Consider the following 113,518-nt stretch of genomic DNA (forward strand, 5'->3'; position numbering starts at 1 on the left):
CGGCCGCGAGCGCGACGAGCGCGGCGATCAGTCTGGTTCGTTCCATACCCGAACCGCCGCCCCAGACAGGCAAGGGTCTTGTCGTGGCTCAAACGGGTCTTTGACAGCCACGCGGTTCGACGGAGTCGGGACCTCACTCCGGCGCCATTCCCTTCTCGGCGAGTTCCGCGCGGGCCGACTCGCTCTTGTCCAGGTCGAGGCCCATCCCGTCGAGGACGGCCCCGGCCTTTGTGAACTGCACGCCGTCGTACTGGACGACCTGGATCCGGTTGCCCCACGGGTCCCGGAAGTCCAGGCCGGCGGTGGCGATCCGTTCGACGCCCTCGGCTTCGAGGCGCCGTTCGACGACGTCGGCGTCGTCGACGACGAGCCCGAAGTGCCGGTGGTCGTCGGTCGTCCGACCGGCGTCGTCGGCGTCCTCGGTCAGCGCGAGGAACTGGTCCCCCATGTCGAGGAACACCGCCGAGTCGGTCCGGCCGCGCACCTCGAAGTCGAATATCGAGCCGTAGAACTCGCGGGCTTCCTCGGTGTCGCCCACCGACAGCGCGACGTGGTTGATACCGACCATCCGGGCGCGTTCGCCGTCGTCACTCATGACTGGCCGTTCGAGCCCCAGCCCAATCAACGCGAGGGGGAACCCGGAGGACCGATCAGTCGTCGGTCGCGAGCGCCGTCTCGCGCTGGCGTTCGAACCAGGCCCACTCGCGGCGTGCTGGTCGGTCTCCTTCAGGTCCCACGGGTCGCCGTCGGCCCTTCGAGCCACGACTGGACCAGGTTCCAGACGAAGACGATCTGGCGGAACGCGAGGACGGCGAAGGCGCCGTACATGAGCCCGATGTCCCTGTGGTCGACCGTCGTCAGCCAGCGAACGATGCCGCTCGGTTCGTGCGCGCGTTCCTCGCCGGCCACGTAGCCGCCGCCGGCGCCACCGCGGCCGACGACCGGCGTGTACGACCGCCAGTCCTCCAGTCGCACGACCCAGACGAACACGCCCAGCAGAAACGCCGCCGTCAGCCCCGACAGCGTCAGTGTCGCGATATCGGCCATGTGGCGGGGGTGTTCACAGTCCCGGCCCCTGGATTTTCCCGGGAACGTGTTCGGACCGTTTTCCCGTCACGCGACGCGGGGTGCCAGCGCGGTGTCGAGCGGGCGCTACGCCCGGGCACGCTGGACGAACACACCGAGGACGAGGTAGGCGTAGGCGACCGCGCCGGCGAGCGCGAGCGCCCGGCCCGCGGTCGGGGCGAGCGCGACCGGAACCGCGACACCGAGGAGTTCGAGGCCCAGCCCGCCCGCGATCAGGCCCATCGAAGCGAGCGCGAGGTCGTCGCCGGCGCCAGGGAACCGCCCGACCGTCGGCGGATAGAACTGGAACGTGACGCCGAGTATCGACAGCCCGAGGAAGCCGAGCAGATTCAGCCGGTAGTGGGCGGCGACCAGCGCCGGATCGACCGCGCCGAAGGCGAACGAGAGCCCGAGCGCGACCGCGAGGAGGCCGAACCCGACCCCCAGTAGCGGCCCGTGGAACCCCACGCGGTCGCGGTCGCTGGCGCGATAGAGACCGACGTAGGTCACGGCGAATCCGACGACTGCGACGGCTTCGAGGACGGCGCCCGCCCGGAAGACCGGACCGGCGGACAGCCCCGCGGCCAGGAGGACGGGACCGAGCGCTCCCGGTGGCAGGACGGCCCACGGCGCCCACGCCGGGAGGTCGGTGACGAGGAACCGCGGGAGGAGTCTGAAGCCGACGGCGAACAGCAAGAGCGCGGCACCGCCCGCCGCGAGCAGGTGCGTCGCGCGCGGCGGGTAGCCGTCGAGCAAGGTGGGGAGCGCCGTCACGCGGACGGCCAGCGTCTCCCACGAGCCGACGGCGAGGTAGGCGAAGACGACGGGGACGAACAGGTTCGCGGCGCGGTCGACCGGCCGCCGGTCGGCGTTGTGGTCGCCCGTTCCGGTTTCGGCGCCGGCGAGGTTGTCCCTGAGCGTCCGGGCGAGCGTCGCGAGGAAGACCGCGGCGCCGGCCGCCCACGCCGTCGCGCCGGCGGCTTCGACCACGGCCGGTACTTGGGCCAGCGGTGCCAGGGCGAGTCCGGTCGTCCCGAGGACGGCCAGCGGCAGGTGGACCGCGGGCGCCCCCTCCCAGGCCAGCGCCCGGTCGAAGTACGACGGGACCAGCGAGTACGCCTTCCCGAAAACGACGCTCAGGACGAAGCCATAGAGGCCGAGCGCGACGGTCGTCCGTCGCGGGAGCCCCGCGACGGCGGCCGCTTGCCAGACGACGAGCCAGCAGACGCCGCTGGCCACGAGCGCCCGCGACCACCGCGAGAGCGTCGCCGACATACCACCGAATCGGCCGCTCGTCCCCTCAATCTGGTGGCGAACGGAGTCGGTTCGGCGGCGAACGCGCTCGACCGTTCGCGCGGCCGACCCGTCGACCGAACACGTTCGGCAGAATCGGCAGGGATGGGCGCGTCGAAGGTTCGGACGCATGCCAGCGACTACGCTCGACATCCGCGACGTGCCGCCGCCGGAGCGCCACCCGATGATCCACGAGGCCTTCCAGGACCTGGCGAGCGGCGAGACGCTGCGGATCGTCAACGACCACGAACCGAAGCCGCTGTTCTACGAGTTCCAGGCCGAGGTCGAAGCGTTCGACGCCGAGAACTACGCGGTCGAACGGCGCGACACCGACGAGTTCGTCGCCGACCTCCCGAAGGAATGAGCGAGGTCGTCCACCTCCCCGACCGCGAGGGCGACGGCCGCGGCGTCCTCTTCGAGGGCGCGCCGAAGACGGTCCGGCTCGCCCTCGACGCCGGCGACCGCGTCCCGCCCCACCGACACCCCGACACGGAGATCGTCTGCTACGTCGTCGACGGCGAGGTCGAGATGACCCTCGGCGACGAGACGGTCGATCTGGCGGCCGGCGACGCCGCTCGCTTCTCCGGCGACCAGGACATCTCGCCGAAGGCCCGCGAGGACAGCGTCGCGCTACTCGTCCTCGCCGAGAGGTGAGCGAGCGGTCAGCGGTTCTGTTTCTCTCACGCCGGGCACGCGAAAAGAGTCAATCTCCGAACAGCGAGAGCGCCGTCTCGACGGTCTCGGGGTCGTGTTCGCCGTCGTCGGCCGCCGCCCGCAGGCTCCGCTCCGGGGAAGACAGCAGGCGAGCCACGAGCCGGTCGGCCAGGCGCTCGACGGCCGCGCGCTCCGCCGCCGAGCAGTCGCCCCGGGCGTCGAGCTTCGCGAGCGCCGTCTCGACCTCGCGGTCCCGTATCTCGGCGCCGCGTTCGTGGATCGCCGCGAGCGCCTCGTCCGCGTCCTCGGCTCCCGAGTCGGAGCGGTCGGCGTCTTCGGAAGCGCCGCTGGCGCATGATTCCATGCCTTCAGCAGCGGACGCGGGCGAGGTGCCGGTCATGACCGCCAGATCGTGGTGACCGTGGCCTCGTCGCGCTCGACGGTCGCGTACTCGTAGCCGCGGTCGTCGAGCTTCGGGTAGAGGTGCTGTGGCGCGCGGTCGTTCAGCTGGACGAGCAGCGTCTCGTCGTCGAGTTCGACCAGCCGTTCGAGCGTGTTCGCCAGCGGCTTCGGCGGCCCCAGGTCGCGCACGTCCAGCGTCTCTCTGGGGCCCTCGGCAGGGGCACCGGTCTCGGCGACGACCGCCTCGACGTTCAGTCCCGTGGACATGGGCGGACGTAGGGCGGCGACGCTCCCAGGGGTTGCGCCGAACGTGTTCGGACGGTCGACCCCGCGAGAAGCGTCGGGACCGCGACTACTCGTCAATCGGGCGCAGCGTCACGACTTTGCCCTCGTACTCCTCGATGAACGAGCCGGGGCCGCCGACGCTGACCTCGCCGGCGTCGGTCTCCAGGTAGAGGCTGGTCTCCAGCGTGTAGTCGTTGGTCGACGGCTCGACGAACGCCTGGCGGACCTGGCTGACCCGGCCGGCGATCTCCGGGCCCTCGTCGGTCTTGACGACGGCCTCCAGCTCCGCGCCCTCGCGGCGGTGGAGGACCGCCTCCAGCACTGAGTGGCGGAACCACTCGAAGGTCCGGGGGAGGTCGCCGGGCTCGCGGACGTGAACCTCCGTCGCCGCCGGCCAGTACGCGCCGAAGTACAGCCCAACGATCGCCCCGGCGAGGTTGTCCTGCGTGACGGTGACCGCCTCCTTGTCGACGTGGGTGCCCGAGAGAATGCCCGAGTGGCCGATCATCGCCGCCTCGTCGTCGGCGGCGTACATGAACGGCAGGCTCTCCGACCACGAGCGGACGACCGCGGCCGTCTCGGCGAGCCCCAGCTCGTCGGCGTCGATGTCCGCCATCCCGCCGACGAGGAGGAAAACGAGCACGCCGCGGTCGACGGCGTCCCGCAGTTCCGGCTCGATGTCATCGTAGGAGTGGCCCGGGACCGCCACGAGCACCTCGTGTTCGGCCTCCGAGATCCCCTTTCGCAGTCGCTTGACCGCCGTCTCGCGCGCCTTGATGATCTGGATCTCCGGGGTCTGGGGCTCGGTCTCGTTGAATCGGCTCTCCAGCGTGGGCGTGATCGACTCCAGGCGGCCCGACAGCGCGTCGATGGCCTCCTGGGGCGGCAACGCGCGGATAGTCGTCGGCGAGGCGTGGTCGTTGACCACGACGAGGTTGCGGTCCTCCAGCCGCTCGGCGATGTTGTACACCGCCCGCTGGGTCACGTCCGCCGCCTCCGCGACCGTCCGCACCGTCGTCTCGCCCTGTTCGAGGATCGCCAGGTAGGTGTCTATCTCCGTGTCCGAGAAGCCGAACACGTTCAGCTCGTCCCTGAGCGTCCCGTCGTCTATCCGTTCGTCGGTCATGATATCGGTTCGTTGAACGCTATCACGTTTGGTAGTTCCTCTTGCACGTTCGCTCGGCCCGTTCCCGCCCTCCACCGCCTCTGCCGCTCACCACAGGTCCTCGAAGGGGTCCCAGTCGGCCCGGATGAACGCCGCCGACGCGACGAAGATCACCGCCAGCATCGCGAAGCTCACGACCGAGATCAGGAACGTCCCGGTGCCCCGCTCGATGAACGGGATCGCCAGGATCAGAAACCCCAGCAACACGGCGCTCGCGGTCAGGAACGCGCGCCAGACTGTGGTCACACCCTCGTCCTCCGTACACGGTGATCGACGCGGGGGAACTTCAGCGTCCCGCCCCCGCTCCGACCGGCCGGGCCGCCGCATGTCAGAGCGGCCCGGGATCGAGCGGGCGGGACCGCCATCGTCAGTCCCCTGCGCCCGGCGACTCCGCCGCGTCGACGCCGTCGAGCGGCTGGCTCGACCAGTAGTGGTGGTTCGGGTTCGCCCGGTGGCACGCGACCGCGCGCTCGTCGGGCGTCGACTCCGTCTCGCCCAGTTCGGGCGCCTCGCTCACGCAGGCCTCGCGGGCCTCCGGACAGCGGGTGTGGAACCGACAGCCCGTCGGCGGGTCCACCGGGTCCGGGATGTCGATCGACCGGACCGGCGGCTCGGTCATCTCCTGGTCGCTCGGGTCGAGGTTCGCCGTCGCCCAGCGCAGCACCTTCGTGTAGGGGTGCTGGGGGTCGTTCAGCACCTCGTCGGGCGGGCCGACCTCGACGAGTTCGCCGAGGTACATGATCCCGATGCGGCCGTCGGCCTTCTCCGCGAGATAGCGGGCGTTCGACAGCGTATGCGAGATGAAGACGAAAGAAGTGTTGAACTGCTCCTGCAGTTCGAGCAGGAGGTCCATCGTCTCCACCCGCAGGGACACGTCCAGCGCCGAGACGGCCTCGTCGGCGAGGATCACGTCCGGGTTCATCAACAGCGCCCGCACGAGCGCCACCCGCTGTTGTTCCCCGCCCGAGAGCTGGTGGGGGAAGCGGTTAGCGTAGTCCTCGGGCGGTTGCATCCCGACCCGATCGAGCAGCGCGTAGATGCGCGCCCGGCGGTCCTCGGTCGACAGGTCCGGGTCCCAGCGCTTCAGCGGCGCCTCCAGCGACGTGACGACCTTCTGGTTGGGGTTCAGCGACGCGCCGGGGTCCTGGTGGATGATCTGCAGCGCCCGGCGGATGTCGCCGAACTCGATGCCGGGGTTGCCGACGCGGTCTTTGGCGTCCCAGACGTTCTGGCCGCGGTAGGTAACGGTGCCCTCGGTGGGCCGCTGGACGCCGATGATCGCTTTGCCCAGCGTCGTCTTCCCGCAGCCGGACTCGCCGACCAGCGCCAGCACGTCGTTTTCGGGGATGTCGATGCTCACGTCGTCGACCGCCTGGACCGTCTCCGGCTCGCCGGTCAGCGAGTCGAGCAGCCCCTGTTCCTCCTCGAAGTGGATCGACACGTCGTCCAGCGAGACGACCGTCTCGTCGTCGGGCGCGGCGAGCGCGTCGCCGCCGGTCGCACCGCCGGCCGCGAAGGCGTCGTCGGCGTCGGTCGCCGTGTCGGCCTCCTCGACCGCCGCGGTGACCGACGCCACGTCGAACGGAACCGCTTCGTCGGCGCGTTCGTGGTGGAAACACGCCGAGCGCTGGTCCGTTCCGGCGTCGAACCACTCCGGTTTCTCCTCGTGGCAGCGCTCGTCGGCCAGCGGACACCGCGGCGCGTAGTGGCAGCCGTTCGGGACGTGCGCCGGATTCGGCGCCGTCCCCTCGATGGGTTTCATCGTGTCGAGCGGCGCGTCGAGGTTGGGCACCGCCTTCAGCAGCGCCCTGGTGTACGGATGGGCGGAGTCGCGGACGATCCGCTCGCTCGGCCCCACCTCCGCCAGCTCGAACGCGTAGAGGATGGCCAGTCGGTCGGCCAGCCCCGCGACCAGCGGCAGGTCGTGCGTGATGAACAGGATCGACAGCTCGTACTTCTCCTTGATGTCGTCGAGCAAGGAGAGGATGGACCGCTGCATCAAGAGATCCAGCGCGGCGGTCGGCTCGTCCATCAACAGCACGTCCGGTTCGAGGATCAGCGACAGGGCGATCAGCGCCCGCTGGCTCATCCCGCCCGACAGCTCGTGGGCGTAGGCGTTCAGCACCCGCTCGGGGTCGAGATACAGGTCAGAGAGGAGCTGGCGGGCCCGCTCCATGCCCTCCTCGACGTCGTAGTCGTGGGCCTTCAGCGTCTCCTCGAAGTGCCCGCCGATGGTCATCGTGGGGTTGAACGAGGAGAGGGCGCCCTGGAAGACCATCGAGACCTCCTCCCAGCGGAACTGCTTGAGGTCGTCGCCCGAAAGATCGAGGACGTGGACCGGGTCGGCGTTCTTCGAGGAGTAGTAGCGCACGTCGCCGGTGGTGATCCCGGGCTCCTCGACGGCGTCCATCATCGCGTTGGCGAGCATGGACTTGCCCGACCCGGACTCGCCGACGCAGCCGAGGATCTCCCCGCGGCGCAGGTCGAGGCTCACGTCGTCGAGCACCATCGCGTCGCGGGACTGCAGGTCGTAGGTGACGCTGACGTTGCGGACCTCGACGATCGGGTCGTCGGTGGCCGAAGCGGTCTGGTCGCGGCTCCGCGAGGAGCCGTCGGAGTCGGTGCCGGTCGTGCCGTCGCGCGTGCTTGCCATGTCAGAGTCCTCCCTCGTGGACGTTCGGGTCGACCGTTCTGGGACCGCCGTCGTCGTCGTCTCCGTCGTCCTCGACAGTCTTGGCGTGGCGGGCCCGAACCCGCGGGTTGAACACGCGGTCGGCGCCCTGCGCGAGCAGGGTCAGTCCGAGCGCGAGGACGATGATCGTCACCATCGGGACCAGCAGCCAGTGGAACGCGGCCGGCGAGGAGGTCGCCCCCGCGCGGTTGACGGCCGCGTTCATCATGACGCCCCAGTTGTTGCTGGTGTACGGCAGGACGCCGAGGAAGTACAGCCCGACCGCCCCGAAGATGACCGCGCGGGCCTGTCGGACGAAGTTCATCGAGATGTACGGCATCAGGTTCGGGACGATGTCGCTGCCGATGATCTTCGGCGTCCCGATGCCCATGATCCGCGAGGCTTCGACGTACTCGGCGTCGCGCAGCGTCAGCACCTGCGAGCGGATCGCGCGTGCGAGGCCCGCCCAGGCGTTGATCGTGATGAGGATCCCGATGACGATCGGGTTGCCCTCGATCTGCAGCACCGCCGCGAGGACGATCGTCAGCGGCAGCCCCGGGATGGTCATCATCACGTCGGTGATCGTCATCAGGACGCTGTCGACGCGCCCGCCCTTGTAGCCGGCGAGCGTGCCGGTCGCCGTCCCGAGGACGACCGTGAACACCGCGCCCGCGGTGATCATCAACAGCATCGCGGGCGTCGCGTAGACGAGCTGCGAGAGGATGTCGATACCGGAGGCGGTCGTCCCGAACGGATGCTGCAGCGTCCGGAACGCCCCGACCAGTCGCTCGCCCTGGTTCGGGGAGGGCTCGGCGACGAGTCGCGGCCCGACGATGCCCATGAACAGGTACAGCGCGACGACGACGACGCCGAAGCGGGCCCGCCAGTCGTCCCAGACGATCCGGGCCGGGGCGAGTATCTTCTCCTCGAACCACTGCCGGCGGCGTTCGCTCTCGGTGAGCGTCACGTCGGCCATCTGCTCGAACTCGGAGACGCCGTCCGGTCCCCGACCCGCGGTCGGGCGGCCCGCCTCGCCGCCGTCGGCGCGTAGCTCCGAGGACTGGTCGGTCGAGTCTCCGTCGGCCGCCGGGAGCCGGCCCTTCCAGGCGTGCCCGGAGACGGCCGGCCGCGACGGGCCGGACTCGTCGTCCGTCCCGGTGACCGTCTCCGGGTCGATGGCGTCGTCGTTGCCCGCGACCGCGTCGAGGGCGGGGTCGGAGTCGGGCTCGTCGTCGGAATCGTCCCGCTCGCGGCTCGCTCCGTTCGCGGGTCGCTCCGCTCCCCGCTCGGCGTCACGAGGGGCGTTGCCCCTCGCGCTCTCCGCTCGCGTTTCCGAGCCGCTTCGCGGCTCGCCATCAGTAGGACTCACGGGAAGCACCTCCTCTTGCGCGCGGGTCGAGTACCCCGTAGGTCAGGTCGGCGATGGTGATGCCGATGACCATGGCGACGGTGATGAGGATGAACCCGCCCATCATCAGCGGGTAGTCGCGGGCGCTGATGGCCTGGATCAGATAGAAGCCCACGCCCGGGTACGCGAAGATGTTCTCGATGATGACCGCGCCGCCGAAGACGGTCCCGATGGCGATCATCAGGCCGGTGTACATCGGCAAGATGGCGTTGCGAGCGACGTACCGCAGCGCGATGCGGCGCGTCGAGAGCCCGCGCAGACGGGCGACCCGGAGGTAGTCCTCCCCGAGGACGCGGATGGCGTTGCCCCGCATCGACAGCGCCCACCCGCCGAAGCCGACGATCGCCATCGACGCGATCGGCATCACGCCGTGATAGAGGGCGCTCGCGAGGAAGCGGAGTTGGTCCTGCTGTGGGTCGATCGCCGAGTTATACCGCCCGCCGGTCGGGAAGATCTGGTAGCGGTAGCCCAGGTACGCGACGAGCAACAGCGCGACGACGTACCCCGGCGTCGAGTTGAGGACGAGCCCGACGCCGGTGCTCCCGACGTCGAACGTCGAGCCCTCCTTGTAGGCCATGACCGCGCCCAGCGAGACGCCGACGGTGAAGGCCAGGAACAGCGCCGAGGCCGTCAGGAAGACCGTCCACGGGATCGCCGGGCCGATGATGCTCGCGACGGGGTCGCCGTACCAGACCGACTGGCCGAAATCGCCCTGCACGAGGCCGACCATGTAGTCGACGTACTGGAGGTACACCGGCTCGTCGGGGTTGATCCCCGACTGGGCCTCGATGCGCCTGTTGATGGCCTCCGGCGACAGGCTGCTGCCCCCCTGCTCCATGATCTGCGCGCGGAGGTAATCCATCGGTCCCCCCGGCAAGAGCCTGATGAGGGCGAAGCTGAACGACACCACCGCGAAGATGGTGAACACCGACTGTCCGATGCGTTTGACGAAGTATTTCATGTGTGAAACCGGTTTGCCGCGTCGCCCGTCAGCTCCACCGCCGCGCGACTGGAGCGGTCAGTCGAGTGGAGTTCATTCCTGTGGGGTGGCGAGGTCGGAGATGTACCCGTCCGGGGCGATGGTCTCCGAGTCGCGCAGGTCCTCGTGCAGGATCGGTGCCTCGTACTCGGTCGGGACGTTCCAGTAGTCCGTGGCGTCCCCGCTCCGGTAGATCCAGTCGAAGTGGAAGTACGGGTGGGTGTGGTCGTAGGAGGCCCATCCCTGCAGGGCGAGCTTGAAGTCGCCCTCGACGTAGTCGCCGCCCCAGTAGGTCGCCGAGTCCTGCATGATCGGCTCGGACTCGATACCGAAGTCCTGGAGGTGCGAGACGATGGTCTGGACGCCCGAGACCCAGTCGGAGAAGCCGGCGGGCCCCTTGATCGGGAGCGAGAGCGCCTCGCCGTCCTTCTGCCAGGTGCCGTTCTGCTTCTCGTAGCCGGCGTCGCGGAGCAGTTCCGCGGCCCGCTCGGTGCGCTTCTCGGCGCGGCCGTAGGTGTCGAACTCGTCGGCGACGCCGTCGAGCCAGTGACCCTCGATCTGGTCGTTGAACTCGCCGGTCAGCCCGCTCGGGTAGGTGACCGCGACCTTCGACCCGGTGCCCGCTGCGGAGTTGCCGGCGGCGTCCTCGCGGTTGATGACGTTGGCGACCGCTTTCCGCACGCGCACGTCGTTCACCGGTTCCTTGTCGTGGTTGAAGACGATCCCCATCCCCCAGTGACGGGAGACCAGCGCGGTCTGCATGTGGTCGGGCAGCCGCCGGGTCTGGTTCTGGGGCATGAACAGCGTCGCCGAGCCGTCGGTCTCGCCGTTGATGAGCGAGCTCCACCGGCCGGAGTTCTGCGGTTTGTACAGGTACTCCGCCTCGGAGAAGTTGATGTTGTCCGCGTCGGGGTGGTCCTCGTACTTCGAGACGAGCGTCCGCTGGCTGTCGGCGTCCTCCCACTGGAAGGGACCGTTGCCGATCGGCTCGGCGTCGGTGAACTCCGTCAGCTCGCCCAGCGCCGACGACCGCTCCTCCTCGCTCTCGGCCTCGTCGAGCGCCGTCACGTACTCGCCGTACACCTCGTCGTACGCGCGCAGCCGCGTCGGCGCCAGCAGCGACAGCAGGATGTCCTCGTTGACCGGCTGTTCGAGCGTGACCTCGACGGTCTTGTCGCCGGTCGCCTGCACGCGGTCGGGGACCGCGTTCATGTCGCCCTCCGGCAGGACGTACGGGCCGATCCCGCCGCCGCCGGCGCTGTTGTACAGGTCCAGCTTGATGTGGTTGGCCACGTCCGTCCCGGTGACGGGCTCGCCGTCGTGCCAGGTCTGGCCCTCGCGGACCGAGAGCGTCAGCGTCGACTCGTCGACCGACCAGTCGCTGATCACGTAGGGGTGGTACTCGCGAGTGGCGACGTTGTACCGCATGAACCGGTCGAAGATCATCCGGCGGGCCTCGCCGTCGTTCGTCCCGTTCCAGACGTTGTACTGGGAGTCGGCGGGGACGGCCCACTGGGCGAGGGTCAGCCGCTCGTCGTCGGCGCCCTCCTTCAGCGTCCAGTCGCCGGTCCGCGGGAGCCAGCTCGTCGGCCAGTACACCTGCATCTTCTCGCTGTCGGCCGAGGGCACGTTCCAGTCGTCGGTCGCCTGGAACGACTGGGCCAGCTTCTCCATGATCGGCAACACCGGCAGCGTCTGGTTCGTGACGTAGGCGAGTTCCTGAATCGTCGCCATCGACGTGCTGTCGAACCCTTCCGGCGTGGCGGTCGACTCCGGCGTCCCGGACCCGCCGTCGCCACCGTCCGAGCCGTCGCTCCCGTCGGAGCCACCGTCGCCCTGTGTGTCCGTTTCCACTGCCGACTGTCCACCGCAGCCCGCGAGGCCCGTCGCGGCGCCCGTCACACCGAGCAGCTGCATCATCCGCCGGCGCGACATGGGCGTCCCGTTCGACCCGTGGTTCTGGTTGTCAGACATCGCTCGTTCAAGACCATGACAGACTACCCAATAAAACTTTGGTTGAACAGCTTCTTCAACATCCTCGTCAGAATTAAGTGAGTCGTTCCAGTCAGTATTTGTCGAGCGGAGTCCGCGCCGGACTTCCGGACACCAGCCATGAAACGCATCCAATCGATACGACGTGATAAGCGAATCGCCGGACCCAAGCGGGACGGTACCGCGACTCACTCGGCGCTCTCGGTGCCCTCCGCGAGGCCTCGACGGGACGGTGACCGGCGATGAGCGGCGTCGCCGACGACGAGCGCGCCTGGTGGAAAGAGGCGACCGTCTACCAGGTCTACCCGAAGAGTTTCGACGACAGCGACGGCGACGGCGTCGGCGACCTCCCGGGGTTGATCGACCGCGTCGACTACATCGACGAGCTGGACGTCGACGCCGTCTGGCTCAACCCCGTCTACGAGTCGCCACAGGCCGACAACGGCTACGACATCGCCGATTACCGGGCTATCGACGACGCCTACGGCGACATGAGCGACTGGGAACAGTTGCGCGACGAACTCCACGAACGCGGCGTTCGGCTGATCATGGACCTGGTCGTCAACCACACCTCCGACGAACACGAGTGGTTCCAGCGCTCCCGCCGCGAGGTGCGCGAGTACGCCGACTACTACCACTGGGTCGAGAGCGAGCCCGACGAACCGCCCAACGACTGGGAGTCGGTGTTCGGCGGCCCCGCGTGGTCCTGGGACGACGAGCGCGAGGCGTGGTATCTCCACCTGTTCGACGAGAAACAGCCGGACCTGAACTGGGCCAATCCAGACGTTCGCGAGTCGGTCTACGACATGATGGCGTGGTGGCTCTCGAAGGGCATCGACGGCTTCCGCATGGACGTGATCAACCTGGTCTCCAAGGCCGAGGGGTACCCCGACGGCGGCCCCGACTCGGACGGTGCGGAGCACTTCATGAACGGCCCGCGCGTCCACGAGTACGTCGGCGAGATGGTCGATGAGGTCCTCGACGACGAGGCGGTGCTGGCGGTCGGCGAGACGCCTGGCGTCTCCGTCGACGACGCCCGGCGGTACGTCGGCGAAGACGGCGACGGGCTCTCTTTGCTCTTCCAGTTCGAGCACGTCACCTTCGACCACGGCGAGCACAAGTTCGACGCCGACGAGCCCGACCTCGTCGAGTTCAAGGAGATCCTCGCCAAGTGGCAGGACGGGCTCGCCGACGACGGCTGGAACTCGCTGTACCTCAACAACCACGACCAGCCCCGCATGGTCTCTCGGTTCGGGAACGACGAGGCGTACCGCCGCAAGTCGGCGAAGCTCCTGGGCACCCTCACTCACACGCTCGGCGGGACCCCGTTCGTCTACCAGGGCGAGGAGATCGGGATGACGAACGCGCCGTTCGAATCCCGCGAGGACCTGCGTGACGTGGAAGTCCGCAACTACGTCGAATCGGCCGTCGACGACGACGACGGCCACGCCGACAGCTACGAGGACGTGCGAGAGGCCGTCGAGGCGATGGGGCGCGACAACGCCCGCACGCCGATGCAGTGGGCCGACGACGACCACGCCGGCTTCACCGACGGCGAGCCGTGGATCGACGCCAATCCGAACTACACCGAAGTCAACGTCGAGCGCGCCCGCGCGGACCCCGACTCGGTGTTGCAGTACTACCGCGACCTGGCCGCCCTCCGCGACCGCGACCTGCTCGTCTACGGCGACTTCGAGCTGCTCGTCCCTGACCATCCCAACCTGTTCGCGTACACACGCACGCTCGCTCGGGAGCGCGACGACGAGTCGGGGACGGCGGCGAACGCCACCGACGCTCCCGCACGCGAGCGCGCGCTGGTCGTCCTGAACTTCGACGACGAGCCGACGAGCTTCGAGGTGCCCCCAGACATGACCGTCGACGGCCTCGAACTCGCGCTCGCCAACGGCGAGGTCCCCGCGGTCCCGGGACGGACCCTCGATCTGGGCCCGTGGGAGGCGCGAGTCTACCTGACGCCCGCGCTCGACGGATCGACCACCGACGCGACCACGAGGACCGACCGATGACACAGCAACGACAGACCCAGGAGGCACGTATCGACCGCGAGTGGTGGAAAGAGGCCGTCGTCTACCAGGTCTACCCGCGGAGTTTCAACGACAGCGACGGCGACGGGATCGGCGACATCCCCGGCGTCACCGAGCGCGTCGACTACCTCGACGAGCTGGGCGTCGACGTGGTGTGGCTCTCGCCGGTCTACGACTCCCCGAACCACGACAACGGCTACGACATCCGGGACTACCGGGCGATCAACGAGGAGTTCGGCGACATGGCCGACTGGGAGCGGTTGCGCGACGAACTCCACGACCGGGACATGAAGCTTATCATGGACCTGGTCGTCAACCACACCTCCAACGAACACGAGTGGTTCCAGCGCTCCCGCCGCGAGGAGGGCGAGTACGCCGACTACTACCACTGGGTCGAGGGCGAGCCCGACGAACCGCCCAACGACTGGGAGTCGCTGTTCGGCGGCCCCGCGTGGTCCTGGGACGACGAGCGCGAGGCGTGGTACCTCCACGTGTTCAACGAGAACCAGCCGGACCTGAACTGGCGCAACCCGGAGGTTCGCGAGGCGGTCAAAGAGATCGTCACCTGGTGGGTCGAGCGGGGCATCGACGGCTTCCGCATGGACGCGATCAGCCACCTCTCGAAGCCCGAGGGCTACCCCGCGGGCGACCCCGACGAGCCCGGGCCGCTGGGGTCGGAGCACTACACCTTCGGCCCGCGGCTGGGCGAGTACCTCGACGAACTCGGCGAGGTCGTCCCCGAGGGGGCGATGTCCGCCGGCGAGATGGGCGGCGCCGACGCCGTCGACGCCCGGGAGTTCGTCCAGCGCGGCGACTGCCTGGACATGGTGTTCCACTTCGACCACCTCGACGTCGACCAGGCCGACGACTGGACCGACGACAACTGGGGCGAGTGGAGCCTCCCCGAGTTCAAGCAGCTGATGACCCGCAACCAGCGGGAGGTCGCCGCGAAGGCCTGGGAGGCCCTGTTCCTCGGCAACCACGACCACCCGCGGATCGTCTCGCGGTTCGGCGACGACTCGTCCCGCCGGCGCTCGGCGAAGTGCATCGCCACCTTCCTGCTGACGATGCGGGGCACCCCCTACCTCTACCAGGGCCAGGAACTCGGGATGACCAACAGCGAGTTCGAGAGCCTCGACGAGATCGACGACGCGATGACGGTCGGTATCGTCGAGGACATGCTCGAGGCGGGGACCGTCGACGCCTTCGACGACGTGCGCGAGGCCGTCAACTACCGCAGCCGCGACCACGCCCGTACGCCGATGCAGTGGGCCGACGCCGACGGCGCGGACTTCTCCGAGGGCGACCCGTGGCTCCCCGTCAACGACAACTACGCCGAGGTCAACGCCGCCGCCGCCCGCGCCGACGAGGCATCGGTCTTCCACCACTACCGCCGGCTGATCGACCTCCGGGACGACAACCCGGTGTTCGTCTACGGCGACTACGACCTCCTCGTCCCCGACGACGAGCAGTTCTACGCGTTCACCCGCGAACTCGACGGCGAGCGCCGACTGATCGTCTGCAACTGGTCCGACGAGTCGGCGACCTTCGAGCCGGCGGAGTTCGAGGCGGACGGCGCCGAACTCCTCGTGACCAACTACGACGACGCACCGGACGACCCCGTCGGCGCGACCTTCCGCCCGTTCGAGGCCGTCGTCTACGCGTACTGACGCTCGCGACCGAGGCCCGCTCCGGCCCGACCGCCTCGGGCCCGATTCAGTACCCCGTGGCGAGGTAGGTGTGTACCGCGTCGCCCGATTCGAGCAGGTCCACGAGCGCGACGGCGAAGTCCTCCATCGAGATGTAGCTGTCTCCGTCGTCGTCGGCGACGAGTTCGCCCTCGGCGGTGCGGTACTCGCCGGTGCGCTCGCCGGGCTCGATCAGCGCGGCGGGTGCGAGATACGTCCACTCCAGGTCGTCGACCTCGGCGAGGTCCTCGTAGGCCTCGATGGCTGACTGGGCCAGCCCCTCCCACTCGTCGGGGAACTCCTCCGTCTCGACGAGCCTGGTGTCCGGGCCGACGTGCAAGCCGCCCGCACCGCCCGTCCAGACGAGGCGGTCGACCGAGGCACGGCGCATCCCCTCGACCACCGCGTCCATCAGCTCGACCAGCACCGCCGGGTCCTCGCCGTCACTGGGGCCGAGCGCGCTGGCGACGGCGTCGTGACCGGTCGCCAGTCGCGCCACGGCGTCGGCGTCCGACGCGTCCCCCGACACGGCGACGAACGACGAGTGGTCGATCCCTTCGACCGTTCCGCTCCGGGAGACGGCCGTCACCTCGTGGCCGCGGTCGAGCAGTTCCGTCGCGACCCGGCGCCCGATCCGCCCGCTCGCTCCGAGCAGGAGTACACGCATGGTATCACGACCGTTGGAACGTGATCCACATATAGATCGGCTGACACCGGTGTGACCAGGTGACATCGGTATCACCGCAGCGGACCGCCGCGACCGCGGTATCGGTCTCGACGGGGCGCGCTCGATTTCGTTCGCTCAGGACTGGGGCCGCAGTTCGGTGTCGAGATACGACGACAGCGAGACGCGCACAGCGGCGACGGCCGTCTCCCGGTCGCTCGTCACACGGCCGTACATCGCACCGTTGATCGTCGCGAGAACGTGTTCGGCGACGCGGTCGGCGTCCACGTCGCGGAACGTCCCGTTCTCGATCCCTCGCTGGACGATATCGCGGATCGTCGCCGCGAGCTGTTCGTCGATCTCGGTGAACTGCTCGCGGAACGCGTCGCTCGTCACGGCCTGTCCGCGAAGCCCGATGACGGTCGCCTGAACCCGGCGCTTCTCCTCGTCGACCCTGAGCGGGAGGAGCTTCTCGACGACGTGTTCGAGCTCCGCCCACGGGTCCTCGCCCGTCTCGGTCTGGACCGAGGACTCGAACTGGTCGATCGCGTACTCGAGGAACGCGCCCAGCAGCACCTCTTTCGAGTCGTAGTGGTAGTAGATCGACGCCTTGGACTTCCCGAGCTCGTCGGCGATCCGGGAGATCGACAGCCCCGCGTACCCGTGTTCGAGGAGCGCCCGGTACGTCGCCAGCATGATCTCCTCCTCGGCCTCCGTCCAGTCCCTGTCGCTCGTTCCACCGTCGGCCATCTCGGTCAACTCGTCGTCGGCGCGGTCGGCGCAACCGTCGTTCGGTTCGCCCGTCATCGCTGGCCGCCCTCCGACCCGTCGCCCTCCTGGGGCGCCACGACGCGGAGGTCGCCGAACTCGGTCGTACACCAGTGACAGAAGTCGAGTTCGAGGTCGATCGGGCGCCCACAGGCCGGGCACTCGGCTCGATCGGCCGTCTCCGTCGATCCGGCGGGCGCGCGACGGTCGAACAGCGCGATCCGATAGGCGTCCAGCGCGCTCAGCGCGGCGACGACCACGACCGGGGTCAGCGCCAGCGGGTCGACCGCACCGCCGCTGGCCACGGCCGTCACCGCCGGTTCGGGGACGAACAGGACCACCGCCGCGTAGCCGACAGCGGCCCACCCGACCGCTCTGGCCCAGCGACGCAGGTAGATGTGGCCGAGTCCCGCCGCGACCGTGCCGAGCAGCGCGGCGACCATCGGGCGACGGGCCGAAGACGCATCTGACATATTTTAACCGAACGTTCGGTCAATATTAAGCGTATCGGTCGCACCACTGCGATTCGATTCTCTCGCCTCGCGGCGGACGCGCCACGTGTCGGCGTCGAAGACGCCAAATTCCGTCGGTATACCGGATTCCAGCGGCCGACCGCGTCACTAATTGGTACAGTTCGTCCGCTGCCACATACCGTTCGGTTAGTTTCTCGCTCTACTGCTCGGCTATACTGGCAGTTTGAACCACTAACGTCTCTGTTCTCACTATCGATCGATCGCGACTGAACGAACGTTCGGTAATATTCAGAAGGCTTATATTGGCCTTGTCAGTAGAGAAGTACAGACAGAGAATGGACAGGCATCCACCGCACCCGACCGCGGAGTCGAACGGATGAGAGGTATCGAACGCATCGTCGACGGGCTGCTCGACCACAGTCGGGCGGTCATCGTCGTCATGCTCGTGCTCACACTCGCGCTGGGGAGCGGCGCGTCGATGGTCGAACAGAGCTCGTCGCTCGACCAGTTCCAGACGGACTCGCCGGAGGCCGAGGCGCTGGAGTACGTCGATGCGAACTTCTCGACCGGCTCGGAGAACACAACGTCGGCGCAGATCATCCAGCGCGACGACAACGTCCTCGACCGCGAGTCGCTCGTGGGCCTGATCGAGTACCAGCAGGCCCTGCGGGAGAACGAGACCGTCAACGAGACGCTCACCTCCGAGCGGCCGACCGCGAGCGTCGCGAACGTGGTCGCGACCGCGGCCATCCAGCAGGAGGAAGGTCGTGACGTGCAGGCCGTCGCGACCGAGTTGCAGCGGCTCAACCGGACGGTGGCGGAGGAGCGGCGCGCCCTCGAAGCGCGCAACCGGACGCTCTCGGCGACGGCCGCGTCGCTCGAACGGCAGCTGACCGTTTTGCGTGAGAACCCGAACGCGAGCGCCTCGGCGGCGTTCGCCGAGGTTCGCGCGAACACGTCCGTCGACCTGAACGAGTCCGACGCGGCGACGTTCCGGACGGCCGCCCAGCGGCTCCGCAACGCCGGCTCGCAGTCGGCCGCCGAGGAGGCCTACCGGCTCGGAACGCGAGGCGTCCTCGCCGAGGAGTACCGCGCGCTCGGGGAGCGGACGGAACAGCTGCGGTCGCAGGCCGACCGGCTTCGGGCGCTGTCCGACGACCTGGCGGCCGAACGCGCCGACCTCGAGAACGCCAGCGACGCGTCGCTGGCCCAGCAGCGCGCGCAGCTGGAGTCGATGAACGACTCCGAGATCGAGACCGCCGTCACGGCGGTGCTCGGCGCCGGTGGAAACGGCGGCGGCAGTGGCGGTATCTTCGCCTTCATGCCCACCAGCTACGAGCCAGGGTCGACGACCGCGGAGGCCACGATGATCATCGCGACGCAGTCGAGCGACGGGGGGTCGGCCAGCACCGGGACGGCCTCCGACGCCGTGACCGACGCGCAGCTCTCGATGCAAGCGCTGTCCGAAGACGCCGCCGGCGGTTCGTATCTCGTCTTCGGGGTCGGGATCATCGGCGACGAGATCACCGCCTCGATGACGGACAGTCTGCTCATCGTCGGGCCGCTGGCCCTGCTGTTCGTCCTCGTCGCGCTCGCGGTCGCCTACCGCGACCTGCTCGACATCGTCCTCGGGCTGGTCGGGATCGGCGCCGTCCTCCTCTGGACGTTCGGCTTCATGGGCTGGGCGGACATCTCGTTCAACCAGATCTTCATCGCCGTGCCCGTGCTGTTGATCGGGCTCTCTATCGACTACGCGATCCACATATTCATGCGCCACAGGGAAGAGCGCACGAACGGGAGCGACAGCGACGCGATCGCCCCACGCGGGTCGATGCGGACCGCCCTGACCGGCGTCGGGATCGCGCTGGTGTACGTGACCGCGACCACCGTCATCGGGTTCCTCTCGAACCTGACGAGCCCGGTCCCGCCGATCCGGGACTTCGGCGTCGTCAGCTCCGTCGGGATCGTCGCCGCCCTGGCCGTCTTCGGCGTCCTGATCCCGGCGATCAAGGTCGAGGTCGACGAACTGCTCGAGGCTCGCGGTGTCGACCGGACCAAGCGCGCCTTCGGGACCGGCGGCGGCGCGTTCTCGTCGGTGCTGTCGGCCGGCGCGACCGGCGCCCGGAAGGCGCCGTATCTCGTCATCCTCGTTGCCGTGCTGATCAGCGCCGGCGGGGCCTACGGCGCGACGCAGGTCGACACGTCGTTCAGCCAGGAGGACTTCCTCGCCGAGGATCCGCCCGGCTGGATGGACGAACTGCCCGAGCCGTTCGCACCCGGAGACTACTCCGCGAAGCAGAACCTGGAGTACGTCAACGACAACTTCGTCCGGGAGGACTCGCAGGCGCAGGTACTCGTCAAGGGGTCGATAGATAGCCCAGAGACGCTCGCCGCGCTGTCCGACGCTGAATCGCGGGCCGCCGAGAAGGAGGTGACCCTGACGCTCTCCAACGGTGAGGCGGAGATAACGAGCCCGCTGACGGTGATGCAGTCGGTCGCCGCGAGCAACGAGACGTTCAACGCGACGTTCGCCGCGGCCGACACCGACGGCGACGGCGTCCCCGACCGCGACGTGGGGGCGCTGTACGACGCGCTCTACGATAGCGCCCCCCAGGAGGCCGAAAGCGTCCTCTACCGGAGCGCCGGTGAGTACGAGGCAGCCCGTCTGGTCGTCGCTATCGACGGCGGGGCCGGTGGCGACGCGATCACCTCACAGATGCGCGACGTCGCCGACAACCTGGACGGGGCGGACCGCGAAGCGACCGCTACCGGGACCGCGATCCTCAACAAGATCGTCCAGGACGAACTACTCAACACCGTCGTCCAGAGCCTGATCATCACGCTCGTGGCGACGTTCGTGTTCCTGATGATCACCTACCGGATCACGGAAGGGAGCGCGACGCTGGGCATCGTCACGCTGTTGCCGGTCGCGTTCAGCGTGATGTGGATCCTCGGGACCATGTACCTGCTCGACATCCCGTTCAACGTGTTGACGGGGATGATCACCAGCCTCACGGTCGGCCTCGGGGTGGCCTACAGCATCCACCTCTCCGAGCGCTACAACCAGGAACTCGACCGGACCGGCGAGGCGTGGACCGCGATGGACCGCGCCGTCACCGGGACGGGCGGTGCCCTGCTCGGGAGCGCGGCGACGACTGTCGGCGGGTTCGGGACGCTGGTGTTCGCCATCCTCCCGCCGCTCCAGCAGTTCGGGACGATCACCGGACTGACGATCGTCTACGCGTTCCTCGCGAGCGTGCTCGTCCTTCCGAGCCTGCTCGTCGTCTGGACCCGCTTCGTCGGCCCGGACGACGTGGGACTGTCCAGCGAGGACCCGCCGTCCGATAGCGCGCCGCCGGCCGCGGCGGCGACGGTGGAGGCGACCGAAGGCGCGGAACCGACGGAGGCGCCCCGCATCACCCGTCAGATCGACCGAACGGTCGCGGGGCCCGGCGAGGTCGTGACCGCGACGGTCCGCGTCCACGACGTCGACGGTCGAGTCGTCGTCCGAGAGGAGGTCGCTGGAGACGTGACCGTGACCGACCGGTCGCCGGAGCCGGTCGACGTGACCGTCAGTGGCGGCTCCGTCTACGTCGCCTGGGACGGCGGCGACCCGACGGTAACGTACGAGGTCACCGTGCCGGCGGACGCCGGCGACGGCGACCGCGTCTGGTTCGAAGGCGAGGTGTTGTTCGCGGGCGACGCCCGTCCGATCGACGGCGACGAGTCGGTGGCGGTCGTCACGGACGTGTTCGAGCGGATCACCGCGGAGGGGTCGGTCTCCCGGAGCGACCTGCGGACCGCCTACGACCGGTTCGAGGCAGGGGCGCTCTCGCGGTCGCAGCTCGAACGAGTGAACCGCGCCTGGCTCAGAGACGGCGACGGGAGGGTCGAACGCCCCGCGGATGACTGAGGACGCCGACGACGCCGCGGCGATCGCGGCGCTCGGAGAACTGGGGCTGTCCACGTACGCCGCTCGGACGTTCGTCGGCCTCCAGAAGCTGGGGGTCGCGACCGCCAGCGAAGTCGCGGACGTGACCGACGTTCCGCGTTCGCAGGTCTACGGCGCCACCGAGGAGCTGGAGTCGGTCGGGCTCGTCGACACCCAGCGGGGTTCGCCGAGGCGGTATCGGCCGGTCGACATCGAGGCCGCCCGGGACCTGCTGTACCAGCGGCTCCGATCGAGGGCCGACGACGCGCTGGACCACCTCGAGGCGGTCCGGGGCCAGCGAGCGCACCGCGAAGACGCCCGGGAAGCGATCTGGACGACGGAGGGCCGGACGAACATCACCGCCCGGATGACCGAGCTCGTGGCGCAAGCCGACCACCGAGTGCTGTTCGCCACCGGCCACCCCCGCTTCGTCGGCGAGGCCGTCATCGCCGCGCTCGCGGAGGCGAGCGCCGACGGTCGCTCGGTGACCGTCGCGAGCGGCGAGCCGGCGGTCCGCGACGCCGCCGCCGACGCCGGCCTCGACGCGAGGCGCGTCGTCGACGAGTCGACGCCGGAGATCGATATCGGTCGACTCCTCGTCGTCGACGACGACACGATCGCGTTGAGCGTGCTCCCGACGCCCGAACTGCCCCACGTCGAAGTGGAATCGGCGTTCTGGAGCGAGGGGACCGCCTTCGCGACGGTCCTCGTCGGACTCGTCGACGACCGGGTGGCGTGACCGCGACACGCTCCCCGCCACACCGCTCGCCGTGGTGAGCCAGCCGCGGTCGAGATACTTCGATATCGCGCTCACTGGTTTATCGGCGTCGGCGCGTCGGTTCGACGCAGCTGTCTGCCGGCAGCGAACGCGCCGGAACCCGAATCACACGGGCGTCTGGCGGGAGTCGTCCGGCCCGGCACCGGCCTCGCCGTCGGCGTACAGCGAATCGGTCACCACGGCGAAGCCAGCCGCGGTGGAGACGCTCTGGACGCTGACGGCGAGGACAGCCCCCAGCAGCGCGCCGAACGACAGCGTGGCCACTTCGGCGAGTGCCCTGACGAGAGTCGTTCGAGCACGGTGGTCACTCCACACGAGAGCTACCATGTCGGGAAGGATATCGGCTGTCAGGCGCTTTCCGGGGTGAAAACGGGGCCGGACGGGGGACCGGTCGTCGCTCCCTTACTCGGAGTACAGCGAGTAGACGATGACGGCGAAGCCGGCCGCGGTGAGCGCGCTCTCGATGGCGAGTGCGAAGTCGGCGACGGTCTGATTGTCGACGTTGCCGCCGAAGAGGGGGACGTTCACGCCAAACAGCGAGAAGCGTATCGCCTGGTCGATGGCGCCCGCCAGGAACGTTCCAGCTGTGACGACCCCGAACCCGACTGCGAGATACCACAGCGGCTGTGCGCCGCTCCGGCGATAGGCCTTGTAAGAGAAGTAGGTGATCATCCCGCCGAGGATGAGCGTGATCGTCTTCAGCGCGACGAGTACGATGGTACCGGGCGTAGCGTGTGGGCTCATGTTTCTTTGCGTACCTCCGACCAGAGCGATTCGAGTCGCTGGTCCGGCGTCCGGGGCTGACGGGCGATCTCGGTTTCGAAGTCGCGCTCCTCGGTCAAAGCGATGACGACTTCCTCGAAGTCGACCTCGTAGATGCTTGCGTGCTGGCCGTCCGGGCGGATCTCGGTGCCCTCGAACAGGAGCTGGGCCTCCTCCAGCCGGTCGAGCTTTCGGTAGGTCGTCGACAGCGGGATGTCGCTCTCCTCGGAAATTTCGCTGGCGGTCATCGGCTCCTCCAGCGCGCTGACGATCGCCCGACAGTCCGGGTCGTCGAGCGCGTCGAGCACCTCCTGGAGGTCCGGCGCCTCGTCGTCCGCGAACGGGTCCCGGACCATTCTACGCGTCCATTACCCGACGACCGTTATAGTCGCACCGACACACGGCCGCCGCGATCGGTCGTGACCCGCCGAGAGCGACCGCGCCCGGCGCCTCGGATACGTGATTCGAATCGAACATGTCCGCCGCGACCGCGCGTGCATCTCAGCTCGCGCGACTCAGGGCCGTCCCTCCGCCCGGACCGCGTCGGTCGCGTCGTCCCATGGGAGCGGTCCGTCGTAGTCCGGCGGCACGTAGCCACAGAGCGGGTCGCTCGCCAGCGGGTCCCCGGTGTGGGCGTAGGCTCGCGACCGGCTCCCGCCGCAGACCTCCCTGAACGGACAGGCGCCGCACTTCCCGCCCAGCTCGTCGCGGTCCCGCAGCGACGTGAACAGCTCCGACTCGCGGTACACCTCGGCGACGTGGTCCTCGGGGGCCGTCCCCGCCGACTGCGGCAGGAACCCCGACGGGTACACCTCGCCGGTGTGGCTCACGAACGCGAAGCCGTCGCCCGCCAGGACGCTCGCCCGTCGGTTCTCGTCGTCGGTCGGCGCACCCGCGCCCGCGGCGTCGGCCGACTCCGCGGCCGCCTGCCGGCGGACCCGCCGATAGTGGGGCGCCTCCGTCGTCTTCAGCCCGAACGGCGCCTCGTCGGCCACCTCGGCCAGCCACTCCATCACGCGCTCGGCGCGCTCGGGTGGGACCGGGTCCAGCACCTGCCCGCGACCGACGGGGACGAGGAAGAACACGCTCCACAGCACCGCGCCGAGTTCGGCCACCACGTCGCGGATCGCCGGCAGGTCCTCGACGGTGTCGGCGCAGACGGTCGTGTTGATCTGTATCGGGACCCCCGCCTCCTGGGCCTGTCTCGCGGCCCGCATCGTCGCCTCGAAACTCCCGGATTCGCCGCGAAAGGCGTCGTGGCGCTCGGGCGTCGCGCCGTCGAGCGAGAGCGCCATCCGCTTGAGCCCCGCGTCGGCCAGCCCCCCGATCGAGTCGGCGTCGAGCTCGTCCGTCCCGCTGGGGGTCAGCGAGACCGTGAGCCCCCGGTCGGTCCCGTAGTCGACCAACTCGACGAGATCCGGGCGTTTCATCGGGTCGCCGCCCGAGAGGACGACCAGTTGGCGCTCGCCGAAGTCGGCGGCCTGGTCGAGCAGTTCCTTCCCCTCGGCCGTCGAGAGTTCCTCGGGGTGGCGGGCCGGCTGGGCGTCGGCCCGGCAGTGGTCGCAGGTCAACTCGCAGGCCTGGGTCACCTCCCAGATGAGGACGAGCGGCCGCTCGGCGGTGTCGACCGACGGCCGCATCAGGCCCACCTCCGTCGGCGAACGGTCGGGCGCTCGCGGCCCGGGTTCGGCTGCCCGTCGGCGACACCCGGCGGATCCGTTCGAGTCTCGGTCATCACCGTGACGTTCGGAGCGCGCCACCTAAGCGGGCCGCCGCGTTCCCAGCGACTGAAAATCCGGTCGAGTGGGTTTGAAGGGCGAGTCCGTCTCGTCCGATATGTCCGACCCCGATACCGACCCCGCCGACCGCGATCCGGGCGACCCACCACTCGACGCGGCCGTCGACGCGCCCCGCGGCGACGTGACCCGGGAGTGGGAGCTGTTCGTCCGCGAGACGACCGGCGATCCGTTGACCCACACCGGGAGCGTCAGCGCCCCCTCGGCGGAGATCGCACGGGAACAGGCCGAGCGGCTGTTCGGCTGGACCGCCGAGACGCTGTGGCTCTGTCCCGCCGACGAGACCCGGCGGTTCGCCGCCGACGGCGTCTCTCTCTCCGGACGCACCGAGGAGGCGAGCGCCGACCGACAGGGTGGTGAGCAAGCGTGATCTCGGTGAGCAAGCTCCTCTGCGACCTCGACGCCGAAGGCGACGGACTCCGCTACGACGCCGCAGCGGAGTCCGAAAGGGAACAGATCCGCGAGCGCAAGCAGCGGCGGCCGGTCGTCGTCTGGAACTGCACGAAACAGTGCAACCTCTACTGCGACCACTGCTACGCCGCCGCCGAGACCGAACCGGCCCCCGGAGAGATGACCACCGCCGAGGGCAAGCAGTTCCTCGACGAGCTCGCCGAGTTCGGTGCGCCCGTCGTCCTCTTTTCGGGCGGTGAACCACTGGCCCGCGAGGACCTCGTCGAACTGGTCGCCCACGCCAGTGACGCGGGCCTGCGGCCCGTCCTCTCGACGAACGGGACGCTGCTGACCGAGGAGCGGGCCGCGGCCCTCCGCGACGCGGGCCTCAAGTACGTCGGTGTCTCCGTCGACGGGATGCCAGAGCGCAACGACGCTTTCCGCGGCCAGGAGGGCGCGTTCGACCGCGCTCTGGAGGGGATCGAGGCCTCCCAGTCGGCGGGCCTGAAGACCGGGCTCCGTTACACGATCACCCGACACAACGCCGACGACCTGGAGGACGTGGTAGCTCTCCTGGCCGACCGCGGCGTCGACCGCTTCTGTTTCTACCACCTCGACTACGGCGGTCGCGGCGCGGAGATTCGGGACGTGGATCTCACCCCTGACGAGCGCCGGGCGGCGGTCCGGCGGGTCTGCGATCTGACCCGCGAGTACCACGACCGCGGCCACGAGATCGAGACGCTGCTGGTGGGTAACTACGCCGACGCCGGCTACCTCGTCGAGTACGCCCGCCGGGAACTGGGCGAGGCGATGGCCGACCGGATCCGGGGGTATCTCCTGACCAACGGCGGCGACCCTACGGGCGAGCGCATCGCCGACGTGGACTACCAGGGCAACGTCCACCTCACGCAGTTCTGGCAGGGCTACTCGCTGGGCAACGTCCGCGACCGCCCGTTCGGCGACATCTGGACCGACGAGAGCAACCCCCTGCTGGGCGCGCTACGCGAGCGGGAACAGCACCTCACCGGTCGCTGTGCCGACTGCCGGTATCAGGACATCTGCCGCGGCGGTTCCCGACTGCGGGCGCTCTCGGCGGGCGACGACCCCTTCGGCCCGGACCCGCAGTGTTACCTCACGCCCGAAGAGCGCGGGATCGACGGTATCCGAGGCCCTCCCGGCACCGCAGACTGATCCCCACCAACTGTGCGTCTATCACTATCCGCGGTATAGAATTCGACCGAACGTCGCGAGTCGTCGGAGCGCTGTGCCGTCGGCTACTCCGGACTGGCATCCGAACCACCGAGGTGGCAACTGCCTGCCCTCCGAGTGCGTAGCGGCCGGAGGATACCCCTCCGATACGGTTGTAGACAAAAATTGCCGATCGAATCCCGGACAGAAACTACGGTTCACCGCCTCTCGATGAACGCTGTCGATAAATGCCGAATTTCGGGGGGTCGGGTTCCGTGCGACGTTTTAAATATCTGGCCAGTGTGAGGACACAGGAATTATGGCAACGGAGACGAGCGGTGGATTCCTGGACAGCGTGTATCGGCGGCGGGTCGGGGAACCGACGACACACGACGAGGTGCGTGGCTACTGGGTGTTCCTGACGGGATTGGTGCTGGGGACGCTCGGGATCATCCTGTTCCTGCCGAGTGCGTCGGCGGTCGGCAGTTCCGGGTTCACCCTCCGTGAGGCGAGTCTGTTCGTCTCGGCGGTCGGGCTGGCGATGCTCGTCGCGGGACCGATCATCAGACTACCGCTCCAGCCGTGGGCGAACTACGCGGCGTATCTCGGTCAGGCGGTCTGTTTCGCCGCGGCCGTCTGGTTCGTGACCATATTCCCCTCGGGCTGGAGCGTCCAGACCGGGAGTCAGCCGGTCATCGTCCTGTACGCGGCCGGGCTGGCGATCATCACGTTCGTCGGTCTCATCGCACCGCTCGTCGTCGGCGTGACTCGGGAAGACCTCGAAGCCAGCGAAGGCAGGGCGGCCGAACTCGAATCCGAGCTCGCCTCGGTCCGCGAGGAGCGCGACCAGCTAGAGAGCGAACTCGAAGCGTCCCGCGAGGAGACCGAGGCCGGGACGGCCGCACAGGCCGACATCCAGGCCACACTCGACTCGCTCTACGAGAGTCAGGCCCGCTTCGAACTGTACGAGGACGCGGGCGAGCAGTGGCGGTGGCGGCTCCGCCATCGAAACGGCAACGTCATCGCGGACGGCAGTCAGGGCTACACCCGCAAGCACAACGCCCAGAAAGGGATGCAGAGCGTTCGACGGAACGTCCTCGGCGCGACGACCCTGCTGTTCGAACGCGAGACCGACCTCCCCGAGGCGGACGAGGAGTTCGAACCGGTCGAGGAACGGGAGAGCGAGGCGACCGTCGAGATCTACGAGGACAACGCCGGCGAGACGCGCTGGCGACTCGTCCACGCCAACGGGAACGTCATCGGCGACGGGAGCGAGGGCTACGCCTCCCGTAGTAACGCCGAACGGGCCGTCGACCGCGTCCGCGAGTACGTCGGCCCGGCCGACTACCTCTGGTTCGACCCGACCGGGTTCGAAGTCTACCGCGACGCCGCCGACGAGTGGCGATGGCGACTCGTCCACCGCAACGGCAACGTCCTCGCCGACGGCGGTGAAGGCTACAGCCGTCGCAACGACGCCAACAGGGCCGTCGCCCGCATCCGCGAACGCGTCGACGAACTGGAGTTCGAGGTGTACGACGACAACGCGGGCGAGACCCGCTGGCGGCTCCTGAGCAGTAACGGGGAGATCCTCGCCGACGGCGGCGAGGGGTACAGTTCGCGCGACGAAGCACACGAGGCAGTCGAGCGCGTCCGCGAGTACGCGCCCGACGCGGACGTCCTCGACATCGGTCGCGCTACCTTCGAGATCTACGAAGACGCGGGCGGCGAACACCGCTGGCGACTCCGCCACCGCAACGGGAACATCATGATGGACAGCGGTCAGGGCTACAGCGACCGGAGCGGGGCCCGAGACGGCATCGAGAGCGTCAAACGCAACGCGCCGACCGCCGAGACGGACGCCTAACGCCGTCTCACCGGCCGACTTCGTTTTTTCTGCGACGCCGAGAACCGCAGGACCCTCGCCCAGGTCGCCAACGGAAAGTACACAGTTGCTCTCGACGCCCGTCTGCACGGTCGTGCCGAACGAAGCGCCCGAACCCTTCCGATTCGACGCCGAAGTAGCGCCAGGTGAGAAACGGCAGATCCGCTAGAGGTGAGCGAGACCTACCTCGGCGACCCCGTCGAGATCCGGGTGACGATACTCAACGGCGCCAAGCCTGTCCGCGAGTGTTCATGACCGCCGCGGTCCACGGCGACGAACTCAACGGCGTGAAGCTGCTCCAGGATCTCGCCGACCGCTACCGGCCCGGCGAGATCCACGGCACGCTCTCTCGGGCCGCGCAACCGGTTCGACGGTCGTCTCCGTCGGTCTCCGCCGATGGCGTCGGCGTCGTCGCCACGTTCCATATATCGTTATCCGCGATATCGAATCTGTCACTCGCCGTCGGTCACGGCTCGAACGGGCCCCGGCTCGGGTCGAATTGACCGAACCGAGTACTGCTCGCCCTGCGACGTTCTCGGAGTCGATGCACGTTTCCACCGTTCCGTGGCGGAATACTCGGCTGATCGGACGGGATGACCCCGGTTCCCCCGTACGTTTAAATTACCGTGTCACCAAGGAGTCGTATGGCCGCATACGGCCGGCCGACCCTTCGGGACCTGTTCGACGAGGCACCGACGCCGCACATCGCCCACCCGCCTCGTACGCACCACCGAGACTTCTACCTCGCGACCGACGGCTCCTATCGAGCCGCCGGTGGGACCGCGCCGGGCGACGACGCCCGCGAGTTCACCGGCGGGCTCGGCGTCGTCATCGAGACGCGCGACGGGGAACGCGTCGCGCGGCTGTCCGTCCCCAATCGCGCGCCCGACAACAACGTCGCCGAGTACCGGGCGCTCCACCTGGGACTCGACGTGCTCGCCGCCCGCTCGCCGGCGGACGCGAGCGTCGGCGTCCTCATCGACCACGACGTCCTCGCCGAGAACCTCAACGCCGCGGTCCTCACGGAGCGCGACCCGCATCTGGAGCCGACCCACTCGGTGACCCACCCGCCCGCCATCGGCCTCCACTGGCGCGGCATCAGCTCCCGCCTGCGCGACTTCGCGGAGATCCGCGCCGCCCGCATCGACAGCGGGTACAACCCGGCCCACCCGCTCGCCAACGCCCCCGACGAGTACGCTCACGTCAACGGCGAACCCGACCGCTGTCTGCTCCCCGAGGCGCCGTCGGCGACCGGTGACGACCGCTACCCGCCGCCGTCCCGCGCCGACCGCGGCAGCGCGAGCGACTGACCCTCGGCAGAAGGGCGCCCGTCAGTCCTCGTCGTCGTCGGGTAGCCGATCGATCGACTTCTCCCAGTGGAACCGCGCGAGCCCGCCGTAGCCGGCCAATCTGGTGTACTGCTCGCGAGGCACCCCGGCCAGCCAGTCACCGCTGTCCGCGCGTCGGAGGCGCCGGACCCACAGCGTCGTGAGCAGCGGCCACAGCACCGCCCCGGCGACGACCGTCGGTGTCCCCGCAAACGGCTCGACCGGAACCCCGGCGTAGACGGCGGCCCGGAAGCACACGTAGCCGCCGAGGATCACCGCGCCGAGCACCAGCGCGCTCGACAGCAGCCACTGGAAGACCAGCGTCGGCCACCCGGAGATGTCGACCGTTCTGTCCATCGCTCTACCCGAGTTGACGCGGATCGAACACGTATATCTTGTGTCGGACGTGAGCTCCGAGGCGAGCGTCGAAGTCGTCAGCGGCGACGGCCTCGCGCTCCGCTACGAGAACGGCCATCTCCTGCTCACCTGCGGCGTCGACGAACACACGCTCCTGTTCCCGGTTTCACCGAGCCTCCTCGACGGCCACGAAGGCGACGCCCTGCTCGGACGCGTCGCCGTCGCGCTCTCACACCAGGCCGCACGGATTCGCCGCGGGATCTGCCCCGAGTGCCAGGGCGAGGTGACGCCGGGGATCGTTCCCGAGCCCAAGCCCGAACAGGACGGGTACTTCTTCCACGGCGACTGCGGCCGCTGTGGCTTCCAGCACGGATTCCCCGTCGGCGCGGCCGCACTCTCAGACCCCGAGGTCCTCGCCGCCTTCGCGGACGAGGGGACCGACTTGCGGACGACCCCCTTCTGGACGCTGGAGTGGTGCCGTGTCGGCGCCGAGACGGTCGTCACCGAAACCCCGCTCCGGGTCCACATCGACGCGCGACTGACCGACGAAACGCTGCGGATAACGCTCGACGACGATGCAGCCGTCGTCTCGACGGAACGCCGTCACTAAACCGGTAACGGCGCGAGTAGAACCACAACGGCGCGAACAACACGGGAACGCGGTGCCCCCGACGACGGACAGTTACTCCTCTTCTTCTTCCTGCTGCTGGGCGTCGACGACGGCCGCCGCGCCCAGGTTGACGATGTCTTTCACTTCGTCGCCGCGCTGGAGGACGTGGACCGGCTTGTCCATGCCGACCAGCATCGGGCCGATGGCGTCGGCGCCGCCCAGTCGCTGGAGCAGCTTGTAGCCGATGTTCCCGGCTTCGAGGTTCGGGAACACGAGGACGTTCGCCGGGTCTTCGAGGTCGGCGAAGTCGTAGGTGCCCTCGAGGATGTCCTCGACGACGGCGGTGTCGGCCTGCATCTCCCCGTCGACCGGGAAGTCGACCTCGGGGTCGTCGTGGAGGTCGCCCACCGCGTCGCGCAGCTTCGCGGTCCCTTCCGTCTCGACGCTGCCGAAGTTCGAATAGGACAGCAGCGCCGCCCGCGGTTCGATGTTGAAGTCGCGGGCGAGGCTGGCGGTGTGTTTGGTGATCTCCGAGAGCACGTCCGCGTCGGGGTCGAGGTTGACCGTCGCGTCCGCGCAGAAGACGACCTGGTTCTTGAACGTCAACATGTAGACGCCGGCCGCGTAGTCGGCGTCGGGGGCCGTGCCGATGACCTCAAGCGGCGGGCGCAAGGCCGACGGGTAGTGATGGGTGAGGCCGGTCAGCATCGCGTCGGCGTCGTCCTGCTCGACCATCACGCTGGCGAGGTAGTTGGTGTCGTTCTCGATGAGCTCGGCGGCCTCGCTGCGGGTGACCCCCTTGCGCTGGCGGAGCTCGTGGAGCCGCTCTGCGTACTCCTCGTAGTCGCCGTTCTCGGGGTCGACGATCTCGGGCTCGAACTCCAGGCCCAGGTCCGCTCGGGTGTCCTCGATCTCCTCGCGCTCGCCGATGAGGACGGGCTCGGCGATGCCCTGCTCCTGCAGCTGGAACGCCGCGCGGATCATCTTCTCGTTGGCGCCCTCGGCCAGCGCGAGCCGCTTGGGGTCGCTCTGGGCCTTGTTGAGGACGACACGCATCATCTCGCGGGACTTGCCCAGCCGCGCCTCCAGGCGCTCGACGTACTCGTCGGTATCGAGTTCGCGGCGGGCTGCGCCCGATTCCATGGCCGCGTCGGCGACGGCCGGCGCGACCTCGAAGAGGACGCGCGGGTCGACGGGCTTGGGGATGATGTACTCGGGGCCGAACTGCAGCGGCTGGTCGCCGTAGGCCTTGACGACCTCGTCGGGCACGTCCTGACGGGCCAGCTCGGCCAGCGCCTCGGCGGCGGCGCGTTTCATCTCCTCGTTGATGTCGGTGGCGCGGACGTCGAGCGCGCCGCGGAAGATGAACGGGAACCCGAGGACGTTGTTGACCTGGTTGGGGTAGTCAGAACGGCCGGTGCCCATGATGACGGTGTCGTCGCGGGCGTCTTTGGCGTCCTCGTAGGTGATCTCGGGGTCGGGGTTGGCCATCGCGAAGATGACCGGGTTCTCGTTCATCGACCGGACCATCTCCTGGTCGACGATGCCGCCGATGGACAGGCCGACGAACACGTCGGCGTCGTCCATCGCGTCGGCCAGGTCCCCTTCGGGCACGTCCCGAGCAAACTGGCGCTTGTACTCGTTCAGGTCGCCGGCCTCGGCGCGCTCCTCGGTGATGATGCCCGAGGAGTCACACATCAGGATGTTCTCCTTCTTGGCGCCCAGCGAGACGTAGAAGCGGGCGGTCGCGATGGCGCTGGCGCCGGCGCCGGAGAAGACGATCCGCATGTCTTCGAGGCTCTTGCCGGATATCTCGGCGGCGTTGAGCAGCGCGGCGCCGGAGATGATAGCGGTGCCGTGCTGGTCGTCGTGGAAGACGGGGATGTCCATCCGCTCGCGGAGCTCCTCCTCCATGACGAAACACTCCGGCGCGCTGATGTCCTCCAGGTTGATCCCGCCGAAGGTCGGCTCCATGGCCGCGACGGCGTCGATGAAGGCCTGGGTGTCGTGCTCGTCCAGTTCCACGTCGAACACGTCGATGTCGGCGAACCGTTTGAACAGCACGCCCTTGCCCTCCATGACGGGCTTGGAGGCCTGCGCGCCGATGTCGCCCAGTCCCAGCACGGCCGACCCGTTGGAGATGACCCCGACCATGTTGCCCTTGGCCGTGTACTCGTAGGCGTCGGCCGGGTTCTCGTCGATCTCCAGACACGGCGCCGCGACACCCGGCGAGTACGCCAGCTGCAGGTCCCGCTGGGTGTTGGTCGGCTTGGTCGTCGCGATCTCCAGTTTCCCGGGCGGTGCTGTGCGATGATACTCCAGCGCGTCCTCGTCGAGTCCCATATCCGATCCGCGGACGGAGCCGGCAAAAACCTTCGCGTTTTTCCAAATGACGGGTAGTTGTTCGTCGTTTGTCGAACCGATCTGGCGGCGGTTTTGGCGGTCCAGCGGTCGCGAAGCCGCCCTCGACGGCGCGAGGGGCGTTCGGTGGACGGGAACGCCCGGAGCGGTCCGTTCGTCGGTGCGACGGGGACGCAGCCGAGTCCCGACGGGCGGCGCCGGGAAAGATCGAAGAGCGGGCGACAAAATGAGGGGAGTAAAGTCCGTGGACCCCGAAGCGGCGCGCATGAGCCGACGCTTCCGGATCCTCGCGGGCGTCACGACGGCGCTGACGTTCGTCCTCATCCTGCTGGGACTGCACACCGGGTCGACCGGCGGCGGTCTCTCCTGCGGGACGCGGTGGCCGCTGTGTAACGGCTGGCTGGGCCTGTTCCCGGCCAACTGGGCGAGCTTCTTCGAGTGGATCCACCGATTCTTCGCGATGGTCGTCGGGTTCCTGCTGCTGGGGTGGCTCTACGGCGTCTGGCGCTGGCAGGACGACCGCCGCGTCCGCTACGCCGTCACCGCCGCCATCGCGATCCTCCCGGCCCAGATCGTCCTCGGCGGCGTGACCACGACGGCGGGCGGCATGTTCCCCCGCGGGTTCAACCCCCTGATCCAGACCGCACACTTCACCACGGCGACGCTCATCTTCGCCCTGCTCGTCTACGCGACGGTCCGGATATTCGACACCCCGGGCACCCACGCCGTCCGAACGGTCGTCAGCCTCGGCGGCGGCCTCGTCGCCCTCGCGGCAGTCTTCGAGTTCGTCGCCGTCTTCGACCATCCGCCGACGAACCGGATCACCTACTACGCCGTCTCCTTTGCCCTCCTGGCGGCGTTCGTCGCGCTGTTGGTCTGGAGCGGGGACGCCGTCGACCCCGCGAACCTGCTGCGGTTCCGCGCGGTCACCGCCGTCGCCACGGCGCTGCTGTACGTCACTATGGTGTTGAGCCGTCAGAAGTGGGGCCTCCCAGACCTCTACGGCGAGGCCGCGACGGTCCTGCTCGCCGTCGCCGTCGTCGGACTCGCGGTCCTCACCAACCGCGTGATCGCCGACACCGGCGGCTTCGGCGCCCAGCGCGCGGACTGACCCGCCGCTGTTCTGTTCGCCACCGTCTTCACGTCGGTCACGCTCCCCAGATCCGGGATCGCCGTGAACCGACACGAGCCATCCGGTCTCCTCCCGCCAGGACGTGTCTCGTTCGCTCTCGCACACGATTCGGTCAGCCACTGCCGAGACGTGTCTCACCCTCGACGGCGACGCCGGGAACTCACGGCGAGTGCGACGAGCGCTCCGATGAGTCCGAACCCGGGGCCCGTCTCCGCGGCGGTGCCGGTCGGCGACGAGGGTGAGGCGGCTGTCGCCGTGGGTGTCGGTGCCACCGTGGTCGCCGGGATCGGCGTGGTCGTGGGGGTCTCCACAGGCGTCGGGGACGGCGTCGCGGTCGGCATGGTCGTGGCCGTTTCCGCAGACGTCGACGTGGTGAGGGCCGACCGCACGGTGAACCGCTCGCGCAGGACGACGCGTCCGTCGGTAGCGACTTCCAGCGTCGCGGCGGTATCGGGCGCGACCCGGCTCGCGTCGAGCGTCGCCGTCACCGACGTGAGAACAGTGTAGTTGGCCAGTACCGCGTCGTAGGCGTCGCCCGGGGGAGCGGAAACGAACTCGTCGGTCGCCGCAGTCGTGTTCGACAGCGGCGGGCCGCCGTCGGAGCGGTTCACGACCCTGACGGTCACAGGCGTGTCCGCGTCCAGCGATGTGAGCGCGACGAGGCGCTGGCCGGACTGCGCCCGGACCGTCCGGTCCCACCCGCTGGGTAACTCGAAGACGGTCCCCTCGTCGTCTTCGGTGAACGCGACGACGGGCTTTAGCTGCCTCCATCCTCCATCCCCCTGCCTCGTGAAATTGAAGGCGCTCGCGTTACCGAAAAACCGGGCGGACTGTCCGTCGATGGTCACGTTCAGCGCGTAGGGACCTCTCGCAGGCGCTCGACCGACCTGGTCACTGTCGGCCTCCCAGTCGACTCGCTTCTCGCTGTTGGGACGGACCGACCCGTCGCGGAGGCCCGTCGGATCGACGACGACGTAGTAGGTGTCGGTGCTCCGGTCGCTGTAGACGGTCGTCGCGCCGGTCCGATCGAAGCGGAGCACCGATATGGCTCTCATCGGACCGGGATTGGACGCGATCTCCAGCCTGAAGGCGCCGTCCGCGCCGTAGACCACGTCGAGAAAGCGCGTCGTCTCGTTGGTCCCGCTGGCGTTCGCGAGGCGGGCGGCCATACCGGGCATCCGCAGCTCCAGGACGAGCGTTCCGTTCGACGGCACACGTCGCTCGCGGTGGAGTCTCCCGTCGGCCATGGCCCGCTCGACGTCCGCACGCGAGGAGAACACCTCGTGAAGTGGCCACTCGTCGCCCAGTTCCGGGTAGGGCGGCGGGTCGCTGCTCCAGACGCGCAGGTCCGTTACCGTCACGTTCGTCGCGGACATCGTGGCGGCTGACTCGTCGGTCGAGGCCGTATGCGGAGTCAGACCGTCGGTCGCGGCCACGGGACCGACCACGAGCGTCAGCGCGACACAGACTGCGATCGCGTCGGCGAGACCGCGCTCGGAGGGCATCACCCGAAATGGCAATGGGCCGAGACAAATCTCTTGTGGCCGCCCGTCCAGCCCGTCTCGGGACCCACGCGCAGGGTCGAGGAGCGCCGCACACAGTTTCGCGGACCTCCCCGTGCGGTCGCGTCGAACCCATCCCAAGACACATACTGGCGCCGCTCCGACCCGGCGGCGATGGTCCCCGAAATCGTCGACTACGGCCTCGTCGCCGCGTACCTCCTCCTGATGGGACTGCTCGCGGTCCGGTACCGACGCGGCGAGATAGCGGACCGGAAGCTGACGCTCTACGTCGGCATGTGTCTCACCTGGCTGGCCTACGGACTGCTGCAGGTCACGCAGGACGGACCGATCCCGACCGGAACGACGCTGAACGACGGGCTCGACGCGCTCGCGGTCGTCCTCCTCGTCGCCGGGATCTACCTGCTGTATCGGGGCTGGCGCTCCGACGATGGCGACAGCGAGACTGCGGTCCCGAACAGGTGACCGCCGCTACATGAAGTCGGTGAGTCCGGACTGCGAGTCGTCGTCGGCGTCCGCCTCGTCGGTGGCTTCGTCGGCGTCGTCCCCGTCGGCCGACTCGCCGTCGGCCCCGTCGAGCGCCGCCTGCGCGGGTTCGCCGTCGTCGCTCCCCGAGTCGGGGGCCGCACCGTCGCCGGCGTGAGCGTTGTCGAAGGCGCCGCCGGCGTTCTCGACGGCCCGTTCCTCCCGCAGGCGCTCGGCGTCCTCGACGATCGACTGGACCTTGTTGGTGTCCTCGCCGCTGCCGGTGATAAACGAGACGTGCTTGGCTTCCAGCTCGTACTTCGCCGTCATCGCGACGGTCAGCTCGCGGTTCTTGCAGTGGTGGGTCATCACCGAGAGGTGGGGCAGGATCTCGCGGCGAGCCGTCGACATGCTGACGCCGCCGGCCTCGGCGATCCGCCGGGCGATGTAGTCCCGTTTGTTCCGGGTCCCCCGCGAGCGACCGAGCTTCGACCAGTAGCTCGGCGGCCCGTAGCGGGTCCACCCGCCCTTGGGCTCGCGGCGGGCCGCGGCGACGCCGGCGGTCATGTTGTCGCCGGCGTAGCGCCAGAACGTGTAGTTCTGCGTCGCGCGCACGCGGCCGAGCCAGCGGTCCGCGTTCGACAGGAAGTCGTAGGCGACCGCCAGCTCCTCGCCCTCGTAGTCCTTGGGCATGTTGTCCTCGATCCAGTTAATCAGGTCGTCCGGCGTCTCGTCGACGTCGTAGGACGCCTTCAGCGCCTCCTCCGCGCCGGCCTCCTTGATCACCGTGTCGAGGTAGTTGAACACGCCCTCCGTCTTGTCGCGTTCGCCGGTCACCACGTCGTCGGCGCCGATGCGGTCGCGGCCCTCGGCCATCGCCTGGAGGTCCTTGATCGCGCCCCGAAGGTCGCCGCTGTTCATCTCGGCGATCTGGTCGAGGGCGGCGTCGTCGTACTCGACGCCCTCCTTCCGACACAGGTCGCGGAGGACGGGGACGATCGACCGCTTGGACACGTCCCGGAACTCGATGTCCTGACAGGCGTTGCGGAGGCCGTTGGACATGTCGTAGAACTCGTTGGCGATGAGGATCATCGGCTGGCTGGCCTCCTTGACCAGCGAGGTGATCGCCGCTGACCCGCCCCGATCCACGTTGCCGTGGAGGTTGTCGGCCTCGTCGAGGATGACCACCCGGCGTCCGGCCTCGCCGGCGGTGAGCGTGCCGGACTTGGCGGCCTCGCCGGCGACCCGCTCGATCACGTCCTTCGTCCGCGAGTCCGAGGCGTTGAGTTCGATGGTCGCCCACCCCTCGTCGCTGGCCAGCGCGTGGGCCGCGGAGGTCTTGCCGATCCCGGGCGACCCGTGGAGCACGACCGCTTCCCGGTGGTCCTCCCAGGTGTCGGCCCACTCTCGCAGGGCGTCGCGGGCCTTGTCGTTGCCGCGGATCTCGGCGAGCGACGACGGCCGGTACTTCTCCGTCCAGTCCATTGGCGGAACGGAAGCGTGTGAGGGGGTTAGTGGTTTCGGAGCGCCGACCGCGATAGCGGTTGTCCGTGCGACCGGCCCCGCGTCCGCCGGCGGGCTGGTTTTCCGACCGCGGTCCCAACTGACGACATGGCCACGTTCGGCGACGCGCGCGAGTTCGGAACGCGGGTCTACGCGGACTTCTCCGAGAAGAACGTGACGTTCATGGCGGCGGGGCTGGCGTACAACGCCTTCCTCTCGCTGGCGCCGCTGTTGCTCCTGTTGTTCATCGTGCTCTCCACCGTCGGTGGCGGGCTGGAGGAGCGCGTCGTCGAGGCGTCGGCGAGCTGGCTTCCCGGTCCCATCGCCGACATCGTCGCGCAACTGTTCGCGGGCGACGCCGCGGCGGGCGGCGCGTCGGTCGTCGGCCTCGTCGTCCTCCTGTGGGGCGCGCTGAAGATATTCCGCGGGCTCGACACCGCCTTCTCGGAGATCTACGAGACCGAGTCGGACAACTCTTTCACGGACAAGCTGCGCGACGGCGTCGTCGTCCTCGTCGCGCTGGTCGTCGCCGTGCTCGCGACCGTCGGCGTCAGCGCGGCGTTCGCCGTCTTCTCGGACACCGTCCCCTTGCTCGGCCTGTTGACGCCGCTGGTGCTGGTCGCGGGCCTCGTCCTCGCCTTCCTCCCGATGTACTACGTCTTCCCCGACGAGGACCTCGGGTGGACGGACGTGCTTCCGGGGACGGTCTTCGCCGCCGTCGGCTGGGCGATATTCCAGAGCCTGTTCCAGGTGTACCTGACGTTCAGCGACCCCGGTTCGAGCAGCTTCTTCGGCGGCGTCATCGTCGTCGTCACCTACCTCTACTTCACGGCGCTGGTCCTCCTCCTCGGCGCGGTCATCAACGCCGTGCTGGGCGGCCACGCATCGGGACGGCCCGGCGGCGTCGGTCGGAGCGCGGGTGGCTACGAGCAGAAACGGAGAGCGTCGCTCGACCGCGGCGAACTGGACGCCTATCTGCGGGGACTGGACGAACAGCTCACCGCCCGCTACGAGGCCGCGCGGGCCGACCCCGACCGGGAGGGGCGGCCGAAACCGACCGGCGACGTCGACCTCGTCGAGTACGCGGCCGGCGACGGCGACCAGCGCCGGTGGACGGTCGAACTCAGCTGGAGCGCACCGGACGGCGACGGACCGGGCGACGACCGACGCGGCGGTCGCCCCGACCGTGCGGACGACTGAGCGACGATCGTGGCGGTGTCAGCAGTGTGGTCGTGGCTGTCGCCGCCGGTCTTCAGCGGTCGTCGTCGACGGCGATCCGTCCGCGGAGTTCGTGTTCCGACGCGGGGCTGATCGTGATGTCGGCCTCGTCGAACCGCCGTCTGACCCGTCGGGTGAACGCGGATCTGGCCTCGAAGACCTCCTGTTGGCGGGGGTCTTCGAGCCAGAAGTGGGCGCGCAGTTGAACCACTCCGTCGGCGAGTTCGTCGACGAAGGCCACCGGTTCCGGTCGCTCGGCGACCCCGTCGAGGCCACGGGCGACGGATTCGAGGATCTCCGTGGCGCGTTCGGGGTCGTCGGCGTAGTCGACGCCGACCCGCTCGACGACGCGGTAGCGGCCGCGGCCGAACGGGCGGGTGATCGCCCCGCTCGTCAGGACGGTGTTGGGGACGGTGACCAGCGCGCCGTCGGGGTTCTCGACGCGCGTGACGCGGAGCGTGATCGCCTCGACGGTGCCTTCGCCGCCCTCCCACTCGATGTAGTCACCGACGCTGAACTCCGGGTCGAACACGAGGACGAGCCCGCTGACGAGCGATCCGACGACGGTCTGGGCGGCGACGCCGACTGCGAGCGTCGCCGCCGCGACGACCAGCGCCGAACTCGTGAGGACGTTCGCGAGGCCGGCCATGCCCGCGCCGACGACGACCGCGACGGCGACGACGAGCACGCGGACGTAGCGCGCGATGGCGTCTTGGACGGTCGGATTCCCGCGGTTCCGTCGCCGGACCGCGCGGCTGATCAGCGGTTCGACGACGAGCAGACCGACGAGGAGGACGACCGTCGCACCCAGGAGGAACCACGCCCAGCGGACGAGGGTCGGCGCGAATTCGGCCAGCTCTTCCGGGCCGACACCGGGCGTGGCCGTCCCGTTGCCGGGCGTCCCCGTCTCGGTCTGTCGCAGAACGGACCTGGCGGAGGCGACCATGGGTACTCCCCGGCCGCCACGGCAAAAGGTAGCCGCCGCGTACCGCGGTTCGCTCGTCCGCACCGCGACGGCTCGCCGGGCCGACGACCGCTCGAACCGCCGTATCTCACTCCAGAAAGCATTTTCCACAGGCCTCGAAGGGGGGAGGTGTATGGTAGACACGGATACGAAACGAGCGGCCGGTCGCGGGCTGGCAGGGGGAATCGCCGCCTGGATACTGGGCTATCTCGTCGTGTACGTGCTGTACGGGAGCGATGTCCAGAACTCCTTCGGGTCGAGCGTGCTGGAGGTCTTCACCGGCGAGCCGGTCGCCTGGAAGCTCGTCGGCTGGCTGTTCTACAACGCCCACAACGTCGCTGTCCAGATATCGCTGCTCGGCCAGCGGTCGGTCAACCTCGTCACCGGCGCGGACGAAGGCGGCCTGACCGCGCTACTGGCTCTCCCGCCGGTTCTGTTGGCCCTCGGCGGCGCGGTCGCCGCCTGGAACACCGCCGCGGAACCGACGACGGCCGCGCGCAACGGCGCCGCGGTCGTGCTGGGATACCTCCCGCTCTCGCTCGCGGGAGCCCTCCTGTTCGCTATCGGGAGCGGTGACGGCCCCTCGGCCGGCCCCGCGCTGGTGACCGCCGTCCTGCTCGCCGGAGTCGTGTATCCGCTCGTCTTCGGCGCGGTCGGCGGGCTCGTCGGCGGTCACCTCTCGGCCGACTAGCGCGCCGCCCCGACGGAGTCGCCGACGGACGGCCGCTCTCGGTGGTTCGACACGCTTTTATCGTCAGTCGTCGATGCTCGGGCAAATGGGAGAGCGCCGCGAGCTGGCAGAGAAGATCGCGGGCGAGATCGCCCTCAGCGACGACCCCGGCGGCACCCTCCGGAAGTGGCGCACCGACTTCGAGGTCGCCCAGACCGAGCTGGCCGACGAACTGGGCGTCTCGCCGTCGGTGGTCTCGGACTACGAGAGCGGTCGTCGCGAGAGTCCGGGTATCGGCGTCGTCAAGCGCACCGTCGAGGCGCTGTTGACCATCGACGAGCGCCGCGGGGGCAGCCACATCCGCCAACACGCCCGGGTCCTCTCGGCGGGGTTCGACGCCGATATCGTTCAGGACCTCCGGGAGTACCCTACCGCCGTCCCGGTCGGCGACTTCTACGACGCCATCGGCGCCACGGAGATCGTCTCGGGCGCCCAGGAGACCGTCGCCGGCCACACCGTCATCGACAGCATCCAGGCCATCTCTCGGCTGTCCTCCGAGGAGTTCTACCGCCTCTACGGCCAGTCGACCAACCGGGCCTTGGTGTTCACCAACGTCACCAGCGGCGAGGGCGCCATGGTCGCCCTGCGCGTGCTGAACCCGACGCCCAACGCCGTCGTCCTCCAGGGGCTCGACGACGAGAGCGTCTGGCAACACGCCGGCGACCTGGCGCGGATCGACGGCTACTCGCTCGCGGCCTGTCCGACCGACTTAGACGAGATGCTCGCTCGCGTGCGCGAACTGCCTTGAGCGTGCGGACTCCTCCCACGTCGGAAGAACGCTGAAGGGGCTCGCCGGCGTCCCGGCGAGCATGAGCGAACCGCTGTTCATGGAGGCCGAGCGGGTGACCTTCCACCCGATCGAGGAGGACGACCTGGAGTTCTTCCGCGACCTGATCAACCACCCCGAGGTGCGCGAAGGGTTGGCGGCGACCGAACCGCGAAACATGGCCGACGAGCGCGAGTGGTTCGAGTCGCTCGGCGAGGACGGCGTCCAGTTCTGCCTGCGCGTCGGGGGCGAACGGGTCGGGACCGTCAGCTTCCGCGGCGTCAGCGAACAGTGGGGCGTCGCCGAACTCGCCCACTTCTTCCACCCCGACCACTGGGGGAACGGCTACGCCACCGAGGCGGTCCGGCGGATGACGACCTACGGCTTCGAGGAGCGCCGCCTCGACAAGGTGTGGGCGCAGGTGTTCGCGTTCAACGAGGCTTCGGTGCGCGTTCTGGAGAAGGCCGGGTTCGACCACGAGGCGACCCTGCCCGACCAGGCGTTCGCCCGCGGCGAGCGCGTCGACATCGAGCGCTACGGCGCGCTCGCTTCCGAGTGGTGACAGACTGGTAACGGCGAGGCCATCGTACGACAGTTCACATTTCCGTTGTTCACTCCCTCAATTTGCTCAGTACAGGCGATAGACGTAGCAATCCACCGCGGCGCGCGCTGTCGCGACTCTCGTGTCGCGACAGCATCGTGCGAGGGATGAGCGAGCCGGAGGCGAGCGAATCGGTTGGGGAGGTGTGTGGCTGTCTGCGGTGCTGTGCGGTCCTTGGCGGACTGAAAGGGCGAGGCGCGCTCGCGTTCAATTCAGTCGCCTGAGCGGGCACTATCCGCGCGGGCTGTGCTGAGAGCGCGGATATCCCGGTCAGCGACCGCGAGCACGCCGAGGGCTTTCATCGCTTGCTGCCTCCGGTGAGTGCGGTCGCTGTCGTTCGACTTCATCCCGCGACTCGTACAACCGAAACGTATGATAAGTGAGCACGCAGACGAAGCCGAGGATCTACAATCCGAGTTCCCGCCCCAGGACGAGCCGCTGGATCTCGCTGGTCCCCTCGCCGATCTCCATGAGCTTCGCGTCGCGGAAGAACCGCTGGGGCGCGAAGTCGGTCGTGTAGCCGTAGCCGCCCAGCACCTGCACGGCGTCCTCGGCGACCTCCCGCGAGATCTCCGAGGCGTCGAGTTTCGCCATCGAGGACAGGCGCGTCACGTCCTCCCCGTTGTCGTAGGCCACCGCGGCCTTGTGCGTCAGCAGGCGCGCCCGCTCGATCTTGCGGTCCATCGCGACGAGCATGTCCCGGACGGCGTCGAACTCGCCGATGGGCTGGCCGAACTGCTCGCGCTCCTGGGCGTATTCGAGCGCGGCCTCGAAGGCGCCCTGCGCGATCCCGACCGACAGCGCGGCGATGGAGATCCGTCCGCCGTCGAGGGTCTTTTTCGTCTGGTCCCACCCCTCGCCGGGCTCGCCGAGCAGTCGGTCCTCGGGGATCCGCAGGTCCGACAGCTGGATCTCACAGGTCGGCGAGGCGTTCAGCCCCATCTTGTCCCAGACGGTCGTCACCTCGAAGCCGTCGTCCTCCGGATCCACGACGAACGTCGAGATGCCGTCGTAGCCCGCTCCCGGCTCCGTGACCGCTTTCACGAGGACCGAGCCCGCGACGTTCGCGTTGGTGATGAACTGCTTCGTGCCGTTGATCACCCACTCGTCGCCGTCTTTCTCGGCAGTAGTGTCCATATCGGAGGCGTCCGAGCCCGACCCGGGTTCGGTCAGCGCCCACGCACCCAGCGAGTCGCCTGTCGCGAGCGGTTCGAGCCACCGCTCTCTCTGCTCGTCGGTGCCGAACAGCTCGATGGGTTTGCTCCCCAGCGAGACGTGCGCGGCGTAGGAGAGGCCGATCGACCCCGACACCCGCCCGAGTTCCTCCGTGACGAGCGCGTACATGAGCTGGTCGCCGCCGAGGCCACCGTACTCCTCCGAGACGGGGACGCCCATCACGTCCAGCTCCGCGAGGTCGTCGAACACCTCTGCCGGGAAGCGGTGTTCGTCCTCGATCTCCTGGGCGATGGGTTCGATCTCCTCGTCGCAAAACTCCCGCACCGTGTCGCGGATCATCCGGTGCTCGTCCGGGAGGGTGAAGTCCATACGCAAATATTGCCGGCGACGAGAATAAAGGCTGTGTCGGCGGGGCGGCGGATCGGTCAGTACAGGAAGTGTAGGTAGCCGTGCGGTCGGCGCGTGCTGTCGAGCGATGCGAGACGCTGGCCGCTCCGATGCGAGTAGTGTGGGAGCGACGCTTCCACGGACCGTGCGAGCGGGCCCCTGGCCCGCGAGCAGACGGCCGTGCCGTGAGCGTGTCCGCCTCGTGGCGGGCCGCTCGAACTGGCCGCGCGAGGTCTGTGGGCGACCCGAACGTCGCCCGCATAGCCCGAGGGGACTCCTAGCGAGCGAGCCGAGGGCGCTGGATCGTGGCACTTTTCATCTCAACGTCGATATCAACTGGCGAATGCCCTCCATCGGACAGCCGCGAACCACGGCTCTAGCGGTCGGGCTGCTCCTGCTCGTCGCCCTGTCGGGCTGTAGCAGCCTCTCCGGTACCGAATCGCCGACTCCCTCGACGACCGAACCGTCGGTCCCGACGCAGTCGGTGACCCAGACACCGATCCCGACGGCGACCCCTTCGCCTTCACCCTCGCCGACGCCGGCCCCGACGGCGACACCGTCTCCTTCGCCCGCACCGACATCGACGCCGACGGCGACACCGTCGCCGACCGCGTCGCCCTCGCCCGACCGGCTTCCCGCGGGACTGGCCGACAGCGGCGTTCGTAACGTCACGCGAGTGGTCCGGACCCATCGGGCGAACGCGGCCGAGACGCCGGGCGTCGTGACTCACAGGACGAACTCGACGGCTCGGAACACCTCTATCGTCGCGGCGGTACGAGTGGCGGCCGGGCCGAACCTCACGCGGGTTCGGTACGTGTCTCGGTCACAGCGCGTGGCCGGGGCCGAGACGGAGAACAGAACGACGGTCGTCGCCGCGAACGGGACTGCCGTCAGACAGTACACCGTCGCCGGCGGGGACGTCGCGCTCGACAACACGCGCAACCGCACCGGGCTGTTCGACCGGTCGCTCCGCGGTCTCTCGACGGCCACGAACCCGCTCCGGGGAGCGCTCCGCCGGGGCAACTTCACCGTCGCCGGCGTCAACGACCGGGACGACGCCACGGTCGTGACGCTTCGCGCCGACCGATACGCGGGCGGTCAGTTGTACGCCGCCGAGAACGTCGCGGCGTACAACGCGACGGTTCGGATCACGACCGACGGCGTGATCCGCTCGGCGACGGAGCGCATCGTCTCCCGAGCGGACGGGAGCGAGCGGAGATACGGGTTCACGTACGAGTTCGAACCGCGACCGGTCGACCTCCCGCGGGTGCCACGGGTCCCCGCGGAGATCCGTGTCGGGTCGGACGACCCGGCGAACGACCGAAGCTAGCTCGCGACGCGTTCGGTTCGCGACGGGGGTCGAACTCGCCCTCGAAACGGGTCGTCGCCCTGGAACTCAGTTGCGCTCGGCGGCGCGGAGTTCGTCGTCGATGGTCGAGACGCCCTCGCGCTGGACGCCCTCCTCGTCGAGGACCGTCTGCATCCGCTGTTCGAACTCGTGTTCGGAGATCTCGCCCTCGACGTAGCGTTCCTTCAGGCGCTCGGTGCGGTCGTCGGCGCGCTGCTCGGCCGAGCGGGTGTCGAAGTTCTCGACCAGGTCCGCGAGGCCGACCATCCGGGCGTACTCGTTCTCGCGCTCGACGTAGGAGGCGACGCGGCCGAGGCGAATCCCCGCGATCTCGGTCGTACCGCTGACGGCCGAGGACGCGCGGGCGGCGAGGCCGACGGCGACGGCGACCACTCCGACGACGGATACCGGGACGCCGACGACGAGGCCGACGACGAACAGCGGCAGCAGCGATCCGAGGGCGCCGGTACCCCCGAGGCCCAGGACCGCGGCGAGCAGCCAGCCGGCGATCCCCAGGACGGAGACGGCGGTCAGCGTGAGGAAGCCGAGCGTGATCCCGACCGTCGCCAGCAGGTGGTCGCTGGCCCAGTCCGTCAGTTCCATGTCCGGGCCGTGGCGCTCGGGCCACCTAAGCGCCGCGACCGCGGCCGGGCGGTTCGCCCCGGCGGAGGCGAGCGCGTCGCGGCTGTCACGCCGACCGGCGCCGACGCGGCGGCGTCTCAGCTCCGTTCGGCGCCCCGGAGGCGGTCGTCGAGGGAGGAGGGCGACTCGCGGGGGACGCCCTCCTCGTCGAGCACGATCCCCGTTCGCTCTTCGAGTTCCCACTCCGAGAGGGCGCCGTCGACGTAGCGCGCTTTCAGGCGTTCGATGCGGTCGTCGGCGCGGCGTTCGGGCGACCTGGTGTCGAAGTCCTCGACGAGGGCGGCGACCCCCAGGAGTCGCGCGAGCGGGTTCCGCTCGACCCGGGATGCGACCTGTCCGAGCCGCGTGCTGGCCGCGCGGCGCTTCGCGACCGCGAGGGCCGAGACGTGTGCCACCGCTCCGATCGCGGCGACGACCGCGGCGGCGACGGTCAGCGGGACGCCCAGGACGGTTCCGAGGGCGAACAGCGGGAGAAGGGTCGCGAGCGTCGACGCCGCACCGACCTCCAGCGCGGCGAGGACCAGCCACCCGGTCGCGCCGGCGAGCGAGACGGCCGACAGCGCGGCGAACGCGACCGCCAGCGCCGTCGCGGCCGGGACGTGGTCGCGCGCCCAGTGCGTCAGTTCCATATCCCGTTCAGGTCGCGGGCGTACCTAAGGCTCACGGCGGGCACGTGGTCGGGGGTCCTCGCCCGAAAGGCAGGACCACGCGCCCGGCTACAGCTCGACGGACTCGCGAGCGTCGGCGAGCAGCGCCTGCGGGTCGACGGCCTCGTCGCGCTCGCTGCTCTCGATGGCCGCCTCGACGAGCGCGACCGACTGGAGGTTCGACTGCACGTCGGTGGCCATCGGCTCCCCCGTATCGAGCCACTCGACGAACTGCTCGACCAGCCAGGTGTTGCCCCAGGCGTCCTGCTCGTCCAGCGGAACGGGCTCCGGGTCGGTGTCGGCGACCCCGACGACCGTCTCGCTGGCCTGGTCGTAGGGGTAGCGTTCGATCTCCCGGTCGTCGAGGACGAGCGTCTCGTCGCGACACTCCGCGCGGAGGTAGTCGGACCCCCAGCCGTTCAGGGTGGTCGCGTTGGCCTTCGCGCCCTCCCAGGTGGCTCGGACGCCGTTCTCGAAGCGCATCTGGACGGTGGCCTGTACGTCGTCCTCGTACTCGGCCCACTCGGGCAGCCAGGTGTCGGCGTAGAGCCGCTCGCACTTCGCGCCCGCCATATCGGCGAGGAAGTCGAGCTGGTGGACCGCGCCCTCGATCAGGAGCGGGTGGTCCATATCGTGGCGGAACGCGCCCCAGGCGCCGTACGTGCGGGCGTTGCAGGTGAATCGGCCGACCAGGTAGTCCAGCGGGCCGGGCTCGCCCGAGCGCAGGCGCCGACGGACGGTAGTCTTGTCCCGGTCGAAGCGGTGGCTCATCGTCACGCCCATCTTCAGGCCCGCGCGGTCGACCTTCTCGGCGATCCGGACCGACGCCGCCAGGGTGTCGGCGATCGGCTTCTCCGAGAGGACGTCGAGGTCGTGTTCGACGGCGGCGTCGACGACCTCCTCGTGGGTCCACGGCGGCGTAACGACCGTGCAGAAGTCGGCATCGTGTTCGGCGAAGGCCGTCTCGGTGTCGGTGTAGCAGTCGGCAGGGTCGAGGCCGAGATGTTCGACGGCGTTCCCGTGGGCGTCCTCGTTCACGTCGACGGCGGCGACGACGTCGATCAGGCCCGCCTCGACGTTCGGCGGGAGGAAGGTGTCGCACCAGCGGCCGCCCTGGCCGCCGGTTCCGACCTGAATGGCTCGGTAGGTCATGGCGTATCGGCCGCCCCAGCGGACCGTAAATCGCCCGGTCGGGGAGAGTCCGGCCGGCTCGACCGGACGCGTCGACGACGGCAGCCGACCGCGGCCGCGACGGCGACCGGAACCGCTCAGTAGTCGTCGGGATCCTTCGGCGCGTAGCTCGAACAGGACTGGCCGTCGATCGTCGGGTTGTCGGTACAGGAGACGCTCGGCGCGTAGACGTGTCCCGTTACGGTCGCACCGTCGAGGTCGACCTCGTTGGCGCTCTTGACCGAGCCGTAGACGGTCGTGGTATCGATATCGACGTCCGGGCCGCGCACGTCGCCGGCGACCTCGCTCCCGTCGATCGCGACGTCGTCGCCGGCGGTGACCGGCCCGTAGACCGTGAGCCCGGTGTCGATATCGACGCTGTCCGACTGGCTTTCGATGCGCCCGACGACCGTCCCACCGGACTCGATATCGACGGAATCTGTGATCGACACGTCGCAGTAGAGGACGAAATCGATGCTGACGGAGGTCTTGCCCGCGAGCCACGGACAGGTCTCGTCGGCCGACGGGACCTCGGGGTCGACCTCGAACTCCCGGAGGACGTAGCTGCTGTCGTGTTCGCCGAACCAGACCAGCTGGAGTCGCTCGCGGACGGGGAAGACGGCCGCGCTGTCGCCCGCGAGGAGGTCCCGATTCCGAAGCGCGTTCTCGTCGGCGGCGCCGCGGAGTTCGACCCGCTCGCCGTCCAGCCGTTCGCCGTTGGTCACCGAGAGTTCGTACGCGCCGGGAACCGGGCCCGGTTCGAGTTCCAGCGTCACCTCCGGCGCCGGTTCGCGCTCCTCGGTCGCGCCGAACGCGACGTACGCCGCGACCGACGCCAGCAGGACGGCTATCGCGACCAGCAGCACCGTCCCGATCACCGGCGAGAGCCCGCGGCGTGCCCGTCGGTTGCGCACGCCGGACTCAGTGACTCCCGACTGTTGAAAGCAACGGCCCGATTTCACGTTCGCGAAATGACCCGAATCAGTTCGGGACGGTCCCGGAGCGCGCCGACTGCGACAGCGACGGTCGGTCGTGACGGAGACACCGTCAGAGCTTGCTCTGACGAGCTTCAGACACTCACTCGCTGGCGCTCAATCGTGCCGGAACGCGCGCTGGCCGGTCATGACCATCGCGATGTCGTGTTCGTCGGCGGCCTCGGTCACGATGTCGTCGTTCTTCGACCCGCCGGGCTGGATGACCGCCTCGATGCCCGCTTCGGCGGCCTTCTCGATGCCGTCCGGGAACGGGAAGAAGGCGTCAGAGGCCATCACGGCGCCCTCGGCGTCCTTGCCCTCGGCGTCCTTCTCGGCTTTCATGTCGGCGATCTCGACCGCGTCGACGCGGGAGACCTGCCCGGCGCCGACGCCCACGGTTTCGGTCCCCTTCGCGAAGACGATGGCGTTGGATTTGACGTGCTTGATGGTCTGCCAGGCGAACAGCATCGCCTCGATCTGTTCGTCCGTGGGCTCGCGCTCGGTGACGACTTCCAGGTCGTCGGCGGTCAGTTTCTGGGTGTCCCGTTCCTGGACGAGCCGGCCGCCGACGAGCTTCTTCTCCGTGACGGTCTCGGTCACGTCGTAGGAGTCGGAGACGTCCAGCACGCGCAGGTTGTCCTTCTCGAACAGGGTGTCGAGGGCGGCGTCGGTGTAGCCGGGCGCGACGACGACCTCCTTGAACGAGTCGATGATCTGCGCGGCGGTCGCCTCGTCGCACTCGCGATTGAGGGCGACGATGCCGCCGAAGGCGCTCTTGGGGTCGGTCGCCAGCGCGTCGGCGTAGGCGTCGGCCAGGGTGTCGGCGGTCGCACAGCCCGCTGGGTTGGTGTGTTTGATGACGGCGGCGGCGGGCTCGTCGAACTCCTTGATGAGGTTCAGCGCGCCGTCGGCGTCGTTGTAGTTGTTGTACGACAGGGCCTTCGCGCCCTCGTTGCGCTGATCGGCGTGGACGACGCTGGCCTCGTCGACGGTCGCGTCGCCGTAGACCGCGGCGTCTTGGTGGGGGTTCTCTCCGTAGCGCAGGTCGGCGGCCCGGTCCTCGGAGCTGAACAGGCGCGCGGGCAGGTCCCCGCCGGTGTCGCCCTCGACCGAGGCCCGGTTCGCGTCGAAGTCGACGGTCACGCGGTCCTCGGCGAAGTATTTCACTGCGCGCGGGTAGGCCTTGAACTCACCCTCGTAGAGGACGCGCTCTTTGAGGTCGTCCTCGTCGTCGCCCTCGTAGACGGGGATCGGCTCCTGGGTGACGACGGGGCCGCCGTCGACCGCCTCCTCGACGATCTCGCCGTCGTCGTCGATGGCGTCAGTGACGACGTGGACGGTGCAGCCGACCACGTCGGCGCCGTAGTCGAGCGCGTCGCCCCAGGCGTCCATGCCGGGGAAGGCTGGCAGCAGCGAGGGGTGGACGTTCAGAGTCGTCGGCGCCTCGTCGAGGAAGGTGTCCGAGAGCAGGCGCATGTAGCCGTCCAGCGTCACCAGCTCGAAGTCGTAGTCGGCCAGCGCGTCGAGGACGCGCGCCTCGTGGTCGCGCCGGTCCTCGCCCTCGTCGCGCTCGACGACCTCGGTCGGGATCCCGCGCTCGGCCGCCGCGTCGAGGACGGGCGCGTCGGCGTCGTTCGTCAAGAGTACGGAGAATTCGGCGCCCCCGGGGGCGCGGTCCGCGATGTTCAACAGGTTCCGCCCGCGGTTGCTCGCCATCCCTGCGAGTTTCATGTTCGAAGGGGCGCCGCGGCCGCGCAAAGTAGTTGCGAATCGACCGGGACACAGTCGACATGGTCGACATGGTCGCCCCGACTGCGGACCGAGAGACTGGTCGGCCGTGGCCGGCGGCGACCGCCGACCGACACGCTCTTTGGGCGACTCACCGCACGAGCGACCATGACCGACCGATCGCCGCTACGGGCCGTCTCGCCGCTGGACGGCCGCTACGCACGGTACACGGAACCGCTGGTCGACTACGCTAGCGAGGCGGCGCTCATGCGGGCGCGCACTCGCGTCGAGGTCGAGTACCTGATCGCGCTGGCGGACCTGTCCGAGACGCCGCTCGAAATCGACTCCGAGCAACGCGGTCACCTCCGCGCGCTCTACGAGGCGTTCGACGACGACGACGCGGCGCTGATCAAGCGGATCGAGACGGAGGGCTACGGCGACTACGCCGCGACCAACCACGACGTGAAGGCGATCGAGTACTTCGTCCGCGAGGGCCTGCCTGAGGACCTCGACGCCGCCCACTGGATCCACTTCGGACTCACCAGCGAGGACGTGAACAACCTCGCTCACCGCCTGCTCGTCAAGCCCGCGGTCGAGGAGGTGCTCGTCCCGAAACTCCGCGACGTGCGCGACGCCCTGATCGAGGAAGCCCGCGAGTACCGCGACCTGCCGATGCTCGCCCGTACGCACGGCCAGCCCGCCACGCCGACGACCTACGGGAAGGAACTGGCCGTCTACGCCTCGCGACTGGGTCGGGCGCTCGGCCGTATCGAGCGGGCGACCGACGAGGTCTCGGGCAAGCTCGCCGGCGCGTCGGGCACCTACGCCGCCCACGACGCGGCCTACCCCGACGTGGACTGGCGAGCCTTCTCGCGGACGTTCGTCCGCGACCTCGGGCTCGAACACGAGCCGCTGACCACCCAGGTCAACCCCTGCGACGACCTCGCCGCCGTCTTCGACGCCCTGCGCGGCGCGAACAACGTCCTCCTCGACCTGGACCTGGACGTGTGGCTCTACGTCTCCGACCGGTACCTCGGTCAGGAGGCCGCCGAGGGCGAGACCGGGTCGTCGACGATGCCCCACAAGGTCAACCCGATCGACTTCGAGAACAGCGAGGGCAACCTCTCGAAGGCCAACTCCGACCTGACGTTCCTCGGCGACTACGTCACGACCTCGCGGCTCCAGCGCGACCTCTCCGATTCGACGGTCAAGCGCAATATGGGCGCGGCGGTCGCCCACTGTCTCATCGGCTACTCGAAGCTCGAAAACGGCCTGGCGAAGGTCGTCCCGAACGAGCAGGTGATGGCCGACGACCTCGACGCGACCCCCGAGGTCGTCGGCGAGGCCGTCCAGACGGTCCTCCGCCGCGAGGGCTTCGACGACGCCTACGAACACGTCAAGAAAGCGACCCGCGGCCGCGACGTATCGATGGCCGACTTCGAGGCGATGATCGACGACCTGGACGTGAGCGAGGACGTTCGCGAGGAATTGCACGCGCTGACACCGGCCGGCTACACCGGCGTCGCGAGCGATCTGGTCGACGACGCGCGGGAGTAGGTCCGACTCCGGCCCCGGTCCCGACCCGCGTCGGAACCCGGCGACGGACGGCCACAGACCTTTGCCCGTGTGAGTCGTACCCACGGGTATGTTCCGCGACCGGACGGCCGCGGGCGAGCGCCTCGCCGACGCGCTCGAAGAGCGGGGCATCGACGCCGACATCGTCCTCGCGATCCCGCGGGGCGGGCTCCCGCTGGGTCGCGTGGTCGCCGACCGGCTGGACGCGCCGCTGGACGTGGTGGTCGCCTCGAAAGTCGGTGCGCCGCGCAACGAGGAGTACGCCGTCGGCGCTGTCGCCGAGGACGGGGCGGCGTGGCTCAACGAGGACGCGCTCGACCGACTGTCCGTGAGCGACGACTACCTCGAACGAGAACGCGAGCGCGAACGCGAGGTCGCCGCCGAGAAGGCCGCGACCTACCGCGACGGTGGTCGCTCCGACCTGACTGGCAGGCGAGTCGCGGTCGTCGACGACGGCGTCGCCACCGGCGCGACGATGCGGGCCTGTCTCGGCCTCGTGCGCGACGAGGACCCCGAGTCGCTGGTCGTCGCCGTCCCCGTCGGACCGCCGAACACGCTCGACGGGCTCGCCGCGCTGGCCGACGAGGTCGTCGCCGTCGAACGACCCGGAAACTTCGGCGCCGTCGGCGCTCACTACCGGAACTTCGACCAGGTGAGCGACGAAGAAGCGATGTCGTATCTCTCGTAGCGCGCTGGGGAGACCAGTCGATCAGGCCGTGGGCTCGGCGCCGCGCAGCCGCGGGAAGACGATGTGGTAGGCGACGTTCAGCGCCGCGTAGAGGAGGACGGCACCGAGTGCGGCCTCCCAGAGGCCGAGCGTCGTCTGTCCGGCGGTGAGGTTCGACAGACCGGCCCGTTCGGCGAGCGCGCCGACGACGGTCAGCGTGCCCGCGATCGCGACGTACAGGACCAGGCCGAGCGCCTCGGCGACCGGTCCGAGCAGGAGTTCTCGCATTGAGACCGCGTATGCGACACCGGACCATATGGTTTCCGTGACACAGCGTGACGAACTCTCACGGTGAATTTTTGCCGTGAGAGGGGATATCGGAGTCCATGGCGCACCACGCAAGCAGGGACTACACGAAACTCGCGAAGACCGGGTTCTTCCTCGGTGTCGCGCTGTTCGCCCTCGGCGGGCTGGGCGAGATCGTCGGATCGGCGGCCTTCGGCGGGCTGCCGGGCTGGGAGCAGACGCTCCTGTTCGATATGGAAGTGCTGGGTATCGCCCTCGGACTGTTCTCGCCGTTCCTCTTCGGAGTCGTCGCCCCGTTGGTCGAGTGAGTCCGACCGGGAACCCTCTCGGCGTCGCCTTACAGTAGCCCGTCGACGGCGTCGCGGACGGCGCGCGCGGCCGCCTGGACCTCCTCGCGGCGGACGTACTCGCGCTCGCTGTGAGCGACGGCACCCTCGTCGTCGGCGAGGTCGCCGGGACCGAACACGACCGTCGGCGCGTGTTCGGCGAAATAAGAAGCTTCGGTCGCAGCGCCGAACGGCCGCACCTCGCCGCCGCTGGCGGCCGCCAGCGCTTCGACGAGCGGGTCGTCCGGGTCAGTCGCGAACGCGGCCAGGAATGGCGTCTCCCGCGGCGAGAGCGACACGTCGAGGTCCATCCCCGAGGGAACCCACTCGGAGAGGTGGGCCGCCAGTCCGCTCTCGAACTCCTCAGGCGTCTCCGGGGGTACCGGTCGCCGGTCGAAGGTGAGCACGCACTCCTCGGGCACCTGGTTCGACACCTCGCCGCCGTCGATCACGGTCGGCGTGAGCGTCGGTCGCCCGAGCGACTCGTGTTCGTCCGGCCCGCGTGCTCGCGGCTCCCGACTGTCGCCGCTCGCTCCGTCCGAGGCGCTTTGCGCCCCGCGCTCGTCGTACGTCTCCATCGCCTGGAGTATCGGCGCCATCGCTCGAACGGCGTTCGCGCCGCTCTCGGGCGCGGCCGCGTGAGCGGCGATACCGGTGACGGTCACCGTCCCCTCGTACTGGCCGCGGGCGGCGTTGCACACGTCCAGCCCCGTGGGCTCGCCGACGACGAAGCCGTCCGCGTCGAGCGTCCCCGCGAGGTGGGCGGCGCCGGTCTGGACCGTCTCCTCGTCCGGCGTGATCGCCAGTGTCAGTCGGTTTCCTCCCCTGACGCCGGCGCTGAGGAACGCGTCGACGAGCGCCGCGAGCGGCCCTTTCGCGTCACAGGCGCCTCGCCCCTCCACGACCTCGCCGCCCTCGCGTTCGGCGAAGGGAACGTGCGGCGGGACGGTGTCGATGTGCGTGTTCAGGACGAGGTGGTCCCCCTCGTCAGAACTGGTTTTCGCCACGTCGCCGGCCTCGTACCCCTCGCCGGTCCGCGTCGCGAGCGTGTTGCCCGCCTCGTCGACGACGGGGTCGGCGCCCGCCTCTTCGAGCGTCTCGACCAGCAGGTCGCGCATCCCCTCGACGGACTCGTGAGACTCGGTCCGGACCGCCCGCTCGTGGAAGCCGAGGGTATCGAAGCTCATCGTCACCGGTCTCCCGCCGCCGCATCGCCGGCCCGGTCACCGGATTCACGCTCGACCCGGGTCACGTCGTCCATCGTCTCCCGGCGGCGGACGACCCGGGTCTCGCCGCCCTCGATGGCGACCTCCGCCGGACGCGGCTGAGAGTGGAACTGGTTGGCGAGCTCGTAGCCGTAGGCGCCCGCGTTCCCGATCGCGAGCAGGTCTTCGCGCTCGGGCCGGGCCACCGGCCGGTCCGTGCAGAACACGTCCGCGCTCGTACAGCACGGGCCGCCGACCGCGACGGGTTCGACCGCCCGCTCGGGCGCCGAGACGTTCCCGATGGGGTGGTAGGAGTCGAACATCGCCGGGCGGATCAGCGTCGCCAGCGACGCGTCGACACCGACGACGGTCGCCTCCGGCGTCTCCTTGACCGTGTTCACCTCGGTCAGGATCACCTCGCCGTCGGCGACGACGTACCGACCGGGTTCGAGCTTGATCTGTGCGTCGAGGTCGCCGACGGCCTCCCGGACCTTCTCGCCGACGACTTCCATGTCCAGGGGCTCCTCGTCCTCGCGATAGGGAACGCCGAACCCGCCGCCGAAGTCGACGAACGCCAGGTCCGAATCGCCAACCTCGCGGGCCAACTCGGCCACCTTCGCGATGGCCCGGCAGTGGTCCTCGAGGTCGTCGTGCAGCACGCCCGACCCCGCGTGGGCGTGCAGGCCGACGAGGTCGAACCGCTCGCGCAGGTCGGCCGCCAGTTCGGGGACCTCGTCGTAGGGGATGCCGAACTTGGCGTCCTTGCCGGTCGCGACCTTCTCGTGGTGGCCCGTGCCGATGCCGGGGTTGACCCGGATGGCGACGCGCCCGTCGTAGCCCCGCGCTTCCAGCCGGTCGAACGTGTCCCGCGCGCCGCCAGTGACGGTCAGTCCGGGGTGGTCGGCGCCGAGTTCGGCGGCGTAGTCCAGATCGGCGTCCGGCGGATTGACGGCCGTGTACTGCAGCGTGTCGGGGTCGGCGCCCGCCTGGATGGCTCGCTGGAGTTCCCCGCGGGCCGCGCACTCGATGTCGGCGCCGGCGTCCAGCAGCGTCTCCAGCACCGCGCGGCCGGTGTGGGCCTTCGCGGCGTACATGACGTGGGCGTCGGGGAACGCCGACGCGAACCGCTCGTAGTTCTCGGCCACGCGGTCGAGGTCGACGACGTACAGCGGCGTACCGTGTTCGGCCGCCAGCGACGACAGCTGGTCGAAGTCCCAGTCCGCGACGCGGCGTACCGGCGGCGAGGAGTGGCTCATTGGCGGTACACGGGCACGGCGCGATACAAGCGTTGCGAACCATCTTTTTCGCGAGGGGGTCGCCGACGGCGACCCCCTCGCCAAAAACATGGGTGAAAAAGGCCGGACGACTCAGTCGCTTCGCTCCCTCGCGTCCGGTGAACCGGCGCCTGCGGCGCCGGATACTGCCAGTGACCGTCGTGGCGCGCGCTGGAGCGCGCTCTCGTGCGCGCGACGAAGCCGCGCGAGGGATGAGGGAGGGAGCGGAGCGACCGAACGAATCGGCTGGGGAGGGTCGTGGCCGTCTGCGGTGCTGTACGTGGTGGTGCAGTCCTGGTGTCCTCGTGAGTAGCGAGGGAGCGAAGCTCCCTCGGACCGTTCGCGCGGCGCTGCCGCGCGAAGACGAAGCGAACGAGGGCTCAGGAGANCCTCGTGAGTAGCGAGGGAGCGAAGCTCCCTCGGACCGTTCGCGCGGCGCTGCCGCGCGAAGACGAAGCGAACGAGGGCTCAGGAGAGCGTACTCTCCTGGTGGACTGAACGGGCGAGCGGGTCGAGGGCTTTCATCGCCTGCTGCCGACTGCGGTCGATCCGATTCAGAGCGAGCGCGCCGACGGCTTTCACCGCGTGCTGTCTCTGTGAAGTGCAGTAGCGAGTGCCTATGACGTTCGACGTGCGCCGTCGCTCGGTTCCGGTTCACGACAGTTCAGCCGGAGACAGCTCCTCGACCCGAGAGTCACGCACTCTCTTCGGCGCCGTCGCGGACGAACACGGCCATTCCGGTCTCGAAGTCGCCCATGCCCTCGCCGCTCAACTCGGCCCGGCCGACGGCGAGTACCTCGCCGCGCTCGTGCGTGACGACCACCTCGTCGCCCGGTCGGATCGCGGGGTCGGCCGCGGAGACGAACTTGGCGAAGACGTTGCGCTCCTCGCGGACGAACGGCTCGCTCTCGTCGCCGACGACGACGCTGTAGCGCCCGTCGGACAGACCGTCGTGCAGCCGTCGCCCGCCGGCCACGCCGAGGGTGAACCGCCCGTCGGTCGCGTAAGTGACCAGCCGGCCCTCGTCGGCGAGTACCTGTCGCGGCCGCCCGGAACTGGTGTGGGTCACCTCGGGGTCGCCGTCGTCGAACAACGCCCCCGCGGCGCCGCGGCCCCACTGGTAGTCGGCCACCCGCGTCAGCATCGCCCGGTCCTCGTCGTCCATCGCCTCTCCGTTCGCCCTACCCCGTCTTGTATCTGTCTCACTCCCCCGAGCCCGCGGGTCGGTCCCCGATAGCGCACGTTCCACGTTACCACATACCGATATGATCCGATTCGATCACGATCGATCATAGCCGTGTGACGCGGTTTCAGGAGAATTTATACGGATCGATTACCAAACTACGGTCACGATGACAGAGACAGATACACGGAAAGTGGCGTTCGGGGTCGTGCTGCTGGCGATCAGCACGGTTCTCATCTTCGGTCCGGGAGCGCTCGACGTCGCCGTTCCGGTCGTCGCCATCGCCGCGGGGGCGCTCGGCCTCGCCGCCGGTGCCCTCCTCGTGGGCACCTCGGACCCGGGTCGCCCGGTCTGAAGACGCACCACGGGCTCCGCCCGATTTTGCGGTTTCTCCCCGTTTTCGTCGCCCGACAGTGACGCGCACGCTGTTGAAGCGTAGCACATCTTTATCTGTTTAGCCGCCGATTATTTAATTTGTAACATGTCTAACGAGCAGTCAAATCCGGATGCGATGGTCCAGTGGTACCGGAATCGTATCGCGGAACCGACGACGAACGACGAAGTGTACGGCTACTGGGTGTTCGTGTTCGGCATCCTCCTCGGGGTACTGGGCATGCTGCTGTTCCTGACGAGCGACGTGACGACGGCGACGACGACCGGCAAGTCCGGGATCGCGCTCGCGGCGATCTCGCTCGTCCTGCTGATGATCGGGCCGGTGATCCGCCTGCCGCTACGGCGGACGGCGAACCTCGTCTCCTACGCCGGCGGGTTCGTCGCCCTGCTCGGCGTGGCCGGGTTCCTGGTCGCCTATCCCGGCTGGCGGTCCTCCGGGCTGGCCGTCCCCGTCATCTCGGTGTTCGCGCTCGGTCTCGTGCTGGTCGCCGTCGGCGCGGCGCTGGTCCCCCTCGTCGGCGGGTCCCGGCGAGCCCCGACCACCGAGGCGGACGCGGCGGTCGCCGACCGCGATGGCGACCCCGGCGCCGAGACCACCGACACGGCCGAGACGGTCGACACTGCGGCGGCGGAGTCGGACACCGATCCGGACGCCGAACCCGTCGCCGAACCGCCGAAGAGCAAGGCGCGCTTCGAGGTCTTCCAGGACCGCGGCGGGAAGTGGCGCTGGCGGCTGCGCCACCGCAACGGCAACATCATCGCCGACAGCGCCCAGGGATACAGCTCCCGCCAGAAGGCCGAGCAGGGGTTGGCGAGCGTCCGCAAGAACGCCCCCGGTGCCGACGCCGTCCGCGAGGAGGTCGAGGTCGAACCGGAAGAGGAACCGGCCGACGCGCCGTATCCGCCCGGCGAGAGCCAGGGAACCTTCGAGATGTACGAGGACGCCGCCGGGGAGTACCGCTGGCGGCTCGTCCACCGCAACGGCAACATCGTCGCCGACGGCGGCGAGGGCTACGCCGACCACGATGCGGTCGACGACGCCGTCGAGCGCGTCCGCGAGCAGGTCGGCCCCGCCGACTACCTGCGGATCGACCCGACGGCCTTCGAGGTGTACCGCGACGCGGCCGACGAGTGGCGCTGGCGGCTCATCCACCGCAACGGCGAAATCCTCGCCGACGGCGGCGAGGGGTACGCCTCCCGCACCAACGCACAGGACGGCATCGGGCGCGTCCGCGAGAGAGCCGCCGACGAGGGCGCCTTCGAGGTCTTCGAGGACTCGGCCGGGGAGTACCGCTGGCGGCTCGTCGCGAGCAACGACGAGATCATCGCCGACGGCGGCCAGGGCTTCGCCTCCGAGCGCGGCGCCCGCGACTCCATCGGACGAGTCCGCGAGTACGTCGACGAGGCCAGCGCTCTGGACTACCGCGGCGCGGCCTTCGAGATCTTCGAGGACTCGGCCGGGGAGTACCGCTGGCGGCTCCGCCACCAGAACGGACAGATCCTCGGCGACAGCGGCGAGGGCTACGCCTCCCGCACCGGGGCCATCGACGGCCTCCGGAGCGTCAAGCGCAACGCGCCCAACGCCGGTCTAGACGACCTGGACGCGGGCGACGACGCGGACTCGGACGGCGACGAGGAATAACGCGGTCCGCGATTTTTGCGGTTCACAACGGCCCCAGCGGAGCGGTTCCGCGCTCAGAGGAGGAACCGCTCGACGTCTTCGCTCATGTCGGTGAAGTCGTCGGCGGCGGCGACCAGTTCTTCGGCGGTCGATTCCTGGAACGCGACGACCTCGGTTCGGACGCCCTCGTGGCGCAGGTGCGAGCAGAGCCGCGAGAAGTCGCCGTCGCCGGTGGCGAGGACGACGGTGTCGACGTGGTTGGCCAGCGTGACGGCGTCTAAGCTCATGCCCACGTCCCAGTCGGCCTTCTTCGAGCCGTCGCCGAAGGTCTTGATGTCCTTGATACGCGTCTCGAAGCCGATGTCGACGAGGGCCTCGAAGAAGGACTCCTCCTCGGGGGAGTCGGCGCGGATGACGTAGGCGACGGCGCGGGTCAGCTGGCGGTCGGCGACGGCGGCGTCGAGCAGGGAGGCGTAGTCGATGTTGCGCGTGTAGAGACTCCGGGCGCTATGATAGAGGTTCTGCGCGTCCGCGAGCACCGCGACGCGCTGTCCTGGATGGACGTTTTCCATGCCGATTGGTGGCGGGCCCGCTCGGATAGCTCTTTGGCTCTGTTCAGGTCCAGGCCGTGAGACACTCCAGCGAACAGAAGGGTAAATCCACGGTCGCGCTCGCGCCCCCGTCGGTCCGGGCCTCCGCCTCGTCGTCCTCCTGGCCGTCCCCGTCATCGTCGGCGTCGACGTGCGCCCGAAGCGTGTACGCTGGTTCCCCGTCCGCCCGACAGTTCGCACACTGCATGGACGACAGTCACATCCGAACCCACGTAGTTATTCACCGTTTAACACCGCTCTTGCATCCGAATTCGCCGTCACGTCGATAGCGCTCCCGAGGGCGATAGAGGTGGACGGTGCCCTCGGTAGCCGACGGGAACCGGACGGACGCGGGGAACGACGGAGCCCGGGGATCGCCCGCGGGTCACCGGGTTTAACCGGGTCAGCGACGAATCTCAGGTATGACCCGACACGCGCTGTTCGTCGGCGGCACCCGCTTCATCGGCCGCCGCGCCGTCCGCGAGTTCCGCGACGCCGGCTACGACGTGACCGTCTTCCACCGCGGCGAGCACGAGAGCCCCTTCGCCGACGACGAGGCGGTCGACCACCTCCGGGGCGACCGCACCGACGACGGCGACCTCGCCGACGCGGCCGCCCGCGACCCCGACGTGGTCGTCGACCTCGTCGCGTACCAGCCCCGAGACGTCCGGACCGCGACCCGGGTCTTCGACGACGTAGACGCCTACGTCTACGTCTCCAGCGGCGCCGCCTACGGCGATGAGGCCGTGCCCAAGCGGGAGGGCGAGACCGCTCTCGAACCCTGCACCGACGACCAGGCGACCGACGACTCCGGGGGGACCTACGGGCCACGCAAGGCCGAGGGCGACCGCGCGGTCTTCGCCGCCGCCGAAGCGGGCGTGAACGCGATGAGTCTCCGGCCGTGCGTCGTCTACGGTCCCCACGACTACACCCGGCGATTCGACTACTGGGTTCAGCGAGTCGCCAACTACGACCGGGTTCTGATCCCCGGCGACGGCACCAACCTCTGGCATCGCGTGAGCGTCGAGAACGTCGCCCGCGCGCTCCGCGTCGTCGCCGAGGAGGGCGCCCCCGGCGAGGCCTACAACGTCGGCGACTGGACGCTGCAGACGCTGCGGGAGACCGTCGAGACCGTCGCCGACGCGCTGGGGACCGACGTGGATGTCGTCACCGCCGGCCACCGCGAACTCGCCGCGGGCGGCCTGGAGCCGTCGGACTTCCCGCTGTATCGGGACCCACCGCACGTGCTGGACACGAACAAACTGCGGTCGCTCGGGTGGGACCCGCAGGCGCCGACGGAGGCGGTCGCCGAGACCGTCGAGGCGACGCCCGAGCGCGACGCCGACGAGGCCCAGCAGGGCCCGGACCGGGCGGCCGAGGAGCGGGTGTTGGGCGTGCTCGACACGCTCTGACCGCGTATCGGCCGCCGGCGCCGTTGTGGCGGACCCGACCGGCTCGAACGGCGGACCCGACGACGCCGCTCCGGCGTCGAGTGCGACGGCAAGCGTTTTGCCGGCCGACCGCGCATACCTCGGCATGTTCGACAAGTCGACGTGGATACGGCTGCCGCGGAACGTCGTGGTGGGTCACGGCGTGCTCGACGAGGCCGCGGCGGCCGTCGAGGAACTCCGGCTCCACGGCGACCCGCTGGTCGTCACCAGCCCGACCCCCGCCGAAGTGGCCGGCGACCGGGTCGTCGCGGGCTTTTCGGACGCCGGGTTCGACCCGCGGGTCGTCCGTATCGAGGAGGCGACCTTCGGCGCCGTCGAGGAGGTCATCGAGGTCGCCGCGAGCGACGACGTGGGCTACCTCGTCGGCGTCGGCGGCGGCAAAGTCATCGACGTGGCGAAGATGGCCGGCGAGGACGTGGGCAAGGGCTTCGTCTCGGTCCCGACCGCCGCCAGCCACGACGGCATCGTCTCCGGCCGCGCCTCCATCCCCGAGGGCGACACCCGCCACAGCGTCGCCGCCGAACCGCCGCTCGCGGTCGTCGCCGACACCGAGATCCTGGCCGACGCCCCCTGGGAGCTGACCACGGCGGGCTGTGCGGACATCATCTCCAATTTCACCGCCGTTCGGGACTGGGAACTCGCCCACCGGCTGAAGAACGTCGAGTACCACGAGTACGCCGGCGCGCTCTCGCGGATGACCGCCGAGATGCTCGTCGAGAACGCCGACTCCATCCGCCCGGAACTGGAGGAGTCGGCCTGGATCGTGACGAAAGCGCTCGTCTCCTCCGGCGTCGCGATGTCGATCGCCGGCTCCTCGCGGCCGGCGTCGGGCGCCGAACACCTGATCTCCCATCAGCTCGACCGTATCGCGCCCGAACCAGCCCTGCACGGCCACCAGGTCGGCGTCGCCTCGATCATGACCGAGTACCTGCATTCCGGGCCGAAGGGCCAGTGGCAGGACATCCGCGACGCGCTGGCCAGCATCGACGCGCCCACGACCGCCGAGGAGCTGGGGATCGGCGACGAGGTCGTCATCGAAGCGCTGACGACGGCCCACGAAATCCGGGACCGCTACACGATCTTGGGCGACGGCATGAGCGAGGCCGCGGCTCGTGACGCCGCGAGTGTGACCGGCGTTATCTGAGTTCGGAGTCGGCGGTTCGATCGGTCGATTTGACGGAGTCGCTCGTTGTCTCTGGTTCCTCCGTGCGAGCCCGGCGCCGACCGCCGACTCCGCGACGACCGCTGATTCTGTGACGACCGCAAACAGCGTGAAAGCCCCGACGCGTTCGGCTTCCGGGCCTCGTTGCGCTCCTCGGCCGCCGTCAGAGCAAGCTCTGACGAGCCCTCGCTCGCTCCGCTCGCGAGGACTCCGGCCTGCGGTGCTTACATCGTCCGGGTTCGCCGAACGCGTCGCCCCTTTCATTCCCACCTGTTCAGACTGTCTGATCAGCCGACACGGGTGGGAATGGAAGGGGCTGCCCGCTCCGGGAAGCACGGCGCAGTAAGCACTGGAACGAGCGGAGCGAGTGAAGCGCGCAGCAAACCGCGCGACCGGAGCGGGCAGGGGCTTTCACGCTGTTCGCTGCCGTGCTGTCCCCGTCAGTCGCAGTCGCCGTGACACCGCTCTCACCTTCTGCGACCCCCGATACCGAACCCCAAACGCCCGAAACCGATTTACCGATAGATACGAAATCTACGGGTAATGACGCGGCACCGCGTGCCCGCCGCGACGGTCTCGATTATCGCCCCGTCAGGGGCGTAGTACCAACTTTCTCGGGGCACGACGGTTCCGCACCCGGTGACGCCAGTCCCGTCAGGGGCCCGCCCGTCGGACGCCGGCCGGTCACCACCCCCCGGGTCCGCTCGTGCCGTGAGTCACGTTCCGCAAGCGGCGGCTGATTCGTCTCAGTGACGCTCAGTCGCCCGGATTGCCCGCGAACCGACACGACGAGACACATCTACATGCCCGAACGACTACCCGACCACTACGACCCGAACGCGGTCGAACAGCACGTCAAACAGCACTGGACGGACGCCGACGCCTTCCCCGGCGTCGACGCGCCCGCGGAGACCAGCCACGCCTACGAGTACGCCAAACGCCGCGCCGCCGAGCGGGGTGCCGAGGCGGACGAGGAGCCGTTCTCCTTCCTGGACGGGCCGCCCTTTACCAGCGGGCGGATGCACGTCGGCAACGCCTGGGGGAAGGTACTCAAGGACGCACTCCTGCGATATCACCGAATGTGCGGCCGCGCCGTCCTGGCCCGGCCGGGCTACGACACCCACGGCCTCCCGGTCGAGGTGAACGTCGAGCGCGATCACGACTTCGAGACGAAACATGCCGTCGAGGAGTACGGCGTCGACCGCTTCGTCGACGAGTGTCGCGCGTTCGTCGAGGACCAGCGCGCCGTGATGGACGAGGAGTTCCGCGACCTGGCGGTGTGGATGGACTGGGACGACGTCTACCAGACGATGGACCCGGAGTACGTCGACACCGTCTGGGACGCCTTCGCCGCCCTCTACGAGCGCGGCCTGGTCGAGCGAGGCGACCAGGTGGTCAACACCTGTCCGCGCTGCGAGACGGCGGTATCGGACTCCAGGCTGGAGTACGACGACCGAACGGTCGACGCGGTGTACGTCGGTTTCCCGCTCGTGGGTGCCGGCCGCGACGGGACTCTCCTCGCGTGGACGACGACGCCGTGGACCGTGGTGGGCAACCAGTTCGTCGCGGTCGACGCCGACGGCGAGTACGCGGCCGTGGCGGTGGACAGCGATGCCGTCACCACGGTGGGGCCGCTCTACGTCGCCGCCGAGCGCGTCGACGCGGCGATGGACGCGCTGGGCGTCGCCGACGGCGAGTACGCGGTCGCGGAGACGCTCCCGGGGAGCGACCTCGTCGGCGCGAGGTATCGCCACCCGCTCGCGGAGCGGCTCCCGGACCACCCGACGCCGGAGGGAACGGTCGCCCACGCCGACTACGTCGAGACGGGCGGCGACGGGACCGGATTGGTCCACTCTGCGCCGGGGTTCGGCCACGAAGACTTCGAGCGCGCCAGCGAGGGGGACCTCGACCTCCCGACCTACTCTCCGGTGACCCTCGACGGGCGATTCACCGACGAGGCGGGACCGTTCGCGGGCCTGGCCGTTCACGGGGAGGGCCGGCGGGCGGTGGCCGACGCGCTCGACGAAGCGGGCGCCCTGTTGGGGAGCGAGCGGTTCACCCACGAGTACCCACGGTGTCCGCGGTGTGACACCGACGTGGTGATGCGCGCGGCCGAGCAGTGGCTGGTGCGCGTGACCGGCCTGAAAGCCGACCTCCTCGACGCCGTCGAGGAGACGACCTGGTACCCCGCCGAGACCCGTGACGGCCGCTTCCGCAACACCGTCGAGGCGGCGCCTGACTGGAACGTCTCCCGCCAGCGCTACTGGGGGAGCCCCCTACCCGTCTGGCACTGCGAGGGCTGCGGCCGCGACACCGTCGCCTCCTCGCGTGCCGACCTCGCCGAGCGCGCCGGCCTCGACGAGGTGCCCGAGGACCCGCACCGCCCGGTCGTCGACGAAGTGACCGTTCCCTGTCCGGACTGCGGGAGCGAGGCCGAGCGCGTGGCGGACGTGCTCGACGTGTGGTTCGACTCCGCCGTGGCCTCGTGGGCCAGTCTGCGCGAGCGCCCGAGCGAGACCCCTCGCCCCGAGAACTGGCCCGCGGATCTGGTCGTCGAGGGCAACGACCAGACGCGCGGCTGGTTCCTGATGCAACTCTATCTCGGGGTGGCCTTCGCCGACCGGGCGCCCTACGAGGAGGTGCTGATGCACGGCTGGGCGCTGCTGGACGGCGAAGGGATGTCGAAATCGCGCGGCCACGTCCTCCGCCCGCCCGAGGTCGCCGACGCCCACGGCCGCGACGCGCTGCGAGCGCATCTGCTCGGTCACGAACAGCAGGGACAGGACGTGACGATGACCTCCGAGATGACCGGCGTGGGGACGACCCGCGAGCGCTTCGACGTGGTGTGGAACGTCGCCCGCTTCGCCGCGATGTTCATGGCCGAGGACGGCTACGAGCCGTCGGTCGCCCTGGTCGCCGACCCCGACGAGCGCCGAGTGCTCGACGAGTGGGTCCTCGCGCGCCTGCGCGAGGTGGCCGAGCGAGCGACCGCGGGCTTCGAGGAGCGCGAGCCGAACGTCGCGCTCGACGCCGTCCTCGACTTCCTCGTCGCGGACGTCTCGCGCTACTACGTCCAGACGGTCCGCGACCGGGTGTGGACGCCCGACTCGACCGCGGACAAACGGGCGGCCTACGACACGCTCGGGACCGTCCTCGGCGTCTGCGTCCGGCTGCTCGCGCCGTTCGCGCCCCACCTCGCCGAGCGGCTGTATCGCGCCCTCGACGGCCCTGCCGACGCGGGCGAACCGACCGTCCACGCGACCGACTGGCCCGACGCCGACGCGCTCGGTCTCCCCGACGAGTCCGAGCTGGTCGAACAGGTGGGCGCCCTCCGTGCGGTCGAAGGGGCCGTGGCGACCGCCCGCCAGGAGATGGGGCGCAAGCATCGCTGGCCCGTCGTCGAGGTGGTCGTCGAAACCGACGAGGAACGAGTCGCGGCGGCCGTCGAGACCCACCGCGAGTTGCTCGCCGACCGCACCAACGCCGCGGCCGTCTCGCTGACCGACCGCTACCCCGCTCGCGAGCGCGTGATAGTCCCCGAGATGGACGCCGTCGGGCCGGCGTTCCGCGACGACGCGGCGGCCGTCGCCGACGCCGTCGAGGGGCGACCCGCCGAGGAACTGCCGCTGACGGCCACCGTCGACGGCGCCGAGTACGAGGTGACCGCGGAGATGGTGTCAGTGGTCGAGCGCGTCCCCGACGGGGTGCGACGAGTCCCGTTCGACGGCGGGACGGTCTACGTCGACGAGTCGCTGCCCGAGGGACTCCGCAGGGAGGGGCTAGCGCGCGACGTCACCCGGCGCGCACAGGAGATGCGTGCCGACCTCGACCTGGCGGTCGACGAGCGGGTCCGGCTGACGGTCCGTACCGACGACGAGGCGCTCGCGGCGGCGGTGACCGACCACGCAGCGGACGTACGGAGCGCCGTCCGGGTCGACGACCTGACGGTCCTCGCCGGTGGTGACAGCGGCGCCGACGCTCACACTCGCGAGTGGACGGTCGACGGGTCGGCGGTGACGCTGGCGATGGAACCGACCAGCGGGTCGCGAGCCTGAGTGATCGATGCACCGCGGAAGGATAGGATGGGATGGGATGTCGCCGTTGGCGGGGAACGGGAGCGTGTGACCGTGCCGCGCCCCCGGCATGTGCAGGTGACTCGTCGCGGGGCATAAAGGGCCGTCAGACTTCGGGCTGACGACCGGCAGACGCCGGCCGATTTCGGGGTGAGATCGCAGTGCGACGACGTGATCGGCCGGCGTACTGGACCCCCACGTTTCCGTCCCGGCCGACTGTCCGACACGCTCGCGAACTTGCTACGGTATCGCGCTCGCCCGCACCTATTATGTAAATAAACACCTATTATTGTCTGCATCCCCTTGCTGTATAATAATTTAACGGAATGCGCGCAGATTACTGTATGAATCCGATTTATTTTTACCAGAAGTCTACGAGCGTCCACGCATGGGATCCGACGTAAACCCGTTCGAGAGCCTACAGGAACAGATCGACGAGGCCGCGCAGTACCTCGACGTCGACGAGGGCATGCTGGAGCGGCTGAAAAATCCCGAGCGCATCCTGGAGACGAACCTCTCGGTCGAGATGGACGACGGTTCGGTCGAGGTCTTCCGCGCGTACCGGTCGCAGTTCAACGGTGACCGCGGTCCCTACAAGGGCGGCATCCGCTATCACCCGCAGGTCTCCCGCGACGAGGTCAAGGCGCTGTCGGGCTGGATGGCCTACAAGACCGCGACCGTCGGTATCCCGCTCGGCGGCGGCAAGGGCGGTATCATCATCGACCCCGACGACTACTCCGAGGACGAACTCGAACGCATCACGCGCGCCTTCGCGACGGAACTGACCCCGCTCATCGGCGAGGACCGCGACGTGCCCGCGCCCGACGTGAACACGGGTCAGCGCGAGATGAACTGGATCAAAGACACCTACGAGACCCTGGAGAACACCACGGAGCCGGGCGTCATCACCGGCAAGGACCTCTCCAGCGGCGGCAGCGAGGGCCGCGTCGAAGCGACCGGTCGCTCGACGGTCATCGCCGCCCGCGAGGCGTTCGACTACCTCGGCGAGGACATCGCCGACGCCACCGTCGCCGTCCAGGGCTACGGCAACGCCGGCTGGATCTCCGCGAAGCTCGTCGACGAGATGGGCGCCGACGTGGTCGCCGTCTCCGACTCCAGCGGCGGTGTCTACACCGAGGACGGCCTCGACCCCGTCGCCGCCAAGGACCACAAGCGCGAGACCGGGAGCGTCGCCGGCTTCCACGGCGCCGACGAGGCGGTCACCAACGACGAGTTGCTCCAGCTCGACGTGGACCTGCTGATCCCCGCGGCCCTGGAGAACGCCATCGACGAGGCGATCGCCGAGGGCGTCCAGGCCGACGTGATCTCCGAGGCCGCCAACGGTCCGATCACCCCCGCCGGGGACGACGTGCTCGAAGAGAAAGATGTCGTCATCGTGCCCGACATCCTCGCCAACGCCGGCGGCGTCACCGTCTCCTACTTCGAGTGGGTCCAGAACCGTCAGCGCTTCTACTGGTCGGAGGAGCGCGTCAACGAGGAGCTCGAAGACATCGTCGTCGAACAGTTCGACACGCTCGTCGACGCCTACGAGGACCACGACCTGCCGAGTATGCGGGTCGCGGCCTACGTCGTCGCCATCCAGCGCGTCCTCGACGCGGCCGAACAGGCCGGCACCTGGGCCTGAGCGACGCTCACCCCCCGGTCCTGATGCGACTGGTCCGCCGCCGGGCCAGATGTCCCCACTCGACTCTGCTATCGTCGTGAGAATCTTTTCGATCCTGCGGTACTTATTCCAGGAATGGCCAGTAATACCCGATATCCGATAGTGTTTTACCTGTGAAACCGAGTAATGAAGTACGTTCGATCACGCGATAGATCCCTGACGAACGATCTGGACATTGTATGTCTGGGAGGCTCCTTATACTCCTAAGTATGGATATAACAGTCATATAGTCTATCAGGCAAAGCGTTTTATCGAGGTACCGGGTAGGTCCGAGGACATGAGTGCGTTCTCTCGCGACGACGAGGACCACCGGCTGGCAGACCCGGCCGACGCACGGTCCAACTGTGGCGTCGGGGTCGTGATGGACCTCGACGGCGACGGTGGGCACTGGGTCCTCTCGGACGGATTGGAACTGCTCGAAAACCTCGAACACCGCGGCACCACGGGCGCGGAGGAGTCGACCGGCGACGGCGCCGGCGTCATGATCCAGACGCCACACGGCTTCTTCGCCGACGAAGTCGACGCCGACCTGACACCCGGCGAGTACGCGGTCGGCTCGCTCTTCCTCCCGAAGGACGACGACGAAGCCCGCGAGGACCTGAAGGGCGTCGTCGACGACCGGTTCGCTGCGGAGGGCCTCGACGTGGTCGCCTGGCGGTCCGTTCCGACGGACAACGCCGACCTGGGACAGACGGCGCTGGACTCCGAACCCGAGATGGTTCAGGTCTTCGTCGAGTCCGCGGACGGGCTGACCGGCGACGAGTTCGACCGACAGCTGTACGCCGCCCGGCGCGCCCTGGAGACCCACGTCGAAGAGCGCGAGCCCGCCGGTCACGAGCGGTTCTACGTCGTCTCGCTGGCCACCGACAGGGTCGTCTACAAGGGCCTGCTGAAGGGGGAGCAGGTCGCCGACTACTATCCGGACCTGACCGACGAGCGCGTCGACACCACCTTCGCGATGGTCCACGCCCGTTTCTCGACGAACACGCTCGGGGCGTGGCACCTCGCTCACCCCTACCGGGGCATCATCCACAACGGCGAGTTCAACACCATCCAGGGCAACATCAACTGGATGCGCGCGCGGGAGACGGACCTCGACTCCGACGCGTTCGACGACGTGGACAAGCTCAAGCCGATCATCGACGACCCCGACCAGTCCGACACCGCGAGCGTCGACAACGCCCTCGAACTCCTGATGCTCGAGGGCCGTGACCTGCCCCACGCCCTCCGGATGCTCATCCCCGAGGCGTGGCGCGGCGAGGCCAACGCCGTCACCGGCGAGCGCCGCGACTGGTACGACTACCACGCCTCACTGGTCGAGCCCTGGGACGGGCCCGCTCTGGTGGCGGCCACCGACGGCGACCGAGTCGGCGCCGTCCTCGACCGCAACGGCCTACGCCCGTGCCGATACGACGTGACGACCGACAACACGCTGGTCATGGCCAGCGAGGCCGGCGCGCTGGAGACCGACCCCGCCGACATCGAGGAGCGCGGCCGGCTCCAGCCCGGCCAACTGTTCCTCGCCGACCCCGAGGAGGGACGGGTCATCCCCGACGCGGAGGTCTTCGACGACCTCACCGACGAGAAGTACGGCGAGTGGGTCGCCGACGAGCAACTCGATCTGTCGGATATCAACTCCGACCCCGACAACCTTCCCCAGCGAGAGATCGACCAGCTTCGGGCCTATCAGGCACAGTACGGCTACACCTACGACGAGGTCGACCACCTCCTCGAACCGATGGCCGAGAAGGGCAAAGACCCCGTCGGCTCGATGGGCGACGACACGCCCCTCTCGGTCCTGTCGCAGTTCAACCGACCCCTCTTCACCTACTTCAAGCAGCTGTTCGCGCAGGTCACCAACCCGCCGCTGGACTACATCCGCGAGGAACTGGTCACCTCCCTGGAGTCCCGGCTCGGTCACCAGCGCAACCTGCTGGACGAATCGCCCGAACACGCCCGTCAGCTCGTTCTCGACTCGCCGATCCTCACCGACCAGCAGACCGAGGCGATCCGCGACCTGGACGACAACGGCATGTCCTCGAAGGTCGTCGACATCACCTACGACCCCGACGAGACCGACCTACGCCAAGCCGTCGAGGACGCCCGCGAGGTCGCCTCGGAGGCGGCGACCGAGTACGACGTGATCGTCCTCTCCGACCGCGACGCGGGCGAGGGCCGCATCGCCGTTCCGAGCCTCCTGGCCGTCGGCGGCGTCCATCACCACCTCGTCCGCAACGGCCTGCGCAACCACGTGGGGCTCGTCCTCGAATCGGGCGATCCCAGAACCGTACACCACATGGCGACGCTGGTCGGCTACGGCGCCGGCGCCGTCAACCCCTACCTCGCCTACCAGACCATCGAAGACCTGGTGGCGGGGCCGGACGGCGCGGAGCTGTCGACCGCCATCGACGCCTACGTCAACGCGCTGGAGGACGGCCTCCTGAAGACGATGGCAAAGATGGGTATCTCGACCGTCGAGAGCTACCAGGGCGCCCAGATCTTCGAGGCGGTCGGCCTCGCTTCGGACTTCGTCGCGGAGTACTTCGAGGGCACCGCCAACCGCACCGAGGGCATCGGTATCGAGGAGATCGAGGAGGACCTGCTCGACCGCCACGAGGTCGCCTGGGGCGACGACCCCGACCTCGAACGCCAGGGCGAGTTCGAGAACCGTTCCGGCGGCATCCACCACCAGTGGAACCCTTCCACCGTGGGCAAGGCCCAGCAGGCCGTTCGAACGGGCGACTACGAGCGCTACAAGGAGTTCGCCGAGGAGATCAACGACCAGAACGAGCAGCTCCAGACGCTGCGCGGGCTGCTGGAGTTCGACTCCGACCGCGAGTCGGTCCCCATCGAGGAGGTCGAGCCGGTCGAGGAGATCGTGAAACGGTTCGAGACCGCCGCGATGTCCCTGGGGAGCCTCTCCCCGGAGATGCACGAGAACAACGCCATCGCGATGAACCGGCTGGGCGCCCACGCCAACACCGGCGAGGGCGGCGAGCCGCCCGAACGGTTCGACACCGAGAAGAACTGCAAGACCAAGCAGGTCGCCTCGGGTCGCTTCGGCGTCACCAGCAACTACCTCGCCTCGGCCGACGAGCTGCAGATCAAGATGGCGCAGGGCTCCAAGCCCGGCGAGGGCGGCCACCTCCCCGGCAAGAAGGTCAACGAGATGATCGCCCACGTCCGCTACGCGACCCCCGGGGTGGGGCTCATCTCCCCGCCGCCGCTGCACGACATCTACTCCATCGAGGACCTCAAGCAGCTCATCCACGACCTCAAGGCCTCCAACCCCGACGCCGACGTCAACGTCAAACTCGTCGCCGAGGACGGCATCGGCACCATCGCCGCCGGCGTCGCCAAGGCCAACGCCGACAAGGTCCACATCTCGGGCCACGACGGCGGCACCGGCGCCTCGCCGAAGACGAGCATCAAGAACGCGGGCCTGCCGTGGGAACTCGGCCTCGCCGAGGCCAACCAGATGCTCCGCGCGACGGGCCTGCGTTCGCGCATCGAGGTCACCTCCGACGGCGGGATGAAGACCGGCCGCGACGTGGCCGTCGCGACCCTGCTCGGCGCCGAGGGCTACGCCTTCGGCACCGCGTCGATGGTCACCTCGGGCTGCGTGATGGCCCGGCAGTGCCACGAGAACACCTGCCCCGTCGGCGTCGCGACCCAGAACGAGAAACTCCGGGACCGCTTCCCGGGCGAGCCCCAGCACGTCATCAACTACATGAGCTTCGTCGCCCAGGAGTTCCGGGAGATCATGGCCGAGTTGGGCTTCACGACCGTCGACGAGATGGTCGGCCGCCCGAGCGTGCTCGCCCAGCGGACGGACGTGGACCAGCCCAAGGCGAAGAAGGTCGACCTGCAGGGCGTCATCGCCGAGCCCGCCGGCGACGACGACCGCTACAAGACCCGCGAACAGACTCACGAAGTGAGCGAGGCGCTCGACTGGGACCTCATCGAGGAGGCCGAACCCGCCATCGAGTCCGCCGAACCCGTCGCGATCTCGACGGACGTGGACAACACCAACCGCGCCGTCGGCGCGACGCTCTCGAACGCGATCTCCGACGAGTACGGCGGCGAGGGGCTGCCGGACGACACCGTCGAGTGCCGACTGGAGGGGACCGCCGGCCAGAGCTTCGGTGCCTTCCTCCAGCAGGGCGTCACGATGGATCTGGTCGGGAGCGCCAACGACTACGTCGGCAAGGGCCTCTCGGGCGGGAAGCTGATCGTCCGGACGCCCGACAACGCCAACTACGACGCCGCCGAGAACGTCGTCATCGGCAACGTCGCGCTGTACGGCGCGACCCAGGGCGAGGCCTACGTCAACGGCGTCGCGGGCGAGCGCTTCGCCGTCCGCAACTCCGGGGTGAAAGGCGTCGTCGAGGGCGTCGGCGACCACGGCTGTGAGTACATGACCGGTGGCGCCATCGTCGTCCTCGGCGACACGGGGAAGAACTTCGCAGCCGGCATGTCGGGCGGCGTCGCCTACGTCTACGACCCCGACGGCAAGTTCGCCCGGTCGGCGAACACGGGGATGGTCTCGATCGACCCGACGCCGGACGAGATCGACCGGTCGATGATCACGCGGCTGGTCGAGAACCACGCCGAGTACACCGACTCCGACCGCGCGGCGGAGCTACTCGCCGACTGGGACGACGCGCTCGACGACTTCACGAAGGTGATGCCCGACGCCTACGCCGAAGTCATCGCCGAGCGCGAGCGCGCCGACGTGCGCACCGAACTGCCGGAGCCGGCCGCCCCCGCCTCCGCGTCCGGCGCCGCCAGCCAGGGACAGGCCGACGACTGACGCGGCCGTACCCCGCCGGATTCGAGCAGTCGCATCTTTTCACCCGCGGCGACAGTTCGAGTGTCGTCGCAGTCCTGCGAATTTCGCTCGGAGCGGAAGGCATATATCCGTCCGCAGGCTGTGGATCTGCCAATGAGCCGAGCGGACCGCGGAGCCGACCAGCCGCGAGCGGTGATCCACCGGCGGATTCTCGACGTGGCCGAGTCGAACCCCGAGGCGTCGCTGGCGGCGATCGCCGAGGAGGTCACCGGCGCCTCTCCGAACCTCGTCGAGCGCGTCCTCGACGAGTACGGCGACCCCGGAAACGAGCCCGAATCGGGCGACCAGAACGACCAAGACATGAACGCGACGGACCCCGCGACACCCGAAACGGACTCCGCGAACGGACAGGGGGGATCGGCGACCGACGAGCCCACCGAGACGCCGGCGGCCACTGACCTCTCCGAGAAACAGCGCCGGACGCTCCGGGTGCTGTACGAGCGTCCCGGCGCCTCGCAGGGCGACCTGGCCCAACAGCTCGACGTGACGCGAGCGACGGTCAGCCGCCGCCTCAACGCGATCCCCGGCTTCGACTGGAGTGACCGCCGCGAGTTCGCCGAATCGGTCTTCGACCGCCCCGACCGGTCCGCCGCGGATGCCGAGACGGAGGACGATTCCGGGCCCGTTGCCGAGGAACGGACCGAAGCGACCGACTCCGAGGCGGCCGACGAGAGGGGCGACGACGGCATCGACACGGACGGCACGGAGACCGACGCGGCGGGTACCGAACAGTCGAACGACGGAGACGCGGACCTGTCGTCTGACGGGAGTTCGTCGCGCGCCGAGAGACGGGAAGCAGTCGATCCGGCGGCCCTCGACGCCGTCGAGGGAGCGCTCGCCGACCTCGAAGCGCGTATCGAGGCGGTCGAATCGGAGGCGGCCGGATCGAAGGCGGTCGAATCGGAGGCGGCCGGATCGGAGGAGTCGTGCGGGACCGCGCTCCCCCCGGAACTGGCACACAAGGTCGTCCACGCCTGCATGGAGTCCGACCGACTCACCGAGGACGAGGAACTGGACGTGCTGCGGGCGTTCATGGAAGAGTGAGTCAGACCTCCCGGTCGCGCTCGTCGGCGGCCGACGGTCTCCGCAACCGATAAGTCGTTTCGCGCGTCTCTCTGGTATATGGTTCACCCAGCGCTCGCGGTCGATACCGCCGTCGAGCCGGGTGTATCGGTCGCTTCTCCGAAACGCAAACGGTCGGAAGGCTCCCGGCGAGCGTAGCGCACTCGTCGCGGGCCATCTTCGTCCGGTCGCGAACTCCTCGACACCGCCGGTCGTCGAGCGGGCCGCGACCGTCCGCACCGGCCACGACCCACGCAGCATATCACCCACCCACGCGAACACCGACCAATGACGACGTTCCAGTTCCGCGGCGTGTACCCCGCAATGTGTACGCCGTTCGACGACGACGGTAGCATCGACTTCGAGACACTCCGAACCGACGCCCAGCGGCTCGAACGCGCGGGCGTCGACGGGCTCGTCCCCTGCGGTTCCACGGGGGAATCGGCGACGCTCACCCACGACGAACACATCGAGGTCGTCGAGGCGGTCATCGACGCCGTCGACGACGTGCCCGTGATCGCCGGCTCCGGCTCGAACAACACCCGCGAGGCGCTGTCGCTGTCCCGCCGCGCGGCCGACGCCGGTGCCGACGCGCTCCTCCTCATCTCCCCCTACTACAACAAGCCCGAACAGCAGGGGATCGTCGACCACTTCGAGACAATCGCCGACGAGATCGACCTGCCGCAGATCGTCTACAACGTCCCCTCCCGGACCGGGTCCAACATCGAGCCCGCCACCGTCGCTGAACTCGCCGAACATCCCAATATCCAGGGCTACAAGGCCGCAAGCGGCGACATGGGACAGATCAGCGAGATCGTCGAGCGGACTCGGGACACCGATCTCGACGTGCTCTCGGGCGACGACGGCATGACGCTCCCGATGCTCTCCGTCGGCGGGACGGGCGCGATCAGCGTCGCCGCGAACATCGAGCCCGAGCGGACCTGTGCGATGGTCGGCGCGGCGCTCGCCGGCGACTTCGAGCGCGCCCGCGAGATCCACCACCGACTCGGTCCCCTGTTCCGCGAACTGTTCGTCGAGACCAACCCGATCCCGGTCAAGGAGGCCATGGGGATCCGCGGGTACAGCTCCGCGCGGATGCGCTCGCCGCTGACGCGCCTCTCCGAGGAGCACCGCGACGACCTGCAGGCGATCCTCGACGCCCTCGAATCCGAAACCTTCGATTACGAGGACGACTACGCCGAGATCGAACGATGAGCACGGCGATCGCGGTCAACGGTGCGGCCGGGCGGATGGGACGGACTGTCATCGAGACGGCGAGCGAACGCGACGACGTCGAGGTCGTCGTCGGCTTCCACGCGACCGACGCCGGCGATATCGGCGGCGTTCCGGTCGTCGAGAGCGACGGGGTCGCCAGCGCGCTCGCCGAGCACGACGTGGACGCCGTCGTGGACTTCTCGACTCCCGAGGCCGCGCTCGGGATCGTCGACGCCTGCATCGCGGCGGACGTGGCGCTCGTCGTCGGGACGACCGGCTTCGACGCCGAGGGGTTCGACGCGCTCGAAGCGGCCAGCGACGAGATCCCCGTCCTCAAGGCGACTAACTTCTCGCGTGGGATCCAGGTGCTGCTTCGGACCGTCACCGAAGCCGTCGGCGCGCTCGACGGCTACGACCTGGAGCTGATGGAGACCCACCACAACGACAAGGTCGACGCGCCCTCCGGCACCGCGAACACGATTCTGGAGACCGTGCAGGACGAGCGCGACGTGGAACCGGTGTACGGGCGCGAGGGCCACGCCCCCCGCGACGAGGACGAGATCGGCGTGTTCGCCCGTCGAGCCGGCGACATCCGCGGCGAACACGAACTCGTCCTCGCCGGCAACGACGAGGTCCTCAGCCTCTCGCACCGCGCGGAGGACCGGGGAGTCTTCGCCGCGGGCGCGCTCGACGCCGCGGGCTGGCTCGTCGACCGGGGCGACGGCTGGCACGAGTTCGACGACGTGATCGACGAGGACTGAGCGACCCGCTATCCCGCTTTCGCCGCGAGTCGCGGCCACGCGACGTGTCGGACGACGACGCCGAGCGCCACCGCCCAGACGAACGCGAGCGCCGCGACGAACGTTCGGACCGCGCGTCGCCGAGCGTCCCCGTCGCCGCCCGCCGCGTCGGATGCGTCTCCCCGGACGAAACTCATTGCTAAGCGGACATCTCCGTGACCCGGTAAATACTTTCTTCCCCGCGGCGGCGACTCCGAGAGTGTTTTGCCCCCGGGGTGTGCATTCCTCGGGTATGAGCCTGCAATCCGATATCGCGGACCTCTGGGCCCGAAAGCAGGAGGGTCTGACAGCCGCCGACGCCACCGACGACCACCTCGCGACGCTCGAGGACTTCCTCGCCGCGTTGGAGGCCGGCGAGGTTCGCGCCGCCGAGAAGTCGGGCGACGAGTGGGAAGCCAACGAGTGGGTCAAACAGGGCATCCTCCTGAACTTCGGCCTGCGCGAGACCGAGGCCCGCGAATACGGCGACGTGGCCTACCACGACGTGCTCCCGCTGCGTGAGACGGCGGATCTGGCCGAACGCGGCACGCGCAACACGCCCGACGGGACGGTCATCCGCCGCGGCGCCTACGTCGGTAGCGACGCCATCCTCATGTCACCGGCGTTCGTCAACATCGGCGCCCACGTCGGCGACGGGACCCTGGTCGACTCCTGCGATACGGTGGGTTCGTGCGCGCAGATCGGCGACGACGTCAAGCTGGGCGCGAACACGCTCATCGGCGGCGTCCTCGAACCGGTTGAGGACGCGCCAGTCATCGTCGAGGACGGCGTCTCCCTGGGCGCGGGCTGTCGCGTGACCAGCGGGTTCGTCGTCGGCGAGAACTCGGTCGTCGGCGAGAACACGCTGCTCACCCCGCGCATCCCCGTCTACGACCTCGTCGAGGAGGAAGTGCTGTACGGCGAACTGCCCCCGGAACGCCGTGCTTTCACCCGTTTCGTCGAGTCGTCGGTCTCGGACCACGACCTCATCGACGGCGGCGCCTACAAGCCCGCGGTCGTCGCCACGAGCGTCGAGGAGGAGACGCTGGAGGCGACCGAGCGCGAGGACGCGCTTCGGGAGTAGCGACGACATCCACGCGAGTCGCGTCGCGACTCGCGCTTTTTCGCCCATGTTTTTGCCGCCGGGGTTCCCGCAGGAAGCGAAGTCGTTCGAAAGAGCGCTACGCGCTCTCTCGGACCGCGACCGAGGAAACCCCGGTGGGAGAAAGATGGTCGCAGGAGACTCAAAACGGCGTTGAACCATCCGGTATCGCTTTTCCGGTCCCCACCGTATTCACGAGTGCCGACAGCCGTCCTGTCGACGCGCCCTCCTGCCCTCTCCCGTGGCGCCGGCCCGCCCCGGGCCGTCGTTCGACAGCTGTCTGTCGGCGCCCGACACCACCGACGGAACCCGTCACACGCTTCCGAACTCCCGTCGGCCGGTGTCACCGCCGTCTACCCACCCGCCTCAGGCACTCCCCTCCCGGCCCGCTGTCAGGCGCGGGTCGGGCGGAACCACCGTCCGCCGACGGCGTTTCCGGATAATTCACCGAATCCAGAACCGCCCCTCGCGCACGGGGTTTCGGTCCCTTTTTCGCACTCGGCGCCAACACCCCGCCGTGACAGTCGTTCTCTGCGGCGTCGGCGCCGACACCGGCAACGTCCGCCCGGTCCCGGGCGTCGACGACGAGGGCCGCTTCGAGTACGTCCCCATCCCGGAGAAGGGCGCGACCGCGGAGACGGCGACGTACGGGTCGCTCGACCGGCGATTCGGCGAGGGGCCCCTTTCGGATCTCCTCGACGGGATCCGACCGGGTAGCGACGGCGAGTGGGTCACCGACTCGACGGCGATCCGGGACTGTTCGGTCCACCGCGATCCGAACCTCGACGCGCTCACGTACGGCGAACACCGCCCGGGCTACGTGGCGAAACTGCGCGCGCTCGAACCGGGCGATATCGTCGCGTTCTACGGCGGCTTCCCGGGCCCCGACAGCGACTACAAACACCGGTCCCTGTTCGGTTACTTCACGGTCGCCGAGCCGCCGGTGGTGCTGGACCCTGAGGCGGACCGCGACGACGTGGCGGCGACCCTCACCGAGCACCCCGACAACGCCCACGCCAAGCGCTTCGCCGGCCACGGCGACCTCTACTACCACGACCCGGCGTTCACCGACCGGCCGCGGTCCGTCGTGATCGTCCCCGGCGAGGCGCCGGGCGGCGTCCTCGACCGGGCGATACGGCTGAGCGACCGCCGACGCGGCCCGAACTACTACATGAGCGAGGCGGTCGCGGACGCGCTGGCGCCGGCGTCGTCGACGGACCACGGAACGCATCTGGGCGGGTTCAAGCCCGCAGTGCGGTGCGATATCGACCCCGAGCGGTTCCGAGCGTTCCTCCGACGGTCGGCGTGACGGGGGCGCCGACCCCACGGGACACGGACCGGCGGATCGCCGACTGGTGGCGTGTGACCGACGAAGCGGTGATCGGAGTGTTGCTGGGTCTGAAATTCGTCTGCGGGTATTAATGTCTCGCTGGCAGTACGCAGGTACATGGCAGCTATCGAGGCGGAGGCGGTATCGAAGCGCTACGGGACGGAGGTCGCGCTCGACCGGGTCGACCTCACCGTCGCGGAAGGTGAGACGTTCGGTTTCCTCGGTCCCAACGGCGCTGGCAAGTCGACGTTCATCAACCTCCTGCTGGACTTCGCCAAACCGACGGACGGGTCGGCGTCGATCTTCGGCAACGACTGCCAGGGCGCGGGCGTGGCCGCCCGCGACCGGATCGGCGTCCTCCCGGAGGGGTACTCCGTGTTCGACCGGCTGACCGGTCGCCAGCACGTCGAGTACGCCATGGACTCGAAGGACGTCGACGGCGACCCCAGTCAGATCCTCGACCGGGTCGGGATCCTCGACGACGCCGACCGGACGGCCAGCGACTACTCAAAGGGGATGGCCCAGCGGCTGGTGCTGGGGATGGCGCTCGTCGGGGAGCCGGACCTGCTGATCCTCGACGAGCCCTCGACGGGGCTGGACCCCAACGGCGCCGCCGAGATGCGGGCGATCCTCGAGGAGGAAAACGAGCGCGGCGCGACGGTCTTTTTCTCGTCGCACATCCTCGAGCAGGTCGAGGCGGTCTGTGACAGGGTCGGGATCCTCCAGAACGGAGAACTCGTCGCCGTCGACACCATCGAGGGACTGCGCGAGTCGCTGGGCGGCGGGACGAAGCTCGTGATTACCCTCGACCGGCTCGACGACGGGACGGCCGAGCGGGTCCGGTCGGTCGCGGGCGTCGAGACCGCGGTCGCCCGCGACGAGGCGACCCTCGAAGTGACGTGTACGAACGACGCGAAGATGGACATCCTCGTGGAGTTACACGACGCCGGCGTCGACGTGGTGAACTTCCGGACCGAGGAGGCCTCGCTGGAGGACATGTTCATCGAGTACACCGGGAACCGATGACCTGGCGAACCGTCGCGAACCGGGACTGGCGACTGATCGTCGGCGCCCGCTCGGCGAAAGTGTTGCTCGCGCTCGTCGCCCTCGGCGTCGTCCTGGCCGGGTACATCTATCCCGTCGTCACCGCCGAGCCGTACACGACCAGCCGGTTCCCCGCGTTCGTCGAGGGGATCCTGACGACGCTGGTGCCGTTCGTTGGCGTCCTGCTCGGCTACAACGCCGTCGTCAGCGACCGCGAGTCGGGAGCGATCCGCCTGTCGCTGTCGCTGCCCCAGAGCCGCTCGGACGTCGTCCTCGGGGCGTACGTCAGTCGAACCGGGCTGCTCGCGGCGACGCTCGCGGGCTCGCTGGCCGTGGCCGGCGCGCTCGTCGTCTACCCCTTCGGCCAGCTCCAGCTCGGCCGGTTCCTGGTCTTCGTCGCGCTGACCGTCGCCTACGGCGCGGTCTGGAGCGGGCTCGGGATCGCCGTCTCGCTGGCGGTCGCGACCAAGCGGCGCGCGCTCGTGCTCGGGTTCGTGCTGTTGTTCCTGTTCGTCGTCGTCTGGGACGCCCTGGAGTCGGCGGCGCTGCTCGGCCTGTCGTCGGCTGGGATCGTCGACGGCGAGCTTCCGGGAGCCGCCGAGCTGGCGTTCGGGCTGGAGCCCGGGCGGGCCTTCGGGCGAGCGACGGCCGGGCTGGTCGACCCGACTCGGACCGTCGAGGGCGCGTGGTATCTCGGTGGGTGGGTCGCCCTGGCCGTGCTGGTGCTGTGGGTCGTCGGACCGCTCGGGCTCGCCTACGCCCGGTTCGCGCGGAGGGATCTGTCGTGAGCTGGCGCGTCGTCGCCCGCAAGGACGTTCGCGACGCCGCTCGGTCGAAGACCATCTGGCTGCTCGTCGCCCTGTTGACGCTCCTGTCGGTGGGCTACGCCGTCGCCCACGAGTATCTCGGCCCCGCGGAGTTTCCGGCGTTCCTCGGCGGGCTGGCCGACGTGGTCGGGCCGGTCGTGCCGATACTCGCGCTGTTGCTCGGGTACAAGTCGATCGTCGACGACCGGACCGACGGGAGCATGTTCCTGACGCTGTCGTTCCCGCACTCGCGGCGCGACGTCGTCGCCGGCACGCTCGTCGGTCGCGCGGTCGTGTTGCTCGCACCGACGCTGGTGGCGCTCGTCGCGGCGGGCGTGGTCGGCGCCGTCCGCTACGGGACCGACGGCGCCGCGCTGTATCCGCTGTTCGTCGCCACCACCGCGCTCTACGGCGTCGCCTTCCTCGGCGTCGCCGTCGGCCTGTCCATGTGGACGACCGTCGACCGGTGGGTCACGCTCGGGGCGTTCGGCGTCTACATGCTCGCGGTGAACCTCTGGGGCGGCCTCCACTCGTTCGCTTTGCTCTTCCTCCACCGCTTCGACGGGACCGTCCTCGCGGACCTCCCCGACTGGGCCCTGCTGTTCCGACTGGCCGGTCCGGGCGAGTCCTACGACCGGCTGCTGGCCGCCGCGTTCGACCTCGACCGCGCCGGCCGCTACGTGGCCGACGGCGTCCCCGCCTACGTCGACTGGTGGGCCGCCGTCGTCCTGCTGGTCGCCTGGTTCGCGCTGCCGCTGGCGGTCGGCTACCGACGGTTCCGAAGCACCGACCTCTGAGCGGCCACGGCTCCGCGCACGGCCGCTCCTTGCGACGGTCCGTCCGGCTGACCGCCGCGTCGGTGATGGGTCCGGTCACCCGACGCCCGGGAGCAGGCGGTTGTTAAGGCTTTTTGCGCCGGGCGCCGGAGGTGGGGGTATGTTCCCAGGAGGCGGCGGCATGAACGACCGCAAGATGCAGCAGATGATGAAGCAGATGGGCATCGACATGACCGACCTCGACGCCGAGGAGGTCATCATCCGGACGCCCGACGAGGAGCTCGTCTTCACCGACGCGGACGTCCAGCGGATGGACGCCCAGGGCCAGCAGACCTACACCATCGTCGGCGAGCCCGAATCCCACGAGCGCGGCGACGGCGCGAGCGGGGACGCCGAACCGCTCATCGAGGAGAGCGACGACGACGGCGGGGCGGCGGAGATCCCCGACGAGGACGTGGAACTGGTCGCGACGCGAGCCGGCGCGAGCGAGGACGACGCTCGCGAGGCGCTGGAGGAGACCGACGGCGACCTGGCGGCGGCCATCGAGCGGTTAGAGTGAGCCTGCTGTTCGTCCACGAAGCGGAGGACCGGGAGTACCTGCTTTCGCCCGGCGAGACGCTGGAGTGTGACCTCGGCGTGCTGGAGGTGCCCGAAGACGTCGGACCCGGCGAGATCGTCGAGAGCCACATCGGCGAGCCGTTCACCGCACGGAAGCTCCGCGGCCCGGACCTGTTCAACCACTTCGAGCGGACGGGCGCGCCGATGATGCCCCGCGACATCGGACTCATCGTCGGTCACACCGGGATCTCGGGAGAAGACGATATTCTCGACGCCGGGACCGGGACGGGCGTGCTGGCGGCGTATCTCGGTCGCTGCGGCGCGTCGGTGACGACCTTCGAGCGCGACCCCGAGTTCGCCGAGGTCGCCCGTGAGAACATCGAGCTGGCGGGCGTCGCCGACCGCGTTGACGTCCGTACGGGCGACGTGACCGACCAGCTGGGCGATCTGGACAGATACGACGTGGTGACCCTGGACACGGAAGACGCGCCGACCATGGTCGAGCGGACGCCCAATCTGCTCCGCGACGGCGGCTACGTCGCGGTCTACTCGCCGTTCGTCGAAGGGACCCGGGAGGCCGTTTCCGCCGCTCACGAGGTCGGGCTCGCCGAGGTCGAGACGCTGGAGACGATCCAGCGCGAGATGGACTTCGACGACCGCGGCTCCCGCCCTTCGACCGCCGGCGTCGGCCACACCGGCTATCTCACGTTCGCGCGGCGGGTGTAGCGACCGGCGGCTCCGTCTTTTCGCGCGATCCGTCGATCAGCCGGTGGCTCGCAGGAGGGCGAGCAGTTCCTCGCGGTAGTCGTCGCCCGAGCCGTCGAGCGCCGGGCCGGCGTCAGGGAACCGGTCGGCGAGCGACGAACGGGGATAGGCCCCTCCGGCGAGGCGGACGTGACCGTCGGCCCGGGCGCCGACCCACCCCTCGACGGGGACGGGGTCGCCGTCGGGGAGCGCCACCTCGCCGGTCACCTGTCGCAGCGTCACCCGCGAGCGGTCCTCGGTCCGGATACGCTCGCGGCGGCCCCGCTCGACGTCGACGACGCCGCGGTCGGTCAGGTCGTCGGCGAACTGCCGAACGGCCTCGGTTTTCACCGAGGGGAGCACCATCGCGGGGCCGATGCCCGGCGCCAGCGGCGGGCGGAAGGCGAGCCTCGTGGCGAAGAGGAAGCGCCAGGACTGATCGAGCGGGGGGTCGGTCGCCTCGCGGACGGCCGCCCGGAGGGCGGCGTCCTCGTAGACGACCGTGTGGCCGCGCACGTCGGCGCCCTCGACGCCGAACAGCGTCTCGGTCGTGTCTTCGACACGCTCCCAGCCCTCGCCCAGTCGGTCGACGGGGACGCTCGGTGCGGGGACGTCGTCGCTATCGTCGGGAGCGCGTGGCACGTCCGTCTCTCAGTGCCGATGATACTTCAGTGGTCGTCCTCGCGCCACTTGTGCTCGCACTCGGTGCAGGTGAAAAAGCGCGTCTCGCTCTCGTCGGCGGCGCGGATCTGTTTCATCTCCCAGAACGCCCGGTCGTTGCCGCACTCGGGGCAGCGGGCGTCGGTGGTCGGCCCCATGTCCTCGGCGCTCACGTCGGAGGTGTCGATGACCTCCGTCTCCTCCTGGCCTTGTGTCGTGACGGCCGTCTCTGCCTCCTCGGCCTCGTTGCGCGACTCCTCGTAGCCGCAACTGCCACAGACCCAGGCGTCCCCCTCGGTTTTCATCATCGAACCGCATTCGTCGCAGAAGTTCATACCCGCCGTAGCGAGCCACCGGTTGAAAAATCCCCGGTTTCGCCGTGTCGGCTGCGGGGCGGAGCGCGAGCGCGATCGGGCAGCCCTACTTCGCCTCGGACCACTGGTCGCAGGCGTCCATGTCCTCCATGAGTTCGTCGTGGCGGCCGCAGTACGGGGTGATCTTCTCGTCGATCTTGACGTACTCGAAGTGAGCGCAGTTGCCGCAGTAGGCGTCCGGTCGCCCCCGTTCGTTGGCGGTCTCGACGAACTCGGCGTCGGTGAAATCGCCGTTCTGAGGGGCGCTGTTCTCGACGGTCGCGGAGCCGCCGTCCGCGGCGGCGCCGGAGGAGCCGTCGTGATTCGACCGTCCAGCGGCGGCGTCGGCCAGGATCTCGGCGTCCTGGCCGCGACTCGTCGGCTCGGACCCCGGCGGCTCCTCGCGGTTGGTCTGGGTGCGGACCTCGCCCTGGGGCTCTTTCCCGAACAGGCCGACCGAACCGAAGCCGCCGGCGGGCTCGGCGTCCTCGACGAGGCGGAGGTTGCCCTCCTCGGTGATCTCCATGCGTGCGGTGCCGCCGGGGTCGTTGCGGGTCTTGAACGTGGCGAGGCCGGCGAACAGGCAGGTCAGGGTGACCATCGCGCCGAAGAAGTAGACGACGACGGCCGCCGCCCCGAGCGGGTCGCCGGCGCCGAACCACTGGTCGGGGTAGGCGACCCGGAACAGCGCGACGCCGAGGACGGCGACGCTGGCGCCGATGACCGAGGCGGCGCGGGTCGTCCGGCCGCTCGGGAGGACGGCGAACACCCCGAGGAACGTGGCCGGGAGGCCGAGGCCGGCCAGCGTGCCGGCGAGCGTCCGCGCCGCGATGCGGTCGAGCCCGAGCGATGCCCCGACGTCCGTCGTCGCGATGGCGATGCTCGCGACGACCATCGCCGCGCCCGCCCCGAAGAGCGTCGCCCCCCCGTAGAACCGACGAGAGGTCGTCACCGTCCGCAGATGCCCCTCGTACACTTCGGTCAGGCTTGCCATACGCGACCTTCACCGTGCGAGACCATAACGACCCGTCAGACGCGCGTCTGACTCGTCGACCGTCGCGGTCGCTGTCCGGTTCGAGCGCGCGAAACGGGAAAACGAGCGGGGGCGGTGCGGTCAGTCGGCGGTCATCTCGACGCGCTGGGTGGCGTCCTCACCGCCGGCCGTCGCGGCCATGCGGTAGACCTGCCAGGCCAGCAGGACGACTAGGCCGGCGACGACCAGGAAGACCCTGAGGTTGGCGTCGACCATCGGCGTCGCGATCACTTCGCCGGCGTCGTTGGTCGTCGGGGCCGCGCCGTAGGGCGGGCCCGCGAGTATCTCGACGATGCCGAGGCCGACGACCCCCAGCAGGATGAGGCCGCCGCCCAGTGCCATCGCCGCCCTGTCGATCGTGGTGATGATAGTATCTTTCATTGGTGGTCACCGCCTCAGCCGAGCAGGTATTTGAGCTTCGGGTGTCGTTCGACGAACTTGGTCCGCTCGATGATGGCGTCCAGGCCGTAGTACCGACCGGCGGCCAGCGCCGCGAGGGTCACGAAGATGAGCAGGGTCTGGAAGTCCCCCGTCACCAGTCCGTGCCCGAAGCCGCCGTTGCCGACCCAGAACAGGGTCATGAAGATGGCCCCGCCGAACGCGGCCAGCCGGGTCAGGGCCCCGAACATGATCCCCAGGCCGATGAGCGTCTCGAACAGCGGGACGCCGGGCTCGACCAGCCAGGCCAGGTTCTCGGCCATCCACACCGGGATCGGCCCCAGCGCCGTGCCGGTCATGCCCTGCAGGTAGCCCGTCGCGCCGCCGTAGGTGAGCCCGCTCTCGATGATCTTCGTCACGCCGGCGTGGAAGAAGTACCACCCGGTGATCACGCGGAGCAGGGCGACCCAGTACTTCGCGACCGGGCCACCGATGTCGAACGCGAACTCGTCGGCCAGTGGGTTCGCCGTGTTGGTTGCCATGGTCGTCACCTCACATGTGCAGCTTGCGGGCGAGTATGCATATAAAGGGGTGCGCGTTCCCGAGGTCTGAAAATCCCGCGACGGGGACTGCACGGGCCGATCCACCGCATAAGTATCAGGTCGAACGCGGATCGCTCGGGCGGCGGGGCAGTCACGGCGGGCGATGGTCCGCCGCCGACCCGGTCGCGCTCAGACCAGCGAAGTGCCGTCGAACTCGCCGCGCTCGTAGTCGACGTCCATCAGGTCGAGGATGGTCGGCGCGATATCGAACAGATCCACGTCGGAGATCCGCGCCTCCTCGTCGTCAATCAGCAGCGTCGCGTTGTCGAAGCTGTGCATGCCGTTGCGGGCGCCGAACTCGACGAAGGGGTTCTTGCGGCCCTTGAAGCCGGCCTTCAGGTCGAAGCCGTGGTTCGGGACGATGGTCAGGTCCGGCGCGATGTCGTCGTGGTCGCCGCGGAAGGCGTCTTCCTTGGTGACGACGCGGTCGGCGACGGGTTCGCCGTTCGGGCCCTCCATCCCTTCGAGCTCGGCCTTCAGCTCCGAGCGAACCTGTTCGTACTCCTCCTCGGGGACGCTCCCGCGCGGTTCGCGGCCCTCGAGGTTGAGGTAGAAGCGACCCGGGATGAGCGAGTAGGCGTCGGCCTCGTCGGCGATGTCCGGGAGTTCGCTGTGGGTGTACTCCAGCGCGTCGGTGTCATCGCCCAGGTCCGTACCCAGGGCGACACCGTCGGCCGGCGTGACGGTGATCTCGAACCCGTCGTCGCCGTCCTCGACGTCGACGCCGTCGACGAGTTCGGTGGTGTCGGCCTTGTCCACGCCCATCGACTTGGGGGTCGCTTCGGACAGTTCGTCGACCAGGCGGTCGCGGACCCCCTCGGTGAGCGCGACGACGGTGTCGCCGTCGACGTAGGCCTCGCCCTCGACGCGGACGAGGTCGACATCGATGCGGAACGACGCTTCGCCGGTCGACTCGGTCTCGACGTCGGCGGCGTCGACGACCGCGACCGAGTCACCGTTCTCCTCGACGACCGCAGGGGCGGCGTCTTCGACGGCGGCGACGGCCTCGTCGCGAGTGTCCTCGGAGTCGGCCAGCAGCGCCCCGCCGTCGTAGTCGACGTCGAGCGTCGCCGGGTCGACCAGTTCGTCGACGTCGCCGGCGTAGTCGGGGTCGACCTCGACGTGGCCGCCCTCGCGCAGCCAGGCGCCGACCTGGAACGTGTAGTCGCTGTCCTGGCTGTAGGAGAGCCAGCCGTTCTCGCGGAGCCAGGCGTTGCAGTTGACCTCGTAGTCCAGCGTGGTGAACCCGTGGTCGGAGGCGACCATCATCGTCACGTCGTCGGGCAGCATCTCGCGCAGTTCGCCAAGGTACTCGTCGATCTTCTTGTAGAACTCGACGAACTCCTCGGCGTACTCGCCGTCGTACTCGTAGTCGCGGAACAGGAAGTGGTTGACCCGGTCGGTGGCCATGAAGACGCCGAAAAAGAGGTCCCAGTCGTCCTGCTCGACGTAGTGTCTGAACGACTCCTGGCGGGCGTCCAGCGTCGCGTGGGCGTCCTCCATGAACTCATTTTTGTCGGTGTGACCGAGGCCGGCGTTGGCGTCGATGCGGTAGTCGATCGACTGGAGGTAGTCGCGAAAGTCGTCGGGGTAGGCGGACTTCTCGACGCCCGGCGAAAGGAATCCGGAGACCATTCGCTGAACGTCGCGCTGGGGCGGGAACGTGGTGACGACGTTCATCACGGTCGCGTCGCGGCCGGCCTCGTGAACGCGGTCCCAGACCCGTTTGGTCTGGACGTCCCGGCGCATCGGGACGTACGTCTCGTAGGAACCGTTCTCGCGGTCCTGAAAGCCGTAAACGCCCGTCTCGCCGGGGTTCTTCCCGGAGGTCAGCGCCGGCCAGCAGGCCGAGGACTCGGGCGGTACGATGCTGTCGATAGCGCCGGCCGACCCCTCGTCGATGAGCCGCGAGAGGTTCGGGAACTCCTCCCGGTTGTCGGCGATGAGGCTATAAGGTACGCCGTCGATGCCGAAGAAAGCGACCCGCGGCTCGTCGTCGCCGCCGCGGATACGGTCGAACAGTCCCATACCCCGGATTACCGCGGTGGGGCACAAGAAGCTTCTTTTCGCGGACAGGCTCGCGGGGCGTCGGTGACGGTCCAGCCGCGACCGACCGCCGTCAGTCCCGCGACCGGTTCCCGGCCGACCGGTCGACGACCGCGTCGGCGGACTCGTCGCCGTCGGACCCGTCACCGTCGCGTTCGTCCCCGAAGTTCTCGGGGACCACCGTCAGGTGCGCCATCCCGGCCGTGGGCGTCCTGGTTGCCATACATATCGACGTACGCACGCGCCCCTGAAGTAATTACCCATGCTCATAATTCATCGGCGGAGCGGGGTCGGATGCGCGGGAGGAATACCGCGGGGACGGCGGCGACTCACGGCGTCGGTCGCACGGTGGTGCCCGGCAACTCAGCGCATGGATTCGCGGTCGACGGCGCTGTCGGAGACGATCCAGCCGTCGGGTTCGCTGGTGTCGAAGACGACGGTCTCGTCGTCGCAGTCGACGGCGACGTACCGTTCGGAGACGGCGGACACTTGTTCGCGCAGTGCTTCGGCGGAGGGAGGGTCGGTGTTCTGCATCGGGGTCACCTCGGACGAGTACACCTTGGGGCCGACGGATGATATAGGGGGGCGACCTCGTACGTGATTTCATCTCGTTTCAGAATCGTTCACGGCGCGGTGCTATCCGGCGATTTAATCGTTCACGCGGGGTGTGAACTGGCGTGAACCGTTCACCGTCGGCGAGAGAGGGTGACTGTCCCATCGGGACGGCGGAGTGAGTGTGAATCGTGCGGTCGAAAGAACGGTCGCGCCGCGAGCGCGTTTACTGGAACTCTTGCTCGTAGAGGTCCTGGGCGTGTTCGATGGCGTCGTAGGCGGACTGTTTGTCCTCCCAGCCCAGCGTCTCGACTTCCTTGCCCTCCTCGAGGTTCTTGTAGGTCGCGAAGAACTCGTCGATCTCGTCGAGTTGCTGTTGCGTGATGTCTTCGAGGTCCTCGATGTGGTCGTAGCGGGGGTCCTCGCTGGGGACGGCGATGACCTTGTCGTCCTGCTCGCCGTCGTCGTCCATCTTCATGAGCGCGACGGGGCGGGCCTCGATGACGCAGCCGGGGAACGTCTGGTCTTCGACGAGTACGAGCACGTCGAAGGGGTCCTCGTCGTCGTAGTACGACTGCGGGATGAACCCGTAGTCCGAGGGGTAGTGGACGTTCGAGTGGAGCACGCGGTCGAGGACGACGCCGGGGATATCCTTGTCGTACTCGTACTTGTTGCGCTCGCCTTTGAGGCACTCGACGACTGCGTAGATCTCTTCGGGCGGGTTCGGCCCCGTCTCGAGGTCTTGCCAGAGGTTCGACATCATCCGCGAGTCCGCCTGGCGCCGTCAAAGGCCTTTTCGTTTCGTCCGCATCCCCGTGGAGAATCGGAGGAACTCCCGGGTAGCGGTAGGATTATCATTCTGTGATATCACTCGGATAAGCCGTCGACGAGGGGGGGTATCCTCACGGATAACGGAAGAAAGTTAACAAGTGTTAAATAGCCAGATGACATTCCACTAACCATGTCAGAGGCACAATCGGTGACTGACACCCCCGGAATCGCACGCGAGCTGACCGCGTTCCAGCAGAACATCCTCGTTATCCTCGGCGAAGAGCCCCGATACGGGCTCGCTATCAAACGTGAACTCGAAGACTACTACGACGACGAGGTCAACCACGGCCGACTCTACCCCAACCTCGACGACCTCGTCGAGATGGGCCTGGTCGAGAAGAGCGAACTCGACAAGCGCACCAACCAGTACGCCCTGACCGACGAGGGCTACGAGACGGTGCTCGACCAGCTCTCCTGGGAGTTCTCGAAGCTCGTCACGAGCGGCGACCGCGCCGACGACCTGCGCGAGCTCGTCGACGCCGTTCAGGAGTAACTCACTCCGCCAGCGGACAGCGCTCGTCCGCGACCGAGAACGCGACCCGAACCGATTTTTCGACGATATCGCGCTGAGCAGCCGTCGGCCACGCGTTGCGCGGGTAGTACTCGGTCAGAAACTCCGAGAGCTCGCCGGCCGTCGCGTCGTGGATCGGCTTGGCGTAGTGGTTGCCCATGAAGTCGGCGAGCGCCGCGACGTTCGCGGCGTGGTCCTCGCCGTGCTTCTCGCGCACGTCGGCGACGAACTCCCGGTTGTACTCGTCGATCTCCGCCCAGTCGTCGCCCTCGCCCGGCCCGGACAGGGGGATCTCGATCCCGCGGTCGACGTCCTCGATCCGTTCGGTCCGGATCTCGCCGTCCTCGACCCACTCCTCGGGGTGGAGGACGAGCACGTCGCGGGTCTCGTCCTCGCGGACGCGGGCGGTGTAGTCGTGGGCGGCCAGTCGCTCGTCGCGGTCGGCGCGGTAGGCGGCGGCCTCGTCACGGTCGACTGCGAGGTCGGCGTCGCCGACCTCGTCGTTCCGCGGCGGCTTCGCCGCCGCGCGCTCGCGGGCGAGTCGGGTCAACCGCTCGGCCTCGTCGACGACCGGCTCCGGCGGGAGGTCGTCGGGGTCGCTCTCCTCGTCGGCCAGTACGTCCGGCGCTTCGCTGGGGTCGGGTGTCTCGTCTGGCATGGTGTGTGTCGTCGTGGGCCGATCAGGCCTCGTCGAGCGCCTCGTTCGCCAGGTCGTCGGCGCGGTCGTTTATCTCCCGCGGAACGTGTTCGAGCGACCACGACTCGAAGTCGGTCAGGAGCTCCCGGACGGTGACGCGGTACTCACGCAGGTCGGGGTCGTTCGTGTCCCACTCCCCGCGGACCTGTTTGACGATGAGTTCGGAGTCGCCGCGTACGTCGATCTCGTCCAGACCGTAGTCGCGGGCGACGCTGACGCCCTCGATGAGCGCCTCGTACTCGGCCTGGTTGTTGGTCGCGCGGCCGATGGTGTGGCCGCCCTCGGCGACGATCCCGTCGCCGCCGACGATCACCCAGCCCACCGCGGATGGGCCGGGGTTGCCGCGGCAGGCGCCGTCGAAGTAGACGTGCGCTCGGCCGCCGCCCTCGCGGACCAACCCTTCGAGGTCCGCCGGGTTAGCGCCCTGGATCACCACCTTGTCGTCGTAGGCGACGGCGGTCGCGTCGCCCCGGCTGGCGCGCCAGCGCTCGTGGTCCGTGTTCCCCGACTCGACTTCGACCCCCGCGTCTTCGAGCCGCTCGCGGGCCGTCGCCACGTCGCATTCGACTGTCGGCATCGTTCCGACCTCCGCCGTCGCCGGCATTATGGGTTCGGATCCGGTCGGACCGACCGCAGTCCGCTCCCGCCCCGACCGCTTTTGCCCGACCGGGCCGAACGAGCGGTCGGTACCCGTGTCGCTGACCGCGAGACTCGACCGCGCCGTCGGCCTGCCCGCGGCCTATCGGCTGATCGACGCGCTGTTGCTCGCCGTCCTGGTCGCGGCGCTGGCCGCCTGCTACGCGGCCGGCATGGCGCCGACGGCGGTCGCGGCGGTCGCGCTGGCGAGCTTCGGGCTGGAGTTCGCCGTCGGCCGCGTCGTCACCGACGGCCTCCTCCGCGGGCTCGAACTGGCCGACGAGGCGCCGCCGCGGCTCCGCCGGATCGCCGCGGAGGTGGCCGCCGACCTGAGCGTCGCGACGCCGTTGGTGGTCGTCGACCGCGAGAGCGCCGGCGGGGTGAACGTCCTCGGTGACGACGACCGCACGGTCCTCGTCGCCTCCGCGTCGCTCGCCGAACGGCTCGACGACCCGGCGCTCCGGGCGGTCGTCGCCCACGAACTCGCCCACCGCTCGCTCGGTCACCTCCACCGAATTCCGATCCGGGAGGGCGCCACGCACGGCGTCGGCCTCGCGGCGTTCTGGCTCCTCGCGCTCCGGCACCTCCCGCCGCAGGTCGCCGCCGTCGCCGGCGGCGCCTTCCTCGTCGCCGGCGTCGGCCGGTCGAACGACGTCAACCTCCTGCTGTACGTCCTCGCCAGCGCCGGCGCCGTGGTCCTCGTCCGGGCGCTCGCGGCGCGCGCGAGCCGGCTGGAGGAGTGTCACGCCGACGACGTGGCCGTCGCGGCGACGAGCGCGACGGACTTCTGCACCGGGCTCTACGCCGTCGGCGCGCTCGGTGACGCCGACGACGCGGTCGCCGGTGGCAGCCCCTTCGGCGCGCGTCGGACGCGGCTGGAACGGCTGACGGCCGAGCATCCGTCGATCGAGGCCCGACTGGCCCGGTACGGAGTCGCGCCCGACGAAGTGGCCGATGGAGCGCCGGGCCAGCGGCCGGTCGACGACTGACCCCGCGACGGTCGACTCCCGCGCCGCGCCCCGTTCCGACCCCCAGCGTTCTCCACCGACTCATTGAAGCCCGTGGGGACGGTAGGGTCGGGCGAATGGCGGGCATGCGCCTCGACGACTTCATCGAGGACTTCCAGCGCGACGAGGCCGCGGAGAAGCGCCGGCTAGCCGAGGAGAAGTCCTACGAGATCACGGAGTACCTCGACGACGTGGAACGGGAGTTCCAGCAGGCCGTCCAGGGTGACTCGATGTTCGGCTCGACGGCACCGGAAGTGTTCGTCGGCCGCTCGGGCTACCCCGACGTGTCGACGGGCGTGTTGTCGCCGATGGGCGGCGACGCCGACGCCGCCGACTTCGCGACCAGCGGCGACTGGTACAGCCAGGGCTACGGAATCGACGACGTGCTCCAGCGGCGGACGGGGATGCTCAACTCCACGCGGTCGGCGAAGGTCGACGTGTCGGACGTGTGGGACGGCTTCGTCGGCACCCAGCGGGAGGTGGCCATCGCCGACCACCCCGTCGACGTGGAGGTCGGCCTCGACGGGACTCCCGACATCGACCTCTCGCTCGACGATATCTCGACGCCGACCGGCCCCAGGGCACGGGCGACCAACGCCGACCTGGCGGAGAACCCGCACGTGCCGCGACCGGTCGAGAAGACGCTGGAGGACGACGACTGGGCCGCCGAGGGGGCGATGACTTACCTCTACCGCCGCGGGTTCGACGTGTACGACATCAACACGATCCTCTCTGCGGGCGCGCTCGGGCAGGGCCACAACCGCAGGCTCGTGCCGACGCGGTGGTCGATCACCGCGGTCGACGACACCGTCGGGAAGTACCTCCGCGGGGGGCTCCAGCACAGCGACACCGTCGACGAGGTCTCCGTCTGGACGAACGAGTACATGGGCAACCGCTACTGGGTGATCCTCGCGCCCGGCAACTGGGAGTTCGAACTCGTCGAGATGAAGGCGCCCGAGAGCGTCTGGAACCCGGCGGCGAGCGACTACTACCTGTCCAGTGCCCACGAGGGCTGGGAGGGCCGAACGGGCTACGTCGAGGAGACCGCCGGCGCCTACTACGCCTCGCGGTTGGCCGTCCTCGAACACCTCCAGGAGGTCGATCGGCAGGCGAAGGCCCTCGTGCTCCGGGAGGTCACGGACGACTACTGGGCCCCGGTGGGCGTCTGGCAGGTCCGCGAGGGCGTCCGTCACGCCTTCGAGGGCGAACACGGCGTCGCCGAGAGCTTCCGCGGCGCGCTCGAGGGAGTGCTCCCGGCGGTCCCGGTCACGCTGGGCCGACTCCGCCGGAAGTCCAACCTCGTCGCCGGCCTGCAGACTTCGATCACCGACTTCTGAGGCCCCGTACTCGCGGCTGCATCCACGGATCTACGGGTCGCGTCCGACGCGGCCGCGATGGTGTCACGTCGGAAGGGTTTTCGTACGACCGTGCGTAACGGGCGGTATGCTTCTCCAGATGGGGATGCCGGGCGGCATCGAACTGCTCGTCATCCTCGTAATGGGCCTGCTGATGTTCGGCCTGCCGCTGATTCTCGTCGCCGTCCTCGGTGTGCTGTGGCTGCGGTCGGACGACGACTACGACGAACGTATCCGGGAACTGGAGACGGAGATCGCTCGACTCAACGCGCAGGTCGGCCACGACGGCGGCGCCACCGCCGACGAGTTCACCGATCCCGACGCCGCCGACCGTTCGACCGACGACGGCACCGACTACCCGACCGACGGCGGCCCCAACGCTGACCGCGACAGCGAGTAGGGCCCCCTTGCTACGGTGCCGTCGCCCAAGTCCGTCGCTCCGCGAGACCGCCCGCGATCCACGGTCGGCGGTCCGCCGAACGGCGGCGCGGCTGGACGGTCAGTGCGGAAGAAAGTACGGTCGTGGGCGAGGGCGGTCGACCGCTCCGGCGGGGCGGAGGAGTCCCTCCGAGACCCACTCAGGCTATCTCGTCACCGGTCACTGTTTCGTCCGACTGGATCCACGCCCGGTGGTTGTCGACATCGTAGATGACGACGTCACCGTTCGCGATCTCGAGTTCGTCGTAGCGGCTCGTCTCGGAGCGAGTTTCGTTAGTTGCCATTGTTGTGGTCCACGTTCCGTCGCTGTCTGTCGGTCCGGCGCTGTCAGTAACTACGCCCTATGCCTTGTTAAATGTTACCAATGGTCCGGAAATTGACCCCGGAACGGTGACGACGCGGTTGCGATCCGAAAGAAACTCTCCGTCAGTTCTTTCCTGTTCACAATGATTGACGGGGCTCGGGCGGCAAATCGCACAACGACACCTGCGTGGCCGTCGTTGGTCCCCGCGGCACGGTGGGTGCAGACTAAGAAACCACGTATGCAACGGACACAGCTCTTCGTAGTCGCGTCAGTCGCACTGCTGCTCGCCGCGTCGCCGGTCGCCGGCGCGGTCACCGTCCAGGGAGCCTCCGACCCCGTCGAGACGGGCACCCTCTCGGGTTCGACCGGTCCGGCGGACGCGTCCGCCGCGGCGGTCCAGCAACAACAACAACAAGACAACGTCACGGGCAACCCCGGGATCGACGTGTCGGTGCCGGACACCGATTTCGTCCCCGGCGCCCGGACCGCGCTGCAGGTCGTCGTGCTGAACGACGGCAACGTTACCAACGGGTCGCTGTCGAACCCGCAGCTCGAACAGCAGGTGACGACCGCCCGCGCGCTTCGGGTCAACGTCGGCGACCACGACGCGCCGCTGACGGTCAACACCAACGAGCGCGCCGTCGCGCGCCTGCCAGACGGCTCGTCGGCACCCGTGGAGTTCCGGATGGAGGTCGACCGCTCGGCACAGCCGGGCACCTATCAGCTCCCGATCAACGTCTCGTACAACTACACCCGGTCGGTAAACCCGCAGACGAGCGAGTACAACCGCACGAGCACGATACGGAACTTCACGGTCAACGTGACCATCGAGGAGGCCGCGCAGTTCCGTGTGACCGACGTCGAGTCGACCGCTCGGATCGGCGCCACGGGCACCGTCGACGTGACGATGCGCAACACCGGGACCGCGGTCGCCCGCAACGCCTCGGTCGCGCTCACTTCCCAGAACGCCGACCTGACATTCGGCGCGTCGGCGTCGTCGACTCGCTACGTCGGCGGCGCCTGGGCGCCCGGTGAGACGCGGACCGTCTCTTACCGCGTCAGCGCCGCCCAGTCGGCGAGCCAGCAACAGTACGCCTTCGGCGCGACCGTCAGCTACGAGGACGGGGACAGCACGCCGATGGAGTCCAACAGCCTCTCGCTGGGCGTCACGCCCGCGCGCGAACAGACATTCACCGTCGTCGACAGCGCGAGCGACGTGGCGGTCGACGACGACGGGCCCGTGACCATCACCGTCCGCAACGACGGGCCGACCGACGTGCGCGACGCGTCCGTATCGGTCACCTCCGGCAGCCCCGCGCTGACCTTCGGCGGGTCCACGACCGCCAGCGAGTACGTCGGCACCTGGGCCGCCAACGAAACCCGCGAGATCGCCGTCGAGGCGACGGCGACGCCCCAGGCCGAGAGCCGCACCTACTCCCTGCAGGCGTCGGTGAACTACGAGGACGGCGAGGGCGACCCCGGCGAGTCCGGGACGCTCCAGTTCGGCGTCCGTCCCGACCCCGAAGTCGAGTACGAGTTCAGCGCGAGCAACCTGAGTTCGACGCTCCGGGTCGGTGCGGAGGGCACCCTCTCGGGCACGATCACCAACGTCGGCGACGCGCGGGCCGACAGCGTCGTGATCGTCTTCGAATCGGAGAGCCAGAGCGTCTCGCCGCTCGAACGCGAGTACTCCGTCGGCAACCTTCGGGTCAACCAGTCCAAGGAGTTCACCTTCGACGTCGAGGTCAGCGAGGCCGGCGAGGCGGGCCCGAAGCAGTTCACACTGCGGCCGACCTACCGCAACGCCGACGACGAGCGTAGCGAGGCCGAGAGCTTCGACACCCGCCTGCGCGTCCGCCAGCAACGGGACACCTTCGACGTGTCCGTCGGAGACGGGACCGTCGAGCGCGGCGCCGGCCGCGTCATCGAAGTGACGGTCACGAACGTCGGCGAGGAAGCCGTCAGCGACGTGTCGGCGGCCATGTTCGCCGACGACCCGATCAGCGTCGACGACAGTGAGGCCTACGTCGACGAGATCCCGGCCGGCGAGTCGGAGACGCTCGTCTTCGAGATCAGCGCCGGCTCGGGCGCGCTGACGAAGTCCTATCCCGTCGAAATGGACTTCCAGTACGACGACGCCGACGGTGACACGACCCTCTCCAGCGGCTACACCGTCGCGGTCGACGTGACCGAGCCCGACGACAGCGGCGGCAGCGGCCTGCCGGTGCCCGTCATCGCCGGCGCGCTCGTCGTCCTCGTCCTGCTCGGGGTCGGCTACCTGCGGTACGGCAGGTAAGATGGTCTTCGAGTGGTTCACCGACGAGGTCGGCGACGCCATCGCCTCCTACCCGGGGCGGATCAGCCTCGCCTTCCTCCTGTTGACCGCGGTCTTCCTCGCCGGTCTGGGCAACGTCGAGACCGAGGGCGGGAGCAACCAGTTCGTCGAAGACCTCGATTCGTTCGAGGCCTTCGAGGACATCCAGCGGGAGTTCAGCACGGGCTTCGGCGGAGGGTCGACGAGCACGCAGCTGCTCCAGCGCGAGCAGAACGTCCTCTCGCGGACGAGCATGTTGCGGATGCTGCGAGCCCAGCAACGGTTGGAGGACCACGGCGGGTTGCGCGTGACGAGCGTCTCCAGCCCGGCGCGGACGGTCGCCCAGCAGCTCGACCCGGAGGCGTCGACGGTCGAAGCGCAGATCGACGCCGTCGAGCGGGCGACAGCGACCGAGATCGACCGCGCGGTCCGCCGGGCCGCGGAGACGCCCGGGTTCACTTCCCAGGTCAGTGATAACTTCGACACCGAGACCGCCGCGGCGCGGGCCGCTCAGGCCTCGGTGACCCACGGCCGCGACGTGGACGACCGCGAGGAGCGCGTCGAGCAGATAGTCGGGAGCGTCGGCGGCGACATCGACATCGTCGGGAGCGCCCCGAACACCATCGGCTCGTCGCTGGCGCTCGTGCTCCCGGCGGCGTTCCTCCTCATCGTCGGCTTCCTGGTCGTCGCCTACCGTGACCTGGTCGACCTGGTGCTGGGCGTCATCGCCATCCTGATGACGCTTTTGTGGACGTTCGGGTTCCTCGGACTGGCCGACATCGCGTTCAATCCCCTCCTCGTGGCGGTGCCGCCGCTGCTGATCGCGGTCGGTATCGACTTCGGGATCCACGCGGTCAACCGCTACCGCGAGGAGCGCGAGCGCGGCCAGCCCGTCGGGACGGCGATGGACGTCACGACCGCGCAGCTGTTGGTCGCCTTCTTCATCGTGATGGGGACGACCGTCATCGGCTTCCTGTCGAACCTGCCGAGCGCCCTCGCGCCCATCCGCGACTTCGGCCTGGTCGCCGCCATCGGCATCTGTTTCACCTTCCTGATCTTCGGGATCTTCCTCCCGGCCGCGAAGGTCAAGACCGACCGCCTGCGCGCGAAGTACCCGATCCCGACGATGAGCGAACGCCCGCTCGGGTCGGAAGGGTCGCTGCTCGGTCGCGCGCTCGGCGGCGGCGTCGTCATCGCTCAGCGCGCGCCGGCGCTGTTCATGCTCGTGATCCTGGTCGCGAGCGGCGCTGCGGGCGTCTACGCGACCGGCGTGGGCACCGGCTTCAGCCAGGACGACTTCCTGCCGCCGGAGTACGAGGAGATCCCCGACTGGCAGAAGGATCTTCCGGCGCCGTTCAGCCCGCCCGAGTACAGCACCATCTCGAAGAGCAACTACATCGAGGACAACTTCCCACAGAGCAGTTCGGTCCTGTTGTTCGTCGAGTCGCGGATGCACCGCGACGCGGCGCTCGACCAAGTCTACCGGATGGGTAACGATCCACCGCCGACCGTCCTCCGCGAGGGCCGCCACGCGGAGAGCCAGTCGGTCGTCACGATCGTCCAGTCGTACGCCGACCGGAACCCGCAGTTCGCCGACCTCGTGGCGCGCAACGACCCCGACGGCGACGGGATCCCCGAGCAGAACCTCCGGGAAGTGTACGACTCGCTCGAATCCGCGCCGGCCACCGGCGTGAGCGGCGTCCTCTCCGAGGACCGCCGGAGCACGCTCGTCACCTACTCGGTCGACCCCGACGCGACCAACCGCGAGGTCGCCGCCGACGCCGAGACCATCGCCGCCGAGACCTCGCTCGACGCGGCGCCGACGGGCAACGCGATCATCTTCGAGGAGGCCTCGGAGCTGATCCTCAGCACCGTGATCACGAGCCTGATCATCACGCTCGTCGGCGCCTCCGCGTTCCTGATCGTCGTCTACCACGTGCTCGAGGGGCGCGCGTCGCTCGGCGTCGCCAACGTCGTCCCCATCGCGTTGACGGTGACCTTCGTCGTCGCGTCGATGCGCTATCTCGGCATCGACTTCAACGCGATCAACGGCGTGATCCTCTCGCTGACGATCGGCCTCGGCATCGACTACTCCGTCCACGTCGTCCACCGGTTCGCCGACGAGTTCGAGCGAGCGGACCTCGACACGGCCCTCGACCGAGCCATCCGGGGCACCGGCGGCGCGCTCACCGGCAGCATGCTCACCACCGTCGCCGGTATGGGCATGCTCGTGTTCGCGCTCAACCCCGCCATCGGCGCCTTCGGCGTGCTGACTGCCCTGTCGGTCGTCTACGCCTACATCGCGTCCATCGTCGTCCTCCCGTCGACGCTGGTACTGTGGGACCGCATCGTCAACCAGTCGCGCGCGGCCAAGTTGCTGTACGGCCGCGGCAGCAACCCCACGCCGGAGTCGCCGGTCGAGGAGTGACCGCGGCGGCGGTCGCCGCTCTTCGCTGGCACCGTTCCGCGACGCCGCGGCGACCGCCGCGCCCGCGCGCCCCGAACGATTTACGCCTGCTCCGCTAACACGGACCTATGATTCACGTGGTCATCGTCGGCGCGTACGGCAGCGCGGGCGCGGCGGTCGCGAAGTCGCTCGCCGAGGAACCCGACGTACAGCTCACGCTGATCGACGACGGCGACCCCGGCGGCGGCCTCTGTATCCTGCGGGGCTGTATGCCCTCCAAAGAGGTGCTGTCGGCCGGCGCTCACCGCTTCCAGGCGCGCCACGACGACCGACTGCTCGGCGACCCCCACGAGGTCGACCTCGACAGGACGATCGAACGCAAGGACGACCACACGCTGGGATGGGCCGAACACCGCCGGGAGTCGATCCACGAGATCACCGAGCGGTCGGACGTGGAGTTCGTCCACGACACCGCTCGATTCGTCGACGACCACACCGTCGTCGCGGGCGGTCGCGAGATCACCGGCGACTACGTGGTGATCGCGACGGGCTCGGCGATCAACGTCCCCGACCTCCCCGGCATCGAGGACGTCCCTCACCAGACGAGCGCGGACTTGCTAGACGCCACCGAACTCCCCGACTCGGCGGTCGTGATGGGGCTGGGGTACGTCGGCCTGGAGATGGTCCCCTACCTGAGCGAGGTGGGCGGCACCGACGTGACCGTCGTCGAGCACGACGAGCGGCCCATCGACGAGGCCGACCCCTCGTTCGGCGACACGATCCTCGACCTCTACCGCGAACAGTTCGACGTGACGATCCCGACCGAGTGCTACGAGAGGCGGGTCGAACCGACCGACGACGGGGGCGTCCGCCTCTACCTCGAACACGTCGACGGCGACGACGAGGTCGTCGAAGCCGACGAACTCTACCTGTTCACCGGGCGGCGCCCCTGCGTAGGGCGGCTCGGGCTCAAAAACTCCGCGCTGGAGCGGGGCCCCGACTGGGTGCTCGACACGATGCAGGCCCGCGACGACGACCAGGTGTTCGTCGTCGGCGACGTCAACGGCAAGGAGCCGATCCTCCACGTCGCCAAGGAGCAGGGGTTCACCGCAGCCGAGAACATCCTCCGGCGCGAGCGCGGCGAGCCCCTGACGGCCTACGAGAACGTCACCCACCACGTCATCTTCTCGGGCCTGGGCGTCTACCCCTACGCCCGCGTCGGCATGACCGAACGCGAGGCCCGCGACGCCGGCTACGATATCGCCGTGGCGAAACGGCAGGCCAGCGACGACGGCGTGTTCGAAGCGAAGGACACGCCGGAGGGCGTCGCCAAGCTCGTCGTCGACCGCGAGAGCGCGACGGTACTGGGCTGGCAGGGCCTGCACTACCACGCCGACGTGATGGCCAAGACCATGCAGGTCGTCGTCGAGATGGGGCTGGACGTGCGAGAGGTGCCCGACCGGGCGTATCACCCGACGACGCCCGAGATCCTCGACGGACTGCTCCGGGACGCGACCGACGAACTGGCGGAGTAGCGAGTCACTCGACCGTCACTTCTCGCGTCGCTCGCGGATCGCGTCGGCGAGTGCATCGGGGTCGTCCAGCCGCTCGACTACCCCCAGTTCGTCGCCCACCGCGACCTCGCCACCTTCGACCACGTCGGCGCAGATCCCGCCGCGTTCCTCGGAGAGCGCGTCCGCGAGCCCCTCCTCGCCGGCCACTTCCTCGACGTGGGCGCAGGGCGGCCGCCGCCGCGTTCCCTCGAAGACAGCCTCGCCGACTGAGAACCGAGTGTCGAGCAGGTCGACCACGTCGTAGTCGACCACGAGGTTCCGGCGGTGGCGCCCGTCCGAGAGGTCGATACCGTACCGCTCGCGGACCGTTTCGACCGCCCCGCTGTCGACGAGGGTGACCTGGCACACGTCGTAGGGCGAGTAGTACCCGCGGCCGTGACAGTAGCGGTCGCCGGCCAACCCGCCGCCGGCGACGGCTCGGACGCGCTCGCTGGCCTCCATCGGTGCGCTCCCCTCGGGCGCGGTCCAGATCTGTCGAACGCTGGGCATAGTCGCGGTCGGGACCGGGCGGGCAAAACGGTTCCGTCGAGCGGTTCGGCGATGCGTGCAACGGCGCGGTCGGGAGCGCGTCGCGGTTACTCCCCCTCGTAGCTGTGGCCGTCGCTGACCGGCGGCGCACCGACGCCGATCACCCGGGCGAGGCCCTGCGCTTCGTCAGCCACGTGCGCTCGATGCGGGCTCCCCGGCTCGGCGACGAAGAACTGGCCGGTCTCGACCCGATACGTCTCCTCGGGTGTCTCGACGCTGAGCGTCCCGGATATCACGTAGAACGCTTCCTCCTGTTCGTCGTGGTAGTGCATGCCCGAGAGGGGGATCTCCTCGCCCGGTTCGACGGCGTAGGTCCGCAGTCCGAGCCGCTCCATCCCCGCGGCCTCGCTGACGTACCGCATCTCGGACGGTCGGTCCGGCTCCGGTTCCAGTTCGTCGGGGTCGACGACGTGATAGCCCATGGAGAGGGCTCGACCGACGAGGCCCTAAGTCTTCGCCGACCGTCGGTTCCCGCGGTGGGCGGCCGGACGGCGACCCCGTGTCGATAGGCCTGACAGGTCGTCGCGTCGCCGGCCGCAAAGCCGAGCCTGTCGACGGCGACGGCGACCGACCGCGGTCCGCCGGGCCCGCACGGAACCGCGCGACTGCGTCGACAAATCCCGCCTTTCCGGGGGCTGTATCGACCTGCTCGTTCCTCCAGTGATCGGCCGCGGATCGCCGCCGGCGGGCGACCGGCGAGCTGACCTGTCGGCCCGCGGTCGCGGCGGCGACGAGCGGACGCCCCGGCGGGTAACGCGGCGTTGTTCGGGCGCCGGGACGGGGTTACTCGCGGTGGCGGCTGAATAACAACGGCCGCGGTGTCCGTGCCACCGGTGGTATGTTCGACTTCTCACTCGATCCCCCATCGACGCGAGGGCGTGCCCTCGTGGTCGTGATCGTACTGGTGTTGCTCGCGAGTACTGTCGCCGTCGGCGCGGCGGCGCTCATCCCCGGTCAGTCGGACGATGGCTCGGCCGCTGGGGCCGCACAGGACTCGTCCGACGCTTACCCGTCGACACTGAATCTCTCGGCGGCGAACGCGACCCTCCGCGGCGGGGCGGCCAACGACACGGCCGGCTGGTCGGTCGCGTCGGCCGGTGACGTGAACGGCGACGGCGTCGACGACCTGATCGTCGGCGCGCCGCGTACCGGTTCAGCGGGTCCGAACACCGGCGCGGCGTACGTCGTCTACGGCCCCGCGAACGAATCCTCGTTCGACCGCAGCCAGAACGAGTCGTCACTGAACCGCAGCCAGGCGGACGTGGTGTTGCGCGGCGCCGACAGCAACGACCTGGCGGGGTGGTCGGTATCGACCGCCGGGGACGTCAACGGCGACGGCTACGCCGACGTGGTCGTCGGCGCGCCGTACAACGACAGCACCGCCGTCAACGCGGGCGCCGCCTACGTCGTCTACGGCAACGAGTCGATGCGGGCGACGGTGAACCTCACCGACGCCGACGCGGTGCTGACCGGTGCCGGAGCCAACGACCTCGCGGGCTACGACGTGTCCTCGCTCCGCCGGACGAACGTGAGCGGGGGCGTCGACGGCACCGACGCGAACGCCACGAACGCGACGGCCGCCGTCCTCGTCGGCGCGCCGGGCACCGACGGTGCAGACGGGAACGACACCGGCGCGGCGTACGTCGTCGACGGCGAGTCGGTCGCCGACGGTGGCGAGGTGACCCTCTCGAACGCGACGGCGACGTTCGTCGGCGAACGGGCGGGCAGCAACGCCGGCTGGTCGGTCGCCGCGGCCGGCGACGTGAACAACGATAGCGTCGCCGAGGTCGTCGTCGGCGCGCCGCTGTACAACGCGAGCGCCGAGAACGAGAGTGAACGACGCGCATTCGCCGGTGCGGCGTACGTCGTGAACGGCTCCAGCGAGGGGACGGTCTCGCTCGCCGACGCGAACGTCACGTTCGTCGGGAAGTCCGAGGGCGACCGAGCGGGGTACGCCGTCTCGACGGCCGGCGACGTGAACGACGACGGCGTCTGGGACGTGGTCGTCGGCGCGCCGTACGACGACCCGCTGAATCGGACGGACGCGGGCGCGGCCTACGTCATCTACGGTGACGAGGACCTCGACGGGGAGTCCTCGCTCGCCGACGCGGACGTGGGGCTGACGGGCGCCGAGGCCGGGGACCGAGCCGGCTGGTCGGTCGCCGGCACGGGTCCGAGGGGCGTGACGTGCGACGGCGTCGCCGACGTGCTGATCGGCGCGCCGCTGAACGACTCGACGGACTCGAACGCCGGCGCCGCGTATCTGGTCGCCGGCAACGACTCGCTGTCGGACGAGGCGAACCTATCGACGGCCGCGACGACGTTCGTCGGCGCGTCGGCAGGTGATTACGCCGGCTACGCGGTCGATACGGGCGACTTCGACGGCGACGGCTTCGGCGACGTGGTCGTCGGTGCGCCGCTGAACGACTCGCTGAACCGCACCGACGCCGGCGCCGCCTACGTCTCCGTCAGCGGTTGCGACGCCGTCGAGCCGGTCGACACGCCGACGGAAACTCCTTCGCCGACCGAGACTCCGACTCCGACCGCGACGGCGACGGTCACCGAAACTCCGACTCCGACGGCGACGGCCACCGCGACGGCGACCCCGACTGTGACGGCCACCGCGACTCCAACTCCGACGGCGACGGCCACCGCGACGGCGACCCCGACTGCGACGGCAACGGCCACGGAAACTCCGACTCCGACTGCGACGGCAACGGCCACCGCGACGGCTACGCCGACCGAAACCCCGACCCCGACCGTCGTTCCGACGGACGTGCCGCCCGAGACCGAGACGCCGGACGACACCGAGACGCCGACGCCCACGGCGACGGAAACCCCGACCCCGACGCAGACGCCGGAGCCTGCCGAGGAGACGATCGACTTCGTCGCGTTCTGTTTCGACTCGGACCAGACCGAACGGCGGGTGATCATCTTCTCGGACATCGCCGAGAACGACGCCGGTGAGCCGGTCGCGGCCGAGTACGACGAGGGCGGGAGCGGCCCCGCTCCGGTCTCGGTCGTCCACCAGGCCGGCGGCGCCCTCTACGAGGTCTCCGGGAGTCCCGGGGCGATCGAGGCCGGCGAGGGGAGCGAAGTGACCGGCGCGCGCTCGGCGAGCGAACCGTGCGCCGCGGGCCAGACCGACCTGCGGTTCACCGCAGGTGAACTCTCCGACGGCGCCGCCAAGGCGTTCCCCGACAACGCCGACGTGGAGACGCCGACGCCCACGGAGACGCCGACTGCGACGCCCGACGACGACGGCGACGGTGGCGCGGGCAACGCGGCCGCCGGCGACGCCAGCGCGCTGGAGACGATGTCCCAGTCGCCGCTGTTCCCCGTGCCCGTGTTCGCGATGATGGGCCTCTCGATGGTCGTCCTCGCGCGCAACAAGCTCCGCACGGAGGAGTGACGGACGACCAGTAGCGGGAACCCCACGCTTCGACAACACGTTTTTCGCCCTCGCGGGTGACCAGCGAACGATGGCGACCAGCACCGACCGCGGCCTCGTCCGGATCGAGGATCCGCGAGCACTGCTCGTCGGCGACAGCCGTCGGTGGACGGCCGGCGCACTCGGGCTTGCGGTCGGCCTGTTCGCGACGAGCGCCGCGGTCGACTACCTCGCCCTGCAGGCGGTCACCGGCCGCCAGCCTGGCTTCCACTTGGCCGCCGACCTCGCCCACGTCTTCGCGATGGGGTCGCCCGCCGGCTACCTGCTAGTGATCGGCATCGCCGCCGGCCACGCAGCACTGAACCGCGGCTACCTCCCGACGCTGGTCCTGGCGAGCGCGCTCCGGTTCGGCGACGCCGTGTTCTATGTCGCCGACGCACGGGCGCTACAGGAGGAGACGGTCGAACTCGGCGACGCGACCGTGGCCGCTGGCTTCCGACCGTACTTCCTCACCAGCCACCCCCCGGAGGTGCTGATCTACCCGACGCTCGGCTTCGCGCTGGGGCTGCTCGTTCGACGCGTCCGCCGCGGGCGCGACGCGAACGGTGAGTCCCGACCGCAGGAACGCGTGAGGCGCAACCGATTTGCCGCACCGACGCTGAGAGAGGGGTAACGTGGACGACACGATCCGCTGGCTGCAGGGCCGCCCCTACTACGAAGGGCAGATCACCGAGCGGCGCACGACGACCGGCCGCGAGGCCACCTTCGCCGACGTTGATCTCGATTCGCGACTGGCGAGCGCGTTCGAATCGGAGGGGATCGACCGGCTGTACGACCACCAGGCCGCGGCCGTCTCCGCGGTTCGCGACGGCGACAACGTCGTCCTCGCGACGCCGACGGCCAGCGGGAAGTCGGTCGGCTACACCGTCCCGGCCTTCGAGCGGGCGCTCGACGACCGGGCGACGACGCTCTATATCGCGCCGCAGGTCGCGCTCATCAACGACCAGGAGGAGACGCTCTCGGACCTGGCCCACGGTCTCGGCTTCGCTTCGGGCGTCTCCGTGGCGCAGTACACCGGTCGCCAGGACAGGAAAGAGAAGGAAGCCATCCGCGACCGCCAGCCCACCGTCCTGCTGACGACGCCCGACATGCTCCACTACGGGATCATGCCCCACGGCCACCGGCTGTGGGACTGGTTCTTCGAGCGCCTGGAGACGGTGGTGATCGACGAGGTCCACGAGTACCGCGGCGTGTTCGGTAGTCACGTCTCGCTCGTCTTCCGCCGACTGGCCCGGCTCTGCGAGCGCTTCGACGCTGACCCCGACTGGGTGTGTTGCTCGGCGACGACCGGCAACCCGGTCGACCACGCGGCGACGGTGACCGGCCAGCCGACCGAGTCGTTCGACCTCGTGACCGAGGACACCAGCGCGACGGGACCGACCCACTGGCTCTGCTGGAACCCGCCGGAGTACGGCGACGGCGAGGGGTTCGGCAGCGGCCGCCGTCGGTCGAACCACGTCGAGACCAAGCGGCTGTTCGTCGACCTCGTGACGAAGGGTCACCAGACCGTCGTCTTCACGCAGTCGCGGCAGGTCGCCGAGCGCTACGCGACCGACAGCGCGAGCGACTTGCGCGACCGGGGCGAACACGACATCGCGCGGTCGGTCGAAGCGTACCAGGCCGCGCTCACCGACGAGCGCCGCGGCGAGATCGAGGACGGCCTCGACTCCGGGGAGATCCGCGGCGTCTGGTCGACCAACGCGCTCGAACTCGGCGTCGACATCGGCGGACTCGACGCGGTGTTGCTCGACGGCTACCCCGGCACGCGGATGGCCGCGTTCCAGCAGGGCGGCCGCGCGGGGCGGGGGACCGACCCGTCGCTCGTCGCGATGGTCGCCGGCGAGGACCAGCTCGACCAGTACCTGATGGCCCACCCCCGCGATTTCTTCGACGAGGAACCCGAAGAGGCGATCTCCAACCCGGAGAACGAACACCTCATGCCCGACCACGTCCTCGCCGGCGCCCGCGAGACGTGGCTGCAACCCGACGACGACGACCACTTCGGCGGGCCGTTCCCGGACATCGTCGCCGACCTCACCGAGAGCGGCGACCTCGACCGCCGGAACACCGACGCGGGCCTGCGCTGGCTCTACTCGGGCGAGGGCAGCCCCCAGCACGAGATGAGTCTGCGGACCGTCGGCGACCGCGAAGTCCAACTACGCGACCGACGCGACGGGGACCGGATCGCGAAGCTGTCGTTCGCCGACGCGCTCCGTGACGCCCATCCCGGCGCCGTCTACCACCACCAGGGCCAGGACTACGAGGTGGTCGACCTGGACCTGCGCTCGGACGTGGCGGACCTGGCGCCGGTGCGTCCGGACTACTACACGCAGGTGCTCCACGACAAGACGATCACCGTCGAGAACGACCGACGGGAGCAGGTCCTGCCGACCCACGACGACGTGACGGTCCGGTTCGCCGACGTGAGCATGCGCAAGCAGATCACCGGGTTCGAGCGCTACGACCGACAGAGCGGCGAGCCGATCGGACAGGAACCCCTGGAGTTGCCGGAGACGACGCTGGAGACGGAGGCACTCTATTTCACCGTCCCCGAGGCGGTCGAGACCGATGTCCGGGTTGCCGGCGACGGGCCCGACGCCTTTCCGGGGGCGATCCACGCCGCCGAACACGGGATGATATCGCTGTTTCCCCTCTCCTTTCTCTGCGACCGCCGGGACGTGGGCGGGCTGTCGACGCCGCTGCATCCCCACACCGACTGCGCGACGATCTTCGTCTACGACGGCTACCCCGGCGGGGTCGGGCTGACCGAGCGGGCCTACGAGACGGTCGTCGACCTGATGGAACGCACTCTCGGGATGCTCCGGGACTGCCCCTGCGAGTCGGGCTGTCCGGCCTGCGTCCAGTCGCCCCACTGTGGCAACGCCAACGATCCCCTGGAAAAGGACCTGGCCGCCGACCTGCTCGGCGCGCTCGTCGAGTAGCGGTCCTCGGCCTCGTCCGCGCGCCGTTCCGCCAGCGATCGATCCCGCCGGCCGAACCGCCCGACTCGCGGGGCGGTCGCCTCCGTCCCGAAACAGTCGGAATCCGGACCGTTTCGGTCGTTTCGTCCGTTCGCCCGTCCGTTGCGACCGTTTCGACTCGTTCGGCGACCTGCCCGAAACGGACCCGTCGGCCTCGGTTTCGCGGAGTCCGGAGCGACGGAACGGGGGGGAACCGCGGCAACAGACGGGACGTGTTTACGGTTCTTTGGCACTGTCGAGTGTCCGACCTGATACGGGGCGCGGTGGGTCACCGGCGTCGGCGGTGCCGGCCCGGAGCCCCTGTCACGAACCATGTCAGACACGCACTCATGCGCGGGCGCACTACGGGACAGCAGACGGCTCGACTCGACGGGCATCCAGACCATGCACGACATCTTCTCGGACTGGGAGCGGCGGGCGATCCTCTATCACTTGCAGGAGGTGGGCGGTCGATCGTCGGTCGAGGCGGTGGCGGCGCACCTCGTCGGGTGGTGGCGCGGCCGCGAGCGACCGGCAGCGGCCGATGACGACCTCGTTGACCTCGTCGGTCGGCGTCTCGGGTGCGCGCACCTGGGGAAACTCGACGATTTCGGGGTCATCGCGTATGACCCGCGCTCGGGGACCGTCCGCCTCGACGAGGAGATGAAACTCTCCGTCAGCGAGCCGTGGACCGACCGCGGTGAGGGACGGTCCGCGGCGCGCGTCCTCGGCGGCATCACCGACCGACCCGACGGGGAAGGCCGAGAGATCGACGGCCCCCCGGGGAGCGATGCGGACTCCGCGACCGACGGCGGTGTCGGCTCCGCGACGGGGAGCGGACGACTCTCCTAACGACACCTTACCGTCGAGCGGGGTACGGGAAAGCAGAGATTGACCGCGGAAAGGTCACCATACCCTTCAGACGGGGGCGTAAGGTACCTAACGCCTGCAACCCAACAAGAGTGACAGTCCCGCGCCGGCACGCGCGGGCGCAGCCGGGAGCGTCCGGCCGCGGCGGCGACGGCACGCAGTCCACGACCCCATGGTACGGAACGTCCACGTCTGGCTCCTCGCGGTGCTCGTACTGGCCGGTACCGCCGCACCCGTCGTCTCGACGGCCGTCGACGCCCCGGCGTCCACCGTTCAACAGGACGCTCCCACTGTTCAACAGGACGCCCAGATCACGGGCGCGAGCTACGAGGGCGACGCCGCTATCGACGGCCTCGGGGACGACCTCGGACTCTGGCAGTCCGGCGCCCATCGCTTCGCCGTCACCGTCGCCAGCGACGCCGGCCTCGACAACGCATCGACCTGCGTCGCCATCGCCGGCACCGACCGCGAACTGGGGTGTCAGCCCGTCTCCGTGCCGAGCGAGGCCAACCAGACCGTCACCGTCGGAGCCGGTTCCTGGCCGGCCAACCTCACCGGCGAGCAGCGACTCCGCGCGTCGGTGACGGCGGCCAACGCCTCGGATCCGCTGGACACCGAGACGTATCCGGTCACGGTCCTCTCGCGGGGCGGCGACCTCGACGGCGACGGCCTCACCAACGAGCGAGAGGCGTCGCTCGGCACGTCGCTCCGGTCGAACGATACGGACAGCGACGGCCTCACGGACGGGGACGAGGTGAACACCTACGACACCTCGCCTCGGAACGCCGACACGGACGACGACGGGCTCGGCGACTACGAGGAGATCGAGCGCCACCAGACCGACCCGACGATGGTCGACACGGACGGCGACGGGCTGGCCGACCCGCGCGAGCTCGAACTCGGAACGAACCCGAACAAGGCCGACACCGACGGCGACGGCGTCGCCGACGGCCTCGAAGTGAACACCTACGAGACGGATCCGACCGAGGCCGACACGGACGGCGACGGCCTCGACGACGGCGCCGAGATCAACGAGCACGAGACCAACCCCCTGGAGGCCGACACGGACGGCGACGGCCTCGACGACAACCTCGAGGTCAACACCTACGGGACCGACCCCAACCAGGTCGACACGGACGGTGACGGCCTCGAAGACGGCGCCGAAGTCGAGCGCTACGAGACGGAACCGACCGAGGCGGACACCGACGACGACGGTCTCGAAGACGGCGCCGAGGTCAACCGCTACGACACCAACCCGACGAACCCCGACACGGACGGCGACGGGCTCGAAGACGGGCCGGAGGTCAACCGCTACGAGACGGACCCGAACGCCGCCGACACCGACGGTGACGGCGTCCCGGACCCCAGAGAGGTCGACACCGTCGGCGACCAGGTCTCGCTCGCGCTCGCCGGGCTCGTCGGCGTCGGCGTCGCCGCGGTCGCGGTGTTCGGGTTGCTCGCGTGGTCCGGCCGCGCGCCGCTCGCACGGCTCCGCGGGGTGTTCGGGACCGACACCTCCGGAGACTCCGACGACGGGGATACCCCCGACGCGCCCGGGGCGGCGAGCGCGGCAGGTGCCACCAGCGACGGGGCCGAGGTGGCCGACGAAGGGTCGCCCGCGGCCGAGGAGGTGCCGACCGAGTTCCTCTCCGACGAGGAGGTCGTGTTCACGCTGCTCGACGACCACGGCGGCCGCATGCGCCAGGCCGACCTCGTCGAGGAGACCGACTGGTCGAAGTCGAAGGTCAGCCGCGTCCTCTCGGCGATGGAGGACGACGACACCATCGTCAAGGTCGACGTGGGCCGGGGCAACGTCGTGATGCGCCCCGAAGATCTGCCCCCCGGCGCCGAGTCCGCCTTCGAGGAGTAGGCCCGTCGTTCGGCGGGCGCGCGGACCGACCCGAAGGTCGCATCGTCCGCGTCGAGACGACCCCGCCAGTCAAGCCCGTCGAGTCCTAACGTCGACCGATGAGCCGGTTCCCGCGTATCGAACCGCCGCCCCGCGTCGTCGACGCGTCGCTGCTGGGGGCGGTCGTCGTCCTGCTCGCGACGGGCGCGGTGAGCCTCGTCTCCGGCCGCCCCGCGGGCGCCTGGGTGTTCGACGTCCACGCGGTCGCGGGGCTGGCGACGGTCGTACTGCTGGCCTGGAAGCTCCGGCGGGTGCGCCACCGACTCAGGCCGGGCGACCTCGACGCGACGCGGCTGCTGTCGGCGCTGCTGGGCGTCGTCGCGACGGCGGCGCTAGCGACCGGTATCTGGTGGGTGTTCGGCGGGCAGCTCGACCTCGGCCCGTGGGGCCTGCTCAACCTCCACATCGGGCTGGGCCTGGTCGTTCCCCTGCTCTTGGTCCTCCACCTGCGCCAGCGGTTCGCGCTCCCGACCCGGGAGGCGACCGCCGACCGGCGCAACGCGCTGCGATACGCGGCGCTGGTCGGGTCGGGCGCCGTCGCGTGGCAGGCCCAGGGGATCGCCAATCGCGTCTTCGACACCGCCGGCGCCGAGCGCCGGTTCACGGGCTCGCGCGAGCGGGGGAGCGACTCGGGCAACGGCTTCCCGGTCACCTCGTGGGTCGCCGACGACCCCGACCCCGTCGACCGCGAGACGTGGTCGCTGACCGTCGACGGCCGGGTGAGCGAGTCGCTCGCGCTGTCGTACGACGCGGTGATCGCCGGTGGAGACGCTGGTGGCGGCCCGGACTCGGTAGTCGCCCCCGCCGAGCGGCGCGCGCTGCTGGACTGCACGAGCGGCTGGTACTCCGAACACGACTGGCGGGGCGTCCGCGTCGGCGACCTCCTCGACGCCGCCGACCCCGGCGAGGGAGCGGCCTGGGTGCAGTTCCGCTCGGTGACGGGCTACCGCTGGAGCCTCCCGGTCGAGGAAGCCCGCGATGCCCTGCTGGCGACCCACGTCGACGGCGACCGGCTCAGCCACGGCCACGGCGCGCCGACCCGACTGGTCGCGCCCGGTCGCCGCGGCTTCCAGTGGGTCAAGTGGGTCGAGTCGGTGCGGGTGACCCGCCGGCGCGGACTCGGCGAGTGGATCGCCGTCTTCGTCAGCTGGGTCGACGACTGACCGCCCCCGACCGAGTTACAACAACACCGACAGCGTCCGGAAGTCCGGCGCCGAGAGGTCGGCGGCGGTCGCGTCGACGTGGACCGTCTCGAAGCCGTGTTCGCGGGCGCCGTCGATGTCGGGCTCGCGGTCGTCGCCGACCATCACGTATCGGTCGGCGTCGACCCGTGATTTCGCCGCCTCGTAGATCTCGCGGTCGGGTTTGGTCGCCTCGATCTCGGGGTCGTGAGAGGCGACGCGGGCGTCGAAGCGGTCGAGGAGACCGATCTCGGCGACTTTCCCGAACTGCACGTCGGGGAGGCCGTTGGTCAGGATACCGAGCGTGTGACGCTCGGCGAGGGCTTCGACCGTCGCCGCGACGCCGGGGACCGGTTCGACCGCGTCGAACTCCGCGGCGACGAGCGCCTCGGCGAGGTCTCCCGGGTCGCAGTCCAGGTCGTGTTCGTCGCACACGTCCGCGAACGCCTGGTGATAGGGATCGTCGGCGAACGCGCCGAAATGATGGAAGAATTGATCGTCGTAGTGTTCCAGCCACTCGCCGCGCGATCCGCCCGCGGCCCGCTCGAAGGCGTCGGCCAGTACGTCCCCGTAGTCGCCGCGCCAGCGGACGAGCGTCCCGTCCACGTCGAAGAAGATCGCCGCCATGGGACGCTACTCGTCGGGGTCGATCGGCTTGCCGTCTTTCGTCGGCGGGGCGACGTGGTCGATGTAGGATTCGGCGTCGGGGTCGTTCACCCGCACGCGGACGTGGATGTCGCCGAGTTCGCTCGGGTCGCCGACAGCGAAGTTGACGACGCCCTGGAAGGCCGCCTGTTTCTTGAGGTCGAACGAGAAGGTGTCCCCGCGCAGGTCCTCGAAGAAGGCCCCGCGGGCGGTGTCGAGGATCTCCTGGCGGTGGAGCGACTCGGAGAACTCCTCCATGTCGTGGGCGGTGGCGACGATCTCGCCGTGGCTGTGCTCGACCTCGGCACCTGGGAAGAGGTTCGTGACGGCGTCGGCGACCCTGTCGGTGACCTCGGTGTCGTTGACCGGTGCGGTGATCTGTACGTCGACGGCGTAAACGGTGCTCATGGCTGTGTCTCCCGTGTGGTCATTCGTCGGTGTCGCCCGCAGTTGTGTCGTCCGCGACCGCGTCGGGCCCGTCGGCGAGCAGACGCTCGATCTCGGCCCGGAAGGCGTCGAGACTGGCGTCGTTGACGATCGTCACGTCCGCCCGCTCCATCGCCGCACCCATCCCGAACCCGAGTTCGCGCTCGTCGCGCTCGGCGATCGACTCGCCGCCCTCCTCGGCGGCGGCGTCGCGGCCGCGCAGGTCGAGCCGTTCGGCGCGCAGCTCGTCGGGGGCGTGGATCTCCACGAGCGTGAACGAGTCGCCGAAGGCCTCGACGAAGCGCTCGACCTCCACGTCCGAGCGGATGCCGTCGACGACGACGGTGTCGGCGTCGTCGAGGCGGTCCTCGATGAGCGGGAGCGACTCCCGGGCGATGGCGTCCGGGCCCCCCTCCTCGCGGAGCGTCTTCGCCATCTCGCCGTGGTGGGTCGCGGGGTCGAACCCGCGGTCGCGGCAGGCCTGGCGGATCACGTCGCCCATCGTGACGACGGGCACGCCCGCCTCCCGCGCGACCGCGGCGGCCTCGCTCTTCCCGCTCCCGGGCAGTCCGACGATCCCGATGACTGTCATCGCCGGATGTACTGGAACGGCCCGCATAAGGACTGCGTTGTCGGCCGTGGCGCACCGCCCCCGCTCCCGTTCGGCCGAGTTCGGGTCCGACCCGTAGCCGGCGGTCGGCTCCGCCTCCGGGATCACGCCGCTTCGGTCGGTGTCGGCGTCGGGAACTGCGCTCGCTCGCAGCCGGCCAGCGAGCTCGTCGTCCGAGACGAGACGGTCCCGTCCGAGTGGACCGTCAGCGTCGTCCCGTAGGAGTTGCAGTGGTCGAAGATGTCGATCGCGCCCCTGTGGCTCGCGCCGCTCCCGGGGAGCGCGACGGCGAGTTCGTAGTACGCGGGCCTGCGGAGTTCGCCCTCCACTCGTTCGTCGGGAGCCAGCGAATACGTGCGGTTCAGGAGCGTCTCGTTTCGGACCGGAACCGCGACCGAGACGGCGACCGTTCGGGTCTCGTTCCCGTCGTTCACGACGGTCACGCCGTGGGGCGAAACGTCGTCGACCCGCTCGCCGATCTCGAAGGACCGCGTCGATTCTTCGACCGGGATAGCGTCGCGTTGGCTCTCCGACGGAGCCGCACTACAGCCGCTCAGCAGGAGTGCGCCGACCAGTGCGGCGGACACCAACAGACTCCGCCTGCGCGACCGTTCCTCGTTCACCCGGGCGACTGCGCCTTCAGGAGGGATAAACGATCAGGCCGAGCCGTCCGACGGCGGTCGTCGTCGGACCGCTCGCCGCGTGACCGTCGCCGCTCGCCCACACCGGCTCTTAAAGAATCGTGCGTACTCGGCCGAAGGACGATGCCGCTGGAGTCCGTAGCGTCACTCGATGGCAACACACGACGCCGCCGACGAAGGCGAGGAAGCGAGCGCCCGGGCGCTCCGCGAGTCCACGCCCGGCGACGCGCCGCCGGGCCCCGACGGCGTTCCGGTGATCGGCAACACGCTCCAGTTCGTGCGGGACCCGGTCGCGTTCTACGCACGCTGCGCCGCCTACGAGGACGACGTGGTGACCTACCGCGTCGCCACCAGCGACGGCGTCATGCTCAAACACCCCACCGACATCGAACAGGTGCTGGTCACCGACGACGCCGACTACCGCCGCGCCTCCATCATCCGCAACGCCCTCGGCCAGATCGCCGACGGCGGCCTCTTCCTGATGGAGGGCGAAGCCTGGGGAGCCCACCGTACCGCGCTCCAGCCCTCGTTTTACCGCGACCGAATCGAGACCTACGCCGATATGATGGCCCGCTTCGCCGACGAGCGCGCCGCCGAGTGGGCCGACCGCGACCCGAACGCCGGACCTATCGCCGTCAGCGAGGAGATGCGCACGCTCACCCTGGAGATCCTCGCGAAGACGCTGCTGGACGTGGACATCCGCGGCCGCGAGTCGGCCATCCGCGACGCCGCCGCGGTCATCTCCGACCGCTTCGACGCCGGCTCGCTCTCCGCGCTCCTCCCGCTGTGGGTCCCAACCCCCGCGAACCGCCGCTGTCGCCGCGCCGTCTCCCGGTTCGACGACGCCATCGCCGACATCGTCGCCGAACGCCGCGCCACCGACGAGGCGTTCGACGACCTCCTCTCGATCCTCCTCGC

105 protein-coding genes and 4 pseudogenes (1 of these 109 cut by a window edge) are annotated in these 113,518 nt (G+C 69.4%); 53 read left to right on the forward strand and 56 right to left on the reverse strand.

All coding sequences use genetic code 11. From position 1 onward, the window contains the following. Positions 1-133: 133 nt before the first annotated feature. The 3 genes from C475_RS16020 to C475_RS16030 form a co-directional block, all read right to left on the reverse strand. On the reverse strand, positions 134-595 hold the full coding sequence (locus C475_RS16020; RefSeq protein WP_006884906.1) for a VOC family protein: 462 nt from the start codon (positions 593-595) through the stop codon (positions 134-136). A gap of 131 nt (positions 596-726) precedes the next feature. Then, complete coding sequence (locus C475_RS16025) at positions 727-1,047, reverse strand: hypothetical protein (RefSeq protein ID WP_006884907.1); 321 nt, start codon at positions 1,045-1,047, stop codon at positions 727-729. 105 nt (positions 1,048-1,152) lie between these two features. Beyond that, positions 1,153-2,340, reverse strand: coding sequence for a hypothetical protein (locus C475_RS16030; protein ID WP_006884908.1), 1,188 nt, complete (start codon positions 2,338-2,340; stop codon positions 1,153-1,155). A gap of 148 nt (positions 2,341-2,488) precedes the next feature. Here C475_RS16030 and C475_RS16035 point away from each other — a divergent pair, with 148 nt between their 5' ends. After that, positions 2,489-2,722 (forward strand): DUF2249 domain-containing protein, encoded by a 234-nt coding sequence (locus tag C475_RS16035; RefSeq protein ID WP_006884909.1) that lies wholly within the window; start codon positions 2,489-2,491, stop codon positions 2,720-2,722. Continuing rightward, a complete protein-coding gene (locus tag C475_RS16040) occupies positions 2,719-3,012 on the forward strand; it encodes a cupin domain-containing protein (protein WP_006884910.1) in 294 nt (97 codons plus the stop codon). The genes C475_RS16035 and C475_RS16040 overlap by 4 nt, the downstream gene beginning before the upstream one ends. Before the next feature lie 49 nt (positions 3,013-3,061). Here C475_RS16040 and C475_RS16045 read toward each other — a convergent pair whose 3' ends face one another. The 8 genes from C475_RS16045 to C475_RS16080 all read right to left on the reverse strand — a co-directional run bounded on the left by C475_RS16045 (position 3,062) and on the right by C475_RS16080 (position 11,896). Next, positions 3,062-3,376, reverse strand: a complete 315-nt coding sequence (locus C475_RS16045) for a glutamyl-tRNA reductase (RefSeq protein ID WP_006884911.1) — start codon at positions 3,374-3,376, stop codon at positions 3,062-3,064. 32 nt (positions 3,377-3,408) lie between these two features. Beyond that, entirely contained in the window at positions 3,409-3,681 is a 273-nt protein-coding gene (locus C475_RS16050) for a DUF2249 domain-containing protein (RefSeq protein ID WP_006884912.1), read from the reverse strand. An 85-nt stretch (positions 3,682-3,766) separates the two neighbouring features. Next, on the reverse strand, positions 3,767-4,825 hold the full coding sequence (locus tag C475_RS16055; RefSeq protein WP_006884913.1) for a TrmB family transcriptional regulator: 1,059 nt from the start codon (positions 4,823-4,825) through the stop codon (positions 3,767-3,769). Positions 4,826-4,912: 87 nt separating this feature from the next. Continuing rightward, positions 4,913-5,110, reverse strand: a complete 198-nt coding sequence (locus tag C475_RS16060) for a hypothetical protein (protein ID WP_006884914.1) — start codon at positions 5,108-5,110, stop codon at positions 4,913-4,915. A 121-nt stretch (positions 5,111-5,231) separates the two neighbouring features. After that, a complete protein-coding gene (locus C475_RS16065) occupies positions 5,232-7,517 on the reverse strand; it encodes an ABC transporter ATP-binding protein (protein ID WP_006884915.1) in 2,286 nt (761 codons plus the stop codon). 1 nt (position 7,518) lies between these two features. Beyond that, positions 7,519-8,904 (reverse strand): ABC transporter permease, encoded by a 1,386-nt coding sequence (locus C475_RS16070; protein ID WP_152436464.1) that lies wholly within the window; start codon positions 8,902-8,904, stop codon positions 7,519-7,521. After that, positions 8,891-9,904 carry an ABC transporter permease gene (locus C475_RS16075; RefSeq protein WP_006884917.1) on the reverse strand — a complete coding sequence of 338 codons (1,014 nt, stop codon included), beginning with the start codon at positions 9,902-9,904 and terminating at the stop codon, positions 8,891-8,893. The genes C475_RS16070 and C475_RS16075 overlap by 14 nt, the downstream gene beginning before the upstream one ends. Positions 9,905-9,976: 72 nt before the next feature. After that, positions 9,977-11,896 (reverse strand): ABC transporter substrate-binding protein, encoded by a 1,920-nt coding sequence (locus C475_RS16080; RefSeq protein ID WP_006884918.1) that lies wholly within the window; start codon positions 11,894-11,896, stop codon positions 9,977-9,979. A 260-nt stretch (positions 11,897-12,156) separates the two neighbouring features. Here C475_RS16080 and C475_RS16085 point away from each other — a divergent pair, with 260 nt between their 5' ends. Together C475_RS16085 and C475_RS16090 are read left to right on the forward strand one after the other, a co-directional pair. Beyond that, positions 12,157-13,938 carry a glycoside hydrolase family 13 protein gene (locus tag C475_RS16085; RefSeq protein WP_006884919.1) on the forward strand — a complete coding sequence of 594 codons (1,782 nt, stop codon included), beginning with the start codon at positions 12,157-12,159 and terminating at the stop codon, positions 13,936-13,938. Beyond that, positions 13,935-15,626 carry a glycoside hydrolase family 13 protein gene (locus tag C475_RS16090; RefSeq protein ID WP_006884920.1) on the forward strand — a complete coding sequence of 564 codons (1,692 nt, stop codon included), beginning with the start codon at positions 13,935-13,937 and terminating at the stop codon, positions 15,624-15,626. Before C475_RS16085 ends, C475_RS16090 begins: the two co-directional genes overlap by 4 nt. A 46-nt stretch (positions 15,627-15,672) precedes the next feature. Here the strand turns inward: C475_RS16090 and C475_RS16095 are convergent, their stop codons facing one another. The 3 genes from C475_RS16095 to C475_RS16105 form a co-directional block, all read right to left on the reverse strand. Then, positions 15,673-16,311, reverse strand: coding sequence for an NAD(P)-dependent oxidoreductase (locus tag C475_RS16095; protein WP_006884921.1), 639 nt, complete (start codon positions 16,309-16,311; stop codon positions 15,673-15,675). Positions 16,312-16,446: 135 nt separating this feature from the next. Then, positions 16,447-17,058 carry a TetR/AcrR family transcriptional regulator gene (locus C475_RS16100; protein ID WP_049930802.1) on the reverse strand — a complete coding sequence of 204 codons (612 nt, stop codon included), beginning with the start codon at positions 17,056-17,058 and terminating at the stop codon, positions 16,447-16,449. A gap of 53 nt (positions 17,059-17,111) precedes the next feature. Further along, a complete protein-coding gene (locus tag C475_RS16105; RefSeq protein WP_049930770.1) occupies positions 17,112-17,549 on the reverse strand; it encodes a zinc ribbon domain-containing protein in 438 nt (145 codons plus the stop codon). Between the two features lie 376 nt (positions 17,550-17,925). On the opposite strand from C475_RS16105, the gene C475_RS16110 reads away from it, so the two are divergent. Continuing rightward, complete coding sequence (locus tag C475_RS16110; RefSeq protein WP_006884924.1) at positions 17,926-21,462, forward strand: efflux RND transporter permease subunit; 3,537 nt, start codon at positions 17,926-17,928, stop codon at positions 21,460-21,462. Beyond that, positions 21,455-22,219: a TrmB family transcriptional regulator gene (locus C475_RS16115; RefSeq protein WP_006884925.1), complete on the forward strand. Its 765-nt coding sequence runs from the start codon at positions 21,455-21,457 to the stop codon at positions 22,217-22,219. The genes C475_RS16110 and C475_RS16115 overlap by 8 nt, the downstream gene beginning before the upstream one ends. 144 nt (positions 22,220-22,363) lie before the next feature. On the opposite strand, the gene C475_RS23270 is transcribed toward C475_RS16115, so the two are convergent. The 4 genes from C475_RS23270 to C475_RS16130 all read right to left on the reverse strand — a co-directional run bounded on the left by C475_RS23270 (position 22,364) and on the right by C475_RS16130 (position 24,660). Beyond that, complete coding sequence (locus C475_RS23270) at positions 22,364-22,585, reverse strand: hypothetical protein (protein WP_152436465.1); 222 nt, start codon at positions 22,583-22,585, stop codon at positions 22,364-22,366. 75 nt (positions 22,586-22,660) lie between these two features. Next, on the reverse strand, positions 22,661-23,002 hold the full coding sequence (locus tag C475_RS16120) for a DUF7521 family protein (protein ID WP_006884926.1): 342 nt from the start codon (positions 23,000-23,002) through the stop codon (positions 22,661-22,663). Beyond that, a complete protein-coding gene (locus tag C475_RS16125) occupies positions 22,999-23,376 on the reverse strand; it encodes an ArsR/SmtB family transcription factor (protein ID WP_006884927.1) in 378 nt (125 codons plus the stop codon). The genes C475_RS16120 and C475_RS16125 overlap by 4 nt, the downstream gene beginning before the upstream one ends. A 159-nt stretch (positions 23,377-23,535) precedes the next feature. Beyond that, entirely contained in the window at positions 23,536-24,660 is a 1,125-nt protein-coding gene (locus C475_RS16130; RefSeq protein ID WP_006884928.1) for a TIGR04053 family radical SAM/SPASM domain-containing protein, read from the reverse strand. 196 nt (positions 24,661-24,856) lie between these two features. On the opposite strand from C475_RS16130, the gene C475_RS16135 reads away from it, so the two are divergent. The 5 genes and pseudogenes from C475_RS16135 to C475_RS16155 all read left to right on the forward strand — a co-directional run bounded on the left by C475_RS16135 (position 24,857) and on the right by C475_RS16155 (position 29,586). After that, positions 24,857-25,186 (forward strand): Htur_1727 family rSAM-partnered candidate RiPP, encoded by a 330-nt coding sequence (locus tag C475_RS16135; RefSeq protein ID WP_049930772.1) that lies wholly within the window; start codon positions 24,857-24,859, stop codon positions 25,184-25,186. Then, a complete protein-coding gene (locus C475_RS16140) occupies positions 25,183-26,397 on the forward strand; it encodes a TIGR04347 family pseudo-SAM/SPASM protein (protein ID WP_006884930.1) in 1,215 nt (404 codons plus the stop codon). Before C475_RS16135 ends, C475_RS16140 begins: the two co-directional genes overlap by 4 nt. 316 nt (positions 26,398-26,713) lie before the next feature. After that, positions 26,714-28,258 (forward strand): DUF1508 domain-containing protein, encoded by a 1,545-nt coding sequence (locus tag C475_RS16145; protein WP_006884931.1) that lies wholly within the window; start codon positions 26,714-26,716, stop codon positions 28,256-28,258. 112 nt (positions 28,259-28,370) lie between these two features. After that, a pseudogene (locus tag C475_RS25355) lies at positions 28,371-28,623 on the forward strand (succinylglutamate desuccinylase/aspartoacylase family protein); the annotation flags it as partial. A gap of 297 nt (positions 28,624-28,920) precedes the next feature. After that, on the forward strand, positions 28,921-29,586 hold the full coding sequence (locus tag C475_RS16155; RefSeq protein ID WP_006884933.1) for a ribonuclease H family protein: 666 nt from the start codon (positions 28,921-28,923) through the stop codon (positions 29,584-29,586). A gap of 21 nt (positions 29,587-29,607) precedes the next feature. Here the strand turns inward: C475_RS16155 and C475_RS16160 are convergent, their stop codons facing one another. Then, positions 29,608-29,961 (reverse strand): hypothetical protein, encoded by a 354-nt coding sequence (locus tag C475_RS16160; protein WP_006884934.1) that lies wholly within the window; start codon positions 29,959-29,961, stop codon positions 29,608-29,610. A gap of 49 nt (positions 29,962-30,010) precedes the next feature. On the opposite strand from C475_RS16160, the gene C475_RS16165 reads away from it, so the two are divergent. After that, positions 30,011-30,571, forward strand: a complete 561-nt coding sequence (locus C475_RS16165) for a DUF7351 domain-containing protein (protein ID WP_152436466.1) — start codon at positions 30,011-30,013, stop codon at positions 30,569-30,571. A 72-nt stretch (positions 30,572-30,643) separates the two neighbouring features. On the opposite strand, the gene C475_RS16170 is transcribed toward C475_RS16165, so the two are convergent. Continuing rightward, positions 30,644-32,914 (reverse strand): NADP-dependent malic enzyme, encoded by a 2,271-nt coding sequence (locus C475_RS16170; RefSeq protein ID WP_006884936.1) that lies wholly within the window; start codon positions 32,912-32,914, stop codon positions 30,644-30,646. A 283-nt stretch (positions 32,915-33,197) separates the two neighbouring features. On the opposite strand from C475_RS16170, the gene C475_RS22460 reads away from it, so the two are divergent. Further along, a complete protein-coding gene (locus tag C475_RS22460; protein ID WP_006884937.1) occupies positions 33,198-34,043 on the forward strand; it encodes a COX15/CtaA family protein in 846 nt (281 codons plus the stop codon). Positions 34,044-34,198: 155 nt separating this feature from the next. On the opposite strand, the gene C475_RS16180 is transcribed toward C475_RS22460, so the two are convergent. Further along, positions 34,199-35,569: a hypothetical protein gene (locus C475_RS16180; RefSeq protein ID WP_006884938.1), complete on the reverse strand. Its 1,371-nt coding sequence runs from the start codon at positions 35,567-35,569 to the stop codon at positions 34,199-34,201. A gap of 171 nt (positions 35,570-35,740) precedes the next feature. On the opposite strand from C475_RS16180, the gene C475_RS16185 reads away from it, so the two are divergent. After that, the gene (locus C475_RS16185) at positions 35,741-36,049 is read left to right on the forward strand and encodes a hypothetical protein (protein WP_006884939.1); all 309 of its coding nucleotides are present in this window, start codon (positions 35,741-35,743) and stop codon (positions 36,047-36,049) included. 6 nt (positions 36,050-36,055) lie between these two features. Here the strand turns inward: C475_RS16185 and C475_RS16190 are convergent, their stop codons facing one another. Beyond that, a complete protein-coding gene (locus tag C475_RS16190) occupies positions 36,056-37,534 on the reverse strand; it encodes a replication factor C large subunit (RefSeq protein ID WP_006884940.1) in 1,479 nt (492 codons plus the stop codon). A gap of 126 nt (positions 37,535-37,660) precedes the next feature. Here C475_RS16190 and C475_RS16195 point away from each other — a divergent pair, with 126 nt between their 5' ends. Continuing rightward, positions 37,661-38,752: a YihY/virulence factor BrkB family protein gene (locus C475_RS16195; protein WP_006884941.1), complete on the forward strand. Its 1,092-nt coding sequence runs from the start codon at positions 37,661-37,663 to the stop codon at positions 38,750-38,752. Positions 38,753-38,804: 52 nt separating this feature from the next. On the opposite strand, the gene C475_RS16200 is transcribed toward C475_RS16195, so the two are convergent. Next, complete coding sequence (locus C475_RS16200; RefSeq protein ID WP_006884942.1) at positions 38,805-39,716, reverse strand: mechanosensitive ion channel family protein; 912 nt, start codon at positions 39,714-39,716, stop codon at positions 38,805-38,807. 151 nt (positions 39,717-39,867) lie between these two features. Between C475_RS16200 and C475_RS16205 the strand changes: the two genes are divergently transcribed. The 3 genes from C475_RS16205 (at position 39,868) to C475_RS16215 (ending at position 41,792) form a co-directional block, all read left to right on the forward strand. Then, the gene (locus C475_RS16205; RefSeq protein WP_006884943.1) at positions 39,868-40,425 is read left to right on the forward strand and encodes a hypothetical protein; all 558 of its coding nucleotides are present in this window, start codon (positions 39,868-39,870) and stop codon (positions 40,423-40,425) included. An 85-nt stretch (positions 40,426-40,510) separates the two neighbouring features. Beyond that, a complete protein-coding gene (locus C475_RS16210) occupies positions 40,511-41,212 on the forward strand; it encodes a helix-turn-helix domain-containing protein (RefSeq protein ID WP_006884944.1) in 702 nt (233 codons plus the stop codon). Positions 41,213-41,273: 61 nt separating this feature from the next. Next, a complete protein-coding gene (locus C475_RS16215; protein ID WP_006884945.1) occupies positions 41,274-41,792 on the forward strand; it encodes a GNAT family N-acetyltransferase in 519 nt (172 codons plus the stop codon). A 444-nt stretch (positions 41,793-42,236) separates the two neighbouring features. On the opposite strand, the gene C475_RS16220 is transcribed toward C475_RS16215, so the two are convergent. Then, positions 42,237-43,376, reverse strand: a complete 1,140-nt coding sequence (locus tag C475_RS16220; protein WP_006884946.1) for an acyl-CoA dehydrogenase family protein — start codon at positions 43,374-43,376, stop codon at positions 42,237-42,239. A gap of 333 nt (positions 43,377-43,709) precedes the next feature. Further along, positions 43,710-44,066: a hypothetical protein gene (locus C475_RS23970; protein WP_006884947.1), complete on the reverse strand. Its 357-nt coding sequence runs from the start codon at positions 44,064-44,066 to the stop codon at positions 43,710-43,712. A 142-nt stretch (positions 44,067-44,208) separates the two neighbouring features. On the opposite strand from C475_RS23970, the gene C475_RS16230 reads away from it, so the two are divergent. Continuing rightward, positions 44,209-44,724 (forward strand): hypothetical protein, encoded by a 516-nt coding sequence (locus C475_RS16230; RefSeq protein WP_152436468.1) that lies wholly within the window; start codon positions 44,209-44,211, stop codon positions 44,722-44,724. Positions 44,725-44,790: 66 nt separating this feature from the next. Here C475_RS16230 and C475_RS16235 read toward each other — a convergent pair whose 3' ends face one another. The 5 genes from C475_RS16235 to C475_RS16255 form a co-directional block, all read right to left on the reverse strand. Next, the gene (locus C475_RS16235; RefSeq protein WP_006884949.1) at positions 44,791-45,345 is read right to left on the reverse strand and encodes an SHOCT domain-containing protein; all 555 of its coding nucleotides are present in this window, start codon (positions 45,343-45,345) and stop codon (positions 44,791-44,793) included. A 116-nt stretch (positions 45,346-45,461) separates the two neighbouring features. Further along, complete coding sequence (locus C475_RS16240) at positions 45,462-46,013, reverse strand: hypothetical protein (RefSeq protein ID WP_006884950.1); 552 nt, start codon at positions 46,011-46,013, stop codon at positions 45,462-45,464. 87 nt (positions 46,014-46,100) lie between these two features. Beyond that, positions 46,101-47,183 (reverse strand): Gfo/Idh/MocA family protein, encoded by a 1,083-nt coding sequence (locus C475_RS16245; protein ID WP_006884951.1) that lies wholly within the window; start codon positions 47,181-47,183, stop codon positions 46,101-46,103. A 116-nt stretch (positions 47,184-47,299) separates the two neighbouring features. Next, positions 47,300-48,115, reverse strand: a complete 816-nt coding sequence (locus C475_RS16250; protein ID WP_049930776.1) for a type IV pilin N-terminal domain-containing protein — start codon at positions 48,113-48,115, stop codon at positions 47,300-47,302. Between the two features lie 177 nt (positions 48,116-48,292). Then, a complete protein-coding gene (locus tag C475_RS16255) occupies positions 48,293-49,906 on the reverse strand; it encodes a formyltransferase family protein (RefSeq protein ID WP_006884953.1) in 1,614 nt (537 codons plus the stop codon). A gap of 165 nt (positions 49,907-50,071) precedes the next feature. Between C475_RS16255 and purB the strand changes: the two genes are divergently transcribed. Together purB and C475_RS16265 are read left to right on the forward strand one after the other, a co-directional pair. Continuing rightward, on the forward strand, positions 50,072-51,460 hold the full coding sequence (purB, locus tag C475_RS16260) for an adenylosuccinate lyase (protein WP_006884954.1): 1,389 nt from the start codon (positions 50,072-50,074) through the stop codon (positions 51,458-51,460). 88 nt (positions 51,461-51,548) lie between these two features. Continuing rightward, a complete protein-coding gene (locus C475_RS16265; protein WP_006884955.1) occupies positions 51,549-52,166 on the forward strand; it encodes a phosphoribosyltransferase in 618 nt (205 codons plus the stop codon). Between the two features lie 21 nt (positions 52,167-52,187). Here C475_RS16265 and C475_RS16270 read toward each other — a convergent pair whose 3' ends face one another. Next, positions 52,188-52,433, reverse strand: coding sequence for a hypothetical protein (locus C475_RS16270; RefSeq protein WP_006884956.1), 246 nt, complete (start codon positions 52,431-52,433; stop codon positions 52,188-52,190). A gap of 98 nt (positions 52,434-52,531) precedes the next feature. On the opposite strand from C475_RS16270, the gene C475_RS16275 reads away from it, so the two are divergent. After that, positions 52,532-52,759 carry a DUF7860 family protein gene (locus C475_RS16275; protein ID WP_006884957.1) on the forward strand — a complete coding sequence of 76 codons (228 nt, stop codon included), beginning with the start codon at positions 52,532-52,534 and terminating at the stop codon, positions 52,757-52,759. Positions 52,760-52,788: 29 nt separating this feature from the next. Here C475_RS16275 and C475_RS16280 read toward each other — a convergent pair whose 3' ends face one another. The 3 genes from C475_RS16280 to C475_RS16290 form a co-directional block, all read right to left on the reverse strand. After that, a complete protein-coding gene (locus C475_RS16280) occupies positions 52,789-53,964 on the reverse strand; it encodes a M20 family metallopeptidase (RefSeq protein WP_049930778.1) in 1,176 nt (391 codons plus the stop codon). A 2-nt stretch (positions 53,965-53,966) separates the two neighbouring features. Next, positions 53,967-55,238, reverse strand: coding sequence for a diaminopimelate decarboxylase (lysA, locus tag C475_RS16285; RefSeq protein ID WP_006884959.1), 1,272 nt, complete (start codon positions 55,236-55,238; stop codon positions 53,967-53,969). 712 nt (positions 55,239-55,950) lie between these two features. After that, the gene (locus C475_RS16290; protein WP_006884960.1) at positions 55,951-56,421 is read right to left on the reverse strand and encodes a PUA domain-containing protein; all 471 of its coding nucleotides are present in this window, start codon (positions 56,419-56,421) and stop codon (positions 55,951-55,953) included. Positions 56,422-56,608: 187 nt separating this feature from the next. On the opposite strand from C475_RS16290, the gene C475_RS16295 reads away from it, so the two are divergent. Next, positions 56,609-56,794 (forward strand): hypothetical protein, encoded by a 186-nt coding sequence (locus C475_RS16295; protein ID WP_049930780.1) that lies wholly within the window; start codon positions 56,609-56,611, stop codon positions 56,792-56,794. A 126-nt stretch (positions 56,795-56,920) separates the two neighbouring features. Then, positions 56,921-58,474, forward strand: a complete 1,554-nt coding sequence (locus C475_RS16300; RefSeq protein WP_049930782.1) for an HVO_2922 family protein — start codon at positions 56,921-56,923, stop codon at positions 58,472-58,474. Positions 58,475-58,527: 53 nt separating this feature from the next. On the opposite strand, the gene C475_RS16305 is transcribed toward C475_RS16300, so the two are convergent. Next, the gene (locus C475_RS16305; RefSeq protein WP_006884962.1) at positions 58,528-59,025 is read right to left on the reverse strand and encodes a LabA-like NYN domain-containing protein; all 498 of its coding nucleotides are present in this window, start codon (positions 59,023-59,025) and stop codon (positions 58,528-58,530) included. A 43-nt stretch (positions 59,026-59,068) separates the two neighbouring features. Then, positions 59,069-59,251 carry a hypothetical protein gene (locus C475_RS24430; RefSeq protein WP_006884963.1) on the reverse strand — a complete coding sequence of 61 codons (183 nt, stop codon included), beginning with the start codon at positions 59,249-59,251 and terminating at the stop codon, positions 59,069-59,071. A gap of 214 nt (positions 59,252-59,465) precedes the next feature. On the opposite strand from C475_RS24430, the gene C475_RS16315 reads away from it, so the two are divergent. From C475_RS16315 to dapB, 8 genes are all read left to right on the forward strand, one after another. Continuing rightward, positions 59,466-60,455 carry an NAD-dependent epimerase/dehydratase family protein gene (locus C475_RS16315; protein WP_006884964.1) on the forward strand — a complete coding sequence of 330 codons (990 nt, stop codon included), beginning with the start codon at positions 59,466-59,468 and terminating at the stop codon, positions 60,453-60,455. A 124-nt stretch (positions 60,456-60,579) separates the two neighbouring features. Beyond that, positions 60,580-61,638 carry an NAD(P)-dependent glycerol-1-phosphate dehydrogenase gene (locus C475_RS16320; RefSeq protein ID WP_006884965.1) on the forward strand — a complete coding sequence of 353 codons (1,059 nt, stop codon included), beginning with the start codon at positions 60,580-60,582 and terminating at the stop codon, positions 61,636-61,638. Positions 61,639-62,459: 821 nt separating this feature from the next. Then, complete coding sequence (gene ileS, locus C475_RS16325; RefSeq protein ID WP_006884966.1) at positions 62,460-65,711, forward strand: isoleucine--tRNA ligase; 3,252 nt, start codon at positions 62,460-62,462, stop codon at positions 65,709-65,711. 406 nt (positions 65,712-66,117) lie between these two features. Then, positions 66,118-67,374, forward strand: coding sequence for a Glu/Leu/Phe/Val family dehydrogenase (locus tag C475_RS16330; RefSeq protein WP_006884967.1), 1,257 nt, complete (start codon positions 66,118-66,120; stop codon positions 67,372-67,374). Positions 67,375-67,690: 316 nt separating this feature from the next. Continuing rightward, entirely contained in the window at positions 67,691-72,226 is a 4,536-nt protein-coding gene (gltB, locus tag C475_RS16335; protein ID WP_006884968.1) for a glutamate synthase large subunit, read from the forward strand. Positions 72,227-72,358: 132 nt separating this feature from the next. Further along, positions 72,359-73,309, forward strand: a complete 951-nt coding sequence (locus tag C475_RS16340) for a winged helix-turn-helix transcriptional regulator (RefSeq protein ID WP_006884969.1) — start codon at positions 72,359-72,361, stop codon at positions 73,307-73,309. Positions 73,310-73,615: 306 nt separating this feature from the next. Next, complete coding sequence (gene dapA, locus C475_RS16345) at positions 73,616-74,542, forward strand: 4-hydroxy-tetrahydrodipicolinate synthase (RefSeq protein ID WP_006884970.1); 927 nt, start codon at positions 73,616-73,618, stop codon at positions 74,540-74,542. Next, entirely contained in the window at positions 74,539-75,303 is a 765-nt protein-coding gene (gene dapB, locus C475_RS16350; RefSeq protein WP_006884971.1) for a 4-hydroxy-tetrahydrodipicolinate reductase, read from the forward strand. Before dapA ends, dapB begins: the two co-directional genes overlap by 4 nt. An 8-nt stretch (positions 75,304-75,311) precedes the next feature. Here dapB and C475_RS23975 read toward each other — a convergent pair whose 3' ends face one another. Further along, a complete protein-coding gene (locus C475_RS23975) occupies positions 75,312-75,479 on the reverse strand; it encodes a hypothetical protein (protein ID WP_161625206.1) in 168 nt (55 codons plus the stop codon). Positions 75,480-75,574: 95 nt separating this feature from the next. Between C475_RS23975 and C475_RS16355 the strand changes: the two genes are divergently transcribed. From C475_RS16355 to C475_RS16385, 7 genes are all read left to right on the forward strand, one after another. Further along, complete coding sequence (locus C475_RS16355; RefSeq protein WP_006884972.1) at positions 75,575-76,405, forward strand: 2,3,4,5-tetrahydropyridine-2,6-dicarboxylate N-succinyltransferase; 831 nt, start codon at positions 75,575-75,577, stop codon at positions 76,403-76,405. 535 nt (positions 76,406-76,940) lie between these two features. Further along, positions 76,941-77,732, forward strand: coding sequence for an Nmad3 family putative nucleotide modification protein (locus tag C475_RS16360; protein ID WP_006884973.1), 792 nt, complete (start codon positions 76,941-76,943; stop codon positions 77,730-77,732). Between the two features lie 138 nt (positions 77,733-77,870). Further along, the gene (locus C475_RS16365) at positions 77,871-78,779 is read left to right on the forward strand and encodes an ABC transporter ATP-binding protein (protein WP_006884974.1); all 909 of its coding nucleotides are present in this window, start codon (positions 77,871-77,873) and stop codon (positions 78,777-78,779) included. Then, a complete protein-coding gene (locus C475_RS16370) occupies positions 78,776-79,585 on the forward strand; it encodes an ABC transporter permease (protein WP_006884975.1) in 810 nt (269 codons plus the stop codon). Before C475_RS16365 ends, C475_RS16370 begins: the two co-directional genes overlap by 4 nt. Beyond that, positions 79,582-80,400 (forward strand): ABC transporter permease, encoded by an 819-nt coding sequence (locus C475_RS16375; protein WP_006884976.1) that lies wholly within the window; start codon positions 79,582-79,584, stop codon positions 80,398-80,400. Before C475_RS16370 ends, C475_RS16375 begins: the two co-directional genes overlap by 4 nt. Positions 80,401-80,539: 139 nt before the next feature. Beyond that, positions 80,540-80,938, forward strand: a complete 399-nt coding sequence (locus C475_RS16380; RefSeq protein ID WP_049930788.1) for a nascent polypeptide-associated complex protein — start codon at positions 80,540-80,542, stop codon at positions 80,936-80,938. Next, positions 80,935-81,663 (forward strand): methyltransferase domain-containing protein, encoded by a 729-nt coding sequence (locus tag C475_RS16385; RefSeq protein ID WP_006884978.1) that lies wholly within the window; start codon positions 80,935-80,937, stop codon positions 81,661-81,663. Before C475_RS16380 ends, C475_RS16385 begins: the two co-directional genes overlap by 4 nt. A 36-nt stretch (positions 81,664-81,699) precedes the next feature. On the opposite strand, the gene C475_RS16390 is transcribed toward C475_RS16385, so the two are convergent. From C475_RS16390 to C475_RS16430, 10 genes and pseudogenes are all read right to left on the reverse strand, one after another. Beyond that, positions 81,700-82,323 carry a hypothetical protein gene (locus tag C475_RS16390; protein ID WP_006884979.1) on the reverse strand — a complete coding sequence of 208 codons (624 nt, stop codon included), beginning with the start codon at positions 82,321-82,323 and terminating at the stop codon, positions 81,700-81,702. A gap of 26 nt (positions 82,324-82,349) precedes the next feature. After that, the gene (locus tag C475_RS16395; RefSeq protein ID WP_049930790.1) at positions 82,350-82,676 is read right to left on the reverse strand and encodes a transcription factor S; all 327 of its coding nucleotides are present in this window, start codon (positions 82,674-82,676) and stop codon (positions 82,350-82,352) included. A gap of 85 nt (positions 82,677-82,761) precedes the next feature. Further along, positions 82,762-83,688, reverse strand: a complete 927-nt coding sequence (locus tag C475_RS16400) for a DUF7139 domain-containing protein (RefSeq protein WP_006884981.1) — start codon at positions 83,686-83,688, stop codon at positions 82,762-82,764. A 120-nt stretch (positions 83,689-83,808) separates the two neighbouring features. Then, positions 83,809-84,108: a hypothetical protein gene (locus C475_RS16405; RefSeq protein ID WP_049930792.1), complete on the reverse strand. Its 300-nt coding sequence runs from the start codon at positions 84,106-84,108 to the stop codon at positions 83,809-83,811. A 14-nt stretch (positions 84,109-84,122) separates the two neighbouring features. Beyond that, the gene (locus tag C475_RS16410) at positions 84,123-84,647 is read right to left on the reverse strand and encodes a DoxX family protein (protein ID WP_006884983.1); all 525 of its coding nucleotides are present in this window, start codon (positions 84,645-84,647) and stop codon (positions 84,123-84,125) included. Positions 84,648-84,836: 189 nt separating this feature from the next. Further along, positions 84,837-85,322, reverse strand: a pseudogene (locus C475_RS16415) (alkaline phosphatase family protein); the annotation flags it as partial. A 543-nt stretch (positions 85,323-85,865) separates the two neighbouring features. Beyond that, positions 85,866-86,735, reverse strand: a pseudogene (locus C475_RS16420) (alkaline phosphatase family protein); the annotation flags it as partial. A 91-nt stretch (positions 86,736-86,826) separates the two neighbouring features. Further along, positions 86,827-86,976, reverse strand: coding sequence for a hypothetical protein (locus C475_RS24435; RefSeq protein ID WP_193366315.1), 150 nt, complete (start codon positions 86,974-86,976; stop codon positions 86,827-86,829). A gap of 140 nt (positions 86,977-87,116) precedes the next feature. Further along, the gene (locus C475_RS23980) at positions 87,117-87,287 is read right to left on the reverse strand and encodes a hypothetical protein (protein WP_161625207.1); all 171 of its coding nucleotides are present in this window, start codon (positions 87,285-87,287) and stop codon (positions 87,117-87,119) included. 244 nt (positions 87,288-87,531) lie between these two features. Continuing rightward, on the reverse strand, positions 87,532-88,065 hold the full coding sequence (locus tag C475_RS16430; protein WP_006884986.1) for an inorganic diphosphatase: 534 nt from the start codon (positions 88,063-88,065) through the stop codon (positions 87,532-87,534). A gap of 201 nt (positions 88,066-88,266) precedes the next feature. Here C475_RS16430 and C475_RS16435 point away from each other — a divergent pair, with 201 nt between their 5' ends. Continuing rightward, on the forward strand, positions 88,267-88,629 hold the full coding sequence (locus C475_RS16435; RefSeq protein ID WP_006884987.1) for a PadR family transcriptional regulator: 363 nt from the start codon (positions 88,267-88,269) through the stop codon (positions 88,627-88,629). Between the two features lies 1 nt (position 88,630). On the opposite strand, the gene C475_RS16440 is transcribed toward C475_RS16435, so the two are convergent. After that, on the reverse strand, positions 88,631-89,305 hold the full coding sequence (locus tag C475_RS16440; RefSeq protein ID WP_006884988.1) for a DUF7108 family protein: 675 nt from the start codon (positions 89,303-89,305) through the stop codon (positions 88,631-88,633). A gap of 22 nt (positions 89,306-89,327) precedes the next feature. Next, positions 89,328-89,921, reverse strand: a complete 594-nt coding sequence (gene rnhA, locus C475_RS16445) for a ribonuclease HI (RefSeq protein WP_006884989.1) — start codon at positions 89,919-89,921, stop codon at positions 89,328-89,330. Between the two features lie 28 nt (positions 89,922-89,949). Between rnhA and C475_RS16450 the strand changes: the two genes are divergently transcribed. The 3 genes from C475_RS16450 to C475_RS24440 all read left to right on the forward strand — a co-directional run bounded on the left by C475_RS16450 (position 89,950) and on the right by C475_RS24440 (position 92,742). Then, positions 89,950-90,969: a M48 family metallopeptidase gene (locus tag C475_RS16450; RefSeq protein ID WP_049930794.1), complete on the forward strand. Its 1,020-nt coding sequence runs from the start codon at positions 89,950-89,952 to the stop codon at positions 90,967-90,969. A gap of 104 nt (positions 90,970-91,073) precedes the next feature. Beyond that, the gene (gene nreA, locus C475_RS16455) at positions 91,074-92,324 is read left to right on the forward strand and encodes a DNA repair protein NreA (RefSeq protein ID WP_006884991.1); all 1,251 of its coding nucleotides are present in this window, start codon (positions 91,074-91,076) and stop codon (positions 92,322-92,324) included. A 106-nt stretch (positions 92,325-92,430) separates the two neighbouring features. Further along, positions 92,431-92,742, forward strand: coding sequence for a twin-arginine translocase TatA/TatE family subunit (locus tag C475_RS24440; protein WP_006884992.1), 312 nt, complete (start codon positions 92,431-92,433; stop codon positions 92,740-92,742). A 178-nt stretch (positions 92,743-92,920) separates the two neighbouring features. Here the strand turns inward: C475_RS24440 and C475_RS24445 are convergent. Beyond that, positions 92,921-93,085, reverse strand: a pseudogene (locus tag C475_RS24445) (DUF7331 family protein); the annotation flags it as partial. Positions 93,086-93,322: 237 nt separating this feature from the next. Here C475_RS24445 and C475_RS16465 point away from each other — a divergent pair. The 3 genes from C475_RS16465 to C475_RS16475 all read left to right on the forward strand — a co-directional run bounded on the left by C475_RS16465 (position 93,323) and on the right by C475_RS16475 (position 99,340). Then, on the forward strand, positions 93,323-95,380 hold the full coding sequence (locus tag C475_RS16465; protein ID WP_006884993.1) for a COG1361 S-layer family protein: 2,058 nt from the start codon (positions 93,323-93,325) through the stop codon (positions 95,378-95,380). 1 nt (position 95,381) lies between these two features. Next, entirely contained in the window at positions 95,382-97,826 is a 2,445-nt protein-coding gene (locus tag C475_RS16470; RefSeq protein WP_006884994.1) for an efflux RND transporter permease subunit, read from the forward strand. Positions 97,827-97,933: 107 nt separating this feature from the next. After that, a complete protein-coding gene (locus C475_RS16475) occupies positions 97,934-99,340 on the forward strand; it encodes a dihydrolipoyl dehydrogenase family protein (RefSeq protein ID WP_006884995.1) in 1,407 nt (468 codons plus the stop codon). 15 nt (positions 99,341-99,355) lie between these two features. Here the strand turns inward: C475_RS16475 and C475_RS16480 are convergent, their stop codons facing one another. Continuing rightward, positions 99,356-99,868 carry an MOSC domain-containing protein gene (locus C475_RS16480; protein ID WP_006884996.1) on the reverse strand — a complete coding sequence of 171 codons (513 nt, stop codon included), beginning with the start codon at positions 99,866-99,868 and terminating at the stop codon, positions 99,356-99,358. An 86-nt stretch (positions 99,869-99,954) separates the two neighbouring features. Further along, on the reverse strand, positions 99,955-100,329 hold the full coding sequence (locus C475_RS16485; protein WP_006884997.1) for a cupin domain-containing protein: 375 nt from the start codon (positions 100,327-100,329) through the stop codon (positions 99,955-99,957). A gap of 464 nt (positions 100,330-100,793) precedes the next feature. Between C475_RS16485 and C475_RS16490 the strand changes: the two genes are divergently transcribed. The 6 genes from C475_RS16490 to C475_RS16515 all read left to right on the forward strand — a co-directional run bounded on the left by C475_RS16490 (position 100,794) and on the right by C475_RS16515 (position 110,260). After that, entirely contained in the window at positions 100,794-103,319 is a 2,526-nt protein-coding gene (locus C475_RS16490) for an integrin alpha (protein ID WP_006884998.1), read from the forward strand. Positions 103,320-103,389: 70 nt separating this feature from the next. Then, positions 103,390-103,971, forward strand: a complete 582-nt coding sequence (locus C475_RS16495; protein WP_006884999.1) for a hypothetical protein — start codon at positions 103,390-103,392, stop codon at positions 103,969-103,971. Between the two features lies 1 nt (position 103,972). Further along, a complete protein-coding gene (locus C475_RS16500; RefSeq protein WP_006885000.1) occupies positions 103,973-106,300 on the forward strand; it encodes a DEAD/DEAH box helicase in 2,328 nt (775 codons plus the stop codon). A 351-nt stretch (positions 106,301-106,651) separates the two neighbouring features. After that, positions 106,652-107,170 (forward strand): DUF7344 domain-containing protein, encoded by a 519-nt coding sequence (locus C475_RS16505; protein WP_152436469.1) that lies wholly within the window; start codon positions 106,652-106,654, stop codon positions 107,168-107,170. A gap of 190 nt (positions 107,171-107,360) precedes the next feature. Then, a complete protein-coding gene (locus C475_RS16510) occupies positions 107,361-109,058 on the forward strand; it encodes a helix-turn-helix transcriptional regulator (RefSeq protein WP_006885002.1) in 1,698 nt (565 codons plus the stop codon). Positions 109,059-109,156: 98 nt separating this feature from the next. Next, complete coding sequence (locus tag C475_RS16515; protein ID WP_006885003.1) at positions 109,157-110,260, forward strand: molybdopterin-dependent oxidoreductase; 1,104 nt, start codon at positions 109,157-109,159, stop codon at positions 110,258-110,260. A gap of 15 nt (positions 110,261-110,275) precedes the next feature. Here the strand turns inward: C475_RS16515 and C475_RS16520 are convergent, their stop codons facing one another. From C475_RS16520 to C475_RS16535, 4 genes are all read right to left on the reverse strand, one after another. Further along, a complete protein-coding gene (locus C475_RS16520; RefSeq protein WP_006885004.1) occupies positions 110,276-110,905 on the reverse strand; it encodes an HAD family hydrolase in 630 nt (209 codons plus the stop codon). 6 nt (positions 110,906-110,911) lie between these two features. Further along, entirely contained in the window at positions 110,912-111,331 is a 420-nt protein-coding gene (locus C475_RS16525) for an RNA-binding domain-containing protein (RefSeq protein WP_006885005.1), read from the reverse strand. Positions 111,332-111,350: 19 nt separating this feature from the next. Further along, positions 111,351-111,941 carry an AAA family ATPase gene (locus tag C475_RS16530; protein WP_049930807.1) on the reverse strand — a complete coding sequence of 197 codons (591 nt, stop codon included), beginning with the start codon at positions 111,939-111,941 and terminating at the stop codon, positions 111,351-111,353. A 122-nt stretch (positions 111,942-112,063) separates the two neighbouring features. Next, complete coding sequence (locus C475_RS16535; RefSeq protein WP_006885007.1) at positions 112,064-112,582, reverse strand: hypothetical protein; 519 nt, start codon at positions 112,580-112,582, stop codon at positions 112,064-112,066. A gap of 169 nt (positions 112,583-112,751) precedes the next feature. Here C475_RS16535 and C475_RS16540 point away from each other — a divergent pair, with 169 nt between their 5' ends. Further along, positions 112,752-113,518: the 5' portion of a cytochrome P450 gene (locus C475_RS16540; RefSeq protein WP_006885008.1), read on the forward strand. 688 nt of this gene lie beyond the right edge of the window; the window shows 767 of its 1,455 coding nt (coding positions 1-767); the start codon lies at positions 112,752-112,754; its stop codon lies beyond the right edge, outside the window.

Source organism: Halosimplex carlsbadense 2-9-1 (genome assembly GCF_000337455.1).
GTDB classification, from domain to species: domain Archaea; phylum Halobacteriota; class Halobacteria; order Halobacteriales; family Haloarculaceae; genus Halosimplex; species Halosimplex carlsbadense.

Coding starts and splice junctions, on each gene's coding strand:
- C475_RS16020 (WP_006884906.1), bottom strand. CDS start 595: ATGAGTGACGACGGCGAACGCGCCCGGATGGTCGGTATCAACCACGTC.
- C475_RS16025 (WP_006884907.1), bottom strand. CDS start 1,047: ATGGCCGATATCGCGACACTGACGCTGTCGGGGCTGACGGCGGCGTTT.
- C475_RS16030 (WP_006884908.1), bottom strand. CDS start 2,340: ATGTCGGCGACGCTCTCGCGGTGGTCGCGGGCGCTCGTGGCCAGCGGC.
- C475_RS16035 (WP_006884909.1), top strand. CDS start 2,489: ATGCCAGCGACTACGCTCGACATCCGCGACGTGCCGCCGCCGGAGCGC.
- C475_RS16040 (WP_006884910.1), top strand. CDS start 2,719: ATGAGCGAGGTCGTCCACCTCCCCGACCGCGAGGGCGACGGCCGCGGC.
- C475_RS16045 (WP_006884911.1), bottom strand. CDS start 3,376: ATGGAATCATGCGCCAGCGGCGCTTCCGAAGACGCCGACCGCTCCGAC.
- C475_RS16050 (WP_006884912.1), bottom strand. CDS start 3,681: ATGTCCACGGGACTGAACGTCGAGGCGGTCGTCGCCGAGACCGGTGCC.
- C475_RS16055 (WP_006884913.1), bottom strand. CDS start 4,825: ATGACCGACGAACGGATAGACGACGGGACGCTCAGGGACGAGCTGAAC.
- C475_RS16065 (WP_006884915.1), bottom strand. CDS start 7,517: ATGGCAAGCACGCGCGACGGCACGACCGGCACCGACTCCGACGGCTCC.
- C475_RS16075 (WP_006884917.1), bottom strand. CDS start 9,904: ATGAAATACTTCGTCAAACGCATCGGACAGTCGGTGTTCACCATCTTC.
- C475_RS16080 (WP_006884918.1), bottom strand. CDS start 11,896: ATGTCTGACAACCAGAACCACGGGTCGAACGGGACGCCCATGTCGCGC.
- C475_RS16085 (WP_006884919.1), top strand. CDS start 12,157: ATGAGCGGCGTCGCCGACGACGAGCGCGCCTGGTGGAAAGAGGCGACC.
- C475_RS16090 (WP_006884920.1), top strand. CDS start 13,935: ATGACACAGCAACGACAGACCCAGGAGGCACGTATCGACCGCGAGTGG.
- C475_RS16095 (WP_006884921.1), bottom strand. CDS start 16,311: ATGCGTGTACTCCTGCTCGGAGCGAGCGGGCGGATCGGGCGCCGGGTC.
- C475_RS16100 (WP_049930802.1), bottom strand. CDS start 17,058: ATGGCCGACGGTGGAACGAGCGACAGGGACTGGACGGAGGCCGAGGAG.
- C475_RS16105 (WP_049930770.1), bottom strand. CDS start 17,549: ATGTCAGATGCGTCTTCGGCCCGTCGCCCGATGGTCGCCGCGCTGCTC.
- C475_RS16110 (WP_006884924.1), top strand. CDS start 17,926: ATGAGAGGTATCGAACGCATCGTCGACGGGCTGCTCGACCACAGTCGG.
- C475_RS16115 (WP_006884925.1), top strand. CDS start 21,455: ATGACTGAGGACGCCGACGACGCCGCGGCGATCGCGGCGCTCGGAGAA.
- C475_RS23270 (WP_152436465.1), bottom strand. CDS start 22,585: ATGGTAGCTCTCGTGTGGAGTGACCACCGTGCTCGAACGACTCTCGTC.
- C475_RS16120 (WP_006884926.1), bottom strand. CDS start 23,002: ATGAGCCCACACGCTACGCCCGGTACCATCGTACTCGTCGCGCTGAAG.
- C475_RS16125 (WP_006884927.1), bottom strand. CDS start 23,376: ATGGTCCGGGACCCGTTCGCGGACGACGAGGCGCCGGACCTCCAGGAG.
- C475_RS16130 (WP_006884928.1), bottom strand. CDS start 24,660: ATGCGGCCGTCGGTCGACACCGCCGAGCGGCCGCTCGTCCTCATCTGG.
- C475_RS16135 (WP_049930772.1), top strand. CDS start 24,857: ATGTCCGACCCCGATACCGACCCCGCCGACCGCGATCCGGGCGACCCA.
- C475_RS16145 (WP_006884931.1), top strand. CDS start 26,714: ATGGCAACGGAGACGAGCGGTGGATTCCTGGACAGCGTGTATCGGCGG.
- C475_RS16155 (WP_006884933.1), top strand. CDS start 28,921: ATGGCCGCATACGGCCGGCCGACCCTTCGGGACCTGTTCGACGAGGCA.
- C475_RS16160 (WP_006884934.1), bottom strand. CDS start 29,961: ATGGACAGAACGGTCGACATCTCCGGGTGGCCGACGCTGGTCTTCCAG.
- C475_RS16170 (WP_006884936.1), bottom strand. CDS start 32,914: ATGGGACTCGACGAGGACGCGCTGGAGTATCATCGCACAGCACCGCCC.
- C475_RS22460 (WP_006884937.1), top strand. CDS start 33,198: ATGAGCCGACGCTTCCGGATCCTCGCGGGCGTCACGACGGCGCTGACG.
- C475_RS16180 (WP_006884938.1), bottom strand. CDS start 35,569: ATGCCCTCCGAGCGCGGTCTCGCCGACGCGATCGCAGTCTGTGTCGCG.
- C475_RS16185 (WP_006884939.1), top strand. CDS start 35,741: ATGGTCCCCGAAATCGTCGACTACGGCCTCGTCGCCGCGTACCTCCTC.
- C475_RS16190 (WP_006884940.1), bottom strand. CDS start 37,534: ATGGACTGGACGGAGAAGTACCGGCCGTCGTCGCTCGCCGAGATCCGC.
- C475_RS16195 (WP_006884941.1), top strand. CDS start 37,661: ATGGCCACGTTCGGCGACGCGCGCGAGTTCGGAACGCGGGTCTACGCG.
- C475_RS16200 (WP_006884942.1), bottom strand. CDS start 39,716: ATGGTCGCCTCCGCCAGGTCCGTTCTGCGACAGACCGAGACGGGGACG.
- C475_RS16205 (WP_006884943.1), top strand. CDS start 39,868: ATGGTAGACACGGATACGAAACGAGCGGCCGGTCGCGGGCTGGCAGGG.
- C475_RS16210 (WP_006884944.1), top strand. CDS start 40,511: ATGGGAGAGCGCCGCGAGCTGGCAGAGAAGATCGCGGGCGAGATCGCC.
- C475_RS16215 (WP_006884945.1), top strand. CDS start 41,274: ATGAGCGAACCGCTGTTCATGGAGGCCGAGCGGGTGACCTTCCACCCG.
- C475_RS16220 (WP_006884946.1), bottom strand. CDS start 43,376: ATGGACTTCACCCTCCCGGACGAGCACCGGATGATCCGCGACACGGTG.
- C475_RS16235 (WP_006884949.1), bottom strand. CDS start 45,345: ATGGAACTGACGGACTGGGCCAGCGACCACCTGCTGGCGACGGTCGGG.
- C475_RS16240 (WP_006884950.1), bottom strand. CDS start 46,013: ATGGAACTGACGCACTGGGCGCGCGACCACGTCCCGGCCGCGACGGCG.
- C475_RS16245 (WP_006884951.1), bottom strand. CDS start 47,183: ATGACCTACCGAGCCATTCAGGTCGGAACCGGCGGCCAGGGCGGCCGC.
- C475_RS16255 (WP_006884953.1), bottom strand. CDS start 49,906: ATGAAACTCGCAGGGATGGCGAGCAACCGCGGGCGGAACCTGTTGAAC.
- purB (WP_006884954.1), top strand. CDS start 50,072: ATGACCGACCGATCGCCGCTACGGGCCGTCTCGCCGCTGGACGGCCGC.
- C475_RS16265 (WP_006884955.1), top strand. CDS start 51,549: ATGTTCCGCGACCGGACGGCCGCGGGCGAGCGCCTCGCCGACGCGCTC.
- C475_RS16270 (WP_006884956.1), bottom strand. CDS start 52,433: ATGCGAGAACTCCTGCTCGGACCGGTCGCCGAGGCGCTCGGCCTGGTC.
- C475_RS16275 (WP_006884957.1), top strand. CDS start 52,532: ATGGCGCACCACGCAAGCAGGGACTACACGAAACTCGCGAAGACCGGG.
- C475_RS16280 (WP_049930778.1), bottom strand. CDS start 53,964: ATGAGCTTCGATACCCTCGGCTTCCACGAGCGGGCGGTCCGGACCGAG.
- lysA (WP_006884959.1), bottom strand. CDS start 55,238: ATGAGCCACTCCTCGCCGCCGGTACGCCGCGTCGCGGACTGGGACTTC.
- C475_RS16290 (WP_006884960.1), bottom strand. CDS start 56,421: ATGGACGACGAGGACCGGGCGATGCTGACGCGGGTGGCCGACTACCAG.
- C475_RS16295 (WP_049930780.1), top strand. CDS start 56,609: ATGACAGAGACAGATACACGGAAAGTGGCGTTCGGGGTCGTGCTGCTG.
- C475_RS16300 (WP_049930782.1), top strand. CDS start 56,921: ATGTCTAACGAGCAGTCAAATCCGGATGCGATGGTCCAGTGGTACCGG.
- C475_RS16305 (WP_006884962.1), bottom strand. CDS start 59,025: ATGGAAAACGTCCATCCAGGACAGCGCGTCGCGGTGCTCGCGGACGCG.
- C475_RS24430 (WP_006884963.1), bottom strand. CDS start 59,251: ATGCAGTGTGCGAACTGTCGGGCGGACGGGGAACCAGCGTACACGCTT.
- C475_RS16315 (WP_006884964.1), top strand. CDS start 59,466: ATGACCCGACACGCGCTGTTCGTCGGCGGCACCCGCTTCATCGGCCGC.
- C475_RS16320 (WP_006884965.1), top strand. CDS start 60,580: ATGTTCGACAAGTCGACGTGGATACGGCTGCCGCGGAACGTCGTGGTG.
- ileS (WP_006884966.1), top strand. CDS start 62,460: ATGCCCGAACGACTACCCGACCACTACGACCCGAACGCGGTCGAACAG.
- C475_RS16330 (WP_006884967.1), top strand. CDS start 66,118: ATGGGATCCGACGTAAACCCGTTCGAGAGCCTACAGGAACAGATCGAC.
- gltB (WP_006884968.1), top strand. CDS start 67,691: ATGAGTGCGTTCTCTCGCGACGACGAGGACCACCGGCTGGCAGACCCG.
- C475_RS16340 (WP_006884969.1), top strand. CDS start 72,359: ATGAGCCGAGCGGACCGCGGAGCCGACCAGCCGCGAGCGGTGATCCAC.
- dapA (WP_006884970.1), top strand. CDS start 73,616: ATGACGACGTTCCAGTTCCGCGGCGTGTACCCCGCAATGTGTACGCCG.
- dapB (WP_006884971.1), top strand. CDS start 74,539: ATGAGCACGGCGATCGCGGTCAACGGTGCGGCCGGGCGGATGGGACGG.
- C475_RS23975 (WP_161625206.1), bottom strand. CDS start 75,479: ATGAGTTTCGTCCGGGGAGACGCATCCGACGCGGCGGGCGGCGACGGG.
- C475_RS16355 (WP_006884972.1), top strand. CDS start 75,575: ATGAGCCTGCAATCCGATATCGCGGACCTCTGGGCCCGAAAGCAGGAG.
- C475_RS16365 (WP_006884974.1), top strand. CDS start 77,871: ATGGCAGCTATCGAGGCGGAGGCGGTATCGAAGCGCTACGGGACGGAG.
- C475_RS16370 (WP_006884975.1), top strand. CDS start 78,776: ATGACCTGGCGAACCGTCGCGAACCGGGACTGGCGACTGATCGTCGGC.
- C475_RS16380 (WP_049930788.1), top strand. CDS start 80,540: ATGTTCCCAGGAGGCGGCGGCATGAACGACCGCAAGATGCAGCAGATG.
- C475_RS16395 (WP_049930790.1), bottom strand. CDS start 82,676: ATGAACTTCTGCGACGAATGCGGTTCGATGATGAAAACCGAGGGGGAC.
- C475_RS16400 (WP_006884981.1), bottom strand. CDS start 83,688: ATGGCAAGCCTGACCGAAGTGTACGAGGGGCATCTGCGGACGGTGACG.
- C475_RS16405 (WP_049930792.1), bottom strand. CDS start 84,108: ATGAAAGATACTATCATCACCACGATCGACAGGGCGGCGATGGCACTG.
- C475_RS16410 (WP_006884983.1), bottom strand. CDS start 84,647: ATGGCAACCAACACGGCGAACCCACTGGCCGACGAGTTCGCGTTCGAC.
- C475_RS24435 (WP_193366315.1), bottom strand. CDS start 86,976: ATGGCAACCAGGACGCCCACGGCCGGGATGGCGCACCTGACGGTGGTC.
- C475_RS23980 (WP_161625207.1), bottom strand. CDS start 87,287: ATGCAGAACACCGACCCTCCCTCCGCCGAAGCACTGCGCGAACAAGTG.
- C475_RS16430 (WP_006884986.1), bottom strand. CDS start 88,065: ATGTCGAACCTCTGGCAAGACCTCGAGACGGGGCCGAACCCGCCCGAA.
- C475_RS16435 (WP_006884987.1), top strand. CDS start 88,267: ATGTCAGAGGCACAATCGGTGACTGACACCCCCGGAATCGCACGCGAG.
- C475_RS16440 (WP_006884988.1), bottom strand. CDS start 89,305: ATGCCAGACGAGACACCCGACCCCAGCGAAGCGCCGGACGTACTGGCC.
- rnhA (WP_006884989.1), bottom strand. CDS start 89,921: ATGCCGACAGTCGAATGCGACGTGGCGACGGCCCGCGAGCGGCTCGAA.
- C475_RS16450 (WP_049930794.1), top strand. CDS start 89,950: ATGGGTTCGGATCCGGTCGGACCGACCGCAGTCCGCTCCCGCCCCGAC.
- nreA (WP_006884991.1), top strand. CDS start 91,074: ATGCGCCTCGACGACTTCATCGAGGACTTCCAGCGCGACGAGGCCGCG.
- C475_RS24440 (WP_006884992.1), top strand. CDS start 92,431: ATGCTTCTCCAGATGGGGATGCCGGGCGGCATCGAACTGCTCGTCATC.
- C475_RS16465 (WP_006884993.1), top strand. CDS start 93,323: ATGCAACGGACACAGCTCTTCGTAGTCGCGTCAGTCGCACTGCTGCTC.
- C475_RS16470 (WP_006884994.1), top strand. CDS start 95,382: ATGGTCTTCGAGTGGTTCACCGACGAGGTCGGCGACGCCATCGCCTCC.
- C475_RS16475 (WP_006884995.1), top strand. CDS start 97,934: ATGATTCACGTGGTCATCGTCGGCGCGTACGGCAGCGCGGGCGCGGCG.
- C475_RS16480 (WP_006884996.1), bottom strand. CDS start 99,868: ATGCCCAGCGTTCGACAGATCTGGACCGCGCCCGAGGGGAGCGCACCG.
- C475_RS16485 (WP_006884997.1), bottom strand. CDS start 100,329: ATGGGCTATCACGTCGTCGACCCCGACGAACTGGAACCGGAGCCGGAC.
- C475_RS16495 (WP_006884999.1), top strand. CDS start 103,390: ATGGCGACCAGCACCGACCGCGGCCTCGTCCGGATCGAGGATCCGCGA.
- C475_RS16505 (WP_152436469.1), top strand. CDS start 106,652: ATGTCAGACACGCACTCATGCGCGGGCGCACTACGGGACAGCAGACGG.
- C475_RS16510 (WP_006885002.1), top strand. CDS start 107,361: ATGGTACGGAACGTCCACGTCTGGCTCCTCGCGGTGCTCGTACTGGCC.
- C475_RS16515 (WP_006885003.1), top strand. CDS start 109,157: ATGAGCCGGTTCCCGCGTATCGAACCGCCGCCCCGCGTCGTCGACGCG.
- C475_RS16520 (WP_006885004.1), bottom strand. CDS start 110,905: ATGGCGGCGATCTTCTTCGACGTGGACGGGACGCTCGTCCGCTGGCGC.
- C475_RS16525 (WP_006885005.1), bottom strand. CDS start 111,331: ATGAGCACCGTTTACGCCGTCGACGTACAGATCACCGCACCGGTCAAC.
- C475_RS16530 (WP_049930807.1), bottom strand. CDS start 111,941: ATGACAGTCATCGGGATCGTCGGACTGCCCGGGAGCGGGAAGAGCGAG.